Origin of the sequence: Streptomyces sp. NPDC050439 (assembly GCF_040655335.1) — a bacterium.
Lineage (GTDB): Bacteria > Actinomycetota > Actinomycetes > Streptomycetales > Streptomycetaceae > Streptomyces.
The window spans coordinates 409142-524484 of record NZ_JBFAJT010000005.1 but is presented as its reverse complement, the minus strand read 5'-3'; the positions used below and the strand labels follow the sequence as shown (position 1 = coordinate 524484).

The following is a 115343-nucleotide window of genomic DNA, read 5'->3' as shown; positions in this document are numbered from 1 at the left end:
CGATGCGCGCGGCCAAACAGCGGGCCCTGCTGGCCGCGCTCCTGGTGGACGCCAACAAGGTCGTCACCACCGACACCTTGATCGACAGACTGTGGGACGACCCCCCGGACGGCGCCCGCAACGCCCTGCACAACTACGTCCTGCGGCTGCGCCGCACCCTGGGCGGCCCGTCCGGCGGTCCGATCCGAACCTGCGCGGACGGCTACCGCATCGACGTGCCCGAAGAGGCCGTGGACCTGCACCGGTTCGATGCCTTGGTCACCCGGGCCCGGTCCGCGGCGGCGGCGCGGGCGGCGGAGCGCGCCTCGGCGCTCCTGGGCGAGGCGCTCGCGCTCTGGCGCGGTGAGGCGTTCTCGGACGTCCCGTCGGAGCGGCTGCGCCGCGAGATCGCACCCGCGCTCAACGAACGCCGCCTCGGTGCCCTCGAGTTCCGCACCGACGCCGATTTCCGGCTCGGGCGGCACGCGGACGTGCTGCCGCGGCTGCGTGAACTCACCGCCGCCCACCCCTTGCAGGAGCGCTTCTGGGCACAACGCATGCTGGCCCTCTACCGCTCGGGCCGGCAGGGCGAAGCCCTGGAGTGCTACCGCACCGTCAGCGCGCTGCTCCTCGACGAGCTGGGCGTCGACCCGGGTGCGGAGCTGTCGCGACTGCATCGGCGGGTGCTCACCGCCGACCCGTCCCTGACCGGGCCCGCGGCGCCGGACGGCCCACGGGCCAAGGGGAATCTGCCCGCCGAGACGACGACGTTCATCGGCCGCGAGAGCATGCTCCGCACCACGCGGAAACTGCTGGAAAGCGCCAGGCTCGTCACGCTCACCGGTCCCGGCGGAGTCGGCAAGACGCGCCTCGCGCTGCGCGCGGCAGCCGAGGCGTCCTGGGCGTTCCCGCACGGCGCGTGGCTCGCCGACCTCGCACCCCTCACCGAGCCGCAGCTCCTGGACCGTGCGGTCGCCGAGGCACTCGGCATCCCCGACCAGTCCTCACGGCACGGCACGGAGGTGCTCGTCGAGCACCTCCGGGAGCGGCGGCTGCTGCTGGTCCTCGACAACTGCGAGCACGTCGCCGAGTCGGCAGGACACCTCGTCGGTACGCTGCTGCGCTCGGCGCCGGGCCTGCGGGTCCTGGCCACGAGCCGCCAGGGACTGCGGGTGGCGGGGGAGTATCTGCTGCCCGTACCGCCGCTGGCCGTCCCCCAGGACCGCGGCTCGCCACCGGCGCTGACGCGCAGCGAGGCCGTACGGCTCCTCGCCGACCGTGCCGAGGCCTGCGCCCCGCACTTCCGGATCACCGCGGGCAACCAGGAGGCGGTGGGCCGCCTGTGCCGTCGTCTGGACGGCATCCCACTGGCGATCGAACTGGCCGCGGTACGCCTCGGCACGCTCTCGGCCCAGGAAATCCTGGAGCGCCTGGACGACCGGTTCCGGCTGCTCTCCGGCAGCAGTGGGGCGCCCTCGGGACCCCGGCACCAGCGCACCCTTCGTGGCGTCGTCGACTGGAGCCACGACCTGTGCGACGCACGTGAACGGAGCCTGTGGGCGGGGGTGTCGGTGTTCGCGGGCGGCTTCGACCTCGCGGCGGCCGAGGCGGTGTGTCCGGGCGAGGACACCGCCCGCGAGGACATCGTGGACGTCCTCGCCGCCCTGGCGCACAAGTCGCTGCTCACCGTCGACACCACCGGCCCCCGGGCGAGATACCGCATGCTGGAGACCCTCCGCCAGTACGGGCAGGACAGGCTCCGTGAGCTCGGCAGGGACATCGAGCTGCGCCGCCGCCACTGCGCGTACTACGCGGACATGACCGCGCGGGCGGCGGCGAGATGGTGCGGGCCCGACGAGGTCGCATGGCTGTCCCGGCTGCGCCTGGAGTCGCCGAACCTCCGGGCGGCGCTGGACTTCTGCGTCACGGGCAAGGGCGACGCGACGGCGGGCCTCGCCATCGCCGCCAGCCTCACCCGTACGCGGTACTGGTTCTTCAGCAGCTCACTGGGAGAGGGCAGGCACTGGCTGACCCGTGCCCTCGACCTCGCCCCGCAGGCCCCCGCCCCGCTGCGGATCGGCTGCCTGACGCTCACCGCCTGGATCGCGCTGTGCCAGGGGGACCAGTCGGCCGCCCGGCGTTTCCTGGCCGATGCCGCGCGGCTCGGCGCGGACAGCACCGACGACGCGGCACTGGGTGTGCTCGCCTACATGGAAGGCGTCTTCGCCTTCCTCATCCACGGGGACGCACGGTCCATCCCGCTCCTGGCACGGGCCAGGGAAGGGTTCCGGTCCTGCGGTCAGGTGGGCGACGCCCATATGGCCACCATGCTCTGGGCCATGGCGACGGCCTTCCTCGGTGAGCGCGAGCCCGCCCTGGCGGCCGGACGGGAGTACGTGACCGAGGCCGAGGCCCATGGCGCCGGCTGGGCCCACTCCTGGGGACTGTGGGGCATGGGGCTCGCGGAGTTCCGGCACGGTGACGCGCACCGCGCGACGGGCCTGCTCCGTGACTCCCTGCGCAAGCAGCGGGCCATCGGCGACCGCTGGGGAACCGTGTGGGGCATCGAGGCCATGTCCTGGGCGGTGGCCGCCACCGGAGACCACGGCCGCGCCGCCCGGCTGATGGGAGCGGCGGCCCGGCTCCTGAGGACGACGGGCGTCGCGCTGGCGGGCCTGCGTCCGGTGCACGACGTACACACCGAGGTCGAACACCGCCTGCGCGACGCTCTGGGCGAGCGGGCCTACGCGGCGGCCTTCGCGGAAGGAGAGGCGACCCGCGACCCCATGCGGCTGGCGCTGGGCGGGACGGGGGCGCGGTGAGTCAGCGCTGTGCGTTCCCGTCCCGGGAGAGGGACAGGAAGGCGGTCCAGGCATCCGGGGCCACGGTGAAGTGGGGGCCGCCGGGGTTCTTGGAGTCGCGGATGTGGATGGCGGTGGGGAGGGCGGCAACTTCGAGGCAGGCGCCGCCTTGTTCACTGCTGTAGCTGGACTTGCGCCAGGCGTAAGCGACTTCGAGGCACTGGCCGCCTTCGTCGCCGCTGTAGCTGGACTTGAACCATGCAAGCGCCATGCTGCCGCTCATCGCTCTCCTAGCAGTCGGTCCAACAGACCTGTGGTGTCTTCGGAGTTGAGGGCCTGTGTCCGCAGCATCGCATATTTCTGGGTGAGGATCGCTACCTCGTGGGGGTCGGCGACCAGTTGGCTTCCGCGTTGGGTCTCCGTGTAGGCGAGCCGCTGGTGGTCCGGTGTCTCCAGCAGAACGAACGGTCCATTGAGCCCGGCGTGCGTGGTGCGTCCGAGCGGCAGAACCTGCAATGCGAGGCCAGGCAGGGCGGCGTACTCACGTAGATGGCGCAACTGCTCGCCGTAGACGTCCTTGCCGCCCAACTGGTCTCGCAGTGATGCTTCCCAGATCACGAAGCTGGTGGTCGGCGGCACCCTGCGATGCAAAATCGCCTGGCGTTCCATTCGTGTCGCCACGTGCTGCTCGATCTCGTCTTCGTCGTACACCGGAACGCGGCTGCGGAAGACCGCCCGCGCGTACCCCTCAGTCTGCAGCTGGCCGGGGACGAGCAGGCTCTCGTACACGGAGATCGCAATAGCCTCCCGCTCGCAGTCCAGATACTCCTCCGCCCACCTCGGAACCAGATCCACCTCCGGCATATTGTCGACGGCGGTCTCCAACGTCCGGTGCGTGCCGAGGAGTTCATCCAGCTGCACCGCCAGATCCATCTTCAGCGGCCGCCGCCCCTGCTCGATGGACGCGATCTGCTCCTCGCCGACGACGAACCGCTCGCCCAGGGACTTCTGTGTGTACCCGGCGGCCTCGCGGTGGACGGCGAGCAGCGCGCCCACCATCCGCATTGCCGAGGCATTCCTCCGTGACCGTCGCTTGGGACTGCTCATGTGGTCCAACTCCCCACTAGTGGCCGTGTGTTCACACGAGGGACCCGTACAACGCAGCCGTACGACCTCACGTACTGCACCATCATGACCACGGAGTGTGACACTCGTCACGTGAACGACGAAACTCCACTCCCGTCCCGGCGGGAACCCCGAGAACGCTTCTACCGGCGTGAACGCCAGTCCGTACCCGCCGCCCGCGCCTTCGCGCGCGCCGCGCTCACGGGATGGGGAATCCGCGAGAGGGCGGACGACATCACTCTCTGCGTCAGCGAGTTGGCGACGAACGCCCTGCTGCACGGCGTGCCGCCCGGACGCGGGTTCCGGCTCCGCCTCCACCGCGATGGCGACGTACTCCGTGTCGAAGTGCACGACAGCGGCGGTGGATGGCCCCGGCCGAAATCCGGTGCCGACGATGACGCCGAGTCGGGGCGCGGTCTGCTGCTGGTGGCGGCCCTGGCCGACAAGTGGGGGGTCATGGAGCGCGACCCCGGAAAGACCGTCTGGTGCGAGTTCAGCGACACGCAGAGGGGCGGGAGTGACCTCGTCACTCCCGCCCCTGTACTACCCGGTCTTCCCGCCGAAGCGGATCAGCTCAGGAGCTCGACCTCCGCGAGCGTCGCGGAGCCGTCCGGCACGAGCCGGTAGTGCGCGTACGTGCCCGGATCGTCGACCGTGAACACCCGGGTCTGCTGGTCCCAGGCGAAGGACTCGCCGGAGCGCTTGTCCAGTTCCTTCCACTTCTCGCCGTCGGCGGAGCCCTGAAGGACCCAGCCGTCCGGCGCCTTCGCCTTGTCGGTGGACGACGTCAGCGTGTACTGCACGGCCTTCGTCTCCTTGGCGACCGGAAGGTCGACGGCCGCGTCGGACGTCGCGTCCGTGGCCGAGGAGTTGTCGAAGAGCGCGCCGTCACCCTTGATGGCGTCACCGCGCGGCGACGGCACCTTGTCGTCCTGCGTGACCGACGTCGGCTGGGCGTTCTTGCCCGAGCCCCACGACGACGGCTTGGGGCCCATGTCGAACTCCAGGACGCCGCCGCGCGCGATCTCCTTGTGGGGGAGCGCCGTGGAGTTCCACTTCTTGCCGTTGACCTTCAGGCCCTGGACGTACACGTTCTTCGCGCTGTTCTTCGGCGCCTTGACGACCAGGTCGCGGCCGTTGTCCAGGTGCACGGTCATCTTGGTGAACTGCGGCGAGCCGATCGCGTACTCGCCGCTGCCCATGACCAGCGGGTAGAAGCCGAGCGAGGAGAAGAGGTACCAGGCCGACTGCTCGCCGTTGTCCTCGTCGCCGTGGTAGCCCTGCCCGATCTCGCTGCCCGTGTAGAGGCGGGAGAGGACCTCGCGGACCTTCTCCTGCGTCTTGGACGGCTCACCGGCCGCGTCGTACATGTAGGCGGCGTGGTGGGCGACCTGGTTGGAGTGCCCGTACATGCCCATGCGTACGTCGCGTGCCTCGGTCATCTCGTGGATGACGCCCCCGTAGGAGCCCGCGAACTCCGCGGAGCCGGTCTCCGGAGTGGCGAAGTACGTGTCGAGCTTGTCGCCGAGGCCCTTGCGGCCGCCGTACAGGTTGGCGAGGCCGCGCGAGTCCTGGGGGGCGGTGAAGGCGTAACCCCAGGCGTTCGTCTCCGTGTAGTCGTGACCCCACACGCGCGGGTCGAACTTCTCGGAGGGGACGCGCCAGTCGCCCTTCTTGTCCTTGCCCTGGAAGAAGCCCGGCGCGGTGCCGCCGCCCGCCGCCTTGTCGTCGAAGAGGTGCACGTAGTCGCGGGCGCGGTTGAGGAAGTACTCGGACTCCTCCTTGTAGCGCTTCTCGCCCGTCTTCTTGTAGAGGGCCTCACCCATGCGGGAGATGCCGTAGTCGTTGACGTAACCCTCCAGGGCCCAGGAGAGGCCCTCGTGGGTCTCGCTGGAGGTGTAGCCGAGGAAGGGGGAGGTCTCCATGCCCTTGCGGCCGACGCCCTTGCTGGGCGGCACGACCGTCGCGTTCTTCAGGGCCGCGTCGTACGCGTCCTTCGCGTCGAAGTCCACGCCCTTGACGTACGCGTCGGCGAACGCCACGTCCGACGAGGTGCCCGTCATCAGGTCCGCGTAGCCGGGCGACGACCAACGGGACGTCCAGCCGCCGTCCTTGTACTGCTGCACGAAGCCGTCGACGAGTTCACCCGCCTTCTTCGGCGTGAGGAGCGAGTACGCCGGCCAGGTCGTGCGGTACGTGTCCCAGAAGCCGTTGTTGACGTACGGCTTGCCGTCGACGATCTTCGCGCCGGTGTGCGTCGGGGTGTCGGGACCCGTCTGCGGCGAGAAGGGGGAGGCGTACTGGTACTTCGACTTGCCGTCCGCCGTGGTGACCTTCTCGAAGCCCGAGTTGGGGTAGAGGTAGAGGCGGTAGAGGGAGGAGTACAGCGAGGTCCGCTGGCCCTCGCTCGCGCCCTGCACCTCGACCTTGCCGAGGATGTCGTCCCAGCTCTTCTGCGCGCGGTTCTTCACGCGCTCGAAGGACGTGCCGGACGGGATCTCGCGGTCGAGGTTCGCCTTGGCCTGGTCGAGGCTGATGAGGGAGGTCGCGAGGCGCAGGTTGACCGTGCGGTCCTTGCCGGCCTTGAAGCGGAGGTAGCCGGTCACGTCGCCGCCACCGCCGCCTTCGAGCTTGCCGCCCGCGGTGACGGGGGAGTCGAAGGTGCCGTACACGAAGAGGCGCGTGGCGCCCGTGGAGAGCCCGGACTTCACGTCCGAGAAGCCGCTGACGATCCCCTTCTCCTCGTCGAGGGTGAGACCGCCCTTCTCCGAGACGTTGTCGAAGATGACGCTCGCGTCGTCACCGGGATAGGTGAACTTCATCATCGCCGCGTGATCGGTCGGGGCCATCTCGGCCTTCAGACCGTTCTCGAACGTCACGCCGTAGTAGTGCGGGCGTGCCGTCTCCTTCTCGTGCATGAAGGGCAGCGCGCGCTTGGTCCGGGACGCGGACGGGGTGTCCTTGTCGACCGACGGCATCATCTGGAAGGTCTGCCGGTCACCCATCCAGGGGCTCGGCTCGTGGCTCGCGCTGAACGCCTGGATCGTCGGCAGGTTGTCCGCGTTGTTGCCGCGCGCGTAGTCGTAGAGCCAGCTCAGGGAGCCCGCGTTGGTGACGGGCGTCCAGAAGTTGAAGCCGTGCGGCACGGCCGTCGCGGGGAAGGTGTTGCCGCGCGAGAAACCGCCGCTGGAGTTCGTGCCGCGGGTGGTGTCCGCGTAGTCCGAGGGGTGGGCCTTCGGCCTGGCCGGGGCCTTCTCCTTCAGGGAGACGTCGTCCACCCAGCCACGGAACTTCGCCGGGCCCTTGGGGGAGTCGTACGCCACGAGCACCCGGTCGACGGTCTTGCCGCGCGCGACCTGCCCGATCCGCGACGCCACGTTGTTCCACTGGTTGACGTAGAGGCTCTTCGCGGCGCCCTGGCCCTGCGGGGAGAGCGCGAAACCGTTCTGGTCCACGGCCTTGAGGTCACTCAGATAGGTGCCGTCGGTGAAGGCCAGGTCCACCGACACGTTCGTGGCGTCGTAGTCGAGGTCGCCCTCCGCCATGGACGGGAAGATCCGGTACGAGAGCTCGGTGTCCCGGCGCACCGAGACGTTCACGTCGAAGACCTTGTTGTACGAGTAGCCGCGGCCGTCCACCTTGTGGGTGCCCGCGTAGCGCAGCGCGCGCTTGCCGGTGAACCCGGCGCCCGACTTCGCGGTCGGGGAGCCGCTGGGGCCGCGGTCCACGAGGGAGAGCATGTCCTCGGGGACGGGCGACTCGGTGCCGCCGACGGAGAGCTGGACGTCGGAGAGCTGGAGGGCGTCGGAGGCGCCGTTGTTGGCGGTGACCTCCAGGCGGTAGTGGGCGTACGCCGTGCCGTTCTCGAAGTCGTACTTCTTGGTCTGGTGACGCTTGTCGAACACCTCGCCCTTGCGGGTGTCGAGGGTCTTCCAGTCCTTGCCGTCCGTGGAGCCCTGCAGGGTCCAGTCCTTGGGGTCGCGCTCGTCGTGGTCGTTCGCCGACGTCAGCGCGTACGTCACGGCCTTGGCGGGCTCGTCCAGGTCGAACTCGGCCCAGCCGGTGGCCGCGAAGGTGAGCCACTTGCTCGTGGGCTCACCGTCGATCAGGTTCTCCTTGACCTCGCCGCTGCCGGAGTTCTCGCCGCTGGCGCGGACCTCCGTGACGTGGTCGTTCACACTTCCGGGTATTCCCGCGCTGAACGCGCCGTTGACGCCGGCGGTCCGCTTCTTGCCGTCGGCGCCGGTGTCCACGGTGTTCAGCCAGTCGGGCTGGGCGTCGCCCTCCTCGAACGAGGAGACGAACTCCCGCGCGGCCTTGGGCGGTTTATCCGGTTTGGCCACCGCCGCGCCCTGCGAGGTCGCGACGAGCGTGAACGCGGCCGCTCCGAGGACCGCGGCCGAACGATGGTGTCTGAAGCGAGGCCTGCGTGATCTGCGCGGCATCCCCGAACCCCTTCTTGCGAGTTGGACAACGTTGTCAATTCGCTGCTCAGGGTCCAGTAGGGCGGCAAGTGGTGGGTGGTGTCAAGGCTGTTGGAAGCGTCGGGGGAGCCGGCAGGGGTGACGGAGCTCAGGGGAAAGTCCAAGGGGACCCGGGAGAAAGTCCAATGAGGTGGGAGTGAGTGCCGTGGAAGATCAATGCCGGGGAGCGACGGCGGGTCCCGGACGCGGTCATTTCCTCCGGCTGAATTTGCTCACGCCGTGAACGAACCAGGCCGTGTCTCCGCGAGGTCTCAACTCGGGAAAGACTGCTGGCCCAAGCTGCGTTCGATCTTGCTCTGCTGCCGAGAAGTGGACTATACCTATCGGCACCCTGAGTGGCGGGTGCGAGCCCTTGCCATGTAGTTGTCGCACGCAACGCACCACGAAAGCTTCAACTGACCCGCGGTGTCGGGCCCTTCGCCACTGGCGAGCTGTCGGGAGCCCCGTACGCCGCCTGAGTCCTGGAGAAGGCGAGGACTTGAGCATGGGATCCACCAGCATCAACCGTCGTGACGTGATGAAGAGGGCGGCGGCCACCAGCCTTCTCGCAGTGCCGGCCGTGGGCGCCCTGAGCTCCTGCGCGAGCGGTGGCGGGGACGAGAACAAGGCGGAGAAGGGCGAGAAGTCCAAGAAGAACCCGCTCGGCGTGAAGGCGGACGCCGGACTCGCCGTGGTCGTCTTCAACGGCGGTTACGGCGACAAGTACGCCCAGTTCGTGACCGACATGTACAAGAAGCGGTACCCGGACTCGGACGCCGGCCAGAAGTCGACGACGAAGATCGCCACACAGGTCCAGCCGAAGATCGTCCGCGGCAACCCGACGGCCGACGTCATCAACAACTCCGGCGCCGACCAGATGAACCCGGGCAAGCTGGTCTCCAACAAGCAGGTGGCGGACCTCACCGAACTCCTCGACGCGCCGTCGTGGGACGACCCGAACGTCAAGGTGCGCGACATCCTCGAACCGGCGGTCGAGGCGAGCGGCAACTTCGGTGGCCCTGGCACCTTCCAGGCCGGTATCTCGCTGACGGTCTACGGCACCTTCTACTCCAAGAAGCTTCTTGAGGAGGGCCTGGACTCCGAGTACCCCAAGACCTGGGACGAGATGCTGGCCGTCTGCAAGAAGGCCAAGGCCAAGGGCATCCACGGCTGGAGCTACCCCGGCGGTCACCCGCGGTACATGTTCTTCAGCATCTACACGATGTTCGCGCAGCGCGGCGGGCGCGAGATCACCACGGCCATGGACTACCTGGAGCCGGGCGCCTGGAAGAACGACGCGGTCAAGGACGTCTTCGAGGCCTGGGAGGAACTGGTCGCCAAGAAGTACGTACTGACCGGCTTCGACGGTACCGAGGCGCACACGGAGATGCAGACCGCCTGGACCAAGGAGGGCAAGTGCGTCTTCGTGCCCAACGGCTCCTGGGTGGAGAACGAGGCCAAGGACACCACGCCGAAGGACTTCGGCATGTCGTTCGGCCCGAGCCCGTCCCTGGACTCGGGCGACAAGATGCCCTTCGGCACGATCAACGCGCCGGCCGGTGAGTTCTACGTCGTGCCCGAGAAGGCGCAGAACCGGCAGGGCGGCCTGGAGTGGCTGCGGGCGATGTACAGCAAGCAGGCCGCCCTGAACAACTTCAAGGAGCTCTCCGCTCTGCCGGTGGTCAAGGGAGCCATCGACGGCCAGGAAATGCCGCACGGTGTGGCGAGCGTGCAGGCGGCGATCAAGGCCGCCGGCAAGAACGTCGTCATCGCGAAGCACATGGACTGGTACAACGAGCTGTTCCGTGAGGACTTCAACAACATGATCGCCAAGTTCATGCTGGGTCAGATCGGCACCAAGCAGGCCATGGACATCATGGAGAAGGCAGGCGCCCGGATCCTCAAGGACCCTGACGTCGTCAAGGTCAAGAAGTCCTGACCAGCGGCTGATCGACCGAGAACGCGGGCACGTGAGCGAGGCGGGGCGGAGTGGCGTGAAGACTGACACCCGGGTGGACGAATCCCCACCTTCGAAGAAGGCACCGGACCGGAAGCCCAAGGCGCCGAACGGGCTGTTGTTCCTTCTGGCGGTGCTGCTGCCGCCCCGTCTCACTCCCGAGAGCGTGCGGTACGACCGGCGGTACCGCACGCTCGACAAGTACCGCTTCATCGTGGGCTTCCTGTCGCTGCCGCTCGCGTTCTACGCCCTGTTCGTCATCTCGCCCTTCATCCAGGCGATCTACTACTCGTTCACCGACTGGTCCGGTGGACCGGTCGCGAACTTCATCGGCTTCGACAACTTCACCAAGATGTGGAACGACGAGCGCTTCTGGGAGTCCCTGGAGGTGAGCGTCACGCTGGCGATCGTCGCCCCGCTGCTCACGCTCGTGCTCGGCATGTTCTTCGCGTACATGATCACGTCGGGCGGGCGGCACCGCAGGGGCCAGGCCATCGCGGGTGTCGCGGGATCGTCGTTCTACAAGGTCGTCTACTTCTTCCCCCAGGTCCTGTCGGTCGCGATCATCGCCGTCGTCTGGGGCCGCGTCTTCAACACCAACAGCGGCCTGATCAACGGTGGTCTCGACAAGGTGGGCATCGACGGTCCCGCCTGGCTGGGCGGCGACCGCTCGCTCGCCCTCATCGCGGTGATGGCCGTACTCTCCTGGAGCTTCGTCGGCTTCTACGTGGTGCTGTTCTCCGCCGCGATGGGCGCGATCCCCAAGGACATCTACGAGGCGGCGCTGCTGGACGGCGCGGGCCGGGGGCGGACCTTCTTCAGCGTGACGCTCCCGCTGATCTGGGACACCGTGCGGACCGGCTGGATCTACATGGGCATCCAGGCGCTCGACTCGTTCGCGATCGTCCTGGTCATGGTGCCCGAGCACGTCCTGAAGGTGACCCCGGTCTTCCTCTACGAACGGTTCCGGGACGGCCAGTACGGCTATGCCACCTCCATCGGCGTCGTCCTCCTCGTCCTCAGCATGGCGTTCTCGCTGATCGTCATGAGGATCGGGAATCGCGACCGGATCGAATACTGAGACCGCGGGAGCCACTGCCTCATGACCACGACCACAGCGCCCCGCACCGACGCCGCCGACGTACCCCGCAAAGAGGGCGAGTCGGCCGGCGGAGCGACCCTCAACGTCTTCTCGCACGCCTTCCTCGTCCTGTGGGTGGTGCTCGCGGCAGGCCCCCTCGTCTGGGTCGCCCTCACCGCGTTCCGCCCCTCGGTCGAGATCCTCAGCGATCCGATGGGCTGGCCGACGTCCTTCCACTGGGAGAACTTCACCAACGCGTGGACGACGGCCAGCATCGGCCAGTACGCCCTCAACTCGGTGATCATCCTGGCGGGTTCACTGACCGGCACGATGCTGCTCGGCTCGATGGCGGCCTATGTCATCGCCCGCTTCACCTTCCCGGGCAACCGGCTGATCTTCATGCTCTTCGCGGGCGGGATGATGTTCCCGGTCATCCTCGCCCTCGTCCCGCTCTTCGCGGTCATGGAGAACTTCGGGCTCCTGGACACCCGTCCCGGGCTGATGATCGCCTACATCGCGTACTCGCTGCCCTTCACCACCTTCTTCCTCACCTCCTTCTTCCGTACGCTGCCGACCGGCGTCCAGGAGGCGGCGATGGTCGACGGGGCCTCGCACACCCGCACGTTCTTCCAGATCATGCTGCCGATGGCCAAGCCGGGCCTGGTGAGCATCGGCATCTTCAACTTCCTCGGCCAGTGGAACCAGTACCTGCTTCCGCTGCTGCTCAACAACGAGGAAGAGGGCAGGTACGTGCTGCCGCAGGGGCTCGCGTCGCTGGCGGTCTCGCAGGGCTACCGGGGCGACTGGGGAGCGCTCTTCGCGGGCCTGACGATCGCGATGGTCCCGGTGCTCGTCGTGTACGCGGTCTTCCAGCGTCAGGTGCAGGCAGGGCTCACCGCGGGCGCTCTCAAGTGACCCTGATCGCGGGTGATTTCAGCTTGGCCACGAAAGTGGTCTAGGCCTGTTGTGCCAATTCCGGCCGTGAGTAATGTCGGCCCCACGGCGCCGCGGGGGGAACCTTTTGCCCGCGTTCAAGTCGACACCGATGTCGAAGGGTTGAACAGCATGAGGAATCGATTGATCGCCACCGGTGCGGCAACGCTCGCGATGGCCATGGGAGTTACCGCCTGCGGTGGTGACAGCGACAGCGGCGACGGCAAGACCATCAAGATCGTCGCCGCCGACTACGGCGACAAGGCCTCCAACGCCTCCAAGAAGTACTGGAACGGCGTGAAGAAGGACTTCGAGGCGGAGAACAAGGGCTACAAGGTCGACGTCCAGGTCATCAACTGGAACGAGATCGACAAGCAGGTCAAGAACATGATCCAGGCGGGCGACCAGCCCGACCTGCTGCAGACCGGCGGCTACGCCGACAAGGTCGCGGACGACCTCCTCTACAAGGCCGACGAGGTCCTCTCGCCCAAGACGCAGGAGAACCTCATACCCACCTTCGCCAAGGCCGGCGAGGTCAAGGGCACGCAGTACGGCATCCCGTGGGTCTCCTCCAGCCGCGTCATGTTCTACAACAAGGCCGTCCTGAAGAAGGCGGGCGTCAAGACGCCGCCCAAGACCTGGGACGAGGTCGCCGCGGCCGCCAAGAAGATCAAGTCCTCCAAGGCCGCCGACACCCCGTACGCCCTGCCGCTCGGCCCCGAGGAGACCCAGGGCGAGACGATGATGTGGGAGCTCGGCAACGGCGGTGGCTACACCGACGAGAGCGGCAAGTACACGCTCGACAGCGCGCAGAACGTCGAGACCTTCGACTGGCTGCAGAAGAACCTCGTCAAGCCCGGCCTCACGTACTCCAACCCGGCCTCCACCGACCGCAAGACGGCCTTCGCGGACTTCGCGGCCGGCAAGGTCGGCATGCTCAACGGCCACCCGAGCCTGATCCAGATGGCCAAGGACGGCAAGGTCGACTACGGCGTCGCGCCGATCCCCGGCAAGGACGCACCGCTGGAGTCCACCCTCGGCGTGGCCGACTGGATGATGGCGTTCAAGGACGGCGGCGCCGAGAAGGAAGGCGTCAAGAAGTTCCTGGACTTCACGTACTCCAAGAAGATGCTGGAGTTCGACGAGATGTACAACCTGATGCCCGTCACCCAGGACGCGCTGAAGGAGATGCAGACCAACGGCAAGCACAAGGACCTGGAGCCGTTCTTCGAGGTCCTGCCGAACGCCAAGTTCTACCCCCTCGGCGACACCGCGTGGGACGTCATCTCCGCCGAGATGAAGAAGACCGGCGGCAAGGCCGTGAGCGACGACCCGAAGACGGTCCTCGGCGACCTGCAGAAGAAGGCGGAAGCGGCGGCTGCCGAGGCCAAGTAGCAGGCAGACAGCTCCCGTTCGCTCCGTACGCAAGGAGTCGTTGTGTCACTGAAGGCCCCTCCGCCCCCGGCCGACGCCGGCCGGGGACGGAGCGGGCGCGCACCCAGGCCGGTGAGCCGCCGCAGCGGCATCGCCCGGCTCGGCCCGCTGCCCTGGATAGCGCCCGTCATCCTGCTGATCCTCGCCGTGGTCATCTGGCCGGTCGTCGAGCTGATCCGCACCTCGTTCCTCAACATCTCCATCGCCGGCATCGTGCGCGGCAGCGCGGGGACCGACAAGTACAAGAAGCTCTTCGAGGAGAGCGACTTCGGGGCGGTCCTGCTCTGGACGGTCATCTGGACCGTCGTCGTCGTGAGCGTGACGATGCTCCTCTCGCTGGCCCTCGCCCAGCTCTTCAACCAGAAGTTCCCCGGCCGCACCGTCACCCGCTGGGCGCTCATCGCGCCCTGGGCGGCATCCGTCCTGATGACCGCCATCGGCTTCAAGTGGATGCTCAACCAGACGGCGGGCGTGCTCAACACGCTGATGCTGGACCTCGGCCTCATCGACAAGTCCAAGGACTGGCTGGGCACACCGGAGACGGCCTGGCCCTGGATGATGGCCGTCGCCATCTTCGTGTCGCTGCCCTTCACCACGTACACGCTGCTCGCCGGTCTGCAGACCATCCCGCACGAGGTCTACGAGGCGTCGCGGATCGACGGGGCGAGCCCCTGGCAGACGTACCGGCACATCACGGTGCCGATGCTGCGGCCCGCGTTCCTGGTCGGCGTGGTCATCAACCTCATCAACGTCTTCAACTCCTTCCCGATCATCTGGGCCATGACGCAGGGCGGCCCCGGCTATGACACCTCCACGACCATGGTGTTCATGTACAAGTTGAAGGAGACCGACATCGGTGAATCCGCCGCCATGTCCGTGGTCAACTTCGCGATGGTCGTCGTGCTCGTGCTGATCTTCCTGAAGGTCAGCCGCTGGAACGAGGAGGACTGATGGCCACCGCGACCCAGACCCGCGCGGGGTCCCCGAAGAGTCCCGCGCCCCGGCCCAAGGCCAAGCGCACGTTCCGGCCGCGCACCCTGGTCATCACCGTGGTCGCCTGGGCGCTCGCGGCGATCTTCCTGGCTCCGTACCTGGAGATGGTGATCACCGCGCTCCGTCCCAAGAGCGAGCTGCGGGACCGGACCTACCTGCCGAGCAACCTGGAGTGGTCGAACTTCATCGAGGTCTGGAAGGAGTCGGAGCTCGGCCAGAACCTGCAGGTGACCCTGCTCGTCGCGGGCGGGGCGACGCTCCTGGTGCTCCTGGTCTCGCTGCCCGCCGCGTACTACACGGCGCGCATGCGCTACCGCGGGCGCAAGGCCTTCCTGCTCCTCGTCCTGATCACCCAGATGTTCCAGCCCACCGCCCTCCTGGTCGGCCTCTACCGCGAGTTCCACCAGCTGGACATGCTCAACTCGGTCTGGACGCTGATCATCACGAACGCGGCGTTCAACCTCGCGTTCGCGGTGTGGATCCTGACCGCCTACATCGGCTCCATCCCGAAGGAGCTGGAGGAGGCGGCCATGGTGGACGGCACCAGCCGCTTCGGGGCGATGGTGAAGGTGACGCTGCCGCTAGCGCTGCCGGGCGTCGTGACCGCGGTGATCTTCACTTTCATCACCTCGTGGAACGAGTTCGTGATGGGCCTCACGCTCACCACCGAGCCCGACAAGCAGCCGCTGACCGTCGGCATCAACAACTTCATCGGCGCCTACACCGTGGAGTGGAACTACCTCTTCGCGGCCTCCGTGGTGGCGATCGTGCCGGTCATCGTGCTCTTCGCCTTCATCGAACGGCACGTGGTCTCGGGTCTCACCGCGGGCTCGGTCAAGTAACAGATCGGCCCGTACAGGCCGGGTCTGGGTGGTTTGGGGTGCATCCTCGCCACTTGGACCCGGCCTGTCCCGCTGTTCAAGAGTGCCGATTTGGGTCAAGGACTTGACTGCGCCAACCCGTTCAGCAGAGCTTGGAGTTCACAACTTGTACGGGCAGCGACGTCGCTGTTACGTCATACGGAAAAGGGTGGCTGAGTCAATGGAGACTCCGGGGTCGCAGTCGTCGCTGCACCGGGCCAATCTCGAGCGGGTCGTACGTGCCGTACGGCTCGCCGGATCGCTCACTCAGGCGGAGATCGCCAGGACGACGGGACTGTCCGCGGCCACGGTCTCCAACATCGTCCGGGAGCTCAAGGACGGCGGAACGGTCGAGGTCACGCCCACCTCGGCAGGCGGTCGCAGGGCCCGCAGCGTCTCGCTCAGCGGCGACGCGGGCATCGTCATCGGCGTGGACTTCGGTCATACGCACCTGCGCGTGGCGGTGGGGAACCTCGCCCACCAGGTGCTCGCCGAGGAGTCCGAGCCGCTGGACGTGGACGCGTCGGCCGCGCAGGGCTTCGACCGCGCCGAACAGCTGGTCAGCAGGCTGATCGGGGTGACCGGCGTGGACCGCGCGAAGATCGCGGGCATCGGCCTCGGCGTGCCGGGACCCATCGACGTGGAGTCCGGGACGCTCGGCTCGACGTCGATCCTGCCGGGCTGGACGGGCACCAAGCCCGCGGAGGAGCTCAAGGACCGCCTCGGCGTCCCCGTGCACGTCGACAACGACGCCAACCTCGGCGCGCTCGGCGAGCTGGTCTGGGGCAGCGGCCGCGGGGTCAAGGACCTGGCGTACATCAAGGTCGCGAGCGGTGTCGGCGCCGGTCTGGTGATCAGCGGACGGATCTACCGCGGCCCCGGCGGCACCGCCGGCGAGATCGGGCACATCACCCTGGACGAGTCGGGTCCGGTCTGCCGCTGCGGCAACCGCGGCTGCCTGGAGACCTTCGCGGCGGCCCGCTATGTGCTGCCGCTGCTCCAGTCCAGCCACGGCACCGAGCTGACCATGGAGCGCGTGGTCGCCCTGGCGCGCGAGGGAGACCCCGGCTGCCGTCGGGTGATCGCCGACGTCGGCCGTCACATCGGCAGCGGTGTGGCGAACCTCTGCAATCTCCTGAACCCCAGCAGGGTCGTCCTCGGCGGTGACCTCGCGGAGGCCGGTGAGCTGGTCCTGGGGCCCATCAGGGAGTCCGTCGGGCGCTACGCGATCCCCAGCGCCGCCCGGCAGCTTTCCGTCCTTCCTGGGGCCCTGGGCGGCCGCGCGGAGGTGCTCGGGGCGCTGGCTCTCGCACTCAGCGAAATGGGCGATTCGACCCTTTTGGACGGCTCTCTGCCTGCCACCGCACCTGCCTTCACTTAGATAACGCATGGCACCGTTGTCATCTCGTTAAGGATTTACTCCTTGACGCTGGTGTGGCGGCCGAGTTGACTTCGAGCCACCTCGGCCGCAACGACGCGGCCACGTCAGGGAGGTTCCCGAATGAACACGCGTATGCGTCGTGCCGCCGTTGCCGTTGCCGCCACCACCATGGCCGTCACCCTTGCTGCCTGTGGCAGCGCCAAGGAGTCCGGCGGTGACAAGGATGAAGCGGGCTCCGGCTCGAAGAAGGGCGACGCGCTGAACATAGGTCTGCTCCTGCCGGAGAACCAGACCGCGCGTTACGAGAAGTTCGACAAGCCGCTGATCGAGAAGCACGTCAAGGAGCTGACCGACGGCAAGGCCAAGGTCACCTACGCCAACGCCAAGCAGGACGCGACCGTACAGAACCAGCAGGCCGACACCATGATCACCAACAAGGTGGACGTGCTGATCGTGGACGCGGTGGACTCCAAGGCCATCGCCGGTTCGGTCAAGAAGGCCAAGGACGCGGGCATCCCGGTCGTGGCGTACGACCGCCTCGCCGAGGGCCCCATCGACGCGTACACCTCCTTCGACAACGAAGAGGTCGGCCGCGTCCAGGGCAAGGCCCTGCTCGAAGCCCTCGGGGACAAGGCCAAGGGCGGCCAGATCGTGATGATGAACGGCGCGATCACCGACCCGAACGCCAAGCTCTTCAAGAAGGGCGCCGAGTCGGTGCTCAAGGGCAAGGTCAAGGTCGGCAAGTCGTACGACACCAAGGAGTGGAAGCCGGAGAACGCCAACGCCAACATGGAGGGCGCGATCTCGGCCCTCGGCAAGGGCAAGATCGACGGCGTCTACTCCGCCAACGACGGCATGGCGGGCGGCATCATCACCGCCCTCAAGGCCGCCGGCATCAGCAAGCTCCCGCCGGTCACCGGTCAGGACGCCGAACTCGCCGGTGTGCAGCGCATCGTCGCGGGCGAGCAGTTCATGAGCGTCTACAAGTCCTACCCGGCGGAGGCCAAGGTCGCCGCGGAGATGGCCGTCGCGCTCGGCAAGGGCGAGAAGCTCGACTCGATCGCCAAGACGACCGTCGACAGCCCCACCGCCAAGGACGTTCCCACGGTGCTCGTGCCGGTCGTCTCGCTGACCGACAAGAACATCAAGGAGACCGTCATCAAGGACGGGATCTACGCGGTCGACGAGATCTGCACCGCGAAGTACAAGGCCGACTGCGCCAAGGTCGGCCTGAAGTAAGTCCCCGCTTGGAGGTAAGTCCCCGTTTCCACCCGGGACTTCACCGCCATTGAGGCCCTGTCCGGCGCCCCGTTCCAACAGCCCCGCAGCTCTAGGCGGGGCGCCGGACAGAAACGCGCTCCCGTCGCGTGCAGGTCTTCTCGTTCTTCTCGTTCTCTTCTGTTCAACCTCCCGCCGGTCAGGCGGCGAAGGAGATGGTTCACGTGTCCGCTACGCCCGTGTTGGCGTTGCGCGGGGTCTCCAAGCGATTCGGTGCCGTCCAGGCGCTCACCGACGTCGAGCTTGAGGTCCACGCCGGTGAGGTGGTCGCCCTGGTCGGCGACAACGGCGCAGGAAAGTCCACGCTGGTCAAGACGATCGCCGGCGTGCATCCCATCGATGACGGCGTCATCGAGTGGGAGAGCAAGGCCGTATCGATCAACAAGCCGCACGACGCCCAGAACCTGGGCATCGCGACCGTCTACCAGGACCTCGCGCTGTGCGACAACATCGACGTCGTCGGCAATCTCTACCTCGGTCGTGAGCTGCGCAGGCGCGGTGTGCTCAACGAGGTCGAGATGGAGCGCCGCGCCCGCGAGCTCCTCACCACGCTGTCGATCCGCATACCCAGCGTCCGCATCCCGATCGCCTCGCTCTCCGGCGGTCAGCGCCAGACGGTGGCGATCGCCCGCTCGATGCTCGGCGAGCCCAAGCTCGTCATCCTCGACGAGCCCACGGCGGCGCTCGGCGTGGAGCAGACCGCCCAGGTCCTCGACCTGGTGGAGCGGCTGCGCGAGCGTGGCCACGCGGTCATTCTCATCAGCCACAACATGGCGGACGTCAAGGCCGTCGCGGACAAGGTGGCGGTGCTCCGGCTCGGCCGGAACAACGGCGTCTTCGACGTGAAGTCCACCTCGCAGGAAGAGATCATCTCCGCCATCACGGGCGCCACGGACAATGCCGTGACCCGTCGCGCGGCGCGCAATGGGGAGGCCCAGAAGTGAGCAGCATCGACAAGACCTCCACGCCCGGCGACGCGCCCGTCGACGCCCCGGCGGCCGCCGCGGACGCCGTCACCGCGGTGGACCCGCGCCTCCTCGTCCGCGAGCAGGGCTTCGCGGGCTACATCACCGAGTTCAAGCGCAAGATGCGCGCCGGTGACCTGGGCTCCATCCCGGTCGTCGCGGGCCTCATCATCATCTGGGCGATCTTCGCCTCGATGAACTCGCGCTTCATGACCGCGGAGAACCTCAGCAACATCTCCGTCGCCATGGTCGGCACCGGCATGATCGCCGTCGGCATCGTCTTCGTGCTGCTGCTCGGCGAGATCGACCTGTCGGTCGGCTCGGTCAGCGGTGTCGCGGGCGCGGTCGCCGCCGTGCTCGCCGTCACGCACGGTGCGCCCGAGTGGATCGCGCTGATCGTCGCCGTCCTCTCCGGCACGGTCATCGGCACCATCCACGGCTTCTTCTTCGCGCGCATCGGCGCCCCGGCGTTCGCCGTCACCCTGGCAGGCCTGCTGTTCTGGCAGGGCTTCATGCTTCAGATCCTGGGTGACAACGGCACCATCAACCTGGACTCCGAAGGCCTGATCGCCAAGCTGACCTCGTACTACTTCACGGACGTCGCCGCCGCCTACGGCCTCGCGGTCGTCGCGGTCGCGGCCTTCTTCCTCTCCTCCTTCCTGGACAGCCGCCGCCGCGATGCGGCCGGTGTCCCCTCCAGGCCGCTGAGCGAGATCATCGTCCGTACCGCGGTCCTGGCCGTGGTGGCCTTCGCCGCCGCGATCATGTTCAACCAGTACAAGGGCCTGCCCCTCGCCCTGGTGATCTTCCTGGTGGTCCTGGTCGGCACCGACTTCGTGCTCCGCCGCACCGGCTACGGCCGCAAGGTCTTCGCCCTCGGCGGCAGCGTCGAGGCGTCCCGCCGCGCGGGCATCAACGTCACCCTGATCCGTACGTCGGTCTACGCGATCGCCGGTACGTTCGCGGCGGCGGGCGGCCTCTTCATGGCCTCCAAGATCGCCGCGGCCAACCAGGGCGCCGGCACCGGTGACCTCCTGATGAACGCCATCGCGGCGGCCGTCATCGGCGGCACCAGCCTCTTCGGAGGCCGCGGCCGCACCTGGAACGCCCTCCTGGGTGTCATGGTCATCACCTCGATCCAGTACGGCCTGGCGCTCGAAGGCATCGCGACGCCGGTCCAGTACATGATCACCGGTGGCGTACTGCTCGCCACGGTCGTGATCGACTCCGTGACGCGCAAGACCCAGAAGACGGCAGGCCGCGCCTGACCTGCCAAAACCCAGAGCAGAGCTGCCCGGTACCGCAAAGGAGCGGTGCCGGGCAGCTCTCTGTGCGGGGTCCGGACACCGCCGATCGCGTGACGTGGAACTCACGGCCCGGACGCCGTCCGCGACGGCGGAACATTAGACTCAACAGGCCCGGCAACAATCCGGTCAACGCTTGAACAGCTCTACTGCAAGGAGGCACGGGTGCCGCTGCTGACCCGCATCAGGGGACCGCGCGATCTGGACCGGCTCAGCCCGGAGGAGCTGAACCAGCTGGCCGGCGAGATCCGCGCCTTCCTCGTCGACGCAGTGTCCAAGACCGGCGGCCACCTCGGCCCCAACCTCGGCGTGGTCGAGCTCACGATCGCCATGCACCGGGTCTTCGACTCCCCGCAGGACAAGGTCCTCTTCGACACCGGCCACCAGAGCTACGTGCACAAGCTGCTCACCGGCCGCCAGGACTTCGCCAAGCTGCGCACCAAGGGCGGCATCTCCGGCTATCCCTCGCGCGCCGAGTCCGACCACGACGTGATCGAGAACTCGCACGCCTCGACGGTCCTCGGCTGGGCCGACGGCCTCGCCAAGGCCAACGAGGTCCAGGGCAAGGACGACCACGTCGTCGCCGTCATCGGTGACGGCGCACTCACCGGCGGCATGGCCTGGGAGGCGCTGAACAACATCGCCGCCGCCAAGGACCGCCCCCTAGTGATCGTCGTCAACGACAACGAGCGTTCGTACGCCCCGACCATCGGCGGCCTCGCGGACCACCTGGCGACCCTGCGCACCACCGACGGCTACGAGCGCTTCCTGGCCCGCGGCAAGGACTTCCTGGAGCGCACCCCGGTCGTCGGCAGGCCCCTGTACGAGACGCTGCACGGCGCGAAGAAGGGCCTCAAGGACTTCATCGCCCCGCAGGGCATGTTCGAGGACCTCGGCCTGAAGTACGTCGGCCCGATCGACGGCCACGACATCGAGGCCCTGGAGTCCGCCCTGGTGCGCGCCAAGCGCTTCGGCGGCCCGGTCATCGTGCACTGCATCACCGAGAAGGGCCGCGGCTACAAGCCCGCCCTGGAGGACGAGGCCGACCACTTCCACGCCGTCGGCGTCATCCACCCCGACACGGGCCTGCCCATCGCCGCCTCCGGCATGGACTGGACGTCCGTCTTCGGCGAGGAGATGGTCAAGCTCGGCCGGGAGCGCGAGGACATCGTCGCGATCACCGCCGCGATGCTGCAGCCGGTGGGCCTGAAGAAGTTCGCCGAGGAGTTCCCCGACCGGGTCTACGACGTGGGCATCGCCGAGCAGCACGCGGCCGTGTCGGCGGCGGGCCTGGCCACCGGCGGCCTGCACCCCGTCTTCGCGGTGTACGCGACCTTCCTCAACCGCGCCTTCGACCAGCTCCTGATGGACGTCGCCCTGCACAAGTGCGGCGTCACCTTCGTCCTGGACCGGGCCGGGGTCACCGGCACGGACGGCGCCTCGCACAACGGCATGTGGGACATGTCGATCCTGCAGTGCGTGCCGACCCTGCGCATCGCCGCCCCGCGCGACGCCGACCAGGTCCGCCTCCAGCTGCGCGAGGCCGTCGAGGTCGACGACGCCCCGACCGTCGTGCGCTACTCCAAGGGCGCGGTCGGCCCGGCGGTCAAGGCCGTCGGCAAGGTCGGCGGCATGGACGTCCTGCGCAAGGCGGGCACCAACCGCCCCGACGTTCTCCTGGTCTCCGTGGGCGCGCTGGCTCCCATGTGCCTGGAGATCGCGGACCTCCTGAACAAGCAGGGCATCACGACGACGGTCGTGGACCCCCGTTGGGTCAAGCCCGTCGACGAGGCGCTCGCCCCGCTCGCCGAGCAGCACCGCGTGGTCGTCACCGTCGAGGACAACTCCCGCGCGGGAGGCGTCGGTTCGGCCGTCTCCCAGGCCCTGCGCGACGCGGGCGTCGACGTACCGCTGCGTGACTTCGGCATCCCGCCGCGCTTCCTGGACCACGCCTCGCGCAAGGAGATCATGGCCGAGATCGGCCTGACAGCCCCGGACATCTCCCGTCAGGTGACCGGTCTGGTGGCCAAGCTGGACGGCCGGTACGAGCGCACGGCCGCCGTGGACTCCGTCGAGGCGGGGGAGCCCGCCCGCGACTGACGTCAACGCGCACCGCCGATGGGCCGGTTCCCACACCCTGTACGGGTGGTGGAACCGGCCCATTCGCGTGAATAGGCTCGCGCCACGGCCAACGGGGTACTCGCCCTCTCGATCATGTCGAGGACGACAAGCGTGGAGGTACGTCCGTGGCAAGCAGCCTTTTCAGAACGAAGAGCATCGAGCAGTCCATCCAGGACACCGAGGAGCCGGAGCACGCGCTCAAGAAGTCGCTGTCCGCCCTCGACCTCACGGTCTTCGGCGTCGGCGTCGTCATCGGCACCGGCATCTTCGTGCTGACCGGGGCGGTGGCCAAGGAGACCGCGGGGCCCGCCACCGCGATCGCCTTCGCCGTCGCCGGTGTCGTCTGCGCCCTCGCGGCGCTCTGCTACGCGGAGTTCGCCTCCACCGTGCCGGTGGCGGGATCGGCGTACACCTTCTCGTACGCCTCGCTCGGCGAGCTGCCCGCCTGGACCATCGGCTGGGACCTGGTGCTCGAATTCGCGCTCGGCACGGCGGTGGTCGCCGTCGGCTGGTCCGGCTATGTGCGCTCGCTGATGGACAACGCGGGCTGGGAGCTGCCCGCGGCGCTCTCCGGGCCCGATGCCGCCGATGGCTTCAGCTTCGACATCCTCGCCACCGCGCTGGTGCTCGTCCTGACGGTCGTCCTGGTCCTCGGGATGAAGCTCTCCGCCCGCGTCACCACGGTCATCGTCGCCATCAAGGTGGCCGTCGTCCTGATCGTCATCATCGCGGGCGCCTTCTTCATCGACACGGACAACTACAAGCCGTTTATCCCCAAGGCCCAGGAAGTGCCCGCCGGCAACAGCATCGATTCCCCGCTCATCCAGCTGATGTTCGGGTACGCGCCGACCAACTTCGGTGTCCTCGGCATCTTCACGGCCGCCTCCATCGTCTTCTTCGCCTTCATCGGCTTCGACATCGTGGCGACCGCGGCCGAGGAGACCAAGCTGCCCCAGCGGGACATGCCGCGCGGCATCCTCGGCTCGCTCCTCATCTGCACCGTCCTGTACGTCGCCGTGTCGATCGTCGTCACGGGCATGCAGCACTACAGCGAACTGTCCGTGGACGCCCCGCTCGCCGACGCCTTCAAGGCCACCGGGCATCCCTTCTACGGCGGTGTGATCAGCTTCGGCGCCGCCGTCGGCCTCACCACCGTCTGCATGATCCTGCTGCTCGGCCAGACCCGCGTCTTCTTCGCGATGAGCCGTGACGGACTGCTGCCCCGGTTCTTCTCCCACGTCCACCCGAAGTACCGCACGCCGCACCGCCCGACCATCCTGCTCGGTGTCCTCATCGCGATCCTGGCGGGCTTCACCAGCCTCGACGAGCTCGCCGAGCTGGTGAACATCGGCACCCTCTTCGCCTTCGTCGTGGTCGCCCTGAGCGTCATCATCCTGCGCCGCACCCGCCCCGACCTGCCCCGCGCCTTCCGCACCCCGCTGGTGCCGCTGGTGCCCATCCTCTCGGTGGCGGCCTCGGTGTGGCTGATGCTGAACCTGCCCGCCGAGACCTGGCTGCGGTTCGGCATCTGGATGGCGCTCGGCTTCGTCGTGTACTTCGTGTACGGGCGCACGCACAGCCGGCTCGGCCGGCGGGGCGAGCAGCAGACCGGTGACGTCCGGTAATCGCATCGGTCGACTTCCGGCCAATCGTCCGGCCCCGTATGTCCCGATCTGACGGGAACTGCGGGGCCGGATAGCGTGCACCTCATGCTCGCCGAGCCCTCCGCATCACCACGCTCCGTACACGGGCCGCGGCTGCCGCGCCCGCGCGCGGAGCGGGCCCCCGCGGCGTACTGGCCGCGTCTGCTGCCGCTCCTGGCCGCACTGGCCTGCGTCACCCGTGTCCCTTCCTTCCGGTGGCCGCTGTGGAGCCCGGACGAGGGCTATCTCGCCGTCCAGGCAAGGATGTTGGCCGACGGGGGAGAGCTCTACGAAACCGTCGTCGACCGCAAGCCGCCGCTCGTCCCCTGGCTGTACGAGGCGGCGTTCGCGCTCTTCGGCGACGCCACGCTGCTTCCGCTGAAAGTGCTCGCGGTCGCGGCCCAGCTCCTGACCGCCGTCCTCCTCGTCTGTGTCGCGAGGCGACGCTGGGGCGACGGCGCGGGCCGTACGGCGGGCGTCCTCTACCTCCTCGTCTCGGTCGGCCTGAACCCCGAGGACGCCCAGGCGGCCACCTTCGAGGTCTTCATGCTGCCGTGCACCGCGGCCGCCCTCTGGTGCGCGGACCGGCGCCGCTGGGGAGCGGCGGGCGCCGCGGTGGCCTGTGCGTTCCTGGTCAAGCAGACCGGGGGCGCCGTCCTGGTGCCGGTGGTGTGGCTGCTGTGGCAGGCGGGCGGCGCCCGAAAGGACGTGCTGCGCCTGGGGATCGGGCTGTGCGGGCCCGTCCTCGTCGTGGCCGCGGTCACCGACCCCGCGGGGTTCCTGTTCTGGACGGTGACGGGGTCGGGGGCGTACGCCTCCTTCACCGGCTCCGAACTCCACGTGCTCCTGCGCGGGTTGACCAACGCGGCGATCCTCGCCGCGGCCTGCGCCGGGATCATCCCGCCTGTCGTACGCGTCCTGCGCATCGCCCGCACCGGCTCGACGGAACTGTGGCTCTGGCTCGCCTCGTCGGCGGGAGCCGTCCTCGTCGGCTTCCACTTCTTCGGCCACTACTACCTGCAACTGACGCCGCCGCTGGCCCTGTTGGGCACGGCGGCGCTGCAGATCCTGCCCCGCGAGCGCACGTGGACGGCGCTCTCGGTCTCGGCAGCGGCCTGCGTGCTCTTCCTGACCTGGGGGATGCTGGCGCCGCGCCCCGAACTGGCGCACGCCACGCGCCTCGCGGAGACCGTCCGGGCGCTGACGTCACCCCAGGACACGGTGCTGTTCTGGGGGATACACCCGGAGGCGTACTGGCTCGCCGACCGCCCTCCCGCGAGCCGCTACCTCACGGCGGGGCTGCTCACCAACTACAGCGGCGGCAGGAACGGGCCGCAGGTGGGCGAAAGATACGCGGTCGACGGCACCTGGAAGACCTTCCGCCACGAACTGACCGAGCACCCACCGGCCATCATCGTCGACGACTCCCGAGGCAAACCCTTCACCCCAAACCGCCTGCCCTCACTGCGCCGGGCCCTGGCCGTCGGCTATGAGCCGGTGGCGAGGGTGGGGGGAGCGGTGGTGTACGCACGGGCCAAGCACTGAGCGAAACGCGAGACTGCCGACCAGAAACCCAACCCCGAAGCCCCACCACCCCGCGCCCGCCGGTCCGCGGTCCGCTCCGGCCCCCGCGCGGCGCACAACGGACGGGCCGCAGGAAAGCCGCGGTCCCCACCGGGACTTGCGCGCGCGGCCCCGCGCCTGTCGAGGTTGCGGGCCGGTCTGGTCCCCGTGCGGTGCACGATGGTTTGGTCGTAGGGAAACTGCGGGCCTCAGCGGGACCTGCGCGCGTCGCCCCGCGCCCGCCTGTCTGCGGTCCGGACCAGCCCCCGTGCGGTGCACGACGGGCGGGCCGCAGGAAAGCCGCGGGCGCGCCACCGGGACCTGCGCGCGCGGCCCCGCGCCTGTCGCGTCTGCGGGCGGGTCTGGTCCCCGTGCCGTGCGCGACGGACGGGCCGCAGGAAAGCCGCGGGCCTCGCCGGGACCTGCGCGTGCCGCCCCGCGCCTGTCGAGGTTGCGGGCTGGTCCCGTCCCCATGCGGTGCACGACGGGCGGGTGGTGCGAGAACTGCGTACCCTGCCAGAACCTGCGCGTGCCGCCGCACCCCTCGTGGGGCGGCCGGGCCGCGAGAGGTCAGCTGTCGCGTACCGTTCGGGGGCCCACGGACTCCGCGCCCGTTTCGCCCACCCTGCGGCGCAGCTCGCGGTCGGCTGTGACGACCACGCAGGGGCGGCCCTCGGCCTCGGCGGCCAGTTCCACGATGCGGTCGTCGCCGCTGCCGGGTGCGGGGACCACGCGTACGCCCTCGACGGACTCGACACCCCGGGCGGCGCCCTCGACGACGAGCACGACGTCCAGCGGCCCCGGATGCCCCGCGATGCCCTCGTCGGCGTACGCGACGAGCCGGTCCCGCAGCCGCTCGGCGGCCCCGTGCCGGTCGCGCCACCAGCCGTCGGGCACCGAGCCGACGACGTTGGCGGCGTCCACGACGAGGAGAGTTCTCATGGCGCCACCCTGGCACACCGCAAACGTAGACTGACCGAGCCGGAGAAACGCACGCCCACAGGAAGGTCCGCGCCGAGTCATGCCGCAGAGGTCCGCCCCCAGGCCCGAGCGGGAATCCTCCCGCCCGACGGCCTCCGCCGCCGTCCACGTGGCGAGCGGCACCCTCGCGACCGCCCGCTGGCTGCTGCGCGGCAAGGACGGCAGGCTCACCGCCTACGCCCGCTCGGCGGACGGCCTGCTGCGCTGGACGGAGACCCGCCCCGGCGGCCCCGACTGGACGGGCCCCGACCTCTTCGAGACACCGCACCTGACCCACCTGACCCTGGCACAGGGCGCCGACGGATACGTCCACTTCGTCGCCCTCCGCAAGGTCCCCAAGGACGGCGGCACGGAGGTGGACGTCGTGCACGCCGTCCAGTACCAGTCGGGCCGCCCGCTCATGGACTGGCGCTCGCTCGGCAACCCGCACACCAAGATGGTCGAGCGCGCCCCGCACCTCGGCGCACCGACCGCCGCCGTGGACGCCTCCGGCACGGTCCACGTCTTCGTGCGCGACGCGGTGAACAGCGTCCGGCTGCGGCGCGAGGGCAAGGGCGGCAAGTGGGAGGGCTGGAAGGACTTCAAGGTCCGCGAGGTCCTTGACGGCATCACGGCGCTCGCCACCTCCACCGGCCGCGTGGAGGTCTTCGGCCCGGCCGAGAACAAGACGCTGCACTGGACCCAGGAGAAGCAGGGCGCCGAGTTCCAGCGCACCGACGACATCCCGCTGCCCCCGGCCCCCGGCTCGGGCACGGCCCTGGAGACGGCCCAGGACCGCCTCACGTACTACGCCACCGACGCCCGCGGCAGGGGAGTCCTCGCGCACCGCTCGGACGCCGAGGACGCGCGACCGCTCGGCGGAGCCCCGGAGACAGGCCCCACGGCGGCCCTGCGCGCGACGATAGAGGGCCACGACTGCACGGTCCTCGCCCACCGGGGCGCCGACGGCCGTCCGGTCATCGCGGCCTACCCCACCCAGGACGAGCAGGCGGGCGCCTGGTGGGCCGCCACCGGCGAACCCTGCCTGGGCTCCCCGGCGTTGGCGCTGGACGCCCAGGACCGCGTGGTCATGGCGACCATCGGCCTCGACGGCACGCTGCGGCTCGCGCGGCAGAAGGCGGAGTCGGGGCTCGCGCTCGACGCGTGGACGCGCGTGTAGCCGGACGACCCGTATAGCCGGACGGCCGCAGAAACGGGCGATGCCCGGCCACCCTTTCGGGCGGCCGGGCATCACCCGTATACGGAGGTGCTACGCGGGAACGCTGGCCACGCCCGGCGCCAGGAACCGCTTGCCGGTGACGCGCTCGCTGACACCCTCACGGTCCAGGTACGGCGTGATGCCGCCCAGGTGGAAGGGCCAGCCGGCGCCGGTGATCAGGCACAGGTCGATGTCCTGCGCCTCGGCGACGACACCCTCGTCGAGCATGAGGCCGATCTCCTGCGCCACGGCGTCGAGCACGCGGTCGCGGGTCTGCTCCTCGGTCAGGACGGTGTCGCCCTGCTTGAGGAGAGCGGCGACCTCGGGGTCCAGCTCCGGCTTGCCGGAGTCGTAGGCGTAGAAGCCGCGCTTGCCGGCCTTGACGACCGCCGCGAGGTTCGGCGAGACGGTGAAACGCTCGGGGAAGGCGCGGTTGAGCGTCTCGGACACGTGCAGACCGATGGCGGGACCGACCAGCTCCAGAAGCACCAGCGGCGACATCGGCAGACCGAGCGGCTCGACGGCCTTCTCGGCGACGGCGACCGGGGTGCCCTCGTCGATGACGTTCTGGATCTCGCCCATGAAGCGGGTGAGGATGCGGTTCACGACGAACGCCGGGGCGTCCTTCACCAGGACCGCGGTCTTCTTCAGCTTCTTGGCGACACCGAAGGCCGTCGCAAGCGAGGCGTCGTCCGTCTGCTCGCCGCGCACGATCTCCAGGAGCGGGAGGATCGCGACGGGGTTGAAGAAGTGGAAGCCGACGACCCGCTCGGGGTGCTTCAGCTTCGACGCCATCTCGGAGACCGAGAGCGAGGAGGTGTTGGTGGCGAGGATGGCGTGCGCCGGAGCGACCGCCTCGACCTCCGCGAACACCTGCTGCTTGACGCCGATCTCCTCGAAGACGGCCTCAATGATGAAGTCGGCGTCGGAGAAGCCCTCGGCCTTGTCGAGCACGCCGGAGACGAGCCCCTTCAGGCGGTTGGCCTTGTCCTGGTTGACGCGGCCCTTGAGGAGAAGCTTGTCGATCTCCTCGTGGACGTAGCCCACACCCTTGTCGACGCGCGCCTGGTCGATGTCGGTCAGCACGACCGGCACCTCAAGACGGCGCAGGAACAGGAGGGCGAGCTGCGAGGCCATCAGACCGGCACCGACGACGCCGACCTTGGTGACCGGACGCGCCAGGTTCTTGTCGGGCGCACCGGCAGGCCGCTTCGCACGCTTCTGCACGAGGTTGAACGCGTAGATGCCACTGCGCAGTTCACCACCCATGATGAGGTCGGCGAGCGCGACATCCTCCGCGTCGAAGCCCTTCTGCAGGTCACCGTCCTTGGCGGCCTCGATGATCTCCAGGGCGCGGTAGGCGGCGGGGGCCGCACCGTGCACCTTGGAGTCCGCGATGCCACGGCCACGCGCGACAGCGGCGTCCCAGCCCTCGCCGCGGTCGATCTCGGGACGGACGACCTCGACCGAGCCATTGAGGACGGAGGCCGTCCAGATCAGCGACTGCTCCAGGAAGTCGGCGCCCTCGAAGAGCGCGTCGGCGATGCCGAGCTCGAAGACCTGCTTGCCCTTGAGCTGACGGTTCTGGTTCAGCGAGTTCTCGATGATGACCGAGACCGCGCGGTCCGCACCGATGAGGTTGGGAAGCAGCGCACAGCCGCCCCAGCCCGGTACGAGACCGAGGAAGACCTCGGGCAGCGAGAAGGCGGGCAGCGCCTTGGAGACGGTGCGGTACGAGCAGTGCAGACCGACCTCGACGCCACCGCCCATCGCGGCACCGTTGTAGTACGCGAAGGAGGGAACGGCGAGTCCGGAGAGCCGCTTGAAGACCTCGTGACCGCCCTTGCCGATGGCGAGCGCGTCTTCGTGACGCTTCAGGATCTCGACGCCCTTGAGGTCGGCGCCGACGGCGAAGATGAACGGCTTGCCGGTGACACCGACACCGACGATCGTGCCCTCGGCCGCCTCCTTCTCGACCTGGTCGATCGCGGCGTTCAGGTTCGCGAGCGAACCCGGGCCGAAGGTGGTCGGCTTGGTGTGGTCGAAGCCGTTGTCGAGCGTGATGAGCGCGAAGCGCCCGGCGCCCGCGGGCAGGTCGAGGTGGCGTACGTGCGCCTGCGTGACGACCTCGTCCGGGAACAGCTCGGCCGCGCCCTTCAGAAGCTCCGTGGTGGAGCTGGTGGAGCTGCTCACTTGTCGCCTCCGGCGTCCTTGTGGTTCGGGTTCTCCCAGATGACGGTGGCGCCCATGCCGAAGCCGACGCACATCGTGGTCAGGCCGTAGCGGACGTCCGGCTGCTCCTCGAACTGCCGCGCCAGCTGCGTCATCAGACGCACGCCGGAGGAGGCGAGGGGGTGGCCGTAGGCGATGGCGCCGCCGTACTGGTTCACGCGGGTGTCGTCGTCCGCGATGCCGTAGTGCTCCAGGAAGGCGAGCACCTGCACGGCGAAGGCCTCATTGATCTCGAAGAGACCGATGTCGGAGATGGAGAGCCCGGCCTGGGCGAGAGCCTTCTCGGTGGCGGGGATCGGTCCATACCCCATGACCTCAGGCTCAACACCGGCGAAGGAGTAAGACACAAGCCGCATCTTGACCGGAAGGTTGTTCTCCCGGGCGAAGTCCTCGGAGGCGATGATCGAGGCGGTGGCGCCGTCGTTGAGGCCCGCGGCGTTACCGGCGGTGACGCGACCGTGCGTACGGAACGGCGTCTTGAGCCCGGCAAGGCTCTCCAGGGTCGTACCCGGCCGCATCGGCTCATCGGCGGTGGCAAGCCCCCACCCAGTCTCCCCGGCTTCCTCATTGGTCCGCCGTACGGAGACGGGGACGAGGTCCTGCTGGATCTTGCCGTTGGCGTACGCCTTGGCGGCCTTCTCCTGCGAGCGCACGGCGTACTCGTCGGCGCGCTGCTTGGTGATCGTGGGGTACCGGTCGTGCAGGTTCTCGGCGGTCATGCCCATGAAGAGGGCGGACTCGTCGACGAGCTTCTCGCTCACGAACCGCGGGTTCGGGTCGACGCCCTCGCCCATGGGGTGGCGGCCCATGTGCTCGACGCCACCGGCGATGACGGCGTCGTACGCGCCGAATGCGATGGAGCCGGCGGTAGCCGTGACGGCGGTCAGGGCGCCCGCACACATGCGGTCGATGGAGTAACCCGGCACGGACTGGGGCAGGCCCGCCAGGATGCCGGCGGTGCGGCCCAGCGTCAGACCCTGGTCGCCGATCTGCGTGGTCGCGGCGATGGCGACCTCGTCGATCTTGGCGGGGTCGAGGGCCGGGTTACGGCGAAGGAGCTCCCGGATGGCCTTCACGATGAGGTCATCCGCACGGGTCTCGTGGTAGATGCCCTTCGGGCCCGCCTTGCCGAACGGGGTGCGGACGCCATCAACGAAGACGACGTCCCTGACGGTACGAGGCACGATGGCTCTCCTCCAGGGTGCGGGTGCGCCTGCCGGCGCGCTTCCGCGTTCCATGCTACTTGCCGGTAACTATGCGGCCAAGAGCTGCCGCGCGCTGCTACGGGGTTGCGAAGGTCACACTTGGGGGTGGGCCTCGCCCCACCCACCCGCGGGGAGCTTCGCAAGACCAGCGGTTGTGTCGGTCACCGGGGCCGTCCGGTTGTCCCGAGGTTGGTGGTTCCGATCCGGGAGCCAAGGGCGCTCCTCCGTCGCGTCGGCTACGCCGACTTGGCGGAACAGGCCGCCCCCGCCACCGCGAAGTCGGGCATATCGACCCCCCGGCCAACGCATGCAAGAAAGTCTCACCCAGACCCGATCCACCCGCGTGGGGCGTGGGATTTTCAAGCAATCGGCTGCGAATTGCCGCCCATTGCGCTCTCGGCACCCCGCCAGCCTGGCCCAGCAGTCCCACCGCCCCCAAATGTCACGCCGCTGTCCCGCCCGGCAGCCCGCCACTGCTCAGGCGCGACGCGCCAGCCAGCAGCCGCTCGCCAAACAGGCACCCCTCCCCGAACCAGCCGCGCACCGGTCCCCTGCCGGTCGCCCCCGACGAACCGGTCCGCACTCGCTTGACGAAACCGGCACCCATCCCCGAAGCTCCCGCGCACCGCCGTCCCCACCGGTCGCCCTCGGCGAACCAGTCCGCACTCGGCACGTAAACCCCGTCCAAGAAGCAGCCCTGGTCGAGAGTCTCGCCCCTGAGGCCGTTCGGTCGTCTTCCCTCGCGTGGTGGAGGGACGGGTGTCAAGGGTGGAGCGCAGCGGAATCGGCGTAGCCGACGCGACGCAGGAGCGCCCTTGACTCCCGGCCCGGAACCACCAACCTCGGGACAACCGGACGGCCCCGGTCACCGACACAACCCCCGGTCCGGCGAAGCCCCCCGGCCCGCAGTCACCAGAGGCGCACCGGAACCCCTCCGCCCACCGCACCTACCGCAGAACACCCCTCGCCCCGCCCCGCGGCAAACCACGGTCAGGCCATGGCCAAGCCGTTCTCACGCCGGGGCGGGGCCGAAGCTTGGCGAAGCCCAGCCACCCCGCCCCCGCCCCCGCCCCACCCCAACCGCTCAAGCCGGACTGAGCGCACTCACCAACGCCGGCGTCACCTGGGTGATCTGCCAGCGGCGGGCGCCATGTGCGGCCAAGGCTTCGGCGACCGTCTCCGGGTCCACCTGAGCCGGTGGCTCCCAGCAGACGCGGCGGACCGTGTCCGGGGTGATCAGGTTCTCCTGGGGCATGTTCAGCTCCTCCGCCAGGGCGGAGACAGCCGCCCGCGCCGCCGAGAGGCGCGCCGCGGCGGCCGGGTCGCGGTCCGCCCAGGAGCGGGGCGGCGGGGGCCCGGAGACGGCCGCTCCGGGCTGCGGAAGCTCGGAGTCGGGCAGGGCCTTGGCCCGGTCCACCGCGGCCTGCCACTGTTCGAGCTGACGGCGCCCCATGCGATGACCGAAGCCGGTGAGCCCGGAGAGCGCGTGCACGTTGGGCGGAAGCCCCAGCGCCGCCTCCACGATCGCACCGTCACTGAGCACCTTGCCGGGCGACACGTCACGCCGTTGCGCGACGCGATCACGCGCGGTCCACAGCTCCCGTACGACCGCCATCTGGCGACGGCGCCGTACCTTGTGCATGCCCGACGTGCGCCGCCAGGGATCGACCCGCGGCGGCGCCGGCGGCGCGGAGGAGATCGCGTCGAACTCCTCGCGGGCCCACTCCAGCTTGCCCTGCCGGTCGAGCTCCTTCTCCAGCGCGTCCCGCAGGTCCACGAGCAGCTCGACGTCCAGCGCCGCGTACCGCAGCCAGGGGTCGGGCAGCGGCCGCGTCGACCAGTCGACCGCCGAGTGCCCCTTCTCCAGGACGAAGCCGAGCACGCCCTCGACCATCGCGCCGAGGCCGACCCGGGGGAATCCCGCGAGGCGCCCCGCGAGCTCCGTGTCGAAGATGCTGGTGGGGATCATGCCTATTTCGCGGAGGCAGGGAAGATCCTGCGTGGCCGCGTGGAGGACCCACTCGGCTCCGGAGATCGCCTCGCCGAGCCCCGACAGGTCGGGGCACGCGACAGGGTCGATCAACGTACTGCCCGCGCCCTCCCTGCGCAGCTGTACGAGGTAGGCACGCTGGCCGTACCGATAGCCGGACGCACGTTCGGCGTCCACGGCCACGGGGCCACTGCCTGCCGCGAACGCGGCGATCACCTCTGCGAGGGCGGTCTCGTCGGCGACCACCGGGGGGATGCCATCACGCGGCTCGTCCAAAGGGATCGGCGCCGTTTCGACGTCGTCCGGAGGGCCGCCTCCGGTGGTTCGCAGTGAGCTGTCTGCTGCGGTCTCTTGGGCGTCGGTCACCTGTCAAGGGTATCTGTGTATGCACAGCGCCCGTCGACGGAACGTTCCGTCGACGGGCGCGCGAGGGGTGTAAATGAGTCAGTGGATGATTCCGGTGCGCAGGGCCACCGCCACCATCCCGGCGCGGTCACCCGTGCCGAGCTTGCGCGCGATGCGGGCGAGGTGGCTCTTCACGGTCAGGGCGGAGAGCCCCATCGAGACACCGATGGCCTTGTTCGACTGACCCTCCGCGACGAGGCGGAGAACCTCCACCTCACGGCCGGACAGCTCTCGGTAGCCACCGGGGTGGCTGGGTGCGCCCGGCGGGCGGCGGTGCATTCGGGCGGCGGCCGAGCCGATGGGCGCGGCGCCGGGGCGGGTGGGGAGACCGACGTTGTTGCGGGTGCCGGTGACGACGTAGCCCTTGACGCCGCCCGCGAGGGCGTTGCGTACGGCACCGATGTCATCGGCGGCGGAGAGGGCGAGGCCGTTCGGCCAGCCCGCCGCGCGGGTTTCCGATAGGAGCGTCAGGCCGGAGCCGTCGGGGAGGTGGACGTCTGCGACGCAGATGTCACGGGGGTTGCCGATGCGGGGACGAGCCTCCGCGATCGACGAGGCCTCGATCACGTCGCGTACACCGAGGGCCCACAGGTGGCGGGTGACGGTGGAGCGGACGCGCGGGTCGGCCACGACGACCATGGCGGTCGGCTTGTTCGGGCGGTAGGCGACCAGGCTTGCGGGCTGCTCGAGGAGAACGGACACCAGGCCTCCTGGGGTGCGGGACTGAACCGGCTCGGGGATGAAGCCGGGACGAACCGTGCTTTCAAGGTCACCAACCTCTTCGGCATCAAACCCGCCCGCCTTTAGAGAATGATCACGATTTGGTGAGTAACAATTCGGGCGATTCGGACATGCGATCGATCATCCGAAGATCAACCCGAATCGCAGTCGTTCAGAATCGCTCATCCGCGTGATCGTCCGGTGTCCGTCCAGTACCCGTTCGGGTTCGTTCGGTGTTGTTCGAACCGCGCCCCACCGCCCGCCCCACCGCTCGCCCCGCCGCCGCCCCGCCGCCCGCCACGGCGTACGCCGCCGCCCATCACGGCGTCTGCGGCCCCCGTCGCTGCGGCAGCGACACCACGGAGCCGTCGCCTCCGTGCCCCTGGTTCACCGGCGGCAGCCCCGCGATCTGGCAGAGCAGATCGCACCACGCCGCGAGATGCGCCGCCGTGTCCGGTACGCCGCCTTGCCCCTCGCGCGGCGTCCACGACGCCCGGATCTCGATCTGCGAGGCGGGCGGCCGCTCGGCGAGCCCGCCGAAGTAGTGCGAACCCGCACGCGTGACGGTGCCGCTCGGCTCCCCGCAGGCCAGCCCGCGCGCCTGCAGCGCGCCCGTCAGCCAGGACCAGCAGACCTCCGGGAGCAGCGGATCCGCCGCCATCTCCGGTTCCAGTTCCGCGCGGACGAGCGTGACGAGGCGGAAGGTGCCCTGCCAGGCGTCATGTCCCGCCGGATCGTGCAGCAGGACGAGCCGTCCGTCCGCCAGATCCTCGTCGCCCTCGACCACCGCCGCCTCCAGGGCGTACGCATGCGGGGCGAGGCGCTGTGGCGGCCGCGTCGGGTCGATCTCGATCTCGGGCCGAAGCCGTGCCCCCCGCAGCGCGTCGACCGCCGCGCGAAAGGGCAACGGAGCCGAATCCGCCACCTTCCCCTCCGTACTTTCCATCTCGCCAGCGCCGTCCGACCGTTGTCCCTGAGCCGCAGCCATGCGGGGAAGATTAAGGGGAACGGCGGCTTCGTGCAGGGAGAGACACCCGTGAGAGGGGCCCCGGTCAAGGCAGGGTGTCCCTCGGGGCAGGGGGGCGAGCGGGCCCGTGCGAGACTTTCCGCGTGAGTGCCAACAACAGTCAGAGCCCCGCGGGCCAGCAGAACGCAGCGACGTACGACTCCGCTTTCATGAAGGCCTGCAGGCGTGAGCCCGTGCCGCACACGCCGGTCTGGTTCATGCGGCAGGCGGGGCGCTCACTTCCCGAGTACCGCAAGGTGCGCGAGGGCACGGCCATGCTGGAGTCCTGCATGATGCCGGAGCTGGTCACGGAGATCACGCTGCAGCCGGTGCGCCGCCACAAGGTCGACGCGGCGATCTACTTCAGCGACATCGTGGTCCCCCTCAAGGCCATCGGCATCGACCTGGACATCAAGCCGGGCATCGGCCCGGTCGTCGCCAACCCCATCCGCTCGCGCGCCGACCTCGCCCAGCTGCGGGACCTGACGCCGGACGACGTGAGTTACGTGACCGAGGCGATGGGCATGCTGACGGCCGAGCTGGGGTCGACCCCGCTCATCGGATTCGCCGGAGCGCCTTTCACTCTCGCGAGTTACCTGGTCGAGGGCGGTCCGAGCCGTAACCACGAGAACACCAAGGCGCTCATGTACGGCGACCCGCAGCTGTGGGCCGACCTGCTCGACCGGCTCGCGGAGATCACCGGCGCCTTCCTCAAGGTGCAGATCGAGGCGGGCGCGAGCGCCGTGCAGCTCTTCGACTCGTGGGTGGGCGCGCTGGCCCCCGCCGACTACCGCCGCTCCGTGATGCCCGCGTCGCAGAAGGTCTTCGACGCCGTGGCCTCGTACGGCGTTCCGCGCATCCACTTCGGTGTCGGTACGGGCGAGCTGCTCGGTCTGATGGGCGAGGCGGGCGCCGACGTGATGGGCGTCGACTGGCGCGTGCCGATGGACGAGGCCGTGCGGCGGGTCGGTCCCGGCAAGGCGCTGCAGGGCAACCTCGACCCCGCGGTCCTCTTCTCCACGCGTGAGGCGATCGAGGCCAAGACGGACGAGGTCCTGGACGCCGCCGCGGGTCTTGAGGGGCACATCTTCAACCTCGGCCACGGCGTCCTGCCGACCACGGACCCCGACGCCCTGACGCGGCTCGTGGAGCATGTCCACACGCGGACCGCACGCTGACGAAGTCCTTTCGGGACGTTTCGTGGTCGGCTCGTAGTTGGCTGAAAATCTCGCCTGAATGTGACGGGTGAGGAGCGGGGGAGGGGCGTGTCCGCGGTGCGGACCCGCCCCTCGCGGGTCTAGTCCGCCGCCCGCACCGCCGCGACCGCCTTGCGCGCCGCCACCAGGACCGGGTCCCACACCGGTGAGAACGGCGGTGCGTAGCCGAGGTCGAGCGCCGTCATCTGGTCCACCGTCATCCGGGCCGTCAGGGCCACGGCGGCGATGTCCACGCGCTTGCCCGCGCCCTCGCGGCCGACGATCTGGACGCCGAGCAGCCGTCCCGAGAGACGCTCGGCGAGCATCTTCACGGTCATCACGGCCGCCCCGGGGTAGTAGCCCGCGCGGCTCGTCGACTCGATGGTCACCGTCACGTATCGCAGGCCCGCCGCCCGCGCCTCCTTCTCGCGCAGGCCGGTGCGGGCGATCTCCAGGTCGCAGACCTTGCTGACGGCCGTGCCGACGACACCCGGGAACGTCGCGTAACTCCCGCCCACGTTCGAGCCGATGACCTGGCCGTGCTTGTTGGCGTGCGTGCCGAGCGCGATGTGGCGTTCGCGGCCCGAGACCAGGTCGAGGACCTCGACGCAGTCGCCGCCCGCCCAGATGTTCTCGTGGCCCCGCACCCGCATCGCGAGATCCGTGAGCAGCCCGCCGTACTCACCGAGCGGGAGACCCGCCGCGCGGGCCAGTTCCGTCTCGGGGCGCACGCCGATGCCGAGCACCACCACGTCCGCCGGATACTCGGCGTCCTCGGTGGCCACCGCCCTGACCCGGCCGTCCTCACCGGTGAGGATCTTGGTGACCTCGGCGCCGTTCACCATCTCGATGCCCATGCCGGACATCGCGTCGTGGACGAGGCGGCCCATGTCCGGGTCGAGCGTCGACATCGGTTCCGCGCCGCGGTTGACGACCGTGACCTGGTACCGGCGCTGGATCAGGGCCTCGGCCATCTCCACGCCGATGTAGCCGGCGCCGATGACGACCGCCCTGCGGCCCGGCGTGCGGGCGAGGGTGTCCAGGAGCGCCTGGCCGTCGTCCAGGGTCTGTACGCCGTGCACGCCGGGGGCGTCGATGCCGGGCAGGGAGGGGCGCACCGGCCGGGCGCCGGTGCCGATCACGAGCTTGTCGTACGCCGTCCAGGCCTCGGCCCCGGACTCCAGGTCCCGGGTGCGGACCCGGGCGCCCTCGACGTCGATCTCCATGACCTCCGTACGCATCCGCAGGTCGATGTCGCGGGCCCGGTGCTCCTCGGGCGTACGCGCGATCAGCTCGTCCCGCGAGGGGACGTCGCCGCCGACCCAGTAGGGGATGCCGCAGGCCGAGTACGAGGTGAAGTGGCCGCGCTCGAACGCGACGATCTCCAGCTCCTCAGGGCCCTTGAGCCTGCGTGCCTGCGACGCGGCGGACATGCCCGCCGCGTCGCCCCCGATGATCACCAGTCGTTCCTTCGCGCTCCTCATACGGACACGCTAGGCGCTGCGCTGGCAGAGCAGTGTCAAACCTGCGGGCCCGTTGTGGCTGGTCGCGCCCGCGCGGCGGAGCCGCACGTGTCACGGCCCCGCGCCCCTTAGGGGGCACGACAGGCTCAGTCGTCGTCTCCCTGCGCGTTCACGGCAGGACGGTGCGCCAGTCGGGGCCGAACAAGCCGCTGCCACAGCAGGAACAGCAGGGCCGCCACCGCCACGAACGGCAGGACCGCGCCGAGGGCCACGGCCACCCAGCGCAGCATCGTCACGAAGGCACTCCAGCCGCCGGACAGCGCGTCCACGAACGTCGGGTCGTCGTCGGTGTCCGCCTTCTTCACCGCCGTCTCGCTGAGCGACAGCGTGATCGTGGACATGCTCGTACGGTCCTTGAGCGAGGACTGCCGCGCGAGCAGCGCCTCCAGCTCCGACTGACGGGAGCTCAACTCCCCTTCCAGCGTGACCACGTCGCTCAGCTTCGTCGCCTTGTCCATCAGCTCCCGCACCCGCGCCACGCTCGCCCGCTGCGACTTGATCCGGCTCTCGATGTCGACGACCTGATCGGTCACGTCCTGCGCCTTGGCCTTGCGTTCGATCAGCTTGCCCGTGCCCTCCAGCGACGTCAGGACCTCGTCGTACCGGTCCTGCGGGACGCGCAGCACGAGGCGGGAGCGCTCGTGGCCACGGCCGTCGCGGTCCGTGGTCTCGTCGCCGACGACGCCGCCCGCGTCGACGGCCACGGCACGGGCCTCGTCCAGGGCCTTCGGCACGTCCTTGACGCGGACGGTCAGGGTGGCGGTGCGGATGACGTGGGTGCCGGTGAGCTCGGGCGGCTTCTTCTTGCCGGACTTGTCCGCCTGGCTGCCGCCGCCCACCCCCTTGTCGTCCTCGCTGCCGGACGCGTACGCGTCCTCGCGTGCGCCGCCCGCCGCCTTGTCGCTGTCGCCGGAGTCGCCGCCCGCACTGCACCCGGTGAGCGCGAGGGCGACGGCCAGCAGAAGGGCCGAGAGCGCCTGGACCGTGCGGTGCCATGACTTGCTTTCGCTGGACGCGTGCATTTCGGCGTACCCCCCGAGGGTCGTGGTGACTGATGCTCCTTTGACGCAGGGGAGGGGCAGAACGATGGTTGCCGACCGGTCCCGATGGGGTCACGGTCGGGACTCGCGCGGCTCGTGGAGCACGACTCGTAGAGTGGAGGCATGCGCGAAACGGACACACGTACGGGCCATGTCGTAGTCATCGGCGGCGGGATCGCCGGACTGGCCGCCGCCCACCGATTGCTCATCGCCGGTGCCCGCGTGACCGTCCTGGAAGCCTCCGACCGGCTCGGCGGCAAGCTGCTCCCCGGCGAGATCGAGGGCGTCCGCGTCGACCTCGGCGCCGAGTCGATGCTGGCCCGCCGCCCCGAGGCCGTCGCCCTGGCCCGCGAGGTGGGCCTCGCCGACCGGCTGCAGCCCCCCGCCACGGCGACCGCGGCGATCTGGACCCGCGGAGCTCTGCGGCCGATGCCCAAGGGCCACGTCATGGGCGTGCCCGGCGACGCGTCGGCCCTGGCCGGAGTGCTCTCCGACGAGGGACTGCGGCGCATCGAGCAGGACCGTGACCTGCCGCCCACCGAGGTCGGGGACGACGTCGCGGTCGCCGAGTACGTGGCCGCGCGCCTCGGCCGCGAGGTCGTCGACCGCCTCGTGGAGCCGCTGCTCGGCGGGGTCTACGCGGGCGACGCCTACCGCATCTCGATGCGCTCGGCGGTCCCGCAGCTCTTCGAGGCCGCCCGCGCCCACGACTCCCTCACCGAAGGCGTCCGCGCCATCCAGGCCAGGGCCGCGCGGAACCAGCAGACCGGGCCCGTCTTCATGGGCATCGAGGGCGGCGTCGGCCAACTGCCGCTCGCCGTAGCGGAATCGGTCCGCGCGCGGGGCGGCGAGATCCGCACCGGGACGCCGGTCACCGAGCTGCGCCGCGCCGCGCAGGGCTGGCAGGTCGGCACGGGCGAGCAGACCATCGACGCCGACGCCGTGGTCGTCGCCGTGCCCGCGTACGCCGCCGCCGCGCTCCTCGGCGTCGAGGCGCCCGCCGCCGCGGCCGAGCTCGCGGGCGTCGAGTACGCCTCCATGGCCCTGATGACCCTCGCCTACCGCCGCAGCGAGACCGACCTCCCCGAAGGCAGCGGTTTTCTCGTGCCGCCCGTCGACGGGCACACCATCAAGGCGTCCACCTTCGCGTCACGCAAGTGGGGCTGGATCGCCGACGAGGACCCCGACCTCCTTGTGCTGCGCACGTCGGTGGGGCGGCACGGCGAGACGGAGATCCTCGGGCGCGAGGACGCCGAGCTCGTCGAGCTCTCCCGGCACGACCTGCGCGCGGCCACCGGCCTGGACGCCGAGCCCGTCGCCACCCGCGTCACCCGCTGGCACGAGGGCCTGCCGCAGTACCCCGTCGGCCACCACGCGCGCGTGGCCCGCGTCCGCGAGCACGTGAGCAAGCTGCCCGGCCTCGCGGTGTGCGGAGCGGCGTACGACGGAGTGGGCATCCCCGCGTGCATCGCGAGCGCCTACGCCGCCGTCGACCAGCTGGGCGGTGACCTGGCCGGTGTGCAGGAGCTCACCGCCAACCCGGTGCAGAGCCTGCACGGCGGCGGAGGAGAATAGGGCCATGAGTGACGACGCCCCCGCCAAGAGCCCGAACGCGGGCAAGAAGGCCAAGGACCTCAACGAGGTCATCCGCTACACGCTGTGGTCCGTCTTCAAGCTGCGCGACCTGCTCCCCGAGGACCGCGCCGGCTATGCCGACGAGGTCCAGGAGCTGTTCGACCAGCTCGCCGCCAAGGACATCACCGTCCGCGGCACGTACGACGTGTCCGGTCTGCGCGCCGACGCCGACGTCATGATCTGGTGGCACGCCGAGACCTCCGACGAGCTGCAGGAGGCCTACAACCTCTTCCGGCGCACCAAGCTGGGCCGCGCCCTGGAGCCGGTCTGGTCGAACATGGCGCTGCACCGCCCCGCCGAGTTCAACAAGTCGCACATCCCGGCCTTCCTGGCCGACGAGACGCCGCGCAACTACATCAGCGTCTACCCCTTCGTGCGCTCCTACGACTGGTACCTGCTGCCCGACGAGGACCGTCGCCGCATGCTCAAGGACCACGGCATGATGGCCCGCGGCTACCCCGACGTGCGCGCCAACACGGTCGCCTCGTTCTCCCTCGGCGACTACGAGTGGATGCTCGCCTTCGAGGCGGACGAGCTGTACCGCATCGTCGACCTCATGCGGCACCTGCGCGCCTCCGAGGCCCGCATGCACGTCCGCGAAGAGGTGCCGTTCTACACCGGCCGCCGCAAGTCCGTGGCGGACCTCGTGGCGGGCCTCGCCTAGTTCATCCGGAGCGCCGTTAATTCGGTTGCCGCGCCCTGTCCGGTGCGGGTTTCATCGAGAGGTCGAAGCCAAGGACAGAGAGAACGGTGAATGTATGCCCAGGGCCCCGCGGATCAGCTCGAAGCCAGCCCATTCCGCGACGCACTGGAGTCATCCACACCATGTCCCGCAATACCTCCCGGCGGGCCCGCACTGAGGCGCGCGCCCAGTCCTTCCGCTGCCTGCAGTGCGGTCTCGACGTACCGATGACCGCTCCCGGCACCGACCACCGCAATCACTGCCCCAACTGCCTGTGGAGCCGTCACCTCGACGACACCCCGGGCGACCGGGACGCGGACTGCGGCGCCCGGATGGAACCCCTCGCCATCTCCGTACGCGGAGACGGCGAATGGGTTCTCGTCCACCGCTGCACCCACTGCGGTGTCCTGCACGCCAACCGCACGGCGGGCGACGACAACGCCCTGCCGCTGACCCGGCTCGCGGTGCGCCCGCTGGCCCAGCCGCCGTTCCCGCTGGAGCGTCTCGGCGCCCTGTAGTCAGTCCCTGTGTCAGTGCTTCTCGGGGAGAGCCGCCGCCCGCGCGCCGGACAGCGGCTTGGGCTCCTTGTGGGGCGCGCACGCCGCGCGCTCCACGGGGAGCCTGCCCTCCAGGAGGTAGGCCTCCATGTGGCCGTTGACGCACTTGTTGGGCCCGGCGCCGATGCCGTGGGTGCCCGCGTCCCGCTCGGTCACCAGGACCGAACCGCCCAGCCTGCGGTTCAGCTCCTGTGCGCCCTCGTACGGGGTCGCCGCGTCCCGCTCGGCGGCCAGGATCAGCGTCGGGGGAAGCTCGCCCGCCTCGGTGCGGACGTCCAGGGGCTGCCTGCGGGTCTCGGGCCAGTAGGCGCACGGCAGGTTCATCCAGGCGTTGTCCCAGGTCTCGAAGGGTGCGACGCGCGCGAGCATCGAGTTGTCGCGGTTCCAGGTCTTGAAGTCCGTCGGCCATGACGCGTCGTTGCACTCGACCGCCGTGTAGACGGCGTTGCCGTTCTCCTGCTCCTTGGCCGCCTTCGGCTCGGGAGCCGCCTGCTCGATGAGCGGCTTCGGGTTGCCCTTCACGTACGCCGAGAGCGCCGAGGCGCGCGCCGGCCAGTAGTCGTCGTAGTACCCGGCCTGGAGGAAGGCCGACTGCAGCTGGCCGGGGCCGACCTTGCCGCCCGCGGGCTTGGCCGCCAGCTTGTCGCGCACCTTCTCGTAGCTGCGAAGGACCGCTTCGGGCGTCTTGCCCAGGTGGTACGTGTTGTCGTGCTTGGCCACCCAGGCGCGGAAGTCGGCCCAGCGCCGCTCGAAGGCCGCGGACTGGTCGAGGTTGTTGCGGTACCAGATCTGCTCGGGGTCGGGGTTGACCGCCGAGTCGAAGACCATGCGGCGCACGTGCGAGGGGAAGAGCGAGGCGTACACCGCGCCGAAGTAGGTGCCGTACGAGGCGCCCATGAAGGTCAGCTTCTTCTCGCCGAGCGCCGCCCGCAGCACGTCCAGGTCACGGGCGTTGTTCAGGCTCGTGTAGTGCCGCACCGCCTTGCCGGAACGCTTGACGCAGCCCTCCGCGTACGCCTTCGCCTGCTTGACGCGCTCCAGTTTGTACGCGGTGTCGGGGTGGGTCGGCGACTGCGTCGGCGCCTTGGCGAACTCCTTGGGGTCCTGGCAGGAGATCGGCGCCGAGCGGCCGACACCGCGCGGGGCGTAGCCCACGAGGTCGTACGCCGCCGCGATGCGCTTCCACTCGGGGAGCATGCCGACCATCGGGAAGTACATGCCGGAGCCGCCGGGGCCGCCCGGGTTGAACACGAGGGCGCCCTGCCGCTTGACGGACTTGCCGCGCCGCGGTTCGGCCCGCTCGGTGGCCTTGGTGCGGCTGACGGTCAGTCTGATCTGCTTGCCGCTCGGGTCCGCGTAGTCCAGCGGCACGGTGACCGTGGCGCACTTGACCGAGGGTGGCAGGCCCTCGGCCTTCGGGCAGGCGGCGAAGCGCAGACCGGCGGCCTGCGCGCGCTGGGCCGCGATCTGGGCGCCCTGCGTCTCCGGGTACGGGGTGGTGTCGGCCGCGGACGCGCTTCCCGTGGGGGCGGCGACGAGTGCGGTCAGGACCAAGGATCCGGCGGTTCCGTAGAGGGCGGCTGCTGCTCTCATCGCTCTTCATCCCTTCATTCGGCCGTGCGTTGCTCGAACAAAAGGGATGATTCGTTTGGTAATGGGCGAAGTAAAGCACCGCCCCGCCGGTGTCGGGCGTGTCGGGCTCAATGACTCCGATGCGCCGTGTCCCGGTGCGCGAAGGCCGCGCGGAGTTCCGGGTCGGACAGGGCGCGGGTGCCGCGTACGGCGACGGCGGTGAGGTCGGAGCCGCCGCGCGCGGGCAGCGCGCTCAGCAGGAGCTGGCCCGCGGGCGAGGCCCAGCGCGGGTAGGGGTGGATCTCGAAGCGGGCGACGGCCAGGCAGCCCGCGTTCAGGGCGAGGGCGAGCGCGAACCAGAGCGCGACGTGCGCCTCTCCGTGCGGTTCCTGGTCCGGCATCAGCAGTGCGACGGCGCCGAGCGCGATCACCGCGGCTGCGGCCGTCCGCACCTGCCTGACCGCTCCCGCGACCCCCGACCAGGTGCCCTCCGGGAGGGCGAGGCCCGCCGTGACGAGGCGGTCGGCGAGGGCGCGCATCGCGTCGGTGCCGGCCGCCGCGCGACGTACCGGCGCTATTGGTGACTGCCCGTCCGGACCTATCGCGCCGAGCACGGACCGCTCCATGTCGTCGCCGCCCACCGGGTCGACGACGGTCGCCCAGCCGGTGTGCGCGAGCAGCAGGCGCCGGGCGCGGGCCATCGACACCAGGGTGAGGTCGGTGACGCGGGCGGGCCCGCCGGAGAGGAACGCGGCTTCGTAGAGCGTCAGTTCATGGCCTTGCCCCGGGGCCGCGCCGGGCCGGGCGGCGCGGTACGCGGTGAGGCAGAGCCGGGCGCAGGACAGGCCCGACACGACCCAGGCCACGAGAAGGAGCGGAAGCCAGAACATGCCGGTGTTCTATGCGAGGGGGTGAGGGCGGCGCCACGGGTTATTCAGCATGCGGACGCGGGGTCGCGGGTACGTAACGTTCCGCTTTGCTACGGGGCTTCTCCTTGCCGCTGTCGTCGCGCCCCTTGTCCTCCTTCGGCTTGGGGCGCGAGGCAGGCGGGGGCAGGGAGAAGGTGGGGGAGGGGGAGACCGGGGTCGCCGGAGCCGGGGACTCGGTCGGTCCCGGCGGGGCGGGGGAGCGGGTCACCGGGACGGGGCCCGCCGATGCCGCGTCGCGCGCCAGGTCGTCGAAGTCGACCAGGCCCGTGCCCTCGAGGACCGTGATGTGGTCGAGGACCGTGGTGTTCGCGTCGTCCGCGAGCGCGCGCACCAGCGAGTTGCGGGTGGTCGCGCGGACCTCGGCGACCACCGAGAAGACCTTGCCGTGGGCTGCGCGCAGGATGTTGGCGAACTTCTCGTCGTACGCGCCGCCGTTCGCGTCGCTCATCTCGTCGAGCCAGCCACGCTGCTGCGCGGTCGGCTGGTTGGGCAGTTCCATGTTGAGCCGCGTCGCCACCTCGCGTACGCGTGCGTCCAGGAACGTATGACCCTCGACGAGGTGCTCGCCCGCCGTCTGCACGGCCTTGGTGGTGCCGCGCGCCTCGGCCTGCTGTCCTGCGGGAAGCTCCCACAGGCCCGCGAGCCGCACCTTGGTGATGAAGTCCCGGTCGAGCGCGGAGAGCGGGCCGAACTCCGTCGACACGGTGTCCGCGTCGAGGATGTCCTGGCCGGTGCCCGACCTGTCCTCGTACGACCAGACGGGAAAGAGCAGCGCGGCCAGCGTCGCGACGAGCCCCGCGACGATGAGGCCGGTGCCGTTGATGGATCGCATGACGCCTCCTGTTGCGGCACCGCACGTTAGTGCGCCCCAGAGAGGGACCTGCGCCATACGCCGAGGAGTACGTCAACTGCCGTAGGGGTAAGGGGCATCGGATGCGGGCTCTCGCCCTGGAGGCCGGCGCGCGGGTGGCCGCCTAGGAGCTGCCCCCTCCGCCACCCCCGCAGCCGCCGCCCCCTCCACCCCCGCAGGACGACGAGCCGCCGCCTCCGCAGCCGCCCCCCGAGCTTCCGCAGCTCGCGCCGCCGCAGGTTGAGCTGCTTCCCGTGCCTCCGCACCATGCGATGGTGCCCGAGCCGGAGCTCGCGTACGACGAGGATGTTGCTGCCGTGCGGCCGGGGCGGACGCGGTGCGCGGCCTGGAGCTGTGCGCGCAGGTCGGGGTCGAGGACGCCGACCAGGCCTTCGACGGCCACGCGGTAGGCCGCGCCCGGCGCGAGCGCTCCCGCGGCGCGGTACTCCGCGAGAGCGTTCCGCCCCGTGGCGGTCACCCGCGTGCGGGTGAAGCGGCCGCAGAGCAGGCCGACCAGGGCGCCGAGCAACCAGGCCACGATCAGCAGGATCGTCGCCGCGCTCACGGGGTCCCAGGAGGGGCCGTCGCCGTCCTCGACGGCGATGACGCCGATGACGAGGAAGAACCCGGCGAAGCTCAGGGCGTGGTGCCGGTTCTTGCGGCGCCGCAGGCGGTCGACGGCCTCGGGGCGCACCAGCAGCCCGCGCCGGGCCAGCGTGTCGCCGATCGCCTGCACGGCGGGGCTGCGCATCACGCCGATGCGCAGCCAGTGCAGCGCACCGCTCGGCGCCGCCTCGTGCGCCTGGAGCACCGCACCCTCCACCGGGTTGCGGACCTCGGTCGACTGGAGCGCGACGACGCCGGGGAACGCGACCACCAGGCGCCCGTCCTCGTGCATGGCCGCTATCACGGCGTCGGCGACCCGGCCGGGTCCACCGCCCAGGAACGCGGCCTCCAGGGGGTCGAACACCGCGCCGTGCCGGGCGTCGGACTGCGGCGGCGCGGCCTGCCGTATGCGGGAGACGCCGACGAGGAGAGCGGCCGAGGAGGCTGCGACCAGTAGGGCGAAGGCGAGGGACAGGATCTCCATGGCTGCCGGCCCTCCTAGCCCCGGCGGAGCGCGAACCGCGCCGCCCGCAGCCACCGGGTGACGGGCCGCGCGTCCAGCGGCACGGGCCCGGACCGGTCGAGCCACCACCGGGTCAGCCTGCCCCGCGCCTCCGCGTTCTCGGGCAGCCCGGCGAGCAGCAGCCGCTCGGCGAAGTCCAGGGCGTCACGCCGGTAGCCGCCGGGCATCGGCCGCGCCTGCGCGTACGCGAAGAACTCCGCGCGATAGCGCGCGCCGAGGATCTCCGGCAGCTCGGGCGCCACCTTCGCCACGACGTCCGCCCGCTTGCCGGTCAACGCCCGGCTCTGCACGGCCAGCCGGGCCCGGTCGAAGCCCTCGGGCGCGGGCGTCTTGGCCACCAGGGCGGAAAGGAGCGCGGTCTGCGCGAGGGCGAGCCGCTGACGGGCGGGGGCGGACGCCGTGGTCGCGTCGGGCCCACCGGCCTCGTCCCGCGCCGTGCCCCCAGCGCACTCACCGGATGCGGGCGCCTTCGTCCGCACCCTCTCCCGTATCGCCTCCAGCTCCCGCTCCAGCTCCTTCGGCGCCGGGAAGTTCTCGTCCCGTTCCAGCAGGACACCCGGCGGACTCACCCGGGACGCCAGGTCCGACAGGATCGCCAGGACCGGCTCGGGCACCGGGTGGGCGTGGCTGTCGTGCCAGACGCCGTCCCGCTCGAAGCCGCCCGCGACATGGACGTACGCGATGGCCTCGACCGGCAGTTCGTCCAGCGCCTTCGACGGGTCCTCGCCGCGGTTGACGTGGTTCGTGTGGAGGTTGGCCACGTCGATGAGGAGACGTACGCCGGTGCGCTCGACGAGTTCGTACAGGAACTGCCCCTCCGTCATCTCCTCGCCGGGCCAGGAGATCAGCGCCGCGATGTTCTCCACGGCGAGCGGCACCGGCAGCGCGTCCTGCGCGATGCGCACGTTCTCGCACAACACGTCGAGGGCGTCACGGGTGCGCGGCACGGGAAGCAGGTGGCCCGCCTCCAGCGGCTGCGAGGCCGTCAGCGGGCCCCCGGCCCGTACGAACGCGATGTGCTCGGTGACCAGCGGTGAGCCGAGCACCTGCGCCCGCTCGGCGAGCGCGGCGAGGCGCGTCTCGTCGGGGCGGTCGGCGCCGCCGAGGCCGAGCGAGACGCCGTGCGGCACCACCGTGACCCCGCGTTCCCGCAGCCGCAGGAGGGAATCGGGCAGGTGCCCGGGGCACAGGTTCTCCGACACGGCCTCGACCCAGTCGATGCCGGGCATCCCTTCCACGGCGTCCGCTATCTCCGGACGCCACCCGATTCCGGTCCCCAGATGTTTCATGATCCCCCTCCTCCGCCAAGACCCCGCGTCGCGCCCGTGTCTTGTGAACGTGTGCAGGAGTCATGGCCCCGGCCGAAGCGGCCGAACCCCTGAGGAGGGACGTTCAGAGCTACATTTGAGGTTCCGGCCGGTTGGTGTTGACCTCGCCGGGCGGCGCGGGCGAGGGCCGTGACGTCGTCGACACATCGCCGGTCGGACCGGCCGGCGGGGGCACCGGGGGGACACCGGAGGGCGGCGGAGGGCCGCTGGGGCTGGCCGTCGCGGTCGCCGCGCCGCCGTTGGCGATGTCGTCGAAGTCGACGAGGCCGGTCGCCTCCAGCATCGTGATGTGGTCGAGGACCGTCTGGTTGGAGTCGCTGGCCAGCTGCCGTATGAGGGTGTTGCGGGTGCTGTCCCGCACCTGCGCGATCACGCTGAACACCTTGCCGTGCGCGACCCGCAGCAGATTCGCGAACTTCCGCTGGTACTCCATCCCTTCGGCCTCGGTCAACTCCTGGAGCCAGCCCTGCTGTTGGGCGGTGGGCTGGTTCGGAAGCTCCACGCCGAGCTGCGCCGCGACCGCGCGGGCCCGCTTGTCGAGGTCCGTGTGGCCGACGATCAGGTGGTCGCCCGCCTCCTTGATCGCCTCGGTCGGCGCGCGCTCGACGGCCTGCTGACCGGCAGGGAGTTCCCACAGGCCGGCGAGCCGTACCTTCACCAGCAGATCCCGGTCGGCCGCCGAGAGCGGACCCCACTGGGTGGCCACCGAACCGGCGGCCAGATTGGCGGGCCCCGTGCCCGAACGGTCCGCGTAGGACCACATGGGGAACGCGAGCGCGCCCAGTGTGACCACGAGTGCCGCGATGATCAGAGCCGTGCCGTTGATGCGCCGCAATGTGCCGTGCCTTCCTGCCCGTCGACCTGCCCGTCAACCTGCCGTGAGGCAAGCTACTTCCTGGTACCAGGGGATACGGAAGATGCGTGCGTGATGTTCAACGCTTTGCCAGGTCGTCGTGTGACGTGGGCGACCTTCCCAGGAGCGCCAGCATCTCCTCCAGCGGCGAGGCATCCTCCGGCGTCGGCAGGGCGGGCGCGAACGCCGCGCCCGGCCCACGGAGTTCGGGATCCTTGGGCACCCGGCGGGCGATGTCGAGCGCGGCATCGACGACCGGCCCCGGCAGTTCGAGGCCGACGCCGACGGTCGTCGCCACGTCCCAGGAGTGCACCACGTAATCCAGGAGATGGAAGCCGACGGCAATCCGTCCCGTGAACGTCCCGCCGATCTCGGGCAGCGTGAACCCCCGCTCCATGACGCCCTCTTCAACGAACGCGGCCAGCACGTGGCGCACCGCTTCCTCGTACACCTTGACCGGGTCGCGTCCGAGATCCGGCGCGATCCAGTACGTACGGTCGTCGCCCGATCCGCGAGCCGCCGCCGCGAACCCGTGATGCTGAGCGGCCATGTGCGCCACCAGGTCGCGCAGCGTCCAGCCGGCGCAGGGGGAGGGGCGCTCCCAGTCGGTGTCGCGGGCCGCGCGCAGGACGCGAAGGGATTCCTGGAGGGCGGTGCGGTCGAGTGCGATGAGGTCCGTCATTGCGGTGTCACTCGCTTTCCGTGGCGTGAACGGCGGTGGGTGGCGCGGAAGTTGACCCGATGGGGTCCGGGCCGGTGAGCAAGGAGTGCGCGGCGGCCCAGACACCGTCGGGATCGAAGCGGTCCACCGCCCAGGCGGTGGCGCGCATCTCACCCCGGTCCCGGTGCGCGCGGACGATCCGTACGTGGTCGGGGCGTCCGACGAACGCGTACAGCGACCGCTCGTCGGCCCAGACCGAGACGGAACCCGAGCGCTTGCGCCACGGGTCGGCCCAGAGCCACATGCCGACGGCACCGGGCGTACGAGGCCAGCTCCGGCGCAGCCGCAGCCCCGACAGGGCGATGGGGAGGGTCTGGGAGTGACGGCGGGCGGTGAACTCCGTGACGCTCACCAGGACGTGGTCCTGCGTGGCTGCCTCGGGGCCGGGCTGCCAGGGCGAGCGGGAGATGGATCGCGGGATCAGTGAAGGCATGCGACGAGCGTAAATCTAAACGAACGGTCGTGCTACTTGTTTGGCGAGGCCGGCTGGTCTCCGGAGGGCGGGAATCAGGGGAGTTGGGGCACCTGCGACGGATTTGTCGCCGTTGCGCGCAGCCGTGCCGTGATGGCGACGGCCGCCCTGCGGTAGGCGCCCGGCTCGTCGTGCAGCACCGAGTGCGCGTTCGCCGTCTCCATCAGGGCGATGAGCTCGAAGGCGAGCTGGGGGACGTCGGTGTCCGGGAGCAGCTCGCCGGTGTCGCGCGCCTCGGCGACGCAGCGCTCCACCTGGCCGGTCCAGTCACGGTTGGCGCGGACCAGCGCGTCGTGCACGGCGCCCTCGCGGGCGTCGAACTCCGCGATCACCCCGTAGAAGAAGCAGCCACCGGGAAAGACCCGCTGCTCCGAGTAGTCGAGCCAGCGCGCGCACAGCTGCCGTACGCGGTCGAGGCCGGGCGGCGACTGCGTGGCCGGTTCCACCACGGCGTCCAGGAAGATGCGGCCCGCCGCGCGTACGGTCGCGAGCTGCAGTTCCTCCTTGGAGCCGAAGAGCGCGAAGACCCCGCTCTTGCTGAGCTTCAGCTCGGTGGCGAGACGACCGACGGACAGCGCGTCCAGGCCCTCGACCGAGGCGATGTCGACCGTACGGCGCAGGACGAGACGCCGGGTCTGATTGCCGCGCTCGACGCGCCCGTCCAGCTTGGCACTCGCCGCGCCCGCGCCCACTTCCACGCCCGCGCCGGTTCCGTTCGCGCTCACGTCGAGCTCGCCTGCCATGTGGATCTCCTCAACGCCGTGCCCGGCTCAGCGCAGGGCGGGGTGGTCGGCGACCACGGTGCAGGAGCCGGGGGCGATCTCCGTGAAGCCCGCGTCCCGCACCACCGGCAGACCGCTCGCCACGAGTTCGCTCCAGCGCGAGGCGTCCGGGGTGCGGACGGAGAGCGGGTAACCGGCGTCCCGCCAGGCCACGCGCTCCTCGTCCGACAGCTCCCACCAGGCGAGTTGGGCGCCGTGCCCGGCCTGCGCCATCGCCTTGCCCGCCGACATGTCGACATCGGGGCTCATCCACAGGACCGGCGCGGTCGCGTCCGCGGGCGGCACCGCCTCCGGGTCGTCCAGGTCCGTGCCCGAGACCTGCAGCCGGGCCAGGTCCTTGGGCCAGCCGTCCAACGGCACCGGAGGAAAGACGCGGACCTCCGCCGACTTGCCCGTGACCGTGATGCCGGGCAGCGCCTCGGCCCGCCGCCACTCGGCGCCGCGGGCCCGCCGGACCACCTTGCGGATCCTGGCGTCCTGCCAGTCACGCATGGCCTGCGCCCACTCACCGTCGCCGGTGGACCGCTCGTCGCCGAGCATGACGAGCACCGCGCGGGCAGCGGTCTCCAGGGCGTCCGTACGGTGCGGAGGCTCGGCGCGCTCGATGCGGGCCACCAGCGGCAGTACGTACTGCGGTGCCTCGTCGCGTGTCGTCTTCTCCACGCGGAAGGGGCTGTCCTGGGGGTCTGGGGTGTCCTGCGGCCGGGAGGCCCCGGCGGTCTGGTCGCTGCTCACGCGTCCAGTCTGCCAGGCGGAAGATCGGGCCCGTCAGGGGCTTTGCCCGATGAGCCCGTACCTTGCCACGGTGTCGGACCCCTGCGCGAGGATGGCGGCATGGACAGTGATCTTGTGGGGGTCGTGCTGCGGCTCGACGGGGCGGGGCGGCGCTACGCGGTGGGCGGGCCATGGGTGCTGAGAAGCGTCAGCCTCGGCATACGCGCGGGCACGCTGGTGCGGATCGAGGGCGCGAACGGCACCGGCAAGTCGACCCTGCTGCGGCTGCTCGCCGGGATCGACGCCCCGACCGAGGGCCGCGTCGTCGGCCGGCCGCGCACGGCGTACGTCCCCGAACGCTTCCCCGCGGCACTGCCGTTCACGGCCGTCGGCTACCTCACGCACATGGGCCGCATCCACGGCCTGGCGAAGGGCGCGGCGGCGCGGGGCGCCGAGGAGTGGCTCGAGCGCTTCGGGGCCGGGAGCTACGCCCGTACGCCCCTGTCGGAACTGTCCAAGGGCAGCAGCCAGAAGGTCGCCGTGGCCCAGGCGCTCCTCGCGGGACCGGAGCTGCTCGTCCTCGACGAGGCCTGGACGGGCCTGGACGCGGCGGCCCGCGACGAACTCGACCGGGCCGTCGCCGAGCGGACCGCGGAGGGCGGCGCCGTCGTCTTCGTGGACCACGACCCGCGGCGGCTCTCGGGGGCGGTCGACGTGACGTATGCGGTGATCGGATCGTCGGTGAACGCCCTTACTGCTGGGAGCACTTCACCGGATTCGGCCGCCGAAGGGGCCCCTGCGACCGTGATCGAGGCGCAGGGCCCGCCGGGTGCCGCGCCGCCTTCCCTGCCCGGCACGGTCACCGTCACCGGGCACTCCGCGGAAGGGGCGCTGCGGCTGACGGTGGCGTCGACCCACTCGGACATCGCACTGCGCGCGCTCCTTGCGGCGCGACCGCCGTGGCATGTGGTGTCGGTGGGCCCCGCGCCGGGCCCCGCGTCGGGTCCCTTGGCGGGCGACGCACGTCCCGAGGCGAGCGAGGTGGGGGAGCGATGAACGCCCTGCTCAGCTATCAGTCCACCCTGCTCCTGCGGTCCCAGCGCTGGCTCGCGCCCGTCATCCTGTACGCCGCGTTCCTCGCGGTCGGCGTGCAGAGCGGGCAGCCGATCCTCGACTCCCTCGCGTACGCGGCCGCCGCGCTGCTGCCCGTGGCCGCCTGGCTGGTACGGATCTGCGTCACCAACGAGCCGCCCGCCGCCCGCAGTTGCTCGGCCGCGGCGGCCGGTCCCTGGCGGGCCCAGCTGGCCTGTCTGCTCTCCGCGTTCCTCGCCACGGCTCTGCTCGGCGCCGTCGCCACGCTCGTCGTGGCGGTGATCAGCGACCCGGCGAGCACCGATCACCGGACCGCCGTGAACCGGCTGGCGGCGAGCGGTGCGGGGCTGCTCGCCATGCTCGTGAGCGCGCTCGTGGGCACCGCCATCGGCGCCGTCACGAGTTGGCCGCTGATGCGCTCGCCGGGCCGGGCGATCCCGGTGCTGCTGCTCGCCTCGCTGCTCTCCCTGGTGACCACCGGCTCCCCCGCGAAGGCGGTCATGACCGGGCTCGTCTCCGGGTCGCGGGACGGGGTGGTGCCGGTGCCGATGCTGCCGGTCGCGGGGGCGGCGGCGCTGGCCGCGGCGGCCGTGGGAGCGGCCTGCGGGCTGGCCTCGCGCAGGGGCTGAGTACGCCCGGGTGCCGGGGAGGGGGCGGGGTTCAGCCCGAGCAGGCCGTGCGCTGTGCCTCGTGCCACTCACATACGGGGCACAGCGTCACGCCCTTGTACGTCTCCGGATACTCGGTGGGCTCGCGGCACAGCACGCACTCGGCGAACGGGCCCGCGGCGGGTTCGGCGGGTCCGACGGTGGCGGTGGGCTCGGTGGCGTCGGCGGAGTCGCTGGTGGCGGCGGGCCCGGCGGTGTCGTCCATGCCCGCCAGACTAGAACCCCGGATCCTGGTGCCGCGCGCCCGCCGCCTTGATCTGCTCCGACACCCGCACGAACCGGAAACCGCGCTCGCGCAGCTTCGGGACGATCGTCCGCAGGGCGCGTTCCGTCGCGGGCGCCGCGCTGCGCGTGCAGTGCATGACGACCACCGAGCCGGGGCGCACCCCGTCGAGCACCTGCCGGGCCACGGCGCCGGCGTCCTTCGCGAAGGCGTCGCCGCTCACCACGTCCCACTGGACGGCCGTGACGCCGCCGGGGGCGATGGCGTGCAGCGCCCGCTTGTCGTAGCAGCCGCCGGGGAAGCGGAAGTACGGCACCTGATGCTCGACGCCCGCCTTGCGGAAGGCGGCGAAGGCGCGCTCCACGTCGGCGCGCATGCGGGAGGCGGGCACGGTCGGCAGCCCGTAGCAGCGGTCGGTGAAGGCGTGGTGGCTGTACGAGTGGTTGGCGACCTCGAAGAGCGGATCCCGGCCGATGTCCTTGGCCTGCGCCGGGTACTCCTCGGCCCACCGCCCCGTCATGAAGAACGTCGCGGGCACCTTCAGGCGCCGCAGCGTCGACACCAGCTCCGGATTGTCGAACCGCTCACCCGCCGCGGCACGAGGTCCCTGGTCGGCCGTCATGTCGGCGTCGAAGGTCAGGGCGACGGTGGGGGAGCCGGACGCGGGGGTGCGGGGGGCGTTCTTGAAGACGGGGGTGAGGCCGGCGGGGCCGGGGGCGAGGGTCGCGGGGCGGGGCGAGGCGCTCGCCTTGGGGCGCTCGGCCTGGTCGCGGCTGCCCGCCGCGGGGTCGGCGCCGCAGGCTGCGAGCGTGGTGAGTGCGAGGGCGCTCAGGACGCAGCCGGCGGTGAGCCTCCGCTGCCTCCGTCCCCGCGTGGCGGGTCTCCTCGCGGTCTGTGTTCGTGCGGTCAGTGTTCGTGAGGTCAGTGTTCGGGTCAGTGTTCGTGTCAGGGTGATCATCCGGCGAACGTATCGACATAAAAAGGATGAAATGGTGAAGTGCGGCCTGTACCGCCCCGCGCCACCCCGGACGGCCGAACCACCGCACCCGCTTCTCGCGCACAGGCACCCGCGCGCCTAATTCCGTTGGCGGCGGCTCCCGTGGCCGTAAGGGTGGACGAGCAACAGGGGCCGCGACCCGGTGGCCTCACCCTGTCTCGCCGAGAACGAAGGGCCCCACCCATGCGCTCGACCCTCTTCAACGTCGCCTTCGACTGCGCCGACGCGTACGAACTCGCCCAGTTCTGGAGCAAGGTGGTGGGCCACCCGCTCAACGACGACGACCGCCCCGGTGAATCGACGGCGGCCATCGCCCTGCCCACCGGCCTCCACCTCTACTTCGCCCAGGTCGCCGAGCCCAAGACCCAGAAGAACCGCGTCCACCTCTGCCTCCAGCCCGACAGCCCCCGTGACGCGGAGGTGGAACGGCTCCTCGCGGTGGGTGCGACGGTGGCGGCGGACCGCCGCAATCCCGACGGCACCGGCTGGGTGGTCTTCACCGACCCCGAGGGCAACGAGTTCTGCGTGCTGCGCAGTGCGGCGGAGCGCGCGGCGGGCGCGGCGGGGCAGGTGGTCGAGTCCGGCGGCTGTGACCGGGGTGCCGCCGCCATCACTCCCTGACCCGGGAGCCGGGCCGCGCCCATTTTGAAGCGATCGATTCAGAATGTGCTAGCGTCCTGATCGTCGATTTTGGAGCGAGCGCTCCAAAAGGTGAATCGCGATCAGGAGGAGCAGTAATGCCGCCTGCGGTGTACATGGTTGGGCTCGGCATCTTCACCCAAGGGACCTCGGAGTTCATGCTCTCGGGCCTCCTGCCGGGCATGGCCGCCGACCTCGGGGTGTCGATCCCGGACGCGGGGCTGCTGATCTCCGCCTTCGCGATCGGCATGGTCGTCGGCGCACCGCTGCTCGCCGTGGCCACCCTGAGCTGGCCCCGGCGGACCGCCCTGGTCTCGCTCCAGGCGGCGTTCGTCGTCGCCCACGTGATCGGCGCGCTCGCGCCCGGCTACGGGGTCCTCTTCGTCACGCGGGTGGTCAGCGCCCTCGCGTACGCGGGGTACTGGGGCGTGGCCGTGGCCACCGCGGTCGCCCTCGTGCCGCCCGCGGCCAAGGGCAGGGCGGTCGCCGTGGTGGCGGGCGGCCTGACGCTGGCCACGGTCGTCGGCGTGCCGGCCGGCACCCTGCTGAGCCAGTACTCCAGCTGGCGTGCCGCGTTCTGGGCGGTGGCCGCCGCCACGCTGGTGAGCCTCGTCTGCACGCTGCTCGTCGTCCCCGGCGGCCGGTCCGAGGCCGGGCGTACGTCGGTGAAGGCGGAGCTGCGCGGTATGGCGCGACCCCAGCTCTGGCTCTCGTACGCCGTCACGGCCTTCGCCTTCGGCGCGGTCATCGTCACCTTCAGCTATCTCGCCCCGCTGCTGATCGACGTGAGCGGAGTGCCCGAAGGGTGGGTGCCGGCGGTCCTCGCGCTGTTCGGCGTCGGAGGGATGGTGGGCCTCGCCATCGGTGGACGCACGGCCGAAGCTCGCCCCTTGCGGACCCTCGGTCTGGGGCTCGGGGCGCTCGCCGTGTTCTCCGCGGTGCTCGCGCTGACGGCCGGTTCCGTGGTCGTCGTGATCGTGCTGGTGTTCCTCCTCGGTCTCGTCGGCTACGTCACCAACCCCGCCCTGCAGTCACGGGTGTTCACGCTCGCCCCGGCCGCCCCGACGCTGGTCGGCGCCACCAACACGGCCGCGTTCAACGTCGGCAACACCCTCGCCCCGCTCCTCGGCGGCCTGACCATCGATGCCGGCTTCGGCTACGCCTCGGTGGCCTGGGTCGGCGCGGCGCTCGCCACGGCCGGGACGGTTGCCGTGCTCTGGGCCTGGCGGCTGGAGCGGTCGGAGCGGGCCGCCGTGACGGAGCCGATGGAACGTACGCGGGTCCCCATGACACAAGCCCGATGAGAGAGACGAGTCAACACATGACGTACACCCCCGCGACCCCCGGTCACCCCCGCACCCGCGTCACCGCCGACCCCGACTGGTACGCCTCCGCCGGGATATCGCTCGGCATCCGCGTGGGCGATCTCGTCTTCGCCTCGGGGCAGGCGCCGGTCGACGGACGCGGCGTCACGGTGGGTGCCGGAGATTTCGAGGCCCAGGCCCGCAGGGCGCTGACCAATCTGGCCACCGTCCTCACGAACGCCGGGTCCGGTCTCGACAAGGCCGTGAAGATCACGGTCTTCGTCACCGACATCGCCCACCAGGACATCTTCGCGGCTCTCCGCGCGCAGTTCTACGTGCCGCCGTTCCCGGCGGAGTCCTTCGTCCAGGTCGCCGCGCTCGCCGATCCGGAGTGGCTGATCGAGATCGAGGGCATCGGCGCCCTCACATGACGGGAATCGGCGGGCGCGTTATTTTGTACGTGTGTTCCAAAACCCGTACTGTGGGGTTCATGGCCAGGCCACGAGAGTTTGACGAGGACCGCGTCGTCGCCGCGGCCATGGACACCTTCTGGCGTCACGGCTACGAGGGCACCTCGACCCGCGCGCTCTGTGACAGCACCGGCCTCGGCCCCTCCAGCCTCTACAACACCTTCGGCGGCAAGCGTCAGCTCTATCTGCGCGCACTGCGGCGCTACCACGAGACGAGCACCGCCGAGCAGGTCGCGATCCTGCGGGGCGAAGGCACGGCCAAGGAGCGGCTGCGGGACATGATGGTCCACGCCCTGGACGCCGATCTCGACGCGGCGGACGGCCGCGGCTGCTTCGCGATCAATGCGGCCGTCGAGATCGGCGGGCTCGACCCGGAGGTCAAAGACGCGGTGCGGCGCAACTTCGACCTGGTGGAGGAGGAGTTGCGCGCCGTCGTGACGGCCGGTCGGCGCACGGGCGAGCTCCGGTCGACGGCCGACGCGCGGACCGTCGCCCGCCGGGTGCAGAGCACGTACTACGGCCTGCGCGTCCTCGCCCGCGTACAGGACGACCGGCAGGCGCTGCTCGACACGGTGGAGAGCGCGCTCGCCGACCTGTGAACACCAGGTAGGCCCCCGGTCGTTCGCGTCCTGGTGGGACGCACAGAATCATCGCTCTCCGGGCGCGCGTTCTTTGTTCACGTGACGTATCCCCAGAAGTAATCACGGCTGATTGGATGTGCGGCGCCCCATCAGATGCACGTCCCCAACAACCCCCCACCATCAGGAGATTCAGTGCCGCACCCAGCGCTGCGCAGGACTCACGCCGCCGCGATCACCACCGTGCTCGCCGCGGCCACGCTCACCGCCGTCGCGCCGGTCGCGACCGCCGCCGACGCACCTGCCGCCTCCGTCGACACTCCCGCACTCAAAGTGCTCTCGTACAACGCGTTCCTGTTCAGCAAGACCCTCTACCCGAACTGGGGTCAGGACCACCGCGCCAAGGCCATACCGGCCGCGGACTTCTTCCAGGGCAAGGACGTCGTCGTCCTTCAGGAGGCGTTCGACAACTCCTCGTCCGACGCGCTGAAGGCCAACGCCGCGGACCGCTACCCGCATCAGACCCCCGTCATGGGCCGCAGCAAGACCGGCTGGGACGCCACCGGGGGCGCGTACTCGTCGGTCACCCCGGAGGACGGCGGAGTGACCGTCCTCAGCAAGTGGCCCATCGTGCGCAAGGAGCAGTACGTCTACAAGGACGCCTGCGGCTCCGACTCGTACTCCAACAAGGGCTTCGTCTATGCCCAGTTGAACGTCGACGGCACGAAGGTGCACGTCGTCGGCACCCACGCCCAGTCCACCGACCCGGGCTGCGGTTCCGGCGAGGCGGCCGCGACGCGCGCCCTGCAGTTCAAGGAGATGGACGCCTTCCTGGCCGGGAAGAACATCCCGGCAGGTGAACAGGTCATCGTGGCGGGCGACTTGAACGTCGACTCACACAGCGGCGAGTACGCCTCGATGCTCGCCGACGGCAACTTCGCCCCCGCCGACGGCCGCGGCGGCCACCCGTACTCCTTCGACACCCAGGACAACTCCATCGCGTCCGAGCGCTACCCGGACGACCCCCGCGAGGACCTGGACTACGTCCTGCACCGCAAGGGCCACGCCCGCCCCGCCACCTGGCGCAACGAGGTGGTCAAGGAGCAGAGCGCGCCCTGGACGGTGTCCAGTTGGGGCAAGCGGTACACGTACACCAACCTGTCCGACCACTACCCGCTGATCGGTTCCTAGCGCCGGGGGCGCGGGGTGCGGGGTGCGCGGCGGCAAACCACCGCGCACCCCCGTCAGGCCCCTTGAGGACCCTTGAGGACCCGTCAGGTCCGGTGCCACGGCCCCGTGATGGCGAATGTGGTGCCAGGGTTGTAGCAGTTGACGAACATCGTGTCGCGGTCCGGCGAGAACGAGACGCCCGCGAACTCGCCCCACTCGGGCTCCTCAGGGGTGCCGATGTTCTGCCGGCCGCGGGCCATCGCGTACACCTCGCCCCGGCGCGTCACGCCGTACACGTGCTGTGCGCCGCCGCCGTCCTCGGCCACCATCAGGCCGCCGCTGGGTGCGAGGCAGATGTTGTCGGGGGACTCGCCGGGCAGCTGGATGTCGGTGCTCGGGCCGAAGACGATCACCAGGGTGAGGCGGCGCTTCGACGGTTCGTAGCGCCAGATCTGCCCGAAGTGGTCGGCTGCCGAGCCTTCCGCGCTGTGCGCGAAGGACGACACGAAGTAGACGGAGCTGCCGCCCCAGTAGCAGCCCTCCAGCTTCTGCGCGTGCGTGATGCCCTTGGGCCCGAAGTCCTGGAGGCGGATGGGGGTCTGGACGGCGAGCGGGTCAGGTACGTCGACCCATTCGATGCCGTCGAAGGACGCGCCCGTCTCCTGGATCGCGGACAGGTCGGGCACGCCGGGCACGCGCATGGCCTGGAGCTTGCCGCCCGCGCGGAGCGAACCGCGGCCGCCCTCGGGCTTCTTGGGCAGGAAGCGGTAGAAGAGGCCGAAGGGCTTCTGGAAGGCGTCCTCGGTCTCGTAGACGACGCCCCGCCGGGGATCGACGGCGATCGCCTCGTGCTGGAAGCGGCCCATCGCGGTGAGCGGCACGGCTCCGGTGCGGTGCGGGTCGACGGGGTCGACCTCGAAGATGAAGCCGTGGTCCTTGGTGTAGCCGTTCGTGCCCGCCTTGTCCTCGGTCTCCTCGCAGGTGAGCCAGGTGCCCCAAGGGGTGGGCCCGCCCGCGCAGTTGACCGCGGTGCCGGCGATGGCGACGCGCTCGCTCAGGACGTTGTTGTGGCGGTCGAGCGCGAGCGCCGTACAGCCGCCCTTGCCCATCGGGTCGTAGGTGAGGCCCTTGACCGTGGGCACGGGGGTTCTTCCGTTGTGGCGGTTCTCGTGGTTGCGGACGAGATGCACGCCCCCGCGCTTGCCGCGGAACGCGTCCATGCCGTCGAAGTTGCTCGGCACCTTGCCCTCACCGGAGGGCAGGTCGCCGCCCTCCCGCGAGAGGACCTTGTAGCGGAAACCTTTCGGCAGATCGAGCAGCCCCGCGGGGTCGGGCACCAGCGGCCCGTACCCTGCCTTGCCCTGCGCGGCGGCGCTCCCCGCGAAAAGTTCCGTGAGGGCGCCGGTGAAGGCGATTCCCGCACCCACCGCACCGGTACGGGCTAGCACCTGACGTCGTGTCGTGGACATAAAAGGTCGACCTCCTGCTGGCGGACAGGAACATGACCGGATGTGTGTACCACGCGCCTAGGCGTGCGGGAACCACGCGCGTAGCGGTGAGTCGCTACGGCTTTACGAGGCTCTTCGCGTCCCGCGCCAGTGCGGTGAGCCGCGAGATCGCCCGGAAGTACTTCTTCCGGTAGCCGCCGTTCAGCATCTCCTCGCTGAACAGCTGGTCGAAGGGCACACCCGAGGCGAGCACCGGGACCTCGCGGTCGTACAGGCGGTCGGCGAGCACGACCAGGCGCAGGGCGGTCGACTGGTCAGGGACGGGCGTCACGTCGGTGAGGCAGACGGCCCGGAGGTCGTCGGTGAGCGCCCCGTACCGGCTGGGGTGCACGCGTGCGAGGTGGTCGAGCAGCTGCGGGAAGTCGTCGAGGCTCGCGCCCTCGGTCGCGTACGCGGCCTTCGTGACCTGTGCCTCCGAGTATGGAGCGGGAGCTTCCGGAAGGCCCCGGTGGCGGTAGTCCTCGCCGTCGATGCGCAGCGACTTGAAGTGGGTGGCGAGGCCCTGGATCTCGCGCAGGAAGTCGGCGGACGCGAACCTTCCCTCGCCCAGCTTGCCCGGCAGCGTGTTCGAGGTGGCGGCGAGCGCCACGCCCTCGTCGACGAGCCGCGCGAGCAGCGAGGAGACGAGCACCGTGTCGCCCGGGTCGTCGAGCTCGAACTCGTCGATGCAGAGCAGCCGGTGGCCGCTGAGGGTGCGCACGGTCTGCTGGAAGCCGAGGGCGCCCACCAGGTTCGTCAGCTCGACGAAGGTGCCGAACGCCTTCTGCTCGGGCGCGGCGGGCGTCGCGTGCCAGAGGGAGGCGAGGAGGTGGGTCTTGCCCACGCCGTAGCCACCGTCCAGGTAGACGCCGCGGGGGCCGGTGGGCGCCGCGGGCTTGGCGCGGCCGAACCAGCGCTTCTTGCCCGCGCCGGAGGCGTGCGCCCCGCCGAGCCCGGCCGCGAAGCCGCTCAGGACCCGCACGGCCTCGGTCTGGCTCGGCTGGTTCGGGTCCGGGATGTACGTATCGAAGCGGACGGAGTCGAAGCGCGGCGGCGGCACCATCTCGGCGACCAGGCGGTCGGCGGGGACATGGGGCTCGCGGGCGCACAGCGACAGGGGAGCCGCTTCGGCTATGGGGCTCTGCCCGGGGGCGGCGGTGGAGGACGACACGGTTCCTAACTCTAAGCGCCGTGCAAGACTGCTGGACATGCGACGCCTGTTCCCTGTGACCGACCAGACAGACGAAACATCAGTACGAGAGTGGGGACTGGGGGAGCTGGCCGACGCGTACGCCTACCCCCCGGACGCGACCTCCTGGCTGCGCGCCAACATGGTGTCCACGCTGGACGGGGCGGCCCAGCACGACGGCCGCTCGCACCCCATCTCGAACGACACGGACATGCGGATCTTCGGCACCCTGCGTGCGGTCGCCGATGTCGTGGTCGTCGGTGCCGAAACGGTCCGCCAGGAGGGTTACCGACCGGCACGCGCGCGTGAGGCCTTCGCGGAGCGCAGGGCGGCGGCCGGACAGTCGGTGGCGCCCGCGATCGCCGTCGTCAGCGCGAGCCTCGACCTGGATTTCAGCCTTCCGCTTTTCACCTCGCCGCTGGTGCCCACGCTCGTGGTGACCGGTGCCGCCGCGCCCGCCGACCGGGTCGCCGCGGCCGAGAAGGCGGGCGCCGTGGTGGTGGTCGCGGGGGAGGGGACCGCGGTCGAGCCGGAGCGGGTCGCGCCCGCCCTGGCCGGGCGTGGCCTGACCCGGCTGCTCACGGAGGGCGGGCCCCGGCTGCTCGGGCAGTTCGTGGCGGCGGGAGCCCTGGACGAGCTCTGTCTGACGGTGTCTCCGATGCTCACCGCGGGGGACGCGCAGCGGATCGCCTGGGGGTCGGCGCTGGCGGTGCCGGAACGATTCGCCCTGGCTTCCGTACTGGAGGAGGCCGGGTTCCTCTTCACCCGATACCGTCGAACCTGACAATCAGCGGAATCGGCCGTTCCGTTTCGCTTCCGCTGGGCACACTAAAAGTCGCAGACCCCGTGCGGCCACGGGGCAGGATGGTTTCCGCAGGGGCCTGCCGAGACAGACACTCGGCGGCCCACGGATGAGAAGGGCGCCTGTCGTGTTCAGAAGCGTATTGATGATCGAGAAGGCCCTGACGTCTGCCGACGTGGAGTTCGTCACCACCTTGCACGGCGACGAGACGGTCAGCTTCCGGGTGCTGCTCCAGCCCCGCGGCGACCAGGCGGACCGCCTCCTCCGGGCCATCGACGACGTGGCCCTGGGTGAGCTCGACGAGGCGGCGAAGGAAGGCGACGTGCCCGAGGGGCAGGACGCCACGGCCCCCGCGCGGAAGGCCCTGGAGGTCTCCCTGACGGCGCTGCGCGCGGCGGGCTGCGAGGCATCGGGCCGGCTGATCGAGGACCACCCGCTCGACGCGCTCAAGCAGCTGGTCGACGAGTCGGACGCGGACGAGGTCATCGTGCTGACCGACCCGCACTACGTGGAGGAGTTCTTCCACCGGGACTGGGCCTCGCGGGCGCGGCACAAGGTGGGCGTACCGGTCCTGAAGCTGTTCTCGCACGCGAAGGACTGAGCCAGGCGGCGTCCGGCGGCGTCCGGCAGGGGGCAGCCGGGGCTCAGGTGTGCCCGGTGTCCGCCCGAGGCAATAGTCTGGGCCCTGCTCGGCTGTGCGTACCCTGCTCAGCCGCTCATCTGCCGTAACTCTTGGATCTTGGGGAGACACACGTATGGCACCCGGCCTGCCCACCGCCATGGACCGACCGCACTTCATCGGCATCGGCGGCGCCGGAATGTCGGGCATCGCCAAGATCCTGGCCCAGCGCGGGGCCAAGGTCGCAGGCAGCGACGCGCGGGAGTCGGCCACGGCCGAGGCCCTGCGGACCCTGGGCGCCACGGTCCACATCGGCCACGACGCCGCGCACCTCGCGTCCGACGCCACCTGCGTCGTCGTCTCCTCCGCGATCCGTGCCGACAACCCCGAGCTGGCCCGCGCCACGGAGCTCGGCATTCCGGTCGTCCACCGCTCGGACGCGCTCGCCTCCCTCATGGAGGGCCTGCGCCCGATCGCGGTGGCCGGCACGCACGGCAAGACCACGACGACGTCGATGCTCGCCGTCACCCTCTCCACCCTGGGCCTCGACCCGTCGTACGCGATCGGCGGCGACCTGGACGCGCCCGGCTCGAACGCGCTGCACGGCGACGGCGACATCTTCGTGGCCGAGGCGGACGAGAGCGACCGCAGCTTTCACAAGTACGCGCCCGAGGTCGCCATCGTCCTGAACGTGGAGCTCGACCACCACGCCAACTACGCGTCGATGGACGAGATCTACGAGTCCTTCGAGACCTTCGCGGGCAAGATCGTCCCCGGCGGCACGCTGGTGATCGCGGCGGACCAGTCGGGCGCGGCGGAGCTGACGAAGCGCGTCCGCGACGCGGGCGACCTGAAGGTCGTCACGTACGGCGAGTCGGAGGGCTCCGACCTCCGCATCCACAAGATCACCCCGCGAGGCCTGACCAGCGAGGTCACGGTCGTCCTGAACGGCAAGTTCCTGACCTTCACGGTCTCGGTCCCCGGCCGGCACTACGCCCACAACGCGGTGGCCGCCCTGGCCGCGGGCATCGCGCTGGGCATCCCGGCGCACAATCTCGCGTCGGCCATCGGCTCGTACACCGGCGTCAAGCGCCGCCTTCAGCTCAAGGGCGAGGCGAAGGGCGTCCAGGTCATCGACTCGTACGCGCACCACCCCACGGAGATGACCGCGGACCTGGAGGCGATGCGCTCCTCCGCGGGCGACTCGCGCATCCTCGTCCTCTTCCAGCCCCACCTCTTCTCCCGCACGCAGGAGCTCGGCAAGGAGATGGGCCAGGCCCTGGGCCTCGCGGACGCCTCCGTGGTCCTCGACATCTACCCCGCGCGCGAGGACCCGATCCCGGGCATCACCAGCGCCCTGATCATCGACGCGGCGGTCGAGGCCGGCGCCGACGTACGGCCCGTGCACGACAAGGCCGACGCCGCCGCGGTCGTCGCGGGAATGACGAAGCCCGGTGATCTCGTTCTCACCATGGGAGCGGGCGACGTCACGGACCTCGGCCCGCAGATCTTGGCAGAGCTTTCGAAGTAGTTCGAAGCGGTTCGAAGTAAGGGGTTCAGTCTCATGTCGTACGACGTCGAGAAGCCGGACGAGCAGTGGCGCGCGGAGCTCAGCCCCTCGGAGTACGCGGTGCTGCGCCAGGCGGGCACCGAGCCCGCGTTCGTGGGTGAGTACACCGACACCAAGACCAAGGGCGTCTACTCCTGTCGCGCCTGCGGCGCGGAGCTGTTCACCTCGGAGGAGAAGTTCGAGTCGCACTGCGGCTGGCCGAGCTTCTTCGACCCCAAGGACACGGACGCGGTCGAACTCCTCCAGGACTCCTCGCACGGCATGGTCCGCACGGAGGTCCGCTGCGCCCGCTGCGGCTCGCACCTCGGCCACGTATTCGAGGGCGAGGGCTACGCGACCCCGACGGACCAGCGGTACTGCATCAACTCGATCTCCTTGACGCTGGCGCCTGCCGAGGGCTGAGCGGCGGTGCACGTCATCGGGGCCCGGCAGCGGAAGAACGCTGCCGGGCCCCGACGCGTGTCCGGTCGGGAACGCCTCAGAACGTCAGCTTCCAGCTGTTGATGTAGCCCGTGTCCTGTGCTGCAACGTCCTGTGCGCGCAGCTTCCAGGCGCCGTTGGCCGGTTCGCTCGACGCGTTGACCGTGTACGTCGCTATGACGTTGTCCGCCGAGTCGTTGCCGCTGGAGTTCTTCAGGCGGTACGCCGTGCCGTCGGGGGCCAGCAGGTCGACGACCACGTCGCCGCGCCAGGTGTGCCGGATGTCGACGTCCACCTTGAGGGTGGCGGGGGCGTTGCCCGTGCGGCCGGTCACGTTCACCGTCGAGGTCACGGCCGCGCCGTTGTCGGGGATGGCGACGTCAGCGGTGTTCTCGTACGAGTCGCCGGGCGGGGTGGTGGTCCCGGTGCCGAGCGTCCAGATCGCGTGGGCGATGGCGTCGCTGTTGCGGTCGAGGGCGGTGTCGTTGATGTTCGACGTGGTGTCGCACGACGAGTGGTAGCAGCGGTCGAAGGCCTGGCCCGCCGTGCCGCCCCACTTCTGGGCCTGGGCGCTGGACTTCGTGCGGCTCGCGCCGGTGAAGAGGCCGCCGACCGGGATGCCCACGTTCTTGAAGCTGGCGTGGTCGGAACGGCCGTCGCCCTCGGTCTCGATCTCCGTGGGGACGTTCAGGCCCGCGTAGAAGTCCTTGAAGGTCTTCTCGATCGTGGGGTCGTCGTCGTAGACGAAGTAGCCCGGATTCGGGGAGCCGATCATGTCGAAGTTCAGGTAGCCGGCGACCTTCGAACGCTCGCTCGTCGGGAGGTTGTTGACGTAGTGCTTCGAGCCGACCAGGCCCAGCTCCTCCGCGCCCCACCAGGCGAACCGCAGGTGCTTCGTCGGCTGCAACTGGGCGCGTGAGACCGCCAGTGCGGTCTCCAGGACGCCCGCCGAGCCCGAGCCGTTGTCGTTGATGCCGGGGCCCGAGGAGACGCTGTCGAGGTGCGCGCCCGCCATCAGGACCTTGTTCGGGTCGCCGCCCGGCCAGTCCGCGATGAGGTTGTAGCCGGTGGCGCCCGAGGACGTGAACTGCTGCACGGTGGTGGTGAATCCGGCCGCGTCCAGCTTGGCCTTCGCGTAGTCGATGGAGGCCTTGTAGCCGGGGCGCCCGTGGGCGCGGTTGCCGCCGTTGGCCGTGGCGATGGACTGGAACTGGGAGAGGTGCGCCTTGACGTTGGCGAGCGGGATGTCGGGGGCCGCGAGCGTCGGGGACGGGGCTGCCATGGCCGCGGGCGCGGTGGCCGCGATCAGTCCGGCGGCGGCGAGCGTGGCGATGCCCGCGGTGACCCGTCTCAGGGTGCGGGGTATGGCGGGTCTGGAGATCTTCATGTGGGGCTCCGAATTCCGAACAGCGAGGGGGACGGAACGTACTGACGCCCTGCGACGCGGATGCCGCAGGGCGCTGGAGCTGTACTGAGCAGAGGGGTGGGGCGTGTGCGTTGCCTGATATTGAAGCTGGTACGACCCACCGTCAAGAGAGGAAACCGGTCAGATGCCGGTCAGCCAGTTTCGGATATCGGACACCGTGCGGGCCTGCCGCGGCAGGCTTGCCGACTCAGTCCTCTTCCGGTGTCTCCGGACGCAGCAGCGGATGCTTCACTCCCGGGAACACGCGGGCCTTGATCACCGGCTCGGCGTCCGCGCCCTGGACCACCGTCTCGGCGATGCCCCAGGGGCGGCCCGGCAGGGTGACGAGGATGGTGTACGAGGCGGAGCAGCCCATGCAGTCGTAGCGGTCCGCCCAGGTCTCGACCTCGGTGCGGCTGCCGGGGTAGCGGGCCACGTGGCGGTGGCGGGCGTGGCAGCGGTCGCACTTCTCGCCCGGCTCGCAGGTGCCGCCGCAGGGGCACGGCACGTCCAGGGTCTCGGCGGGCTGCCAGCGCTGCGTGACGACGGCCTCGCGGGTGGCGCCCATGTCCTTCATGGCCTTGAGGTTGCGGGCGGCGACGTTGTACGACTCGCCGGTCGACGTCATCCGGTTCCGGATCACGTCCTTGCGTCCGCGGTTCGTCGTCATGCTGGGGCCTCCTGGGGTTCACGCAGCCCACCAGGAGGCCCATGAGATCGGTCCTCCTACGGTACCTTCCGCCGGGCACCGCCCTGGAACGCCTACTCGATGACGAGCTCGACCTCGATGTTGCCGCGGGTGGCCTTGGAGTACGGGCAGTACGCGTGGGTGGCCTCGACCAGCTGCTGCCCGGTCTCGCCCGCCAGGGAGTCCGGCAGCTCGACGCGCATCACGACCGCGAGCCCGAAGCCCGCGTCGTCCTTGCCGATGGAGACCTCGGCGGTCACCGAGACGTCCTTCGTGTCGACCTTCATCTCCCGGGCGACCGCACCCATGGCGCTGGCGAAACAGGCCGCGTACCCGGCGGCGAAGAGCTGCTCGGGGTTGGTGCCCTGTCCGTTGCCGCCGAGGGCCGGGGGCATGGCGAGCGCGAGGTCGATCTGGCCGTCGGAGCTGACGGCGCGGCCCTCGCGGCCATTCGCGGTGGCGACGGCGGTGTACAGCGCGTTCATGGGATGCCTCTTCCATCGGGTCGGCTTGTTCACTCTGCCGCTATGGTTGCACACGATTTAGTTGTGCACAACTGAATCGTGTGCGCGGAGGTATTCTGGAGCCATGACCTCATCGCCTACCGCTGCCGCACCGACCCCGCCCGGACGCGAGCTGCCCGATGTACCCGACGGCGCCGAGCTCCTCCGCCTCGATCACCAGGTCTGCTTCTCGCTGCACGCCGCCTCGCGCGCCTTCGGCGGCGTCTACCGCGACGCCCTCAAGGACCTGGGCCTCACGTATCCCCAGTACCTGGTCATGCTGGTGATCTGGGAACACGGCCCCCAGCCCGTCAAGGCCATCGGCGAGCGGCTGCGCCTCGACTCCGGCACGCTCTCGCCGCTCCTCAAGCGGCTGGAGACCGCGGGGCTCGTGCGGCGCGAGCGCAGCGCCGCCGACGAGCGCTCCGTGACCGTCCAGCTGACCGACGCGGGAGCGGAGCTGCGGGAGCAGGCCGTGTGCGTCCCACGCCGGATCATGGAGGCGAGCGGCCTGACGGTCGACGAGGCCCGTGCCCTGCAAGGACTCCTCGGCCGCCTGACCGGCGCGCTCGACCGGGCCGCACACTGAGACCCCCGAGGGGTCATCGCTTCATCGCCTCAGTTCCCGCACGTACTTCCCGAACTTCTCCAGGCCGTCGATGTTGCGCGGCCCGCTGATGCCCTCGTTGTAGTCGAGGACGAAGAAGTTGTTCTTCTTCACGGCGGGCAGTTCCTTGGTGTGCGGGGACTTCTTCAGGAAGTCGATCTTCTTCTTGGCGGGCATGTCGCCGTAGTCGAAGATGATGATGACCTCGGGCTCGGCCTTGGCGACGGCCTCCCAGTTCACCTGGGTCCAGCGCTCGTCGAGCCCGTCGAAGATGTTCTCGGCGCCGGCCGACTTGATGATGTCGTTGGGCGGGACCTGGCTGCCCGCGGTGAAGGGCTGGTCCGTGCCGGAGTCGTAGAGGAAGACCGGGACGCGTTCACCCTTGGGGGCCTTGGACTCGACGGCTGCCACGCGCTTCTTGAGGCCGCCCACGACCTCGTCCGCCTTCTTCTCGACCTTGAAGATCTTGCCGAGGCGGTCCAGGTCCGAGTACAGGGCCTTGAACGGGGTCACTTTCTCCGGGTACTTGGGGTAGTTGAAGCAGCTCTCCGTGTGCATGAAGCTCTGGATGCCGAGCTTGTCCAGGATCTTCGGGGTGATGCCGCGCTGGTCGCTGAAGCCCGAGTTCCAGCCCGCGACCACGAAGTCCGACTTGGCCTCCACGACGAGCTCCTTGTTGAGCAGGTCGTCGCTGAGCATCTTCACCTTGGCGTACTCTGACGCCCAAGGGGACTCGCTCACCGGCGGGTTGGCCGGAGGCATGACATAGCCGTGGACGTGCTTCGTCAGGCCGAGGCTGAACATCTTGTCGGCGCTGCCGCCCTCATAGACCACCGCACGCTGCGGAGTCTTGTACGTGACCGGCTCACCGCAACGCTTGACGGTGACCTTCTCGGACTCGCCCGCCGCCTTGGAGCCGGAGTCCGAATCGACCTCGGCGCCGCAGCCGCCGAGCAGCAAGGCCGCCGCGAGCGCCGATCCGATGGTGGTGCGTGTTCTGAGCATGGCTTGGTGGTGCCTTTCGGGTGTCAGAGGGGAGTGGACGGGCTCAGTGCGTAGAGAAGCTGTGGGTCGCCGGTCAGGGGGTGGCTGATCACGCTGGCCTTGACGCCGAACACCTCGTCGACGAGGCCCGTGGTGAGCACCTCTTCCGGCGTTCCGGCGGCCACCAGCGCGCCCTGCGACAGCACGCCGATGCGGTCGCACGCGGCCGCCGCGAGATTGAGGTCGTGCAGGACCACGAGGACGGTCAGGCCCGATCCCTTCAGGAGCGAGAGGAGCTCGATCTGGTGGCGCACGTCCAGGTGGTTGGTCGGCTCGTCGAGGACCAGGATGCGCGGCTCCTGCACCAACGCCCGCGCCAGCAGGACGCGTTGGCGTTCGCCGCCCGACAGGGTCAGTACGCCGCGGTCGGCGAGGCGGGTGAGGTCGAGTCGGGCCATGGTCCGCGCACACAGCTCGCGTTCGCGCTCGCCGAGTGCCTGGTTGCCGCGCAGATGCGGCGCGCGGCCCAGGGCCACGACCTCCTCCACCGTGAAGTCCAGGTCCACCGCGCCGTCCTGGGCCATGGCGGCGACGACCCGCGCGCTCCGGCGCGGCGAGAGGCGGGAGAGGTCGTCGTCGCCCACCCGGACCACGCCGGAGCTCGGACGCAGCGCACGGTAGACGCACTTGAGGGCGGTGGACTTGCCGCTGCCGTTCGGGCCGACCAGGCCCACGATCTGACCGCTGCCCACCTCCAGGGACAGCTCCCGGACGAGAAGCTTGCCGTCGATCGTCACGGACAGTCCGTCGAGTACGAGTTCCATCTCAACGGCCCCCGAACATATAGCCCTTGCGCCGCATCAGCGCGACGAACACCGGCACCCCGACCAGCGCCGTGATGACCCCGAGCGGCAGCTCGCGCGGCGCCACGAGTGTGCGTGACACCAGGTCGACCCAGACCATGAACACCGCCCCGACCAGCGGTGCGACGGCGAGCACCCGGGCGTGCGTGGCGCCGACCACCATGCGGACGAGATGGGGCATCACCAGGCCGACGAAACTGATCGCGCCGCTGACGGCGACCATCACCCCGGTGATCAGCGAGGCGAGCAGGAGCAGGCCCTTGCGGTGCCGGTCGGGGCTGACGCCCAGGCTCGTCGCGGTCTCGTCGCCGAGCGCCAGGACGTCCAGGGCCCTGCTGAACCGGTGGAGCACGGCGAGACCGAGCAGGACACAGGTGGCCACGACGGGCAGGGTCCCCCAGCTCGCGGCGCCGAAGCTGCCCATCGTCCAGTAGAGGACCATGCTGGTCGCCTCGCTGTCCGGCGCGAAGTAGATGATCACGCTCATCACGGCCTGGAAGCCGAGCGCCATGGCCACGCCGGTCAGGACGAGCCGCAGCGGCGAGAGCCCGCCACCGCGGCTCGCCGAGGCGACGTACACCAGGAGGGAGGCGACGAGCGCCCCGATGAACGCTCCCGCCGACACCGCGTAGATGCCGAGGGCCGCGAGCCCGCCGGTGACCGTGACGGCGACCGCGCCGACCGACGCGCCCGAGGAGACGCCCAGGACGAACGGATCGGCGAGCGCGTTGCGCACAAGGGCCTGGATGGCGACGCCGACCGCGCTGAGGCCGGCGCCCACAAGTGCCGCCAGGAGCACGCGAGGTGTGCGGATCTGCCAGATGATCTGATACGTCGTCACCTCGTCCGCGTCGATGCTTCCGCCGCTCAGCGCCGCCCACAGCAGTCGGGCGGTGTCGCCCGGCGAGACGACGGCGGAGCCGAGGCCGATCCCCACGACGACGGAGACGAGAAGGACGAGCAGGAGCACGGCGCAGGTCACCGCCAGGCCCGCGGGGGAGGCGAGCCGCTTCCGCGCACCTTTCGCCGGGGGGGCCTGCGGAGGCGCGTCGGACGCCATGGCAGTGGTTGCCGTGGCAGGGCCTGCCGAGGCATCGCCTGCCGTAGGTGAGAGCGCTGGCGGGGGCATGGGGGTCGGGCCTTTCTGGTGGGTGCGTCGGGCGCCGGAGCAGGGGTGGACGGGGAGGGGCCGGCCTAGAGCTACGGAGAGGGACCGGCCTGGAGCTACGGAGAGGGTCCGGCCTTGAGCTAGGGGGTGGGCTCCTCTGTCACCGCTCCGGGTCCGGCCTTCAGTACGAGCCCCGCGGCCACCAGCGCCACGACCACCAGTGCGCCGAAGGTCACGGCGACCCCGGGGTAACCGGCGAGACCGAGGCCGAGCCCGCCGAGGCCCGCGCCCACGAAGACGCCGAGGCTCATTCCCGCGGCGTTCACGCTCAGGGCCGCGCCGCGTTGCGTGCCGCAGCGGCGGACGAGGAGGCTGACCACGCAGGCGGCGACGACGGCGTGGCTCGCGGCGTGCAGGGACGTCATGGCGAGCGCGAGCGGCAGCCAGTGCGTGAAGTAGAAGCCCACGACCGAGACGAGCGCGGCGACCAGGCCGATGGCGAGCATCCGCTCGGTGCCGATCCGCGGCTCCTCGGAGTTGGTGATCCGCCCGGTGAGGAGGTTGCTGACGAAGAACGACGCGCCGCTGAGCGTCCACACGAACGCGAAGAGCCCGGGGTCGAGCTGGAACCGGTCGTCGTAGTAGGCCGCCAGGTAGGACAGGTAGCCCATGAAGACGGCGGTGCGCAGCAGGGCGATGAGCAGCAGCGGCACGACCCCGGGGATGGCCCCGAGCGCCTTGAACGACGCGACGTAGCCCAGGCGTTGAGTCTCGTCCCTCTCCTCGACCGGCGTGTTCTTGCCGCGTACGAAGAAGATCGCGGCGAGCAGCAGCGACACTCCTGTCACCGCGAACAGATCGCCCTGCCAGCCCCAGAACAGAGCGGGCAGCGCGATGACCGGCGCCGCCAGCATCGCGGTCATCGACTGGGTCGCCGTCACGAGCGTCGCCGCGCGTCCGGCCGCCTTGCCGGAACCGAAGCGGTCGGCGGCGGCCGCCGTGAGCGCGGGATTCAGCACCGACGTACTGGCGCCGACCAGCAGGCAGAACACGGCGAGCAGGATGAAGTCCCCGCTCGCGCCGAGGGCGGCGGACACGCCGAGCGCGGCCAGGCCGCCCGCCGCCGCCCACTCCTTGCGCACCCGGTCGATCAGCGGGGCGAGCGCGGTGCCCACCAACAGGGCCGCCAGACCGCCGAGTCCGCGCAGCCCGCCCAGTGTGGCGACGCTGCTGTCGGCGTCCTCTGCCATCGGCACCAGATACGTGCTGAAGACGGTGAACGGCAGCAGGCCGACCGCGGACGCGACCAGGACGGGCCACAGCGTGCGGGCCATCCGCAGGTCGCCGGGCAGGGCTTCCTCGGCGGTGGTGGCGGCGGCGGGGGAGGGGGAGGGGGGTGTCGTCACGTCGGAAGCCCCGTCAGGACCCGTGGACCTGGAGTCGACGCTCACGCCGCCTCCTTGTAGCGGTAGAGCGGCGTCTCGTCGGCGCTGAACTGCGAGAACGCGAAGGGCTCGGCGGACAGCCCGGTGACCCCGGCGGGCAGGAACGCGCGGGCCACGGCGCTGCCGCTCTGCGCGTACACCACCAGCGGCACACCGTGCTCGCGGCAGTGCGCGAGGATCAGGTCGAAGGTGCCGTTGCTCAGCGTCATGCCGGTGGCGACCACGGCGTCGGCCTCCTTGAGCACCTCCGTCATGTCGTCGGTGATGCGGTCGCCCCACTGGGTCGTACGGAGATTGAGATCGCAGGGCAGGCAGACGCCGCCCCGCTCGCGTATCGCCGCGACCAGCGGATTGACCACGCCGATGAGCGCCACCTTCGCGCCCGGTTCGATGTCGAGGAGCCCGGCGATGGCCGCGTCGCGGGCCTTCGCCCGGATCTCCGGGGTGCCGGTGGGCAGCATGACTCGCTCGGCATCGGCGGCGTCCCGGTGCGGGTCGACCTGTGCGAGGTAGGCGTCGAGCGCGGCGATGCGGACGGGCGTGGACTCGGCGCGCAGCAGTTTGTCGAGGCTGTGGCCCGACGCGTTCTCGCAGAAGTCCGGGGCGAGTTCACCGGCCTCGAAGGAGCAGGCGCCGAACGCCGTGCCCACCCGCAGCAGCAAGTAGTGGTTGTGGTACGTCACTTGGCTGCCCGCGAGGCGGGTGGTGTTGTAGAGCCAGAAGGCGCTGGTGACGGAGAGGTCCTTGGGGTGGGGTCCGTACTCGCCCGCCAGGACGGCGTCGATGAGCTCCGCGACGTTGTGCGGCGTGCGCGGATCGGGGTGTGACATGGGGAGCTCTCTCCGTGTGGTGAAGGGACGCGGTAAGTGGTGGTGCCGGTGGGTGGTGGTGCCGCGGTTCAGGGAAGGTCGGGCCAGGAAGTGGTCGACCAGGGGTGCTGCAATTCGTCGAGCGAGGTGATTTCGTGCGGCTTCAAGGTGTCGAAGTCCGGCGCCTGAGCGTGTTTGGCGTAGGCGCTCTCGACATAGCGGTGGCCCGTGTCGGCGGCGATGAAGACGTACGTACGGGAATCGTCGCGGCGCTGTTCCCATCGGGTGGTCAGATAGGCGGCGCCGGTGGACAGGCCGGCGAAGATTCCGGTGGTCCGCAGGAGCGAGACCGCGCCGGACACCGCGCAGTCGAAATTCACCCAGTGCACGCGGTCGTACGCCTCGTGCCGGACGTTCTCGAATGGGATGGCGCTGCCGATCCCGGCAATGATCATGTCGGGGTCCGCCACGTGCTCCGAGCCGAAGGTGACGCTGCCGAAAGGCTGTACGCCGACGAGTGACACATCGCGTCCCGCGTCCCGCAGATAACCGGCGATGGCGCCGGTGGAGGCCCCCGAGCCGACCCCGCCCACCAGGGCGAGCGGCCCCGTCGGTACCTCGTCGTCGATCGTCTGGGCCACCTCGCGGTAGCCGAGGTAATGAATGCTGTCGTGGTATTGCCGCATCCAGTGGTACGAGGGATTCGCCTCAAGTATCTCGGCTATGCGCCGCACTCTCAGCTCCTGGTCGAGCCGGAGGTTCTTCGAGGGCCGCACCTGTTCCAGCGTGGCGCCGAGTATGTCCAGCTGGACGCGCAGAGTGTGGTCCACGGTCGTGGAACCCACGATGTGGCATTTCATTCCGTAGCGGTGGCAGGCGAGTGCGAGGGCCTGCGCGTAGATGCCGCTGGAACTGTCGATGAGGGTGTCGCCGGGTTTCACGGCGCCGGAATCGAGGAGGTGACGGACCGCTCCCAGAGCCGAATAGATCTTCATTGTCTCGAACCGGAGACAGACCAAGTCCGGTTCGAGGGCTATGAGATCGGGTTTCTTCACTGCTTCGGCTATGTGGTCGTGCACGTCTGCCCCCTGTGTTCTTTGTGCCGGTGGTCGTGTGCCGGTCGCCGAGCCGAGAGCATCACACTAGATGAAAATGATTGTCAAGACGCATAGGGTTGTGGCAGCCTGTGGGCACTGGAGGCGTCGTGACGTTGTGAGGAGACCTGTGAAGCTGTTCCAGGAGGCCGGACCGCGGCCCCGCCCGGCAGGTGCGGGATCAGCCGGAATCGGAGTGGGCACCGCCTTCGGGACCTTCGGCGAGCTGCTTCAGGGCGTGCTGCCGGAGGAGGACGGGGACTTCCTGGTGACGCTGCCCGTCGCGCGATGGACGATGGCCACGTTCCGTCCGGAGCCCGGCTACGGGGATGTGGTGGTCCGGCCGGGCGGCAAGACCAAGGCGCTCCAACTGGCGCGTACGATCAGCGAGTTGGCGGAGCGGCAAACAGGCGTGCCGAGCGGAGGGATCCTGCGCGTCAACAGCGTCATCCCCGAGGGCAAGGGCCTGGCGAGCTCATCGGCGGACCTGGTGGCGACCGCGCGGGCGGTCGGGCAGGCGCTGGGCGTCGAGATGCCGCCGGCGCGGATCGAGCGGCTGCTCGCGGACATCGAGCCCACGGACGGAGTGCTCTACCCGGCGGTCGTGGCCTTCCACCACCGCACCGTGCGGCTGCGCGGCATCCTCGGATCGCTCCCGGTCATGGCCGTGGTGGGGATCGACGAGGGCGGCTCGGTCGACACCGTCGACTTCAACCGCATCCCCAAGCCGTTCACCCTGGCCGACCGCCACGAGTACGCGCGCCTCCTCGACCGGCTCGCGTGCGCGGTACGCCGCCGCGACCTGGCGGAGGTCGGCAGGGTCGCGACGCGCAGCGCCCAGATGAACCAACTCCTGCGCCACAAATGGTCGTTGGAGCCGATGCGGGAGATCTGCCGGGAGGTCGGCGGCCTGGGCGTCGCCGTCGCCCACAGCGGCACGACCCTGGGCATCCTCCTCGACACCGCCGACCCCGCGTACACCCAGCGCGTCAGCGCGGCAGCACAGGCGTGCGGGGAACTGACGGGCGGGGTGACGGTGTACCGGACGCTGAGTTTTCCCGGCGGAGCGGGGGGTGTGCGGGGTTAGAAGAACACCCCGCACCGCAGCAGTACGTTCGCGTATGGGGTGGCCTCTCCGGTGCGTACCACCAGGCGGGCCGTCGCCGTGCGGCGCTTGAGTTCCTCGTGGGGGATCAGGGTGAGGGGCGTGACGCGGGTGGAGAGGAGTCGGGCCGTCGTCGGGTTCGCCTCCTGGACCTCCGTTGCCGCCGTGCCGCCCTCCGTCACCAGCTCGGCGAGCAGCCCGTCCAAGACCTCCGCGAAGGACGGGACGCCCGCCCGGAAGGCCAGGTCCACGACCCGGGGACCCGGCGGGATCGGCATGCCCGCGTCGCAGATCAGGACCGTGTCCCCGTGCCCCAACTCGGCCAGCGCGCCGGAGAGATGGCGGTTGAGGATGCCGGTCTTCTTCATGCGGACAGCACCTCGATCTCGTCCGCCGTCGGGTACGACTCCTGCGCGCCGCGCCGGGTGACCGAAGCGGCCCCCACGCGCGCCGCGTACGCCGCCGCCGTCGGGAGGTCATCGCCCAGGCCGAGGCGCCAGGCCAGCGCCGCCGTGAACGCGTCGCCCGCGCCGGTCGTGTCCACCGCGTCCACCTTCGGGCTGGCGACGGCGACGGGGGAGCCGTTGCCCTCCGCCGTCAGTGCCCCGTCGGCGCCCAGGGTGATCACCACGGAGCGCGGGCCGAGGGCGAGGAGCTCGCGCGCCCAGTCCTCGGGAAGGTCCGAGGACGTGCCGCCCAGGATGTAACGCGCCTCGTGCTCGTTCACCACCAATGGATCGCACGCCGCGAGGATTTCGGGCGGCAGCGGGGCCGGGGGCGAGGGGTTCAGGACGAAGCGCGCCGCATCCGGCAGGGTGCGTACGAGCTCCGTCACCGACTCGACGGGAATCTCCAGCTGCGTCGACACCACCCGCGACGCGGCGAGCAGGCTGCCCGCCGCGCGGATGTCCTCGGGCGTCAGCCGGGCGTTGGCGCCCGGCGAGACCACGATGCTGTTGTCGCCCGACGGGTCGACGGTGATCAGCGCGACGCCCGTGGGCGCCCCGCCGACCAGGACGCCGACCGTGTCCGCGCCCGCCGCGCGCTGCGAGTCGAGCAGCAGCCTGCCGTGCGCGTCGTCGCCGACCCGTGCGAGCAGGGCGGTGCGGGCGCCGAGGCGGGCCGCCGCGACCGACTGGTTCGCCCCCTTGCCACCGGGATGCGTGGCGAGGTCGGAGCCGAGGACCGTCTCGCCGGGGGCGGGGCGGCGCTCGACGCCGATCACCAGGTCGGCGTTGGCCGACCCGACGACCAGGAGGTCGTACGTGGCGTCATCGATGTCGGGAACGATGTCGGGCTCGCGGTCGTGCATCTGTGGGTCCAACTCCTGCTCGTACGGGGTTACGGCGACGGGGGCGCGGCTCACGGGAGCGCGGCGCGCGAAGGCGCGGTCAGGAGAAGTCGGCCACGTTCTTCTTCGTGACCACCTTCACCGGGACCTTCACCATCGTCTCGACGTCCTTGCCGCGCACCGCCTTGACCGCGTTCTGCACGGCGATCCTGCCCAGCTCCTTCGGCTGCTGCGCCACGGACGCGTACAGCGTGCCCCCTTCAACGGCCTTGAGGCCGTCGGGAGTTCCGTCGAAGCCGACCACCGAGACCGACTTGCCGGCCTTGGCGCCGAGCGCCTTCGCGGCGCCGAGGGCCATCTCGTCGTTCTCGGCGAAGACGCCGTCGATGCCGGGGTTGGACTGCATGAGGTTCGTCATGACGTCCAGGCCCTTGGTGCGGTCGAAGTCCGCGGGCTGCGAGGCGACGACCTTGATGCCGGGGTACTCCTTGATGCCCTCGGCGAAGCCCTTGCCGCGCTCGCGGCTCGCCGACGTACCCGCGACACCCTGGAGCGTGACGATCCTGCCCTTGCCGCCCAGCTTCTCCGCGAGGGTCTTCGCGGCGAGCTTGCCGCCCGCGACGTTGTCGGAGGCGACGAGCGTCGCGGCCTTCGCCTTGTTCACGCCGCGGTCGGCGGCGATCACCGGGATGTCCGACTTGTTGGCGCCGCGCACCGCCGGGCCCACCGCGTCCGAGTCGACGGGGTTGACGATGATCGACTTCATGCCTTCGCCGGTGAAGTTCTGCAGCTGGTTGGTCTGCTGCGAGGCGTCGTTCTGCGCGTCGGTCACGGTCAGGTCGATGCCCGCCTTCTTGGCCTCCGCCTGCGCGCCCTCCTTCATCTGGACGAAGAAGGGGTTGTTGAGGGTGGAGAGCGACATGCCGACCTTCGTCGTCGTGCCGGAGGAGGAGTCCTTGTTGAAGAAGGAGATGCCGCCGATGACGGCCGCCACCAGTACGGCCGCGAGCCCCACCTTCAGGATCTGCGGCCCCTTCTTCCCGCCACCGGCCGCCGCGCCCGTGGACGCGCCCGGGGTCGCCCCGGCCTTGCGGCGCAGGGTGTCAAGGAGCACCGCGAGGGCGATGACGACGCCGATCACGACCTGCTGCCAGAAGGCGGACACGGAAAGGAGGTTGAGGCCGTTGCGCAGGACCGCCAGGATCAGCGCGCCGATCAGGGTGCCGGACGCCTTGCCGACGCCGCCCGCCAGGCTCGCGCCGCCGATGACGACCGCGGCGATCGCGTCCAGCTCGTAACCCTGCGCGGCCTGCGGCTGCGCGGAGACCAGGCGCGAGGCGAGGACGATGCCCGCGACGGCGGCGAAGAGGCCCGACAGGCCGTAGATGACCAGCTTCTGCCGCTTCACGCGCAGGCCGGAGAGGCGGGCCGCTTCCTCGTTGCCGCCGATCGCGTACATGGAGCGGCCGATGTACGTACGGCCCAGGATGAGGGCGGTGACCAGACCCATCGCGATCATCACGATGACCGGGACCGGCAGCCAGCCGCCGATGGTGTCACCCAGGTTGGAGACCGAGTCCGGGAACGGGATCGGGCTGCCCTGCGAGATGACCAGGGAGAGTCCGCGGGCCACCGAGAGCATCGCCAGCGTCGCGATGAACGGCGGGAGCTTGCCGTACGAGACGAGCAGGCCGTTCACGAACCCGCACGCCACGCCGGTGCCGACGGCGAGGATGACCGCGAGCCAGACCGGCAGGCCCTCGGACGTCGCCGACCAGGCGAGGACCGTCGCGGACAGCGCGGCCACCGAGCCGACCGACAGGTCGATGCCCGCCGAGACGATCACGAAGGTGACACCGAACGCGAGGATCGCGGTGACGGCGGCCTGTACACCCACGTTGAGCAGGTTCTGGGTGGTGAGGAAGTCCCCGGACAGCAGCGACATCGCCACCAGGAGGACCACCAGGGCGCTCAGCGCGCCGTTGTCGAGCAGCACGCGGCGCAGACCGGTGGCGCCACCCGCGTTGCTCTTCAGCGTTTCAGTGGCCACGGGAGGCCTTCCCTTCGGTTGCTTCGTTCTCTGTCGCCGCGGAGGTGTCCGCCGCTGAGGTGTCTGCCGGCGTGGTGCTGACGGCGAGCGCCATCACCGCGTCCTGCGTCGCGTCGTCCGCCGCGAGTTCGCCCGCGATGCGGCCCTGCGCCATGACGAGCACGCGGTCGCTCATGCCGAGGACCTCGGGCAGATCGCTGGAGATCATCAGGACCGCGTGCCCTGAGGCCGTCAGTTCGTTGATCAGCTGGTAGATCTCGACCTTCGCGCCCACGTCGATGCCTCGGGTCGGCTCGTCGAGGATCAGCACCTTGATGTCGGCCAGCAGCCACTTGCCGATGACGACCTTCTGCTGGTTGCCGCCGGACAGCGTGCGCACATGCTGGCCGAGCCCGGCCATCCGCACGCCGAGCTGCTCGGCGATCCGGGCCGCCGCGACGCGCTGGCCCTTGAGATCCACGAGCCCGGAGCGCGTCGCCGAACGCAGCGTCACCAGACCGAGGTTTTCCTGCACGGAGGCGTCGAGCAGCAGCCCCTGGCCCTTGCGGTCCTCCGGCACGAGGCCGATGCCCGCGCCCATCGCGGCGTTCACGTCATGCCGGGGCAGCCGCTCACCGTGTACATCGACGGAGCCCGCGTCGTACGGATCGGCGCCGAAGACGGCACGCGCCACCTCGGTCCGTCCCGCGCCGACGAGCCCCGCGAGGCCGACGACCTCGCCGGCCCGCACCTCGAAGCTGACGTCATGGAAGACGCCGTCACGGGTGAGGCCCTCCACGGTGAGTAACGCGCCCCCGGTGTCCGGCCGTTCGCGCGGGTACTGCTGCTCGATGCTGCGGCCCACCATCAGCCGCACGAGCTCGTCCTCGGGGGTCGAGGCGGGCACCTGGTCGACGCTGCGGCCGTCACGCAGGACGGTCACGCGGTCGCCGAGCGCCGCGATCTCCTCCAGGTGGTGGGTGATGAAGACGACGCCCACGCCGTCCGCGCGCAACTGCCGCACGATCGCGAAGAGTTTGTCGACCTCCTCGCTGGTCAGGACGGCCGTCGGCTCGTCCATGATCAGGACGCGGGCCTCCAGGCTGAGCGCCTTGGCGATCTCGACCATCTGGAGCCGGGCGATGCCCAGTTCACGTACCTTGGCGCGCGGCGACACCTGGACGCCGACCCGCTTGAGGAGCTCCTCGGCGGCCGACTCCATCGCCTTCCGGTCGATCATCCCGAAGCGGCGCGGCTGGCGGCCCAGGAAGATGTTCTCGGCCACGGTGAGGTCGGGTACGAGGTTGAACTCCTGGTAGATCGTGGCGATGCCGAGCCGCTCGGCGTCCTGCGCCCCGTGGATACGGGTTTCCTCGCCGTCCACGAGGATGCGGCCGCTGTCGGGGCGGTAGGCGCCGGAGAGCATCTTGATGAGCGTGCTCTTGCCCGCGCCGTTCTCGCCGAGCAGGACGTGCACCTCGCCGCGGCGCAGGTCGAAGTCGACCGAGTCGAGCGCGACGACGCCGGGGAAGGTCTTGCGCATCCCCTCGATCCTCAGCAATGCGGCGGGTCCGCCGTCAGTGCGGCGCGGCAACTCGTCCGTGTCGCTCACGTGTTGCTCCTTAGCTCGGTGGGGGACGCGCCGCAGGAGCGGCGTACGACGAGGCGGGCGGGCAGGGTCACGGACTGCGGGCGCCTGCCCTCGATCCGGTCGACCAGGGCCTGCACCGCGGCCCGGCCCAGCTCTCCGGTCGGCTGCGCGATGGCGGTGATGGGCGGATCGGTGTGCACGAACCACGGGATGTCGTCGAAGGCGGCGAGCGCGATGTCGTGCGGCACGCGAAGACCGCGGGCGCGGATCGCGTCGAGCGCGCCGAGCGCCATCAGGTTGTCCGCGGCGAAGATGACCTGCGGCGGCTCCGGCAGCGCCAGGAACCGCTCGGTGGCCCGGCGCCCGCTGTCGGCCTGGAAGTCGCCCTGCCCGATGTGGTCGTCGGGCAGCGGGAGCCCGTACGCGCCGAGCGCCTCGCGGAAGGCCTCGACGCGCTCGCTGCCGGTGGTGGTGGCGGCGGGCCCGGCGATGATCGCGAGCCTGCGGTGGCCGACGGCGTGCAGATGGGCGACCAGGTCACGGACGGCCTCGCGGCCGTCGGCACGGACGACGGGGACGTCCACGCCCGGGATCCAGCGGTCCACGAAGACCATCGGGGTGCTGGAACGCGCGGTGTCGAGCATCAGCAGGGAGCCGCCGTCGGTCGGGGAGACCAGGAGTCCGTCGATCCTGCGGTCCAGGAGCGTGCGCACGTGGTGGTCCTGCAGCTCGGGCCGCTCGTCGGCGTTGCCGATGATCACGCTGTAGCCGAGCGCGCGGGCCGCCTCCTCGACGGAACGGGCCAGGGCCGTGAAGTACGGGTTCAGCACGTCGCTGATGACCAGGCCGAGGGTGCGGGTCTGGTCGGTGCGCAGCGAGCGGGCGACGGCGTTCGGGCGGTAGCCGAGGCTCTCCACCGCGGCGATGACGCGGGCGCGGGCGGCCGGGCTGACCGAGGGGTGACTGTTCAGGACGCGCGAGACCGTGGCGACGGATACGCCTGCCTCGGCCGCGACGTCCTTGATGCTCGCCATCGCCGGTCCACCTCCTCGTGGAATCGATTACACGGAGGATTGGAATCGATTACATGGACGGGTGACAAGACCCTGACGGGTCAGCGAGACCAGATTGTGATGCGAGGTGCTCAGGTGAGCGGAGTGGTCAGAAGCGGCCGGGGGAGCCCCCGGGCCGCTGCCGGATCACCCGAAAGGCACCGCCAGCCACGGGCTGTCGGGATCGGAGACCAGCTCGCGGTGGGCCTGGAGCACCGTCGTGTACCAGTCGCCGAACTGCTCCTCGTCGAAGTGCAGGCAGCGGCCCAGGATGTACCCGGCGGAGAATTCCTCCCACGAGGTGTACGCCGACGACGTGGCCGCATGGCTCGTGCGCTCGACCGCCGCCACCAGCTCCGCATGCGTCGCGTACCGGGCGCCGCGCCCCCAGCGGGCCATCTTCGAGGCGCGCCCGATGTCCCAGGCCGCGACGGAGCGGACATGGCCGTCGGGCGGCAGGAGCTCGTCGGCGCGGAAGCGTGACTCGTACCGGATGACCTTGCCGACGAGGCCGCGCAGCGCCGCGACGAAGTCGTCCAGGTCGGGGTCGTCGCCCGGCTTGTGCGGGGAATCCGGGCCGCCGGACTCGGCCATGCGGTTGCGGATCGTCACCTCCACGCACTCGCGCCACGTCTCGGGGTCGACGCGCGGCCCGAACCGCTCGATCAGCGAGGTACGGGCGCCGAGCACGAAGTCCCAGTACCACGGGCTGACTTCGCACCGCAGCAGCCGCTCCTGCGTGGCGAGCCAGTCCTCGCGGCTGTGCACGTCCCACCACTCCGCGAGGCGCTCGACCTCGGAGTTGTAGCCCGCGCCGTGCCAGTCGAGGGTGTTCCAGGCGTCGCCGTTGGCGAAGCAGAGGTGGGCGCCGCAGGCCAGGCCGTGCAGCAGGGTGGGGGAGTCCGGGGCGCCGGTGCGGCGGGTCTCGACGCGATCGTGCAGCCGGCCGTCGACGTAGAGGTCCGCGTGCAGATCCGCCCAGACGTCCCGCTCCTCATCGGTCGTCAGATAGAACTGCTGGCAGGGCGTGGCCGCGTTGACCACCAAGATGTCGATGTCGTCGGGCAGTTGGTCCGCGAGCGTGCCGAGCGTGACGAACTCGTACACCACCTCGGGGTGCGGGCGTGGGAGCAGTCCGGCGGTGTACATCTGCGCGATCCGGCGGCCGTCGGGGAGGTCGACGGTCAGGACCGGGCGCTCGGTCGCGCCCGGCTCGACGTCGGCCACCGCGACCGGGCGGTACAGGCCGGTGACGGCTATCGCCCGCAGGTAGGTGTACGCGTCGTCGGCCTCGCACAGTTCGTACAGGTGCTCTTCGAGGTCGGCGGGCGCCTGCCAGGGTGAGCCGTCCTCGGGTGCGTCGACGTTCGGGAAGACGTCGTCGTGGTTCTCGTCCTCGGCTGCGGGGACGGCTGCGCCGTGCATGCGGGGGTCTCCGTGGTCGGTGGCGCGCGGGCTCGCGCGCGGGGCTCGCGGTAGATCTTGAACCGTATCCGATGGCTATCGGGTCCCCGGCAGCTGGACCGGCACCTGGACCGGCAGCGATTTCAACCCGTTGATGAAGTTGGAGACAAGGCGCCGCGGAGGCCCCGCCGGTTCGAGCGGCGCGGCTTTCACGGCACGGAACTCCTCGTACAGCACGCGTAGTTGGAGCCGTGCGAAGTGTGCGCCGAGGCAGACATGCGGGCCCTCGCCGAACGAGACGTGGGGGTTGGGGGAGCGGGACAGGTCGAGGCGGTGCGGGTCGGTGAAGACGCGTTCGTCGTGGTTGGCCGACGCGTGGAAGACGACCACCTTGTCCCCGGCCCGGATGGTTCGGCCGGCCAGGACCGTGTCCCGGGTGGCCGTGCGCCGGAACGTGAGCACGGGAGGGTGCCTGCGCAGCAGTTCGTCCACCGCCGTGGCGACGGGGACCGCGCCCTCGCGCAGGCGGCGGTACTCCCGGGGGTGCTCCATGAGCGCGAGGAGGCCGCCCGGCGCCGCGCCGCGCACGGTGTCGTTGCCGGCGACGGTGAGCAGGAAGAAGAACATCTCCAGTTCGGCGGGCTGGAGTTCGGGGTCGGTCGCGAGGGTGGTCATGATGTCGTCGGCGGGCAGGCGTCGCTTGTGTGCCGCGAGGTCCTGCGCGTAGGCGAACATGTCGCGCAGCATCGCGGGGGAGCGCGGGTTGAGCGGCTTGCCGTCCGGGCCGAGCGTCAACTCGCCTGCCTCGTCCGGGTCTTGGTAACCGATCACGCGCTGGGTCCAGTGCAGCAGCAGACCGCGGTCGCTCTCCGGTACGCCGAGGAGATCGGCGAGGTTCAGCAGCGCGTAGTCGTCGGTGACGTCGACGACGAGATCGCAGGTGCCGTCGCCGTCCCGGGCGCGGGTCACCGCCGCGTCGATCAGGCCGCGGGCCCGGTCGCGGGCCAGGGACTCGAAGCGTTCCACGCGGCGGGGCGTGAAGGCGCGGCTCACCAGGCGGCGCAACCTGCCGTGGTGGGGCGGGTCCTGATTGAGCATCATGCGGCGGATGAACGGCAGGTCGTCCGGGTCGGGGTCACGGATCTGGGTGGCGCCCAGATGCGAGGAGTAGGTGGCGGAGTCCCTCAGCACGCGGACGACGTCCGCGTGCCGGGTCACCGCCCAGAAACCGGGTCCCGCGGGCCAGTCGAGCACCTGCGGCTCGTCCTGCCAGGCGACGGGGTGCCGGTCGCGCAGGACGCGGTAGCGGTCGTGGGGCACTCCGGCCGCGTACTGCCTGGGGTCGAAGACGTCGGGTACATCAGATACGCCAGGCGGATCGGGCACGGCGGAGAGTCCGGTGCTCACGAGCCGCCGTGGCCCGGGGCGTCCTGGCCGCCGTCCTTGTCGGCCCGCAGGAAGTCCTCCACGGCGCGGATGAGGGCGAGCGGCGTCTCGTCCATCGCGTAGTGGCCCGCCTCTCCGAGTTCGGTGAGTTCGGCGCGGGCGTACCAGCGCAGCCAGGTCGCGCGCATCAGCTCTGCCCCCAGCGCGGGATCCAACGCCCCGACCACCGCGAGTGCCGGGACGGTCGAGCCCTCGACCCGGTCGTGGAAGTCTTCGCGCGCCCAGGAGTCGAGCCAGGCCCGGAAGGCCTTCGCCTCGCTGACGTCGAGCGAGCGCTCCACCATGCGGTCGAGCCAGGCCGCGGGGCGGGCGCCGCCGGTGGTGATGTCGATGATCGCGCGGCGGTTTCCCGGCAGCCGGTCGGCCTCGGCGAACAGCTCCCACTGCTCCGGCGGCAGCGCGAGTCCCGAGGCGGGCACGGGGGAGATGCCGACCAGTCTGCGGACCCGGTGCGGCGCGATCGCGAGGACCCGCTGGGCGACGCTGCCGCCCATGGAGTGGCCGATCAGCGAGAAGCGGTCCCAGCCGAGGCGGTCCGCGAGGTGGACGACATCGGTGGCCCCCTCGGAGGTCGTGTACGCGCCCGCCGCGTCCTTCGCCTCCCCGTACCCGCGCAGATCGACCACCGCGTACTGGAACGAGGCGAGGTCGAGGTCCGCGAGCACCGGCGCGTACGCCGACCGGTCGGCGAACCAGCCGTGCACGGCGATCACCTTGTGGGGGCCGTCGCCCAGGAGGGCATGGGGGAGCTGGAAGGGGGAGGAGGCCACGTCGACTCCGATCACCTCGGGGGAGGGCCGCTCGCGACGACCCGCGACCACGGTGACCCCAACCCTCCGGGGCCGCAAGGGTGCGTGGGGTCGCGCGGGGCTGGCCGGGGCGTGAGCCGGGTGGTCCCCGACGAGTCGGCAGCCGGGGTCTGCACTGGGCTGGCCCCCAGGAGTCCGTAGCCGGGGTCTGAGCTGGGCTGGCCCTCACGAGTCCGCCGCCGGCGTCCGAGCCGGTGGTCCCCACGATTCCGCAGCCGGGGCCTCAGCCGCGCTGGTCCCTGCGATTTCGTCGCCGAGGCGTAAGTCGAGGCGGACCCTACGATTCCGTCGCCGGGGCCTCCACCGCCTTTCGTTCCAGTTCGGCGAGGTGCGTGTCGGCGGCTGCGCGGCCCTGGTCGGTGTGCTGCAGGGAGCGGTGCAGACGCGCTGCCCGCATCGCCTGGGTGTAGTCGCCGATCAGTGCCAACTCGTCCCGCAGAACCGCCAGTTGGGCCGGGTCGGGGCCGGTTTCATCCAGCTCGCGGATCAGGTAGGCGCGGGCCGCCTCCACCATTCCCTGCTCCCGCGCGAGCTCCAGCCAGGTGGATTCCGGCTCGTCGTCGGGGTCCGTCCCATAGTTGGAGTCGTCGAACGAGCGCGCCCACTCGCGCACTAGACCGGCCTCCTCCGGAAGACCGGCCCGGCCGCACCAGGTGTCGTACGTCGTCTCGTGGACCTCGCGCAGCAGCGGCAAATCCTCCGCCAGGCCGTACAGCCCCACGAGGACCACGGCGAGCCGCAGTTCGTCGGACATGGGGGCCTCCGCCTCATGCTTGAGGAGGTGGCGCAGGAGGGCGCGGTCCGTGTTCCGCCGGTCGTACTGCGCGGCCCGCAGCGCCGCGACCCTGCGGGCCCGGTCCACCGCCACTGCGTCCCACACCGTGCGATCGCCCGTCCGCAGCAGGGCCAGGTCGGTGCGGCCCCTGGCGAGCACCAGCTCCCACAGGGGCGGGCGCGGATGCGGGTCGAGGCGCCGGTACGCCAGGTGCTCGGCGGCGTTGAGGAGGAGGTGGTCCGGTTCGGTGCGCAGGAGCGCGGCATGCAGACGCGTGACGAGCTGCAAGGGGGAGCGCTCGGGAAGCCCGAGCGCGGCCCGCAGCTCGGTGCGGCGCGCGTCGAGATCGGGCACGCAGTCCTCGCGGAAGTCGCCCTCCGTGTCGGCGATCTCGGCGAGTATCCGCGCCTCGCCGTCGGTCGGCGACAGGCCCACGTAGTCATGCCAGCCGGGCAGGCCGACGAGGATCTCCAGGGCTTCGTCCACGCTGTCCCCGATGGTCCCGGCGGACCCCTCGGAATCGGCGTACAGGACGGAGCCGTCCCCGCACACGAAGTACGTGCCCCCGGAATCGTCCCCCGCGATCGGTTCCAGTGGGCCGCCCGACGCCAGGCGGACCTCTTCGACGTGGTCCGCGCGGGACAGGTCGAATGCGAAAGGGAACGCGGCCAGCTCGGCCAGGCGTGGGTCCTGACGCAGCAGACGGAGTGCACGTTCGGTCATGCTCCGAAAGTAACAGCGCTCACTGACACCAGACCCACAACAGGACTCCCCGATTCCCTATGTGCTTTCCGATACTTTTCCTGCGGAATGGGGGATTCGTGGAACTTGGGCCGGGCCCCGGGAGTCTTCTTGTGTGAGGGGGGCGGCCACTGACCGGGCCGCCCAACCGGCCGCGCCAGAGCGGCCCTTGCGTTTGCATTGATCAACACGGGGGTGTTCATCATGACCGACATCATCGAGCGCGACACGGACCGGCCGACACGCTCTCCGGCCGACGCGCACACGGACCCGGACGCGACGCGGGCACCGGGGGAGCTGACGCCGTTCGTCACGCCGTTGCCGGTGCCACCGGTCCTGCGGCCGGACTCCGTAGACGTACGCGACGAGACGGATGTGCCCGCGGAGACCGAGATCGCGCTGCGCCCGGCCTGGATCCGGCTGCACCCGCAGCTGCCGCCGACCCTGATGTGGGGGTACGACGGCTGCGTGCCGGGCCCGACGATCGAGGTGCGCCGCGGCAGGCGCATCCGGATCGCGTGGACGAACCGCATCCCGAAGGACAGCGAGTATCCCGTCACCGCCGTCGAGGTCCCGCGGGCCGTCCCGAGCCCCGGCACCCTGCCCGGGCGCGCGGGCGTCGAGCCGAACAAGGACGTGGCCGCGCTGCCCGCCTGGTCGGTGACGCATCTGCACGGCGCGCAGACCGGCGGGGGCAACGACGGCTGGGCGGACAACGCGGTGGGCTTCGGCGACGCCCAGCTGTCCGAGTATCCGAACGACCACCAGGCGGTCCAGTGGTGGTATCACGACCACGCCATGAACATCACGCGGTGGAACGTCCAGGCGGGGCTGTACGGCACGTATCTGGTGCGGGACGACGAAGAGGACGCGCTCCATCTCCCCTGCGGGGAGCGGGAGATCCCGCTGCTGCTCGCCGACCGGAACCTGGACACGGACGAGGACGGCCGGCTGAACGGCCGCCTGCTGCACAAGACCGTCATCGTCCAGGCCAAGAACCCGGAGACGGGCAAGCCGGTCACGCTGCCCTTCACGGGCCCGTACAGCACAGTGAACGGCCGCATCTGGCCGTACGCGGACGTCGACGCGGCCTGGCACCGCTTCCGCCTGGTGAACGCGTCGAACGCCCGGATCTACGACCTGGTCCTCGTCGACGAGGACAACAACCCGGTGCGGGGCGTCATGCACCAGATCGGCAGCGACGGCGGCCTGTTGCCGCGGCCGGTGCCGGTCGACTTCGACGACGCGCTGCCCACGCTCACCGTCGCCCCGGCCGAGCGGATGGACCTCCTGATCGACTTCCGCGCGCTGGCGGGCAAGCGGGTGCGTCTGGTGAACAAGGGCCGCGGTCAGGCACCCGGAGTGCCGGACCCGGCGAACGACGTGCGCTATCCGGAGGTGATGGAGTTCCGTGTGCGGGACGCCGAGGCCGACGACCCCTTCTCGCTCCCGGAGGTCCTCTCGGGCTCGTTCCGCCCGCTGAGCCACGACATCGACCACGGTCACCGCCTGATCGTCCTGACACCGCCCGCCACGAAGGGCGGCGGCGGCCACCCGGAGATCTGGGAGATGACGGAGGTCAAGGACGCGGGCGACGTCCGGGTCCCGACCGAGGGGATCATCCAGCTGCGGGGCGCGGACGGGAAGACCAAGACCTACCGCCGGACGGCCCGTACGTTCAACGACGGCCTCGGCTTCACCCTCGCCGAGGGCAGCCACGAGCAGTGGAGCTTCCTGAACCTCGCGGTGAACCCACCGGTGACCCACCCCATGCACATCCACCTGGCCGACTTCCAGCTCCTGGGCCGCGACGCGTACGACGTGTCGGGCTTCGACGTCACCGTGGGCGGCACCCTGGCCCCGATCGCCTTCGACCCGAAGACGGAGATCCCCCTCGCTCCGAACGAGCGGGGCTGGAAGGACGTCTTCCTGGTCCCCGGCGGTCAACTGCTGCGGGTGATGGGCAAGTTCGACGGTGCGTACGGCCGCTTCATGTACCACTGCCACCTCCTGGAGCACGAGGACATGGGCATGATGCGCCCCTTCGTGGTCATGCCGAAGGAAGCCCTGAAGTTCGACCACGGGGCGGGGCACGGCGGTCATGACGGCGGGCACGGCGGGGGAAAGGACGAAGCAAGTCACACGGGCTGACAGAGCCCCCGGACGGACAGCCAGTCCCGCAGGCCCTCGGAGTCCACCAGCGGGAACTGGCCGTTCCGGCCGTATGCGACGTCACTGCTCGACGTGCCCAGATGCAGGGTCAGCTGGTCCACGTGCTTGCCGCGGGCATCGCTGAGCGTGAACCGCAGATCGCCCCAGCACATGCAGCAGAAGGCGTCTGCGGTGAGGTCGACCGCCAGCAGCCCGGCCAGCTCGCGCAGCTCGTCGGGGTCGCGCACGTCGCGCTCCAGCTCCGGTTGCCCCATCGTCCCGGTGATCTCGACTCGGCTGGTCCGGGCCCAGAGGGCCGCGATGTCGGAGGCTGTCGTCATGCGGGCACGGTATCCGCCGCGTCGGCCGTGAAGGGCGCACACCTGGACGTCACTCGTTCGTGAATCGTCGCGCCGCATCACGCCGGGTAGGGCTGTGGCCGGAGGCGAGCCATGGAACAGACTGCGTTGCGTCCCAAGCCGATGCCCGGACAGGAGCCCGGCCCAGGCGCGTTCGGTAAAGGCGGCAAGTTCGGCAGAGGCAGAGGCGGCGGATTCGGTGCCGGCCAGAAGTTCGGCGTCGGGCGAAGGCTGGGCATCGGGCGCAAGGCCCCCGCCGGGCAGACACCCGGCACGGGCCGCAGGTCCGGGCCCGGCCGCCGTCCGCACGCCGCGCGGCGGCGCGGGCGGCGGCTCGGCGCCCTGCTCTTCGGGCTGCTCTTCTCGGTCGTCCTCGTGCTGGCGGGGGTGGGGCTCGGCACCGTGAGCGCCACTGTCATCGGCATGAGCAAACTCGCCGACATGCAGAAGCAGGCGCAGGCCGCCCAGGGTGGCGCCAAGGGGCAGGGGAGCCAAGCCGCCCAGGGTGGCGCGGCCGTGCCCGCCGCCCCGCCGAAGCCGCCGCGGAAGGAGCCGGGCGGGGCCGGGGAGCGGACCGCGCGCCCCACGCTCGGCGTGGAGGCCGTCGATGCCCCCGGGGGCGCGGGGGCCCTGCTCGTCGGCGTGCACAGCCCGGGTCCCGGCCACACCGCGGGGTTCGTGCGCGGCGACGTACTGCTCGCCCTCGGCAAGACCCGCATCGCGTCGGCCAAGGCGCTGGCGGCCGCGGTCGCCGCCGCTGCCCCGGGAAGGAACGTCACCGTGACCGTCCGCCACGCGAACGGGGGGCGGCAGGTCCTGTCGGTGACACCGGGCTTCGTGACATGACGTGATGCGAGCCGGCGTGAGATGACGTGACCGGGGCCGCCGTAATCGGCTCGCGCATGCCCGGGGGCAGGGGCAGGATCGGCAGCACCGGCACCGCGCCGTACCCGCCGCAGCGAGCAGCCCTGGAGGCCCCCATGACCGGCATACCCGCGCCCTTCACCGCCGACGACTACAAGGCCCGCATGGACCGCGCCGCGGCAGCCGCGGCGGACGCGGGGCTCGCCGGACTGCTCGTCGCGCCGGGCCCCGACATGGTCTGGCTCACGGGCTACGCGCCGACGGCCGCCACCGAGCGCCTCACCGTCCTCGTGCTCGCCGCTGGCCAGGAGCCGGTGCTCGTGGTGCCCACCCTGGAGGCACCGGATGCGGAACTGGCCGCGGGGGCGCGGGCGCTCTCCTTGCGGGACTGGACCGACGGCAAGGACCCCTATGCCGCGACCGCGCCGCTCCTTGACGTCGACGGCCGCTTCGGGATCAGCGACAACTCCTGGGCCATGCATCTCCTGGGCTTCCAGAAGGAGCTGCCGAACACCTCCTACGTGTCCCTGACCGAAGCGCTGCCCATGCTGCGCGCCGTCAAGGACGCCGCCGAGCTCGAGCGCCTCGCGGCGGCCGGCGCCGCCGCGGACTCGGCGTACGAAGAGATCAAGAAGGTTCCCTTCGCGGGCCGCAAGGAGACCGACATAGCCGCCGACCTCGCCGATCTGCTGCGGCGGTTCGGGCACTCCCAGGTCGACTTCACCGTCGTCGGCTCCGGGCCGAACGGCGCCAACCCGCACCACGAGGCGGGCGCCCGCGTCATCGAGCACGGCGACATGGTCGTCCTCGACTTCGGCGGCCTCCTGCACGGCTACGGCTCGGACACCTCGCGCACGGTGCACGTGGGCGAGCCCGGCGCCGAGGAGCAGCGGGTGCACGACATCGTGCGCGAGGCGCAGCAGGCCGGCTGTGAAGGGGTGCGGCCCGGTGCCGCCTGCCAGGACGTCGACAGGGCGGCACGGGCGGTGATCACCGATGCCGGGTACGGCGAGAACTTCATCCACCGCACCGGGCACGGCATCGGCGTCACCACCCATGAGCCGCCGTACATGATCGAGGGCGAGGAACTGCCGCTCGTGCCCGGCATGTGCTTCTCCGTGGAGCCCGGCATCTATCTGCCGGGCCGCTTCGGGGTGCGCATCGAGGACATAGTGACGGTCACGGAGGACGGCGTACGGCGCCTCAACTCCACCCCGCGCGAGCTCGCGATCGTCAACTGACTGCCCCCGTACGCCTCCTGAGTCACCTCGGCCTCATGGCGTCGCGAGCACCGCGCACGACTCTGCGGGCAGCCGCAGTACTCCGTCCGCCCCGGGTGCGGCGACCGGCTCCCAGGCCGCGAGCACCCGGGCGCCCCGGCCCTCCAACGGGATGACGGCCGGCTCCTTGCCGATGTTCACCGCGATCCGCAGGTCGCCGCGCCGGACCGCGAACCAGCGCCTCTCCTCGTCGTACGCGACCCGGAGCGCCGCCAGGTCGGGGTCGAGGAGGTCGCCGCGGGCGCGGCGCAGGGCGATCAGTTCGCGGTACCAGGCCAGCACGCGCGCGTGGGGGTCGGTCAGGGGCTCGGCCCAGTCGAGACAGGACCGGTCCCTGGTGGCCGGGTCCTGCGGATCGGGGATGTCCCCCTCGGCCCAGCCGTGCGCCGCGAACTCCCGCCGCCTGCCCCGGCGCACGGCTTCAGCGAGCTCGGGATCGGTGTGGTCGGTGAAGAACTGCCAGGGCGTCGCGGCGCCCCACTCCTCGCCCATGAAGAGCATCGGCGTGAACGGTCCGGTGAGGGTGAGCGCGGCGGCGCAGGCGAGCAGACCGGGGGAGAGGGTGGCGGAGAGCCGGTCTCCTTGCGCGCGATTGCCGATCTGGTCGTGGGTCTGCGTGTAGCCGAGGAAGCGGTACGCGGGCGTGCGGGCGCGGTCCACGGGACGGCCGTGCCGGCGGCCCCGGAAGGTCGAGTACGTCCCGTCGTGGAAGAAGCCGCCCGTCAGCGTCTTGGCGAGCGCGGCGAAGGGGGCCCGGGCGAAGTCTTCGTAGTAGCCGTGTGCCTCCCCGGTCAGGGTGGTGTGCAGCGCGTGGTGGAAGTCGTCGTTCCACTGCGCGTGCAGGCCAAGACCGCCCTGAGCGCGCGGGGTGATGACTCGCGGGTCACCCTGATCGGACTCGGCGATCAGGGAGAGCGGCCTGCCGAGCTCCTCGGACAGCTCGTCCACGGCCGCCGAGAGCTCCTCCAGGAAGTGGCACGCGCGCGTGTCCCGCAGCGCGTGCACCGCGTCCAGGCGCAGGCCGTCCAGACGGTAGTCGCGCAGCCAGGCGAGCGCGCTGCCGATCAGGTACGCGCGCACCTCGTCCGAGCCCGGGGCGTCGAGGTTGACCGCCGCGCCCCAGGGGGTCTGGTGGGTCTCGGTGAAGTAGGGGCCGAACGCGGGCAGATGGTTGCCGGACGGGCCGAGGTGGTTGTGGACCACGTCGAGCACGACGCCGATGCCCTGCGCGTGCGCGGCGTCGACGAATCGTTTCAGCGCTTCGGGGCCGCCGTACGGCTCGTGCACGGCCCACAGGGAGACACCCTCGTACCCCCAGCCGTGCCGCCCGGGGAACGGACAGAGCGGCATCAGCTCCACATGGGTGATGCCGAGCTCCGCGAGATGGCCGAGCCGCCCCGCCGCCGAGTCGAGCGTGCCGTCCGGTGTGTACGTCCCCACGTGCAGCTCGTACAGGACCGCGTCCCGCACCCCGCGCCCCGCCCAGGGCGCGCGCCACGCGTACCGGCCGTGGTCCACGACGGCGCTGAGCCCGTCGGGGCCGTCCGGCTGGCGCCGTGAGCGGGGGTCGGGCAGCACGGGTCCTTCGTCGAGCGAGAAGCCGTACCGCGCCCCGTCGGCGGCGTCCGCATCCACGGTCCACCACCCTGCCCGGCCCTCGGCGCGCTCCAGCGCACGCGTGGCGCCCTCGCACAGCAGTGCGACGCGTTCGGCTTCAGGTGCCCACACCTCGAACTCCACCGACAGTTCCCCCTCGTTCGCCATCCGTCGTCGTCCGTCGTCCGTTGTCCGTCGTTCGTCGTTCGTCGTTCTCGTCCGTCGTGTCCATCGTGCTGCAGAAGTGATCGGTTCGCGGTCGTTACGCGTTTTCTGGACACCCCGGCCGAGCTGACCGACAATCACCAGGGTGACGTCGTCCTTTGAGATCCACAGTTACCCCGCGCGGCTGACCGACGCCGAGCGCGACAGGGCGCTGCAGGTGCTCAGGGAGGGCGCTGCCCTCGGCAAGCTGTCGCACGACACGTTCGTGCGGCGCATGGAGCTGGCGCTCGCGGCCCGCCAGCCGGACGAACTCGCCGCGCTCACCGCGGATCTGCGCACCGAGGGCCGGCTCTCGCGGGCGGTGTTCGGCACCGTCGGCGCGGTCTCCGGGTTCACGGTCCGGCTGCGCAGGGCCTGGCAGGCCGAGAAGCTCCCCAAACTGCTCCTGCCGGTGGCCGGGAATCCCTGCCCGCTGCGGATCGGCCGTGACCCCGCGAACGGACTCAGGCTCAGCCACGAGACGGTCTCCCGGGTGCACGCCGAGCTGAGCAGGCAGGGCGGCATGTGGGTGCTGCGCGACCTCGGGTCGACCAACGGCACGTCCGTGAACGGCCGCAGGGTGATCGGCGCTGCCGTCGTCCAGGACGGCGATCAGGTCAGCTTCGGGAAGATGGGCTTCCGTCTCTCCGGTTCGTGAAGCCCCCAGTGGAAGGCCGCGTTCCGTGGGCGCGGCTAACCGGCCCCCACGCGCGCGTGGCGCGCGGCCGCGACCGTCGTCCGTGACTGGTGCTCGACCTGGTCCTCCAGCGGCACCCAGCGCGCCCCGAACCGCTCGGCGAACGCGTCGCTCCACCGCAGGACGAGCCGCTCCAGGCGGGGCGCCGCCGGGTCGCCCGCCGATTCGAGGACCCGCAGCAGCATCGCGGCGGCCCGCAGCGGAAGGCGGCGCCCGAAGGCGTCGACGCTCCCGATGTACGCCATCGACGTCCCCGCGGGCGGCAGCCTGGCCCAGTCGTCGGCGAGGCCGGGCACCAGGTCGAGCGCCCAGCGCGCCGCACGCAGCAGCGGCCCCTGCGCCTCCGGGAGCCGCGGCAGCGCCTCGTGCAGGATGTTCTCGACCAGCCCCGCGTCATGGCGCAGCCGCCGCGAGAAGCCGCGCAGCGCGCGCACCGGGGCCGGATGTGCGGACCCGTCGTCCACGAGGTCGCTGGCCCACATGGGGACCTCGACGATGGCGGTCAGGCCGCCGTAGCGGTGCGCGTGGTGCCAGGTCGTGTGCCGGGCGTCCTCGGGGAGGCTCGGGTAGGCGGCCGCCGAGCCGGGCCCCGGCAGCACATGGACCCCCGGCCCCGAGACCGGCCAGCCCGCGGCGTCCGAGGCCCCCGTCTCCACCGGTATGTGCAGCTCGGCCGCGGACTTGGCGAACGGCTCCGCGAGCCCCGGGATGTCCCGCGTCAACTGCACCCAGCTGCCGCCGAGATCGGTGCCGTGCAGCGACACCTGCAGATAGGGCCGCAGTTCGTCGATGACGCCGGTCAGGGCGCGGGTCTCGGGAGGCAGCCGGTCGGGCGGCAGGACCGAGGGGGACCACTCCGGCTGCTCGGGGCCCGCCGGACGGAAGAAGTGCCGGTGGTAGTCGAACAGGGTGCGCGGGGCGGGCGTGCGGTGCAGGTTCGCCCCGTCCGGGTCGGCGCACAGCAGGAAGTGCCAGGAGGTGTCGGCACGCAGGTCCTCGTCCCGCAGGGCCCACTCCGCGAGGTGCAGCAGCGTCGAGCCACCCGTGGGTTCGTTCGAGTGCGCGCCCGCGACGACCAGGACGGCACGCGGGGAGCGGCCGACGGACAGCAGGTGCAGAGGTCTTCCGGCGCGCGATGCGCCCACTTGACGCAAGGCGCTGAGCTCGGGGCGGTGGGCCGCCAACTCACGGGCGGACAGCACCAGTTCGGCCACATTGGGATAGCGCTGGTCCGCCAGTTGACTCACCCCCGTCTTGTCCGCTGACGCAATCCGCAGTACGCCACGCGGTCGGGCACGTGTCAAGCGCGCGACCCAAGGGATGTCAGCCCACGTCGGCGTTGTCCCGCAGCGTCACTCGAATGGGTGTATGCGGACTGCGTGCGGCGCCCCGCGGTGGTCCCCTGAAACCCACCGACCACGCCCGTTCCGGCGGGGGTGCCCAAGAGGAACGGGGAGTCTGCCGTGTTGTCGAGCTCGGCCCCCCACGGGCACTTCCTGGCACCGGCCGCGCTGCCCAGCCTCCTGTCCGCCGACGTGGCGCGCGACCCCTTCCCGCACTACCGCCTCCTCCGTGAGCGCCACCCCCTCGTCCGCGACGAGCTGCTCGGGGCCTGGCTGCTCAGCCGGTACGCGGATGTGCGGGCCGCGCTCGTCGACGTACGGCTCGGTGCGGCGGAGGCCGGGCCGAGCCCGGTCCGGCGAGGGCTCGTGGAGCCCGCGCTGCGGGCCGCCGCCGAACGCACCGCCTTCGTCCTCGCGCGCCGGATGGCCGGGCGGCGCGAGGTCGACCTCGTCGCCGAGTTCAGCGCCTGGCTGCCCGCGGCCGCCGCCGTCGCCGCGCTCGGGCTGCCCTGGGAGGACGCCGCACGGGTGCGGGAGTGGTGCCGTACGACGCCCGCGCACCCCGGCGGCCCGCACCCGGAGTTGGGCGGGCTGCTGCGCCCCCTCGTCGCTCGGCGGCGCGCCCACCCCGGCCGCGACCTGCTCTCCGTGCTGTGCGGCGCCGGGGCGGACGGGCGGGCGCTCTCCGACGAGGCGGTCACCGCTCTCGCCGGGGCGCTCCTTGTCGGCGGCGGCGAGGCCACCGGCCTGGCGCTGGCCTCCTTCCTCGCCAACCTCCTCGACCATCCCGGCCAGTTGGCCCTCGTGCGCGCCCGCCCGGGGCTGATACCCGGCGCCTGGGCGGAGTCCCTGCGCCGTGACCCGCCTGCGCACGTGGTGCTGCGCCGCGTGCTCGCGCCGATATCCGTGGGCGGCACCACGCTGCCCACGGGCGCCACGGTGGCCTGCCTGGTCGGCTCCGCCGGGCGCGACCCGTTCCGCTTCGCGGACCCCGACCGCTACGACATCTTCCGCCCGGACCCGGCACACCTGGCGTTCGGCGCGGGACAGCACTTCTGCCCGGCCGCCGCGCTGGCCGCTCTCACCGCCGAATGCGGGCTGCGGGCCCTCCTCGACGCCATGCCGGGCCTGCGCTGGGCGCCCGGCCCCAGGCCCGCGCCCCAGGGCGTGCTGGCGCGGGCCCCACGCCGGCTACTCGTCCGCCCCCGCTGAGCCCGGCCCCGTGGTGACCCGCTCCAGCAGCACCACCGGCAGCTCCCCGAGAAGCTCCTCCACGCGCGCGTGCCCGGTGAACTCCCGCCCCGGGGTGAGCAGATCGGCCCACCGCCCCTCTGGAAGCTCCAGTTCCGTGGAGCGCCAGCCGCCCGCCTCCGCCAACCGCAGGGAGAGCCGGGTCACCGCCGCGATCACCTCTCCGGAGCGCGTGAACGCCACACAGTGCGCGGCGCCTGGACCCCGCGCCGCCAGCGGCTCGTACGTCGCCGCGCCGCCGAACAGCTCGGGGCGGCGCCTGCGCAGCCGCAGCGCGGTCGCCGTCAGCGCCAGCTTCTCCTCGGAGAGGTCCCAGCGGTCACGGTGCTGCTCCAGGTGCTCGAGGACATGCGGCTGGAACCGCACGGGCCGCCGGTTGTCCGGGTCCACCAGGGCCCGGTACTCGCCCTCCGTGCCCTGGTAGAGGTCGGGCACCCCGGGCATCGTCAGCTGGAGCAGCGCGGCCCCGAGGACGTTCGCCCGCACATGGGGCCGCAGCCCGTTCGCGAACTCCGCGACGGTGTAGAGCGGAGGTCCGCAGGGCCCCGCCTCCACGAACGCCGTCACGGCCTTCTCGTACGCCTCGTTCGGCTCGGTCCAGCTCGTGTGCAGGCCCGCCTCGCGCACATGCTTGAGCAGAGCCTTCTGCAGCCGCTCGTCGTAGGGGAAGCCGAAGCCGACGGCCGTCTGCCAGGCCGCCCAGGCCAGTTGGGGGTCCGGCGCGCTCGCGCCGCCCATCCGCGCGGTCTGTTCGGTCACGTCGACCAGGAGGTCGGCCCACTGCTCGGGGCACTGCGTGAGGACGGCGATGCCCGCCCGTACGTCGGCGCTGCGCTTCGTGTCGTGCGTGGTGAGCACCGTGCCCGAGTACGGCCAGTCGCGCTGCACGCGCGCGCAGTACGCGTGAAAGGCCTCCGGAGAGACCGCGGGACGCTCCGGGGAGCCGCCCACCTCGGCGGCCGAGAGGAGCGGCGCGTGCCGGTAGAACGCCGTGTCCTCGACCGCCTTGGCCCGCAGCGCCGACGAGATCTGCGCGAACCGCGCGCGGAAGCCGTCGACCGCGGGCCCCGACCCGAGCCGCCCGAGGACCAGGTCCCGTACGACGTCGACCGCCTCGGCCTCCTCCCGCACCGCGAAGGCGGCCTTGGCCTCCTCGGCGGCCCCCACCGTGAGCACCGAAGCCGGTTCGGCGCCCCCGGAGACGTACGGCCGGTAGACGGGAAGCCGCACGAGCAGCTCCAGAAGCGCGGTGCGCAGGGCCCACGGCGCGTGGTCGCGCAGGGCGGGGTCCGCTGCGCAGAGGGCCGTCGCCTCGCGCGTGAGGCGGTCGGTCTCGGCGGCCAGCTCATGGGTGAGCACCTTGTACGCCGCGCGCCGCACCGTCGCGTCCCAGTCGCCGCCCCGGTCGACCGCGGGGGCCGTGAACCGCCGGTACTGGCCGAGGAGCTCGCCCGCCCCGGCCGGGTCCGTGAAGAGGCCGTCGAGGTGGCGCAGCGCGTCGTACCCGGTGGTGCCCGCGACGGGCCACGCGGCGGGCAGCTGCTCCCCGTCGGCGAGGATCTTCTCCACGACCGTCCAGCGCCCGTGCGTGGCCTCCTGGAGATGCTGGAGGTAGGCCCCGGGGTCCGCGAGTCCGTCGGGGTGGTCGATCCGCAGGCCTTCCACGACGCCTTCCCGCAGCAGGTCGAGGATCTTCGCGTGGGTCGCGTCGAACACCTCGGGGTCCTCGACGCGCACCCCGATGAGGTCCGAGATGGTGAAGAAGCGCCGGTAGTTGAGCTCTGTGCGGGCGAGGCGCCACCACGCGAGCCGGTACCACTGGGCGTCCAGGAGCCGGGGCAGCGGCAGGTCGCCGGTGCCTTCCCGCAGGGGGAACGCGTGTTCGTGGTAGCGCAGCACGTCGCCGTCCACCCGCAGGCTCGCCAGCTCGTCCCCGACCCCGCGCCCCAGCACCGGAAGCAGCACGCGCCCGCCGCCCGCGTCCCAGTCGATGTCGAACCACCGCGCGTACGGCGAATCGGGGCCCTCCCGCAGCACCTCCCAGAGGGCGTGGTTGTGGCGCGGCACCGCCGCCATGTGGTTCGGCACGATGTCCACGACCAGGCCGAGCCCGTGCGCCCGCGCGGTGCGCGAGAGGGACCGCAGCCCTTCCTCGCCGCCCAGCTCGTCACGCACGCGCGCGTGGTCCGCGACGTCATAGCCGTGCGTGGACCCCGGGACGGCCTCGAGCACCGGCGACAGATGCAGGTGCGAGACCCCCAGCGATGCCAGGTACGGGACGGCCGCCTCGGCGGCGTCGAACGGGAACTCCGGCTGCAGCTGCAGCCGGTACGTGGCGGTGGGCGGCGGCGGAACCGCGGGCTCTGGGCGCTCAGGCGTCATGCGAACGTACGTACCCGCCTGGCGGGCTTTCGTGCCATCGACTCATGCTTCTGGGCGTCATGGTGTGACTAGCTTCGGACGATGGCTGCAAAAGCACAGGTCGCGCAGGACCCGCACGAGGGACGGACGGAGGACCGGGGCGCACCCGGCTTCCTGGACACCTACCGGGAAGTGATCGGGCACACCGGAGCGCTCCTGCCGGTGATCTCGTTCCTCGGCAGGCTCCCCGTCGCCATGATCCAGTTCGGCAGTGTCCTGCTGGTCACCGAGACCAGCGGATCGCTCGCCACGGGCGGCGTCGTCGCCTGCGCCCTCGCGCTCGGCCAGGTGACCATGGGCCCGCTCGTCGGCCGCCTCGCCGACCGCCGCGGCCAGCGCCCCGTCGTCCTCGTGTTCTCGCTGCTCAACGCCGTGGCCATCGCGGTCTACACGCTCGGCGCCCTGCTCGGACTGCCCACGCCCGCGCTCGTCGCCCTCGCCGTGCTCGCCGGCGCCAGCATCCCGGGGATCGGCCCGCTGGCCCGCGCACGCGCCGTCCCGCTGGTCCGCGGGGCGGGCGGTGACGACCGCCTGGTCAACACCGTCCTCTCCCTGGAGAGCACGATGGACGAGCTGTCCTTCGTGCTCGGCCCCGCCTTCGTGGGCCTGGCCGCGGTGGCGGGCCACCCGGCGTACGCCTTCGGCGTAGCCGCACTCCTGGTCGCCGTCTGCGGCTCCGGCTTCGCGCTGCACCCCACGGGCCGGACCACCCTCGTGACGGGGCGGGCGCCACGCGCGCGTGGCGGCCGGGAGCGCCTCCCGCGCCAGGTCGTCGTCGTACGCGTCGGGCTCGTCTTCGTCGGTGTCCTGCTCGGCGCCTGCGGAGCGGGCATCACGGCCCTCACCGAGGAGTTGGGGCAGCCGGGGCAGGCGGGCCTCGTCTACGCCGCCATGGGCGTGATGAGCGCCGTCGTGGGGCTCTCCATGGCCGCGCTGCCCGAGCGGTTCGGCCTGTACGCGCGCTGGCGCGTGGCGACGGCCGCCGCCGCGCTGCTCTCGCTGCCGCTGGTGTGGACGGACAGCATGACGGCCCTGTACCTCGTGGTGACCGTCTTCGGCGCCGTCTACGCCCCGAACCTGATCACCGGCTTCGCGCTGACCGAGCGCTCCTGCCCGCCGGGGCGCCTCGCCGAGGGCATGACGTTCGCCGCCAGTGCCTTCGTCGGCGGCCAGGCGGTCACGCTCGCGGTGGCGGGCCGCCTGGCCGAGTCCCACGGCCCCGGGGCGGCGTTCGCGCTCGGCAGCGCGGCCGCCGCCGTCGCGTTCCTCGTCGCGCTGGTGGCCCGCCCCCCGGCGGAGGGCAGGCCACGGGTCACGCCGGGCGCCGCAGGACGGTGAGGCTCCGGTCGGTGAGCGTCAGACGCTCACCGGCCCCTGCCTTCGGTCCCGAGTCCTTCGGCACGCCCTCCGCCCGCGAGGTGTCCACGACCACCTGCCACTGCCGGCCGTGATTGACCGGGATCACGAAGTCCAGCGGCTCCGGGGAGGCGTTGAACATCATCAGGAACGAGTCGTCGGAGATCCGCTCGCCGCGGGTGCCCGGCTCGGAGATCGCGTTGCCGTTCAGGAACACCGTCAGCGCCCGCGCGTGCGACGCGTCCCAGTCCTCCTGTGTCATCTCCCCGCCCTCCGGCGTGAACCAGGCGATGTCGGAGAGCTCGTCGTGCGTGCCCTCCACGGGACGCCCGTGGAAGAAGCGCCTCCTTCGGAAGACGGGGTGGTCGCGCCGCAGCCACGCCATCGCGCGCGTGAACTCCAGCTGGGTGTTTTCACCCTCCGGCCAGCGCACCCAGGCGATCTCGTTGTCCTGGCAGTAGGCGTTGTTGTTGCCTCCCTGCGTCCGGGCGAACTCGTCGCCGTGGCTGAGCATCGGGACGCCCTGCGAGAGCATCAGCGTCGCGATGAAGTTGCGCATCTGCCGCTCGCGCAGCTCCCGGACGTCCGGGTCCTCGGTCTCGCCCTCGGCGCCGCAGTTCCAGGAGCGGTTGTGGCTCTCGCCGTCCTGGTTGTCCTCGCCGTTGTCCTCGTTGTGCTTCTCGTTGTACGAGACGAGGTCGTGCAGGGTGAAACCGTCGTGACAGGTGGTGAAGTTGATCGACGCCAGGGGGCGCCGCCCGTCGTCCTGGTAGAGGTCGGACGAGCCGGTGAGCCGGGACGCGAACTCCGCGAGGGTGCGTGGTTCGCCCCGCCACAGGTCACGCACGGTGTCGCGGTACATGCCGTTCCACTCGGTCCACAGGGGCGGGAAGTTGCCCACCTGATAGCCGCCCTCGCCGACGTCCCAGGGCTCGGCGATCAGCTTCACCTGGCTGACGATCGGGTCCTGCTGCACCAGGTCGAAGAACGACGACAGGCGGTCCACCTCGTGGAACTGGCGGGCGAGCGTCGCCGCGAGGTCGAAGCGGAAGCCGTCCACGTGCATGTCCGTGACCCAGTGCCGCAGCGAATCCATGATCATTTGGAGGACGTGCGGCGAGCGCATCAGGAGCGAGTTGCCCGTCCCCGTGGTGTCCATGTAGTAGCGGGGGTCGTCCGTCAGGCGGTAGTACGAGGCGTTGTCCAGGCCCTTGTAGGAGAGCGTCGGACCCAGGTGGTTGCCCTCGGCCGTGTGGTTGTAGACGACGTCGAGGATCACCTCGATGCCCGCCTCGTGCAGTGCCTTCACGGCCTGCTTGAACTCCAGGACCTGCTCACCCCGGTCGCCCCATGAGGCGTACGCGTTGTGGGGCGCGAAGAAGCCGATCGTGTTGTAGCCCCAGTAGTTGTTCAGGCCCATGTCCACCAGGCGGTGGTCGTTCACGAACTGGTGCACCGGCATCAGCTCCAGAGCCGTCACCCCCAGCTGCACGAGGTGATCGATGACCGCGGGATGCGCGAGCGCCGCGTACGACCCGCGCAGCTCGTCCGGCAGGTCGGGGTGGAGCATGGTCAGGCCCTTGACGTGGGCCTCGTAGAGCACCGTCTCGTTGTACGGGGTGCGGGGCGGCCGGTCGTCGCCCCAGTCGAAGTACGGGTTGACCACCACGGAGGTCATCATGTGCGGCGCCGAGTCCATGTCGTTGCGCTTGTCCGGGGCGCCGAAGCGATAGCCGTACACCTCCTCGCCCCAGTCGACCTTGCCGCTGACCGCGCGGGCGTACGGATCGAGCAGCAGCTTCGCCGAGTTGCAGCGGTGCCCCTGCGCGGGGTCGTACGGACCGTGCACGCGGAAGCCGTACCGCTGGCCCGGCATCACGCCGGGCAGGTACGCGTGCAGCACGAAAGCGTCGGACTCGCGCAGCTCGACGGCTGTCTCCGAGCCGTCGTCGTGCAACAAACAGAGCTCTATGCGGTCGGCGGCCTCGGAGAAGACCGCGAAGTTCGTGCCGGCGCCGTCGTACGTGGCACCGAGTGGATACGCCTGCCCTGGCCACACCTGCATGCATACGACTCTTCCACTACCGCCCCCTCGGCTCGGGGTCACTTTGGTCAGAGTCTCCCCGAAAGTGGGGCAACCACGCGGGAGTTGAAGCCGTCTAACCGACCGACCACTCATCTGTATGCCCCTTCTTGGGGCTCGTGGGGGAAAAGGGGAGTAAGTGAGAGAGCTAGTCAGACGCCACCTGGGGAAGGTGGTGGGGGGCACGGCGGTCGCCGTGGCCGCCACCGCGGTGCTGGTGGGCGTCACACTGCCGGGGGCGGGCGAGCCGGGGGGCGGCCGGGCCAACGCGGCGGACGCGCAGCAGAACGCGATCGCCAAGGACGGCGTCGTCGAGGCCGCGCCCGACGAGGGCGAGAAGGGCATAGGCAGCGACCCGCTGACCGACGCGGAGATGGAGCGGGCCGAGAAGGCGTCGGTGTCGGGCGCCCTGCGCTCCAGCGCCAGGGACGTCGAGGGCGACCGCGGCCCGCAGCTCCTGTCGACGAACCTCAGTGAGCCGGAGCCCACCGATGCGGGCGCCGCGGCCCCGCGCCGCGCGGAGGTCGTCTACTACGACTACAAGAAGGACGTGGTCATCACCAAGACGGTCAACGTGGAGACCGGCAAGGTGGAGAGCACGAACACCAGGAGCAACGCCCAGCCGCCGCCCAGTCAGGAAGAGCTCACCGAGGGCGCCCAGCTGCTGATCGCCGACCCGCTCGGCAAGGGCCTGAAGCAGGACTTCAAGCACGCCACGGGCAAGGCGCTGACCGGCCCCGGACAGCTGCAGCTGAGCGGCATGGTCTTCCGCAAGGAGACCGTCGAGCGTGTGCCGTCGGGCCTCGCCGAGTGCGGCAAGCACCGGTGCCTCCAGGTCGTCACCAAGGTCAAGAACGGCCCGTGGATCGACACCCGGTCCCTCGTCGTCGACCTGAGCACCCGCACCGTGGGCCGCCTCGGCTGATCCCGGCCGGACCCGCACGACTCCACACTTCTGCTTCTCCTCGTACGAGGGAGTTCACAACACAATGCACGTCAACAGACTTTCGCGCGCCCGCAAAAGGGCCGGCATGGCCCTCGCGGTCTCCGCGCTGATCGGCGGCGTCGTCACCGTCGCCTCGCCCGCATCGGCCACCCCCAAGGCGCCCAGCGCCCCCGCGGCGGCGGCCGACTGCAGTGACGCCTACAAGATCGAGCAGACCGTCGACGGCGGCACGACCTGGCGCATGTGCTGGCACTACAACACGCTCTCCGGTCTGATCCTCGACAAGATCAGCTACCAGCCCAAGGACGAGGCGAAGCCCATACCCGTCCTGACCAGCGCCCGCCTCGCGCAGGTCCACGTCCCCTACGACGACGGCGAGGCAGAGTACGACGACGTCACCGGCACCGACTTCGGCCAGGCGCTGCAGAACCTGAACCCCGGCGAGTGCCCCGGCGGCACCATCAAGACCGTGAAGGTCCCGCAGCGCGGCGACGTGAAGGGCCTGTGCACCACCACGCGCGCGCGTGGGCACGCGTACCGCCTCAACGACGACGAGAGCACCGGCGGCACCGGCAAGGTCTTCACCGGGCAGGGCAAGGACCTGCTCGTCTACACGGTGAACAAGGCCTCCTGGTACGAATACATCACCGAGTGGCGGTTCTCCTCGGACGGCACCATCACCTCCCAGGTCGGCGCGACCGGCAGCCTCTCGCCGTACGACTACGACGGCGGCGACAGCCGTGGCTGGCCCATCGGCAAGGGCGACCAGGCCAAGGCCGAGAGCCACGCCCACAACGTCTTCTGGCGGCTCAACTTCGGCCTGGACGGCTCCCCGAAGGCCAAGGTCGAGCAGTACGACTCCAAGGTCACCCCGCCCACCGGGCAGGGCAGCCCCAAGACGAAGACGACCCGCACCAAGGTCACCAAGGAACTCGCCGGTGACCGCAAGGACATGCGCTGGTGGCGTGTGGTCAGCGGGGCGGGCAAGAACAAGGACGGCCACCCCCGTTCGTACGAGATCGTGCCCGGGGCCAGCACCAAGCACGCCGGACGCCCCTTCACCAAGCACGACGTGTACTTCACCGAGTACAAGAAGTGCGAGCAGTACGCGAGCAACAACCCGGGGTGCGCCAACGGAGCACCGGACAGCGTCGACAAGTGGGTGAACGGTCAGTCTCTGACACACCCGGTCACCTGGGTCCACGTGGGCTTCCACCACATCGCCCGTGACGAGGACCAGCAGCCGATGCCGGTCCACTGGCAGGGCTTCTCGCTGGCCGCGCGCGACGTGACCGCTATGAGCCCGCTCACTCCGCAGGAGCTGGCCGACCAGAACGGCCAGCCGCCGCTGGGTGGTTGAGAATCCACCCTCCCCATCCGGCTGCACCGGCCGCCGCTCCCGGAGTACCCTTCCTTGATCGTTGAACGGGGGAGTGCTCGGGGGAGCGGAAGGGGTGCGTCGGGTGAGCTCGGGAGGGCGGGAACTGCCCCCTGGTGACGAGGGTCACGAGGGGAGTTCCGCGGACGGCCCGCCCGGAGCGGTGTCCCTGGCGCGGCCGATGGAGATGGGATCTCAGATCGGACCCGAACTGGACTGGGGCGCCGACGCCTGGCGCGAGGTGCGCACACGCGCCCAGCGCGCCGGGCGGGCCTACATCTGGCTGAATCTCGTGGAACAGCGGCTGCGCGCGGTCGTGGCCGCTGTTCTGCGCCCCATCTACGAACCGGTCCACGCCGACGACTGGGTGGTCGCCGCCGCGGGACCCGCGGGGCAGGAGTGGGTGCAGCGGGCCGTCGCCGTACGCGAAGTGAGCCGCCGCAAGGGGTACTTGCTGGACCCGGCCGACGACAACGTCCTCAGCTTCCTCACGCTGCCCCAGCTGCGGGAGCTGATGGTGCAGCACTGGCCGTGCTTCGAGCCGTACTTCGACGACCGCAGGGACGTCGAACTGGCCCTGGACGAGCTGGAGGTCACCCGGAACGTCGTCTCCCGCAACCGCGCCCTGTCCACCGCCGTGCTCGCCCAGGCGGAGCGCGCCTCTGCGAGGCTCCTGGACATTCTCGGCACGGGCACCGACACGCCCTCCGCGCGCCGGCTGCCCGTCGACGCCGTCGAGTCCCTGGTCGGCGACCGGTACGCCGACGTGGTGGGCGTCCACTCGGACCGGGTGCGGCTCCTGCGGCAGTTCCCGGCGGAGGACATCTTCGGCGGGGCGCGCCGCCTCGACGCGATCGGGATCGGCCTGAACCTCCTGGTCCAGAACTTCTCCGGACGACGCCTGGTGCGGCTGGCCGAGTCCGGCTGCCGGGTGCGCCTGCTCTTCCTCAACCCGGCCAGCAGCGCGGTCAAGCGCAGGGAGCGCGAACTGGGCCTGAAGCGGGGTGAGCTGAGCCGCAGCGTCGAGATGAACATCCTGCACATGCGCCGGGTGCGGGCCCGCCTGCGCGACCCGGGTGCCTTCGAGATCCAGGTCTTCGACGAGACGCCGCGCTTCACCGCGTATCTGGTCGACGGGGACGGCGCGGACGGCATCGCGGTCGTCCAGTCGTACCTGCGCCGGACGCGCGGGATGGAGGCGCCGGTGCTCGTGCTGCGCGGCGGCCGCCGGGTGGTGAAGGCGGACGAGCCGGACGAGAGCGGACTCTTCGAGACGTACCGGGAGGAGTTCGAGCTGGCCTGGGCCGACTCGCGGCCGGTCTCCTGAACAAGCGGTCTCCTGGGCAAGCGGAACGCGCGCCTCGGATTGTCAGTGGCGCGTGGGATCGTGGTGGTCAATGGGGGAAAGCACCACAGAGAAGGGGGCGGCCATGGGCTGGCACCAGGAGCTGCTGATCGGTTTCGACCTGGAGACGACCGGGACGGACCCGCGCGAGGCGCGCATCGTCACGGCGGCGGTCGTCGAGGTCAGGGCCGGCGAGACGCTGGGCCGCAAGGAGTGGCTCGCCGACCCTGGGGTCGAGATCCCCGCGGAGGCCGTGGCGGTGCACGGCATCTCGAACGAACGGGCCGCCTCGCACGGCAGACCCGCCGCCGAGGTCGCCGACGCGATAGCGGCGGTGCTCGTGTCGTACTGGCAGGCGGGCGTCCCGGTCGTCGCCTATAACGCCACCTTCGACCTGACCCTGCTCTCCGCCGAGTTGTACAGGTACGGCCTGCCGTCCTTGCGCGAGCGCCTGGGCGGTGCGGAGCCGGCCCCGGTCATCGACCCGTACACCATCGACCGCTCGGTCGAGCGCTACCGCAAGGGCAAGCGAAATCTGGAAGCGGTCTGCACCGAGTACGGCGTGCTCCTGGAGTCGGCGCACGACGCGATGTCGGACGCCCTGGCCGCGGCCCGCCTGGCCACCGCCATAGCCGAGCGGCACCCCAAGCTGGCCGCGTTCGGCCCTGCGGAGCTGCACCGCCGTCAGATCGACTGGTATGCGCAGTGGGCCGCGGACTTCCAGAAGTTCCTCCGGAAGAAGGGCGAGGCGGACGCGGTGGTGGACGGCACGTGGCCGCTCAAGGAGGAGTTCAGCGCGTCCGGCGTCTGACTCCCTCCAAAGGCTGCCCTCTCTCCAGAGGCCGCCACCCTCAGAAGGGGTACCACCGCACGCTCGCGTCCCCGTCACGCAGCGACGCGACCCGGCGGCGGAACTCGACCAAGGCCTTCGGGTTGCTGGGGGCGTGCTGCGCGACCCACGCACAGCTTGCCGTCTCCCGGGCGCCCCGGAGCACCGCGCACCCTTCCCACTCCCGCACGTCCCAGCCGTACTCCGCGACGAAACCGTCGTAGGCATCGGCAGGGAGCCCGTAGCGGTCCCGGGAGAGCGCCAGGACGACCAGGTCGTGCTCGCGCAGATCGGAGGAGAACGTCTCAAGATCCACGAGAACCGGCCCGTCCGCGCCCACGAGGACGTTCCGGGGCAGCGCGTCGCCGTGGATGGGGCCGGGAGCGAGCCGAGGGGTGAGCGCCGACGCCGCGGCCTCGAAGCCGTCCCTGCGCTCACGCAGATAGTCCGCGTCCTCGACGTCGATCGCCTCGCCCGCGAGCCGCAGCCAGCGCTCGACCCCGCCGAGCAGCTCGCGCCGGGGCAGCTCGAACTCCGGCGCGGGAAGGGCGTGCACGAGCCGCAGGAGTGCGGCCAGGTCGCGCGGCTCGGCGGGGCGCACGGCCTCCGGCAGCCGGTGCCACACCGTCACCGGATGCCCGTCCACCAGCCGGGGCTCGCCCTCGGCGGCCCGCACCGCGGGCACGCCCGACTCCTCCAGCCAGTGCGCGATCCGCAACTCCCGGCGCGCGCGGTCCAGAAGCTCGGGCGCCGCACGCCCGACCTTGACCACCGTCCCGCCGTCGCCGAACACCGCGTTCTCGCCGAGCGCGAGCAGCGTCGCGTCCCGATCGAGACCCGCGGCGCCCAGTACGTCCCGTGCCCGCGCCTCGTCCATCCATTGCCTCCCGCACCGCTCGCTGCGTTCGCCACGCAGCCCGGCACAGTCTCCCATTCGTACAGGCCAAGCGGCTGCGAGGCCTGCGTAGCTGCTTGACGTATCAAGATCCCATCAGCACGATGACGGGGGCCGCCTGGGCGGCCAAACCCCGATGAGCCGCCCAAAGGAGCCGATACCGTGACATTGGCGACCGCGACAAAGCGGTCAGCGAACGGCGCGTCCGCCCGCAGAGGCGCGGACCACGGCGCCTGGTTCCTGGTGCTGCCCGCGCTGATCCCGATCCTCGTCCTGAGCGTGGGACCGCTCCTCTACGGCATCGCGCTCGCGTTCACCGACTCCCAGTCCGGCCGCACCGAGCCCACCGAGTGGATCGGCCTCCTGAACTTCCAGGATCTGCTGCACGACACCCTGTTCTGGGACTCGTTCCGCATCGGCCTGCTCTGGGCGTTCGGCGTCACCGTGCCGCAGTTCTTCCTCGCCCTGGGCCTCGCCCTCCTGCTCAACCAGCCGTTGCGGATGCGCTGGCTGGCGCGGGCGCTCGCGATCATCCCGTGGGCGATGCCCGAGGTGGTCGTCGGCATCATGTGGCGGCTCGTCTACCACCCGGACGCGGGCGTGCTGAACGAGACGCTGTCCAACTTCGGCCTGGGTGAGGGCAAGGACTGGCTGACCGGGACGGCCACCGCGCTCTTCGCCGTCATCGTCGTCGGCATCTGGGCCGGCATGCCGCAGACCACCGTCGCGCTGCTCGCCGGACTGCAGAACACCCCGCGCGAACTGCACGAGGCCGCCGCGATGGACGGCGCGGGCGCCTGGCGCCGCTTCCGCACCGTCACCTGGCCCGCGATCAAGCCGATCGCCCTCGCCATCACGGCGCTCAACTTCATCTGGAACTTCAACTCCTTCGCCCTGGTCTACGTCCTCACCCAGGGCGGCCCCGGCGGCCGCACCCGCCTGCCCATGCTCTTCGCCTACGAAGAAGCCTTCCGCTACGGCCAGTTCGGCTATGCCGCGGCCATGGGCTGCGTGATGGTCGCGGTGATCTCCGTGATCCTCGCCTTCTACCTCGTCGGCCGCCTGAAGGGAGCCGACGAGTCATGATGCGCACGAAGAAGTCCACGCGCACCGCGCAGTACGTGGCGCTCGCCGCCTATCTCGTCTTCCTCGCCTTCCCGTTCCTCTGGCTGATCTCCACGGCCTTCAAGCCCGCACGGGAACTGGGCAGCCTGAACCCCACCTGGATTCCGGAAAACCCGACCCTGGACAACTTCCGGCAGGCCTTCGACGAGCAGCCGCTGCTCCAGGCCGCCGGGAACTCCCTGATCGCGGCGCTCAGCGCCTCCCTGATCGCGGTCGTCATCGCGACCCCCATGGCGTACGTCATGGCGCGGCACCGCAACCGCGTCTCGAAGGCGGCGACGGGCTGGGTGGTGATCAGCCAGGCGTTCCCCTTCGTCCTCATCATCATTCCGCTGTTCCTGATCCTGAAGAACCTGCACCTGATCAACTCGCTGGTCGGCCTGATCATGGTGTACGTCGTGTGGTCGCTGCCCTTCGCGCTGTGGATGCTCGTCGGATACGTCCGAGCCGTGCCCACCGAGCTGGAGGAGGCGGCCGCGGTCGACGGCGCGAGCAAGGTGCGCACGTTCGTCTCGGTCGTCGCGCCCCTGCTCGCCCCCGGCATCGTCGCCACGGCGATGTTCGCCTTCATCACCGCATGGAACGAGTTCTTCTTCGCGCTCGTCCTGCTCAAGACCCCGGAGAAGCAGACCTTGCCGGTCATCCTCAACCGCTTCATCGGCTCCGAGGGTGTCGCGGACCTCGGGCCGCTCGCCGCGGCGGCGTTCCTCGCGACCATCCCCTCGCTCGTCATCTTCGCGATCATCCAGAAGCGGATCACGGGCGGCATGATGGCCGGGGCGGTGAAGGCCTGATGCGCACAGTACCGATGTGCACAGCACCACGGCTCATGACCGCCGCCACCGCGGTTCTCGCGCTGCTGCTCGCCGGCTGCAGCGGCGACTCGGGTGACGACGACGGGAAGATCACCCTGCAGTTCCAGTCCCTGGCCTGGCAGGCGGAGTCCGTCGACGCCAACAAGGCCCTCGTCAAGGAGTGGAACGCCACCCACCCCGACGTCAAGGTCGAGTACGTACAGGGCAGTTGGGACAGCGTCCACGACCAGCTCCTCACCTCCTTCGAGGGCGGCGAGGCGCCGGACATCATCCATGACGCGTCGGACGACCTCGCCGACTTCGCGTACGGCGGCTATCTCGCGGACCTCGACGAGCTGCTCCCCGAGCGGCTCAAGTCCGACATCCCGGAGCGGAGTTGGCGGACGACGACGTTCGGGGACGGCGTGTACGGCGTGCCGTTCCTCCAGGAACCCCGTGTCCTGATCGCCAACGCGAAGTGGCTGAAGGAGTCGGGCGTACGGATTCCGACCCCCGAGAAGCCCTGGTCCTGGGCGGAGTTCCGGGCGGTCACCAAAGACCTGAGCGACGGCAAGGACAAGTACGGCGTGGCCTGGCCGCTCAAGGAACCGGTCTCCGCGACGCTGAACCTGTCGCTCTCCACCGGCGGCACGGTGTTCCACCGCGGCGACGACGGCAAGGTCGACATCCGCTTCGGCAAGGCCGACGAGACCATGCCGCGCACGGTCCACGACCAGGTCAACGTCGACAAGAGCGCGTCGAGCACCACCCTCGGCATGGGCGGCTCCGACACGCTGCCGGGGTTCTTCGGCGGCAAGTACGCGATGGTGCCGCTCGGTTTCTCCTACCGCCAGCAGATCGTCCAGCAGGCGCCCAAGGGCTTCGACTGGCAGGTGCTGCCCGCACCGGCCGGGGCGGAGGGCCTCGCCCAGGGCGTCAGCCCGCAGACGCTCTCGGTCTCCGAGGACACCGAGCACAAGAAGGAGGCGGTCGAGTTCATCGACTTCCTCCTCCAGCCCGAGAACATGGTGCGCCTCGCGCGGGGCGACTGGATGCTTCCCACCGGCACGGAGGCGTTGAAGGCCCCGGCGCTGCGCACCGAGAAGAACGACTGGGCGACGGGCACGGCCCTGGCGAAGGACCTTCGCTCGGCCCCGGCCCAGTCGGTCCGTGGCTATCCGGAGTGGAAGGACAAGGTGGCGACCCCGGCGCTCCAGGAGTACTACAGCGGGGCGATCGGACTGGAGGAGCTGCGCAAACGTCTGGTGACGGACGGGAACCTGGTGCTCAAGAGGTACCAGCGTTAGGTCGTCACCAGGGTCACAGGGTCACAGGGGCACGGGTCAGCGGGAGGGGCCATTCCCCTGTCCCGCCCGCACGAGCCCCGATTCGTACGCGGCGATGACCGCCTGCGCGCGGTCACGGACGCCCAGCTTGGCGAAGATGCCGGTGGCGTGGTTCTTCACGGTCTGGACGCCGATCTCCATGCGCTGCGCGATCTCGGTGTTGTCGAGTCCCGCGGCGATCAGGCGCAGTACGTCGACCTCGCGCGGGGTGAGCCCGGCGAGGTCCGCGGACGGCGGGCCCGAAGCCGGGGCCGGCATCACGAAGGTGGCGAGCAGCCGGGTCAGGAGCCGCGGGGCGACGACGGCCTCGCCGCGGTGGACGGTGCGCAGCGCGGCCACCAGTTCCTCGGGGGAGACGTCCTTGGGCAGGAACCCCGAGGCCCCGGCCCGCAGGGCACCGACCACGTGCTCGTCCATGTCGAAGGTGCTGAGCGCGAGGACCCGGCAGCCGGGCAGCTCGGCGCTCAGGCGCTCGGTGGCCCGCACGCCGTCGAGCACGGGCATGCGGATGTCCATCAGGACGACGTCCGGGCGCAGTTCGAGCGCCGACGCGATGGCCTGCTCCCCGTCACCCACTTCACCGACGACCCTGATGGAGGGGTCCGAGAGCAGGATCAGCGACAGACCCCTGCGCACCAGCGGCTGATCGTCCGCGATGAGCACGGTGATGCCGTCGGACCCGGGTTCGGTTCCGGCTCCGGGTTCGGGTCCGGTTCCGGTTCCGGCTCCGGATTCAGCTGCGGATGTCATCGGATGCTGCCCTTCTCGTACGTGTCGGTGGGCAGCGGCACACTCGCGGTCACCGCGAATCCGCCCTCCTCGCGGCCACCGGCCCGCAAGGACCCGTCGTGCAGGGCGACGCGCTCCCGCATGCCCAGCAGACCGTACCCACCGCCCTCGCCCTTCCCGCCGGGCGCCCTGCCGTCACCGGCCCCGTCGTCGGCCACCTCGACGGTGACGCGGCCCTGGAGATAGGCGAGCCGCACCGTGGCGCGAGCGGGCCCCGCGTGCTTGCGGGCGTTGGTCAGCGCCTCCTGGACGATCCGGTAGAGGGTGAGGCCGACCGGCATCGGCAGGGCCACGGGCTCCCCGGTGACGTGGAGTTCGGCCGGCAGACCCGCGGCGGTCGAATCGGCGACGAGCCGCTCGATGCCGTCCACCCCGGGCTGGGGCTCCGACGGCGTCTCCTCCGGGGTGTCGGTGCTGCGCAGCACCCCGAGGAGCTGCCGCATCTCGTGCAGGGCGGTGCGGCCGGACTCCTCCAGGGTCACCAGCGCCTCGCGGGCCGTGTCGGGGTCGCGGTCCAGGGTCGACCGGGCGCCGCCGGACATCAGGTACATGGTGGTGATGTGGTGGGCCACGATGTCGTGCAGCTCCCGCGCGATACGGCGCCGCTCCTCGGTCACCGCACGGTCGGCCAGGAGCTTGCGGTTGATGTCCAGCTGGTGCTTCCACTGCCGTACGGCCAGGCTCACGGCGACGATGAGGCAGGGCGTGACCACCACGTCGGTGAGGCCCACCCCCAGAAAGGGCACGTCGTTGTTCAGGTACCGCGCGAGCTGCACGGGAGCGGTGGCCACGATGCTCAGGACCACCGCACGGCGCCCGCAGTACCGGGCCACGGTGAAGAGCGCCACCGCGACGGCGCCTCCGTAGCTGTTCGACATCGGAGAGCCCGGGTCGACGGCGAGACCCAGGTTCACCGCCAGCTGCACGGCGAGGACCGCGCCGAGCACCGGCACGGGGTGCTGGCGCCGGAAGAGCAACGGCACGAAGGAAACGGCGACCAGCAGCACCCCGAGCACGGTGACGGGCGCCCCCGGGCCCTCCTCACCCGGGGCGAGGTAGGCCAGTACGTCGAGTCCCACCGCGACGGCGGCGACCGCCATGTCACCCGGGGTCGGCCGCGGCCCGCCCGTGGGCGTGGCCGGAGGGAAGAAATCGCGGCCCATCCGGGCGCCTCCTGGTGGAGCGGTGCGGGGGGCCCTGATGTGCCCGTCTTTCCGGTCCATTACATCCCGGCCCACGGCGCCGGGGATCGGCGCGAGGGCGGTTCTCGTACCCAGTACCGGAGTACTGCCCGCGGCGAAGCACCGGACCGGGGTCAGGGGTGCGTCCCCTTCCGGCGGCCGACGACCTCAAGGGGCCCCGCGTGATGACCTGTTGGCATGATCCGCAAGCTGACCTCCTTCTCCACCCGGCACCGATGGCTGACGATCGTCGTCTGGACCATCCTCGGAGCGGCCCTGTCGTTCGTGGGGAACACGATGATGTACGACGTCACCGACTCCCAGGCCGGGGATTTCCTGCCCAAGAAGTACGACTCGGCCGTGGCGCTGCGCATCGCGGAGGACGAGTTCGGCCACAAGCCCGACCCCAACGCCCTGACCGTGCTGGTCGGCAGGGACGACGGCAAGAAACTCACGCCGTCCGACCAGCGGCACATCGCCGCCACCGCGGCTGATCTGGGCCGGGAGCGGATCACCGCGCCCAAGCCCGAACCGCTCATGAAGGACCACTCGCAGACCCCGCGGGTGTCACCGGGAGCCGTGGCCCCGGACAAGTCCTTCCGGCTCCTGACGGTGTCCCTCGCCGGAAATCCGAGTGACCCGGGCCTGCAGGACGTCTACAAGAAGTTCCGGGACGGCGCGAAGGACACATTCGCCGCCGACGGCCTGCGGGTGGGATTCACCGGCGGAATCGCCTCCACGGTGGACGACACCGAGGCGGAGGAACCCACGGCGAAAGTCGTCGCCAACCTGACGATGGGCCTCATCGTCCTTCTGAACGTGCTGGTCTTCCGCAGCCTCGCGGCCGCGTTCGTGCCGCTGATCGCGGTGGCGCTGATCGGCGGTGTCGCGTCGGGAGCGGTGGTCGGCGCGGCGAAGCTCTTCGGCATCGACCTCGACTCGTCCACCCCCTCGCTCATCGGTGTCGTCCTCCTGGGAATCGGCATCGACTACTTCCTCTTCCTGATGTTCCGGTTCAGGGAACACCTGCGGAACCATCCCGAGCAGAACGCCCGTACGGCGGCGGCCGAGACGACAGGGCGCGTGGGCAGCGCGATCACGTCCGCGGCCCTGACGATCGTGGCGGCGTTCGCGACGCTCGGCCTGGCGAGCTTCGGGCAGTTCCGGGTCCTCGGTCCCGCCATCGCGATCTCCGTACTCGTGATGCTCCTCGCCAGCCTCACGCTGATGCCCGCACTCCTCGCGCTGCTCGGGCGCGGCATGTTCTGGCCCGCCCGCGCCTGGAAGAAGGAGCGCACCGGCGGCATCAGCGCACGCCTGGGGCACGCGGTGAGCGCACGGCCGGTGCGGTACGCGCTGGGCAGCCTGGTGCTGCTCGGCGCCCTCGGTGCCGGAGCGGTCGGCATGAAGATGAGCTACGACCAGCAGGGCCTGCACGAGACCGCGGCGGTCAGGACCGCCGAACAGATCTCCCGGAGCCTGCCCGCGGGGGTCTCCGATCCGCACAGCGTCTACGTACAGAGCACCGACGGCGGTGACATCAAGGAAGGCGCGCTCAACGGCATGACCCGTGCCCTCGCCAAGGCGGAGGGCGTCGGCGAGGTGGGCAAGCCGGTCCTCAGCAAGGACCGCACGGCGGCACGGGTCGACCTCTTCCTGAGCGTCAAGTCGAGTACGCAGAAGGCGCGCGACCTGGTCTCCGGGTCCATCAGGGACACGGCTGCGCGGACGGCTCCGCAGGGCACCAAGGCGTACGTCACGGGCACGGCCGCCGTCTTCGCCGACATCTCGACGGCCGTGGAGAAGGATCTGCGCCTGGTCTTCCCCGTCGCCGCGCTGCTGATCGCGGTGATCCTCTTCCTGCTGCTGCGTTCCCTGCTCGCACCGGTCGTGCTGATGATCGCCGTGGGGCTCGGCTTCGTGGCCACCCTCGGCGCGAGCACGCTGCTCTTCCAGCACGGACTCGACCGGCCCGGGGTCTCGTTCACGCTGCCCCTGGTGCTCTTCCTGTTCGTCGTCGCCCTCGGCACCGACTACAACATCCTGATCACCGACCGGATCAGGGAAGAGATGGAGAAGCCGGTCCCGGCGCGGCACGCGGTGGCCGAGGCGGTCCGGCACACCGCGCCCGCCGTCGCCACGGCCGGCATCGTGCTCGCCGGTTCCTTCGCGAGTCTCGCCGCGAGCCCGGCCACCCAGGAGATCGGCTTCGCCACCGGCCTGGGGATTCTCCTGTCCTCGCTCGTGCTCTCCCTCGTCCTGGTGCCCGCGCTCGCCGCGCTCCTGGGCCGCGGGCTGTGGTGGCCGCGCAGGGCCGGTCGGACCCAGGGCCGCCACCACCACGCACCGGAAGGGCCGCTGCCCGCTTCCGAGCCGTACCGGCCGTACGCACCGGCCCCGGAGTACTCCGAACACCGGTAGGAGCGCCACCCCCAGGGAGTCGGTGGCCGTCACACGGCCCCGGCCCAGGCACACCGCTACCGGCACGACATCTCCGGCCTCTACCTCGGCTACAACGCCGAGGGCGACTGC

At 70.8% G+C, this 115343-nt stretch carries 98 protein-coding genes (1 of these 98 cut by a window edge); 47 read left to right on the top strand and 51 right to left on the bottom strand.

The features are described from left to right. A protein-coding gene (locus AB0I66_RS23455; RefSeq protein ID WP_363209869.1) for a BTAD domain-containing putative transcriptional regulator crosses the window boundary here: on the top strand, window positions 1-2801 show its 3' portion. It extends 79 nt beyond the left edge of the window; the window shows 2801 of its 2880 coding nt (coding positions 80-2880); its start codon lies off the left edge, out of view; its stop codon occupies window positions 2799-2801. Between the two features lies 1 nt (window position 2802). Here AB0I66_RS23455 and AB0I66_RS23450 read toward each other — a convergent pair whose 3' ends face one another. Both AB0I66_RS23450 and AB0I66_RS23445 read right to left on the bottom strand, forming a co-directional pair. Then, on the bottom strand, window positions 2803-3051 hold the full coding sequence (locus AB0I66_RS23450; RefSeq protein WP_363209868.1) for a DUF397 domain-containing protein: 249 nt from the start codon (window positions 3049-3051) through the stop codon (window positions 2803-2805). Between the two features lie 8 nt (window positions 3052-3059). Then, entirely contained in the window at window positions 3060-3887 is an 828-nt protein-coding gene (locus tag AB0I66_RS23445; RefSeq protein WP_363209867.1) for a helix-turn-helix transcriptional regulator, read from the bottom strand. 84 nt (window positions 3888-3971) lie between these two features. Here AB0I66_RS23445 and AB0I66_RS23440 point away from each other — a divergent pair, with 84 nt between their 5' ends. Beyond that, window positions 3972-4532, top strand: coding sequence for an ATP-binding protein (locus tag AB0I66_RS23440; RefSeq protein ID WP_363209866.1), 561 nt, complete (start codon window positions 3972-3974; stop codon window positions 4530-4532). Here the strand turns inward: AB0I66_RS23440 and AB0I66_RS23435 are convergent. Next, complete coding sequence (locus AB0I66_RS23435) at window positions 4475-8350, bottom strand: GH92 family glycosyl hydrolase (RefSeq protein WP_363209865.1); 3876 nt, start codon at window positions 8348-8350, stop codon at window positions 4475-4477. The genes AB0I66_RS23440 and AB0I66_RS23435 overlap by 58 nt on opposite strands. A gap of 523 nt (window positions 8351-8873) precedes the next feature. Here AB0I66_RS23435 and ngcE point away from each other — a divergent pair. The 13 genes from ngcE (at window position 8874) to AB0I66_RS23370 (ending at window position 25863) form a co-directional block, all read left to right on the top strand. Continuing rightward, on the top strand, window positions 8874-10307 hold the full coding sequence (ngcE, locus tag AB0I66_RS23430) for an N-acetylglucosamine/diacetylchitobiose ABC transporter substrate-binding protein (RefSeq protein WP_363209864.1): 1434 nt from the start codon (window positions 8874-8876) through the stop codon (window positions 10305-10307). Between the two features lie 184 nt (window positions 10308-10491). Beyond that, a complete protein-coding gene (locus tag AB0I66_RS23425) occupies window positions 10492-11406 on the top strand; it encodes a sugar ABC transporter permease (protein WP_363210059.1) in 915 nt (304 codons plus the stop codon). Between the two features lie 21 nt (window positions 11407-11427). After that, window positions 11428-12321, top strand: a complete 894-nt coding sequence (locus AB0I66_RS23420; protein WP_363209863.1) for a carbohydrate ABC transporter permease — start codon at window positions 11428-11430, stop codon at window positions 12319-12321. A gap of 150 nt (window positions 12322-12471) precedes the next feature. After that, on the top strand, window positions 12472-13734 hold the full coding sequence (locus AB0I66_RS23415; RefSeq protein WP_363209862.1) for an extracellular solute-binding protein: 1263 nt from the start codon (window positions 12472-12474) through the stop codon (window positions 13732-13734). A gap of 111 nt (window positions 13735-13845) precedes the next feature. Then, window positions 13846-14724, top strand: coding sequence for a sugar ABC transporter permease (locus AB0I66_RS23410; protein ID WP_363209861.1), 879 nt, complete (start codon window positions 13846-13848; stop codon window positions 14722-14724). Beyond that, complete coding sequence (locus AB0I66_RS23405; RefSeq protein WP_363209860.1) at window positions 14724-15608, top strand: carbohydrate ABC transporter permease; 885 nt, start codon at window positions 14724-14726, stop codon at window positions 15606-15608. Before AB0I66_RS23410 ends, AB0I66_RS23405 begins: the two co-directional genes overlap by 1 nt. 199 nt (window positions 15609-15807) lie before the next feature. Next, window positions 15808-17007, top strand: a complete 1200-nt coding sequence (locus tag AB0I66_RS23400) for an ROK family transcriptional regulator (RefSeq protein ID WP_363209859.1) — start codon at window positions 15808-15810, stop codon at window positions 17005-17007. Between the two features lie 120 nt (window positions 17008-17127). Beyond that, window positions 17128-18246 carry a sugar ABC transporter substrate-binding protein gene (locus AB0I66_RS23395; protein ID WP_363209858.1) on the top strand — a complete coding sequence of 373 codons (1119 nt, stop codon included), beginning with the start codon at window positions 17128-17130 and terminating at the stop codon, window positions 18244-18246. Between the two features lie 194 nt (window positions 18247-18440). After that, window positions 18441-19229 (top strand): ATP-binding cassette domain-containing protein, encoded by a 789-nt coding sequence (locus AB0I66_RS23390; RefSeq protein ID WP_363209857.1) that lies wholly within the window; start codon window positions 18441-18443, stop codon window positions 19227-19229. Further along, entirely contained in the window at window positions 19226-20518 is a 1293-nt protein-coding gene (locus AB0I66_RS23385) for a sugar ABC transporter permease (protein ID WP_363209856.1), read from the top strand. Before AB0I66_RS23390 ends, AB0I66_RS23385 begins: the two co-directional genes overlap by 4 nt. A gap of 201 nt (window positions 20519-20719) precedes the next feature. Further along, window positions 20720-22654 carry a 1-deoxy-D-xylulose-5-phosphate synthase gene (gene dxs, locus AB0I66_RS23380; protein ID WP_363209855.1) on the top strand — a complete coding sequence of 645 codons (1935 nt, stop codon included), beginning with the start codon at window positions 20720-20722 and terminating at the stop codon, window positions 22652-22654. A 146-nt stretch (window positions 22655-22800) separates the two neighbouring features. Next, window positions 22801-24300 carry an amino acid permease gene (locus AB0I66_RS23375; RefSeq protein WP_363209854.1) on the top strand — a complete coding sequence of 500 codons (1500 nt, stop codon included), beginning with the start codon at window positions 22801-22803 and terminating at the stop codon, window positions 24298-24300. 84 nt (window positions 24301-24384) lie between these two features. After that, entirely contained in the window at window positions 24385-25863 is a 1479-nt protein-coding gene (locus AB0I66_RS23370) for a glycosyltransferase family 39 protein (RefSeq protein WP_363209853.1), read from the top strand. Window positions 25864-26451: 588 nt separating this feature from the next. Here the strand turns inward: AB0I66_RS23370 and AB0I66_RS23365 are convergent. Beyond that, complete coding sequence (locus tag AB0I66_RS23365; protein WP_363209852.1) at window positions 26452-26823, bottom strand: NTP pyrophosphohydrolase; 372 nt, start codon at window positions 26821-26823, stop codon at window positions 26452-26454. Between the two features lie 79 nt (window positions 26824-26902). On the opposite strand from AB0I66_RS23365, the gene AB0I66_RS23360 reads away from it, so the two are divergent. Continuing rightward, on the top strand, window positions 26903-28021 hold the full coding sequence (locus AB0I66_RS23360) for a hypothetical protein (protein WP_363209851.1): 1119 nt from the start codon (window positions 26903-26905) through the stop codon (window positions 28019-28021). 90 nt (window positions 28022-28111) lie between these two features. On the opposite strand, the gene AB0I66_RS23355 is transcribed toward AB0I66_RS23360, so the two are convergent. The 5 genes from AB0I66_RS23355 to AB0I66_RS23335 form a co-directional block, all read right to left on the bottom strand. After that, window positions 28112-30253: a 3-hydroxyacyl-CoA dehydrogenase NAD-binding domain-containing protein gene (locus AB0I66_RS23355; protein ID WP_363209850.1), complete on the bottom strand. Its 2142-nt coding sequence runs from the start codon at window positions 30251-30253 to the stop codon at window positions 28112-28114. Continuing rightward, window positions 30250-31476, bottom strand: a complete 1227-nt coding sequence (locus AB0I66_RS23350) for an acetyl-CoA C-acyltransferase (protein ID WP_363209849.1) — start codon at window positions 31474-31476, stop codon at window positions 30250-30252. Before AB0I66_RS23350 ends, AB0I66_RS23355 begins: the two co-directional genes overlap by 4 nt. A 1105-nt stretch (window positions 31477-32581) precedes the next feature. Continuing rightward, window positions 32582-33853, bottom strand: a complete 1272-nt coding sequence (locus AB0I66_RS23345) for a ribonuclease D (RefSeq protein ID WP_363209848.1) — start codon at window positions 33851-33853, stop codon at window positions 32582-32584. A 78-nt stretch (window positions 33854-33931) separates the two neighbouring features. Next, window positions 33932-34594: a response regulator transcription factor gene (locus AB0I66_RS23340; protein WP_160507754.1), complete on the bottom strand. Its 663-nt coding sequence runs from the start codon at window positions 34592-34594 to the stop codon at window positions 33932-33934. 337 nt (window positions 34595-34931) lie between these two features. Beyond that, on the bottom strand, window positions 34932-35600 hold the full coding sequence (locus tag AB0I66_RS23335; RefSeq protein ID WP_363209847.1) for a DUF3000 domain-containing protein: 669 nt from the start codon (window positions 35598-35600) through the stop codon (window positions 34932-34934). A gap of 122 nt (window positions 35601-35722) precedes the next feature. Here AB0I66_RS23335 and hemE point away from each other — a divergent pair, with 122 nt between their 5' ends. Next, window positions 35723-36796, top strand: a complete 1074-nt coding sequence (gene hemE, locus AB0I66_RS23330) for a uroporphyrinogen decarboxylase (protein WP_363209846.1) — start codon at window positions 35723-35725, stop codon at window positions 36794-36796. Window positions 36797-36915: 119 nt separating this feature from the next. On the opposite strand, the gene AB0I66_RS23325 is transcribed toward hemE, so the two are convergent. Then, window positions 36916-38298 (bottom strand): FAD-dependent oxidoreductase, encoded by a 1383-nt coding sequence (locus AB0I66_RS23325; RefSeq protein WP_363209845.1) that lies wholly within the window; start codon window positions 38296-38298, stop codon window positions 36916-36918. Window positions 38299-38423: 125 nt separating this feature from the next. Then, complete coding sequence (locus AB0I66_RS23320; protein WP_363209844.1) at window positions 38424-39359, bottom strand: DUF4349 domain-containing protein; 936 nt, start codon at window positions 39357-39359, stop codon at window positions 38424-38426. 141 nt (window positions 39360-39500) lie between these two features. Here AB0I66_RS23320 and hemG point away from each other — a divergent pair, with 141 nt between their 5' ends. The 3 genes from hemG (at window position 39501) to AB0I66_RS23305 (ending at window position 42212) form a co-directional block, all read left to right on the top strand. Continuing rightward, window positions 39501-40952, top strand: a complete 1452-nt coding sequence (gene hemG / locus AB0I66_RS23315; RefSeq protein ID WP_363209843.1) for a protoporphyrinogen oxidase — start codon at window positions 39501-39503, stop codon at window positions 40950-40952. 4 nt (window positions 40953-40956) lie between these two features. Continuing rightward, window positions 40957-41676: a hydrogen peroxide-dependent heme synthase gene (hemQ, locus tag AB0I66_RS23310; RefSeq protein WP_363209842.1), complete on the top strand. Its 720-nt coding sequence runs from the start codon at window positions 40957-40959 to the stop codon at window positions 41674-41676. Between the two features lie 161 nt (window positions 41677-41837). Continuing rightward, on the top strand, window positions 41838-42212 hold the full coding sequence (locus AB0I66_RS23305; RefSeq protein ID WP_363209841.1) for an RNHCP domain-containing protein: 375 nt from the start codon (window positions 41838-41840) through the stop codon (window positions 42210-42212). A 12-nt stretch (window positions 42213-42224) separates the two neighbouring features. On the opposite strand, the gene AB0I66_RS23300 is transcribed toward AB0I66_RS23305, so the two are convergent. The 10 genes from AB0I66_RS23300 to AB0I66_RS23255 form a co-directional block, all read right to left on the bottom strand. Further along, window positions 42225-43844, bottom strand: coding sequence for an alpha/beta hydrolase (locus tag AB0I66_RS23300; RefSeq protein WP_363209840.1), 1620 nt, complete (start codon window positions 43842-43844; stop codon window positions 42225-42227). Window positions 43845-43951: 107 nt separating this feature from the next. Then, window positions 43952-44713, bottom strand: a complete 762-nt coding sequence (locus AB0I66_RS23295; protein WP_363209839.1) for a TIGR04222 domain-containing membrane protein — start codon at window positions 44711-44713, stop codon at window positions 43952-43954. A 40-nt stretch (window positions 44714-44753) separates the two neighbouring features. Continuing rightward, window positions 44754-45584: a DUF4142 domain-containing protein gene (locus tag AB0I66_RS23290; RefSeq protein ID WP_363209838.1), complete on the bottom strand. Its 831-nt coding sequence runs from the start codon at window positions 45582-45584 to the stop codon at window positions 44754-44756. A 142-nt stretch (window positions 45585-45726) separates the two neighbouring features. After that, window positions 45727-46692, bottom strand: a complete 966-nt coding sequence (locus AB0I66_RS23285) for a TIGR04222 domain-containing membrane protein (protein ID WP_363209837.1) — start codon at window positions 46690-46692, stop codon at window positions 45727-45729. 14 nt (window positions 46693-46706) lie between these two features. Further along, on the bottom strand, window positions 46707-48020 hold the full coding sequence (locus AB0I66_RS23280; protein ID WP_363209836.1) for a DUF692 domain-containing protein: 1314 nt from the start codon (window positions 48018-48020) through the stop codon (window positions 46707-46709). A 109-nt stretch (window positions 48021-48129) separates the two neighbouring features. Further along, a complete protein-coding gene (locus AB0I66_RS23275) occupies window positions 48130-48894 on the bottom strand; it encodes a DUF4142 domain-containing protein (RefSeq protein ID WP_363209835.1) in 765 nt (254 codons plus the stop codon). Window positions 48895-48991: 97 nt separating this feature from the next. Next, a complete protein-coding gene (locus AB0I66_RS23270; protein ID WP_363209834.1) occupies window positions 48992-49594 on the bottom strand; it encodes a TIGR03086 family metal-binding protein in 603 nt (200 codons plus the stop codon). A 7-nt stretch (window positions 49595-49601) separates the two neighbouring features. Continuing rightward, window positions 49602-50066 carry a hypothetical protein gene (locus tag AB0I66_RS23265; RefSeq protein WP_363209833.1) on the bottom strand — a complete coding sequence of 155 codons (465 nt, stop codon included), beginning with the start codon at window positions 50064-50066 and terminating at the stop codon, window positions 49602-49604. A gap of 74 nt (window positions 50067-50140) precedes the next feature. After that, window positions 50141-50848, bottom strand: a complete 708-nt coding sequence (locus tag AB0I66_RS23260; RefSeq protein WP_363209832.1) for a TetR/AcrR family transcriptional regulator — start codon at window positions 50846-50848, stop codon at window positions 50141-50143. A gap of 27 nt (window positions 50849-50875) precedes the next feature. Then, on the bottom strand, window positions 50876-51622 hold the full coding sequence (locus AB0I66_RS23255) for a peptidyl-tRNA hydrolase (RefSeq protein ID WP_363209831.1): 747 nt from the start codon (window positions 51620-51622) through the stop codon (window positions 50876-50878). Between the two features lie 99 nt (window positions 51623-51721). Here AB0I66_RS23255 and AB0I66_RS23250 point away from each other — a divergent pair, with 99 nt between their 5' ends. Both AB0I66_RS23250 and AB0I66_RS23245 read left to right on the top strand, forming a co-directional pair. Next, window positions 51722-52657, top strand: a complete 936-nt coding sequence (locus AB0I66_RS23250; RefSeq protein WP_363209830.1) for an ATP-binding cassette domain-containing protein — start codon at window positions 51722-51724, stop codon at window positions 52655-52657. Continuing rightward, a complete protein-coding gene (locus AB0I66_RS23245) occupies window positions 52654-53322 on the top strand; it encodes an ABC transporter (protein WP_363209829.1) in 669 nt (222 codons plus the stop codon). Before AB0I66_RS23250 ends, AB0I66_RS23245 begins: the two co-directional genes overlap by 4 nt. A gap of 31 nt (window positions 53323-53353) precedes the next feature. Here AB0I66_RS23245 and AB0I66_RS23240 read toward each other — a convergent pair whose 3' ends face one another. Both AB0I66_RS23240 and AB0I66_RS23235 read right to left on the bottom strand, forming a co-directional pair. Continuing rightward, entirely contained in the window at window positions 53354-53566 is a 213-nt protein-coding gene (locus AB0I66_RS23240; RefSeq protein WP_363209828.1) for a hypothetical protein, read from the bottom strand. A 10-nt stretch (window positions 53567-53576) separates the two neighbouring features. Next, a complete protein-coding gene (locus AB0I66_RS23235) occupies window positions 53577-54542 on the bottom strand; it encodes a polysaccharide deacetylase family protein (RefSeq protein ID WP_363209827.1) in 966 nt (321 codons plus the stop codon). A gap of 222 nt (window positions 54543-54764) precedes the next feature. On the opposite strand from AB0I66_RS23235, the gene AB0I66_RS23230 reads away from it, so the two are divergent. The 5 genes from AB0I66_RS23230 (at window position 54765) to sph (ending at window position 58763) form a co-directional block, all read left to right on the top strand. Beyond that, window positions 54765-55202, top strand: a complete 438-nt coding sequence (locus tag AB0I66_RS23230; RefSeq protein ID WP_363209826.1) for a VOC family protein — start codon at window positions 54765-54767, stop codon at window positions 55200-55202. Window positions 55203-55318: 116 nt separating this feature from the next. After that, complete coding sequence (locus tag AB0I66_RS23225; RefSeq protein ID WP_363209825.1) at window positions 55319-56524, top strand: Cmx/CmrA family chloramphenicol efflux MFS transporter; 1206 nt, start codon at window positions 55319-55321, stop codon at window positions 56522-56524. 17 nt (window positions 56525-56541) lie between these two features. After that, entirely contained in the window at window positions 56542-56955 is a 414-nt protein-coding gene (locus tag AB0I66_RS23220) for a RidA family protein (RefSeq protein ID WP_363209824.1), read from the top strand. A gap of 59 nt (window positions 56956-57014) precedes the next feature. Next, window positions 57015-57593, top strand: a complete 579-nt coding sequence (locus AB0I66_RS23215) for a TetR/AcrR family transcriptional regulator (protein ID WP_363209823.1) — start codon at window positions 57015-57017, stop codon at window positions 57591-57593. A 174-nt stretch (window positions 57594-57767) separates the two neighbouring features. Then, window positions 57768-58763 (top strand): sphingomyelin phosphodiesterase, encoded by a 996-nt coding sequence (gene sph, locus AB0I66_RS23210; protein WP_363209822.1) that lies wholly within the window; start codon window positions 57768-57770, stop codon window positions 58761-58763. 83 nt (window positions 58764-58846) lie between these two features. Here the strand turns inward: sph and AB0I66_RS23205 are convergent, their stop codons facing one another. Both AB0I66_RS23205 and zapE read right to left on the bottom strand, forming a co-directional pair. Further along, window positions 58847-60211 (bottom strand): alkaline phosphatase PhoX, encoded by a 1365-nt coding sequence (locus AB0I66_RS23205; protein ID WP_363209821.1) that lies wholly within the window; start codon window positions 60209-60211, stop codon window positions 58847-58849. A 94-nt stretch (window positions 60212-60305) separates the two neighbouring features. Then, window positions 60306-61400, bottom strand: coding sequence for a cell division protein ZapE (gene zapE / locus AB0I66_RS23200; protein WP_363209820.1), 1095 nt, complete (start codon window positions 61398-61400; stop codon window positions 60306-60308). A 37-nt stretch (window positions 61401-61437) separates the two neighbouring features. Here zapE and AB0I66_RS23195 point away from each other — a divergent pair, with 37 nt between their 5' ends. The 4 genes from AB0I66_RS23195 to msrB all read left to right on the top strand — a co-directional run bounded on the left by AB0I66_RS23195 (window position 61438) and on the right by msrB (window position 64811). After that, window positions 61438-62202, top strand: a complete 765-nt coding sequence (locus AB0I66_RS23195; RefSeq protein WP_363209819.1) for a pyrimidine reductase family protein — start codon at window positions 61438-61440, stop codon at window positions 62200-62202. A 145-nt stretch (window positions 62203-62347) separates the two neighbouring features. Beyond that, window positions 62348-62821 carry an indole-3-glycerol phosphate synthase gene (locus tag AB0I66_RS23190; RefSeq protein WP_363209818.1) on the top strand — a complete coding sequence of 158 codons (474 nt, stop codon included), beginning with the start codon at window positions 62348-62350 and terminating at the stop codon, window positions 62819-62821. A gap of 154 nt (window positions 62822-62975) precedes the next feature. Further along, complete coding sequence (murC, locus tag AB0I66_RS23185) at window positions 62976-64370, top strand: UDP-N-acetylmuramate--L-alanine ligase (RefSeq protein WP_363209817.1); 1395 nt, start codon at window positions 62976-62978, stop codon at window positions 64368-64370. Window positions 64371-64403: 33 nt separating this feature from the next. After that, the gene (msrB, locus tag AB0I66_RS23180; RefSeq protein WP_363209816.1) at window positions 64404-64811 is read left to right on the top strand and encodes a peptide-methionine (R)-S-oxide reductase MsrB; all 408 of its coding nucleotides are present in this window, start codon (window positions 64404-64406) and stop codon (window positions 64809-64811) included. A gap of 76 nt (window positions 64812-64887) precedes the next feature. On the opposite strand, the gene AB0I66_RS23175 is transcribed toward msrB, so the two are convergent. The 3 genes from AB0I66_RS23175 to AB0I66_RS23165 all read right to left on the bottom strand — a co-directional run bounded on the left by AB0I66_RS23175 (window position 64888) and on the right by AB0I66_RS23165 (window position 67407). After that, window positions 64888-66216, bottom strand: a complete 1329-nt coding sequence (locus tag AB0I66_RS23175; protein WP_363209815.1) for a M28 family metallopeptidase — start codon at window positions 66214-66216, stop codon at window positions 64888-64890. 226 nt (window positions 66217-66442) lie between these two features. Beyond that, the gene (locus tag AB0I66_RS23170) at window positions 66443-66904 is read right to left on the bottom strand and encodes a hypothetical protein (RefSeq protein ID WP_363209814.1); all 462 of its coding nucleotides are present in this window, start codon (window positions 66902-66904) and stop codon (window positions 66443-66445) included. A gap of 92 nt (window positions 66905-66996) precedes the next feature. Further along, window positions 66997-67407, bottom strand: a complete 411-nt coding sequence (locus tag AB0I66_RS23165) for an organic hydroperoxide resistance protein (protein ID WP_361054176.1) — start codon at window positions 67405-67407, stop codon at window positions 66997-66999. Between the two features lie 103 nt (window positions 67408-67510). Here AB0I66_RS23165 and AB0I66_RS23160 point away from each other — a divergent pair, with 103 nt between their 5' ends. Continuing rightward, window positions 67511-68014 carry a MarR family transcriptional regulator gene (locus AB0I66_RS23160; RefSeq protein ID WP_363209813.1) on the top strand — a complete coding sequence of 168 codons (504 nt, stop codon included), beginning with the start codon at window positions 67511-67513 and terminating at the stop codon, window positions 68012-68014. 21 nt (window positions 68015-68035) lie between these two features. On the opposite strand, the gene AB0I66_RS23155 is transcribed toward AB0I66_RS23160, so the two are convergent. The 6 genes from AB0I66_RS23155 to AB0I66_RS23130 form a co-directional block, all read right to left on the bottom strand. After that, complete coding sequence (locus AB0I66_RS23155; RefSeq protein ID WP_363209812.1) at window positions 68036-69037, bottom strand: ABC transporter substrate-binding protein; 1002 nt, start codon at window positions 69035-69037, stop codon at window positions 68036-68038. A gap of 23 nt (window positions 69038-69060) precedes the next feature. Continuing rightward, window positions 69061-69840 carry an ABC transporter ATP-binding protein gene (locus tag AB0I66_RS23150; protein ID WP_363209811.1) on the bottom strand — a complete coding sequence of 260 codons (780 nt, stop codon included), beginning with the start codon at window positions 69838-69840 and terminating at the stop codon, window positions 69061-69063. Between the two features lies 1 nt (window position 69841). Next, window positions 69842-70939: an iron ABC transporter permease gene (locus AB0I66_RS23145; protein ID WP_363209810.1), complete on the bottom strand. Its 1098-nt coding sequence runs from the start codon at window positions 70937-70939 to the stop codon at window positions 69842-69844. Between the two features lie 188 nt (window positions 70940-71127). After that, window positions 71128-72438 carry an MFS transporter gene (locus AB0I66_RS23140; RefSeq protein ID WP_363209809.1) on the bottom strand — a complete coding sequence of 437 codons (1311 nt, stop codon included), beginning with the start codon at window positions 72436-72438 and terminating at the stop codon, window positions 71128-71130. Then, window positions 72435-73262: a DUF364 domain-containing protein gene (locus AB0I66_RS23135; protein WP_363209808.1), complete on the bottom strand. Its 828-nt coding sequence runs from the start codon at window positions 73260-73262 to the stop codon at window positions 72435-72437. The genes AB0I66_RS23140 and AB0I66_RS23135 overlap by 4 nt, the downstream gene beginning before the upstream one ends. A 68-nt stretch (window positions 73263-73330) precedes the next feature. Then, window positions 73331-74320, bottom strand: coding sequence for a pyridoxal-phosphate dependent enzyme (locus tag AB0I66_RS23130; RefSeq protein ID WP_363209807.1), 990 nt, complete (start codon window positions 74318-74320; stop codon window positions 73331-73333). 145 nt (window positions 74321-74465) lie between these two features. On the opposite strand from AB0I66_RS23130, the gene AB0I66_RS23125 reads away from it, so the two are divergent. Further along, window positions 74466-75422, top strand: coding sequence for a kinase (locus AB0I66_RS23125; RefSeq protein WP_363209806.1), 957 nt, complete (start codon window positions 74466-74468; stop codon window positions 75420-75422). Here AB0I66_RS23125 and rbsD read toward each other — a convergent pair. The 9 genes from rbsD to AB0I66_RS23080 all read right to left on the bottom strand — a co-directional run bounded on the left by rbsD (window position 75419) and on the right by AB0I66_RS23080 (window position 86560). Beyond that, a complete protein-coding gene (rbsD, locus tag AB0I66_RS23120; RefSeq protein WP_363209805.1) occupies window positions 75419-75808 on the bottom strand; it encodes a D-ribose pyranase in 390 nt (129 codons plus the stop codon). The genes AB0I66_RS23125 and rbsD overlap by 4 nt on opposite strands. Continuing rightward, window positions 75805-76752, bottom strand: a complete 948-nt coding sequence (locus AB0I66_RS23115) for a ribokinase (protein WP_363210058.1) — start codon at window positions 76750-76752, stop codon at window positions 75805-75807. Before AB0I66_RS23115 ends, rbsD begins: the two co-directional genes overlap by 4 nt. A gap of 79 nt (window positions 76753-76831) precedes the next feature. Beyond that, window positions 76832-78781 (bottom strand): substrate-binding domain-containing protein, encoded by a 1950-nt coding sequence (locus tag AB0I66_RS23110; protein WP_363209804.1) that lies wholly within the window; start codon window positions 78779-78781, stop codon window positions 76832-76834. Then, the gene (locus tag AB0I66_RS23105) at window positions 78771-80303 is read right to left on the bottom strand and encodes a sugar ABC transporter ATP-binding protein (RefSeq protein ID WP_363210057.1); all 1533 of its coding nucleotides are present in this window, start codon (window positions 80301-80303) and stop codon (window positions 78771-78773) included. Before AB0I66_RS23105 ends, AB0I66_RS23110 begins: the two co-directional genes overlap by 11 nt. 65 nt (window positions 80304-80368) lie before the next feature. Continuing rightward, complete coding sequence (locus AB0I66_RS23100) at window positions 80369-81385, bottom strand: LacI family DNA-binding transcriptional regulator (protein ID WP_363209803.1); 1017 nt, start codon at window positions 81383-81385, stop codon at window positions 80369-80371. Window positions 81386-81550: 165 nt separating this feature from the next. Further along, on the bottom strand, window positions 81551-82828 hold the full coding sequence (locus tag AB0I66_RS23095) for a DUF1266 domain-containing protein (RefSeq protein ID WP_363209802.1): 1278 nt from the start codon (window positions 82826-82828) through the stop codon (window positions 81551-81553). Between the two features lie 75 nt (window positions 82829-82903). Continuing rightward, the gene (locus AB0I66_RS23090) at window positions 82904-84193 is read right to left on the bottom strand and encodes a cytochrome P450 (RefSeq protein WP_363209801.1); all 1290 of its coding nucleotides are present in this window, start codon (window positions 84191-84193) and stop codon (window positions 82904-82906) included. Window positions 84194-84210: 17 nt separating this feature from the next. Next, on the bottom strand, window positions 84211-85023 hold the full coding sequence (locus AB0I66_RS23085; protein WP_363210056.1) for an alpha/beta hydrolase: 813 nt from the start codon (window positions 85021-85023) through the stop codon (window positions 84211-84213). Window positions 85024-85339: 316 nt separating this feature from the next. Further along, entirely contained in the window at window positions 85340-86560 is a 1221-nt protein-coding gene (locus AB0I66_RS23080; protein WP_363209800.1) for a hypothetical protein, read from the bottom strand. A gap of 222 nt (window positions 86561-86782) precedes the next feature. Here AB0I66_RS23080 and phsA point away from each other — a divergent pair, with 222 nt between their 5' ends. Beyond that, complete coding sequence (gene phsA / locus AB0I66_RS23075) at window positions 86783-88729, top strand: O-aminophenol oxidase PhsA (RefSeq protein ID WP_363209799.1); 1947 nt, start codon at window positions 86783-86785, stop codon at window positions 88727-88729. On the opposite strand, the gene AB0I66_RS23070 is transcribed toward phsA, so the two are convergent. After that, a complete protein-coding gene (locus AB0I66_RS23070; protein WP_363209798.1) occupies window positions 88717-89070 on the bottom strand; it encodes a hypothetical protein in 354 nt (117 codons plus the stop codon). The two genes, phsA and AB0I66_RS23070, sit on opposite strands and share 13 nt — an antisense overlap. 111 nt (window positions 89071-89181) lie before the next feature. Between AB0I66_RS23070 and AB0I66_RS23065 the strand changes: the two genes are divergently transcribed. Then, the gene (locus tag AB0I66_RS23065) at window positions 89182-89934 is read left to right on the top strand and encodes a S1C family serine protease (RefSeq protein WP_363209797.1); all 753 of its coding nucleotides are present in this window, start codon (window positions 89182-89184) and stop codon (window positions 89932-89934) included. Window positions 89935-90068: 134 nt separating this feature from the next. Then, entirely contained in the window at window positions 90069-91193 is a 1125-nt protein-coding gene (locus AB0I66_RS23060) for an aminopeptidase P family protein (RefSeq protein ID WP_363209796.1), read from the top strand. Window positions 91194-91226: 33 nt separating this feature from the next. On the opposite strand, the gene treZ is transcribed toward AB0I66_RS23060, so the two are convergent. Further along, on the bottom strand, window positions 91227-92972 hold the full coding sequence (gene treZ, locus AB0I66_RS23055; RefSeq protein WP_363210055.1) for a malto-oligosyltrehalose trehalohydrolase: 1746 nt from the start codon (window positions 92970-92972) through the stop codon (window positions 91227-91229). 166 nt (window positions 92973-93138) lie between these two features. Between treZ and AB0I66_RS23050 the strand changes: the two genes are divergently transcribed. Continuing rightward, complete coding sequence (locus AB0I66_RS23050; protein WP_363209795.1) at window positions 93139-93690, top strand: DUF1707 and FHA domain-containing protein; 552 nt, start codon at window positions 93139-93141, stop codon at window positions 93688-93690. Between the two features lie 35 nt (window positions 93691-93725). Here AB0I66_RS23050 and AB0I66_RS23045 read toward each other — a convergent pair whose 3' ends face one another. Further along, complete coding sequence (locus AB0I66_RS23045) at window positions 93726-94976, bottom strand: M14 family zinc carboxypeptidase (protein ID WP_363209794.1); 1251 nt, start codon at window positions 94974-94976, stop codon at window positions 93726-93728. Window positions 94977-95192: 216 nt separating this feature from the next. Here AB0I66_RS23045 and AB0I66_RS23040 point away from each other — a divergent pair, with 216 nt between their 5' ends. Continuing rightward, on the top strand, window positions 95193-96284 hold the full coding sequence (locus AB0I66_RS23040; protein WP_363209793.1) for a cytochrome P450: 1092 nt from the start codon (window positions 95193-95195) through the stop codon (window positions 96282-96284). Here the strand turns inward: AB0I66_RS23040 and treY are convergent. Next, window positions 96264-98705 carry a malto-oligosyltrehalose synthase gene (gene treY, locus AB0I66_RS23035; protein WP_363209792.1) on the bottom strand — a complete coding sequence of 814 codons (2442 nt, stop codon included), beginning with the start codon at window positions 98703-98705 and terminating at the stop codon, window positions 96264-96266. The genes AB0I66_RS23040 and treY overlap by 21 nt on opposite strands. A gap of 81 nt (window positions 98706-98786) precedes the next feature. Between treY and AB0I66_RS23030 the strand changes: the two genes are divergently transcribed. Beyond that, window positions 98787-100082 (top strand): MFS transporter, encoded by a 1296-nt coding sequence (locus AB0I66_RS23030; protein WP_363209791.1) that lies wholly within the window; start codon window positions 98787-98789, stop codon window positions 100080-100082. Here AB0I66_RS23030 and glgX read toward each other — a convergent pair. Next, entirely contained in the window at window positions 100057-102165 is a 2109-nt protein-coding gene (gene glgX / locus AB0I66_RS23025) for a glycogen debranching protein GlgX (RefSeq protein ID WP_363209790.1), read from the bottom strand. The genes AB0I66_RS23030 and glgX overlap by 26 nt on opposite strands. A 157-nt stretch (window positions 102166-102322) precedes the next feature. Between glgX and AB0I66_RS23020 the strand changes: the two genes are divergently transcribed. The 4 genes from AB0I66_RS23020 (at window position 102323) to AB0I66_RS23005 (ending at window position 106663) form a co-directional block, all read left to right on the top strand. Next, window positions 102323-103108 (top strand): Tat pathway signal sequence domain protein, encoded by a 786-nt coding sequence (locus tag AB0I66_RS23020; protein WP_363209789.1) that lies wholly within the window; start codon window positions 102323-102325, stop codon window positions 103106-103108. A 64-nt stretch (window positions 103109-103172) separates the two neighbouring features. Next, entirely contained in the window at window positions 103173-104489 is a 1317-nt protein-coding gene (locus AB0I66_RS23015; RefSeq protein WP_363209788.1) for a copper amine oxidase, read from the top strand. 103 nt (window positions 104490-104592) lie between these two features. After that, entirely contained in the window at window positions 104593-105834 is a 1242-nt protein-coding gene (locus tag AB0I66_RS23010; RefSeq protein WP_363209787.1) for an SAV2148 family HEPN domain-containing protein, read from the top strand. 103 nt (window positions 105835-105937) lie between these two features. After that, window positions 105938-106663 carry a 3'-5' exonuclease gene (locus AB0I66_RS23005; protein ID WP_363209786.1) on the top strand — a complete coding sequence of 242 codons (726 nt, stop codon included), beginning with the start codon at window positions 105938-105940 and terminating at the stop codon, window positions 106661-106663. Window positions 106664-106703: 40 nt separating this feature from the next. Here AB0I66_RS23005 and AB0I66_RS23000 read toward each other — a convergent pair whose 3' ends face one another. Continuing rightward, on the bottom strand, window positions 106704-107558 hold the full coding sequence (locus AB0I66_RS23000; protein WP_363209785.1) for an aminoglycoside phosphotransferase family protein: 855 nt from the start codon (window positions 107556-107558) through the stop codon (window positions 106704-106706). A 180-nt stretch (window positions 107559-107738) separates the two neighbouring features. On the opposite strand from AB0I66_RS23000, the gene AB0I66_RS22995 reads away from it, so the two are divergent. Genes AB0I66_RS22995 through AB0I66_RS22985 form a run of 3 tightly spaced genes read left to right on the top strand, consistent with a single transcriptional unit; the run spans window position 107739 to window position 110802 of the window. After that, window positions 107739-108662 (top strand): sugar ABC transporter permease, encoded by a 924-nt coding sequence (locus tag AB0I66_RS22995; RefSeq protein ID WP_363209784.1) that lies wholly within the window; start codon window positions 107739-107741, stop codon window positions 108660-108662. Then, complete coding sequence (locus tag AB0I66_RS22990) at window positions 108662-109495, top strand: carbohydrate ABC transporter permease (protein WP_363210054.1); 834 nt, start codon at window positions 108662-108664, stop codon at window positions 109493-109495. Before AB0I66_RS22995 ends, AB0I66_RS22990 begins: the two co-directional genes overlap by 1 nt. A 35-nt stretch (window positions 109496-109530) precedes the next feature. After that, entirely contained in the window at window positions 109531-110802 is a 1272-nt protein-coding gene (locus AB0I66_RS22985; protein WP_363209783.1) for a sugar ABC transporter substrate-binding protein, read from the top strand. Between the two features lie 36 nt (window positions 110803-110838). Here AB0I66_RS22985 and AB0I66_RS22980 read toward each other — a convergent pair whose 3' ends face one another. Both AB0I66_RS22980 and AB0I66_RS22975 read right to left on the bottom strand, forming a co-directional pair. Next, window positions 110839-111591 (bottom strand): response regulator transcription factor, encoded by a 753-nt coding sequence (locus tag AB0I66_RS22980; protein ID WP_363209782.1) that lies wholly within the window; start codon window positions 111589-111591, stop codon window positions 110839-110841. Continuing rightward, window positions 111588-112793 carry a sensor histidine kinase gene (locus tag AB0I66_RS22975; RefSeq protein WP_363209781.1) on the bottom strand — a complete coding sequence of 402 codons (1206 nt, stop codon included), beginning with the start codon at window positions 112791-112793 and terminating at the stop codon, window positions 111588-111590. Before AB0I66_RS22975 ends, AB0I66_RS22980 begins: the two co-directional genes overlap by 4 nt. A gap of 216 nt (window positions 112794-113009) precedes the next feature. Between AB0I66_RS22975 and AB0I66_RS22970 the strand changes: the two genes are divergently transcribed. Beyond that, complete coding sequence (locus tag AB0I66_RS22970; protein ID WP_363209780.1) at window positions 113010-115232, top strand: MMPL family transporter; 2223 nt, start codon at window positions 113010-113012, stop codon at window positions 115230-115232. Window positions 115233-115343: the final 111 nt, after the last annotated feature.

Coding starts and splice junctions, on each gene's coding strand:
- AB0I66_RS23450 (WP_363209868.1), bottom strand. CDS start 3,051: ATGGCGCTTGCATGGTTCAAGTCCAGCTACAGCGGCGACGAAGGCGGC.
- AB0I66_RS23445 (WP_363209867.1), bottom strand. CDS start 3,887: ATGAGCAGTCCCAAGCGACGGTCACGGAGGAATGCCTCGGCAATGCGG.
- AB0I66_RS23440 (WP_363209866.1), top strand. CDS start 3,972: ATGACCACGGAGTGTGACACTCGTCACGTGAACGACGAAACTCCACTC.
- AB0I66_RS23435 (WP_363209865.1), bottom strand. CDS start 8,350: ATGCCGCGCAGATCACGCAGGCCTCGCTTCAGACACCATCGTTCGGCC.
- ngcE (WP_363209864.1), top strand. CDS start 8,874: ATGGGATCCACCAGCATCAACCGTCGTGACGTGATGAAGAGGGCGGCG.
- AB0I66_RS23420 (WP_363209863.1), top strand. CDS start 11,428: ATGACCACGACCACAGCGCCCCGCACCGACGCCGCCGACGTACCCCGC.
- AB0I66_RS23415 (WP_363209862.1), top strand. CDS start 12,472: ATGAGGAATCGATTGATCGCCACCGGTGCGGCAACGCTCGCGATGGCC.
- AB0I66_RS23405 (WP_363209860.1), top strand. CDS start 14,724: ATGGCCACCGCGACCCAGACCCGCGCGGGGTCCCCGAAGAGTCCCGCG.
- AB0I66_RS23400 (WP_363209859.1), top strand. CDS start 15,808: ATGGAGACTCCGGGGTCGCAGTCGTCGCTGCACCGGGCCAATCTCGAG.
- AB0I66_RS23395 (WP_363209858.1), top strand. CDS start 17,128: ATGAACACGCGTATGCGTCGTGCCGCCGTTGCCGTTGCCGCCACCACC.
- AB0I66_RS23390 (WP_363209857.1), top strand. CDS start 18,441: ATGGTTCACGTGTCCGCTACGCCCGTGTTGGCGTTGCGCGGGGTCTCC.
- AB0I66_RS23370 (WP_363209853.1), top strand. CDS start 24,385: ATGCTCGCCGAGCCCTCCGCATCACCACGCTCCGTACACGGGCCGCGG.
- AB0I66_RS23365 (WP_363209852.1), bottom strand. CDS start 26,823: ATGAGAACTCTCCTCGTCGTGGACGCCGCCAACGTCGTCGGCTCGGTG.
- AB0I66_RS23360 (WP_363209851.1), top strand. CDS start 26,903: ATGCCGCAGAGGTCCGCCCCCAGGCCCGAGCGGGAATCCTCCCGCCCG.
- AB0I66_RS23335 (WP_363209847.1), bottom strand. CDS start 35,600: ATGGCTGCGGCTCAGGGACAACGGTCGGACGGCGCTGGCGAGATGGAA.
- AB0I66_RS23325 (WP_363209845.1), bottom strand. CDS start 38,298: ATGAGGAGCGCGAAGGAACGACTGGTGATCATCGGGGGCGACGCGGCG.
- AB0I66_RS23320 (WP_363209844.1), bottom strand. CDS start 39,359: ATGCACGCGTCCAGCGAAAGCAAGTCATGGCACCGCACGGTCCAGGCG.
- hemG (WP_363209843.1), top strand. CDS start 39,501: ATGCGCGAAACGGACACACGTACGGGCCATGTCGTAGTCATCGGCGGC.
- hemQ (WP_363209842.1), top strand. CDS start 40,957: ATGAGTGACGACGCCCCCGCCAAGAGCCCGAACGCGGGCAAGAAGGCC.
- AB0I66_RS23305 (WP_363209841.1), top strand. CDS start 41,838: ATGTCCCGCAATACCTCCCGGCGGGCCCGCACTGAGGCGCGCGCCCAG.
- AB0I66_RS23300 (WP_363209840.1), bottom strand. CDS start 43,844: ATGAGAGCAGCAGCCGCCCTCTACGGAACCGCCGGATCCTTGGTCCTG.
- AB0I66_RS23295 (WP_363209839.1), bottom strand. CDS start 44,713: ATGTTCTGGCTTCCGCTCCTTCTCGTGGCCTGGGTCGTGTCGGGCCTG.
- AB0I66_RS23290 (WP_363209838.1), bottom strand. CDS start 45,584: ATGCGATCCATCAACGGCACCGGCCTCATCGTCGCGGGGCTCGTCGCG.
- AB0I66_RS23285 (WP_363209837.1), bottom strand. CDS start 46,692: ATGGAGATCCTGTCCCTCGCCTTCGCCCTACTGGTCGCAGCCTCCTCG.
- AB0I66_RS23280 (WP_363209836.1), bottom strand. CDS start 48,020: ATGAAACATCTGGGGACCGGAATCGGGTGGCGTCCGGAGATAGCGGAC.
- AB0I66_RS23270 (WP_363209834.1), bottom strand. CDS start 49,594: ATGACGGACCTCATCGCACTCGACCGCACCGCCCTCCAGGAATCCCTT.
- AB0I66_RS23265 (WP_363209833.1), bottom strand. CDS start 50,066: ATGCCTTCACTGATCCCGCGATCCATCTCCCGCTCGCCCTGGCAGCCC.
- AB0I66_RS23260 (WP_363209832.1), bottom strand. CDS start 50,848: ATGGCAGGCGAGCTCGACGTGAGCGCGAACGGAACCGGCGCGGGCGTG.
- AB0I66_RS23250 (WP_363209830.1), top strand. CDS start 51,722: ATGGACAGTGATCTTGTGGGGGTCGTGCTGCGGCTCGACGGGGCGGGG.
- AB0I66_RS23245 (WP_363209829.1), top strand. CDS start 52,654: ATGAACGCCCTGCTCAGCTATCAGTCCACCCTGCTCCTGCGGTCCCAG.
- AB0I66_RS23240 (WP_363209828.1), bottom strand. CDS start 53,566: ATGGACGACACCGCCGGGCCCGCCGCCACCAGCGACTCCGCCGACGCC.
- AB0I66_RS23235 (WP_363209827.1), bottom strand. CDS start 54,542: ATGATCACCCTGACACGAACACTGACCCGAACACTGACCTCACGAACA.
- AB0I66_RS23230 (WP_363209826.1), top strand. CDS start 54,765: ATGCGCTCGACCCTCTTCAACGTCGCCTTCGACTGCGCCGACGCGTAC.
- AB0I66_RS23225 (WP_363209825.1), top strand. CDS start 55,319: ATGCCGCCTGCGGTGTACATGGTTGGGCTCGGCATCTTCACCCAAGGG.
- AB0I66_RS23220 (WP_363209824.1), top strand. CDS start 56,542: ATGACGTACACCCCCGCGACCCCCGGTCACCCCCGCACCCGCGTCACC.
- AB0I66_RS23215 (WP_363209823.1), top strand. CDS start 57,015: ATGGCCAGGCCACGAGAGTTTGACGAGGACCGCGTCGTCGCCGCGGCC.
- AB0I66_RS23205 (WP_363209821.1), bottom strand. CDS start 60,211: ATGTCCACGACACGACGTCAGGTGCTAGCCCGTACCGGTGCGGTGGGT.
- AB0I66_RS23195 (WP_363209819.1), top strand. CDS start 61,438: ATGCGACGCCTGTTCCCTGTGACCGACCAGACAGACGAAACATCAGTA.
- murC (WP_363209817.1), top strand. CDS start 62,976: ATGGCACCCGGCCTGCCCACCGCCATGGACCGACCGCACTTCATCGGC.
- msrB (WP_363209816.1), top strand. CDS start 64,404: ATGTCGTACGACGTCGAGAAGCCGGACGAGCAGTGGCGCGCGGAGCTC.
- AB0I66_RS23175 (WP_363209815.1), bottom strand. CDS start 66,216: ATGAAGATCTCCAGACCCGCCATACCCCGCACCCTGAGACGGGTCACC.
- AB0I66_RS23170 (WP_363209814.1), bottom strand. CDS start 66,904: ATGACGACGAACCGCGGACGCAAGGACGTGATCCGGAACCGGATGACG.
- AB0I66_RS23165 (WP_361054176.1), bottom strand. CDS start 67,407: ATGAACGCGCTGTACACCGCCGTCGCCACCGCGAATGGCCGCGAGGGC.
- AB0I66_RS23160 (WP_363209813.1), top strand. CDS start 67,511: ATGACCTCATCGCCTACCGCTGCCGCACCGACCCCGCCCGGACGCGAG.
- AB0I66_RS23155 (WP_363209812.1), bottom strand. CDS start 69,037: ATGCTCAGAACACGCACCACCATCGGATCGGCGCTCGCGGCGGCCTTG.
- AB0I66_RS23150 (WP_363209811.1), bottom strand. CDS start 69,840: ATGGAACTCGTACTCGACGGACTGTCCGTGACGATCGACGGCAAGCTT.
- AB0I66_RS23145 (WP_363209810.1), bottom strand. CDS start 70,939: ATGGCGTCCGACGCGCCTCCGCAGGCCCCCCCGGCGAAAGGTGCGCGG.
- AB0I66_RS23135 (WP_363209808.1), bottom strand. CDS start 73,262: ATGTCACACCCCGATCCGCGCACGCCGCACAACGTCGCGGAGCTCATC.
- rbsD (WP_363209805.1), bottom strand. CDS start 75,808: ATGAAGAAGACCGGCATCCTCAACCGCCATCTCTCCGGCGCGCTGGCC.
- AB0I66_RS23115 (WP_363210058.1), bottom strand. CDS start 76,752: ATGCACGACCGCGAGCCCGACATCGTTCCCGACATCGATGACGCCACG.
- AB0I66_RS23105 (WP_363210057.1), bottom strand. CDS start 80,303: ATGCGCAAGACCTTCCCCGGCGTCGTCGCGCTCGACTCGGTCGACTTC.
- AB0I66_RS23100 (WP_363209803.1), bottom strand. CDS start 81,385: ATGGCGAGCATCAAGGACGTCGCGGCCGAGGCAGGCGTATCCGTCGCC.
- AB0I66_RS23095 (WP_363209802.1), bottom strand. CDS start 82,828: ATGCACGGCGCAGCCGTCCCCGCAGCCGAGGACGAGAACCACGACGAC.
- AB0I66_RS23080 (WP_363209800.1), bottom strand. CDS start 86,560: ATGACCGAACGTGCACTCCGTCTGCTGCGTCAGGACCCACGCCTGGCC.
- phsA (WP_363209799.1), top strand. CDS start 86,783: ATGACCGACATCATCGAGCGCGACACGGACCGGCCGACACGCTCTCCG.
- AB0I66_RS23070 (WP_363209798.1), bottom strand. CDS start 89,070: ATGACGACAGCCTCCGACATCGCGGCCCTCTGGGCCCGGACCAGCCGA.
- AB0I66_RS23065 (WP_363209797.1), top strand. CDS start 89,182: ATGGAACAGACTGCGTTGCGTCCCAAGCCGATGCCCGGACAGGAGCCC.
- AB0I66_RS23060 (WP_363209796.1), top strand. CDS start 90,069: ATGACCGGCATACCCGCGCCCTTCACCGCCGACGACTACAAGGCCCGC.
- treY (WP_363209792.1), bottom strand. CDS start 98,705: ATGACGCCTGAGCGCCCAGAGCCCGCGGTTCCGCCGCCGCCCACCGCC.
- AB0I66_RS23030 (WP_363209791.1), top strand. CDS start 98,787: ATGGCTGCAAAAGCACAGGTCGCGCAGGACCCGCACGAGGGACGGACG.
- glgX (WP_363209790.1), bottom strand. CDS start 102,165: ATGCAGGTGTGGCCAGGGCAGGCGTATCCACTCGGTGCCACGTACGAC.
- AB0I66_RS23015 (WP_363209788.1), top strand. CDS start 103,173: ATGCACGTCAACAGACTTTCGCGCGCCCGCAAAAGGGCCGGCATGGCC.
- AB0I66_RS23005 (WP_363209786.1), top strand. CDS start 105,938: ATGGGCTGGCACCAGGAGCTGCTGATCGGTTTCGACCTGGAGACGACC.
- AB0I66_RS23000 (WP_363209785.1), bottom strand. CDS start 107,558: ATGGACGAGGCGCGGGCACGGGACGTACTGGGCGCCGCGGGTCTCGAT.
- AB0I66_RS22990 (WP_363210054.1), top strand. CDS start 108,662: ATGCGCACGAAGAAGTCCACGCGCACCGCGCAGTACGTGGCGCTCGCC.
- AB0I66_RS22985 (WP_363209783.1), top strand. CDS start 109,531: ATGACCGCCGCCACCGCGGTTCTCGCGCTGCTGCTCGCCGGCTGCAGC.
- AB0I66_RS22980 (WP_363209782.1), bottom strand. CDS start 111,591: ATGACATCCGCAGCTGAATCCGGAGCCGGAACCGGAACCGGACCCGAA.
- AB0I66_RS22975 (WP_363209781.1), bottom strand. CDS start 112,793: ATGGGCCGCGATTTCTTCCCTCCGGCCACGCCCACGGGCGGGCCGCGG.
- AB0I66_RS22970 (WP_363209780.1), top strand. CDS start 113,010: ATGATCCGCAAGCTGACCTCCTTCTCCACCCGGCACCGATGGCTGACG.